General features: G+C 68.4%; 105 protein-coding genes, 3 tRNA genes and 1 pseudogene (1 of these 109 only partly in view). 40 read left to right on the top strand and 69 right to left on the bottom strand.

The window, feature by feature from the left end:
- Positions 1–738, bottom strand: partial view of a ribonucleoside-diphosphate reductase subunit alpha gene (locus tag ABIE21_RS09715; RefSeq protein WP_354024624.1) — the 5' portion only. Its footprint begins 1,713 nt before the window's first position; the window shows 738 of its 2,451 coding nt (coding positions 1–738); its start codon is at positions 736–738; its stop codon lies off the left edge, out of view.
- Positions 739–970: 232 nt separating this feature from the next.
- Here ABIE21_RS09715 and ABIE21_RS09720 point away from each other — a divergent pair, with 232 nt between their 5' ends.
- Together ABIE21_RS09720 and ABIE21_RS09725 are read left to right on the top strand one after the other, a co-directional pair.
- On the top strand, positions 971–2,179 hold the full coding sequence (locus tag ABIE21_RS09720; protein ID WP_354024625.1) for an MFS transporter: 1,209 nt from the start codon (positions 971–973) through the stop codon (positions 2,177–2,179).
- An 88-nt stretch (positions 2,180–2,267) separates the two neighbouring features.
- Positions 2,268–3,020 (top strand): alpha/beta fold hydrolase, encoded by a 753-nt coding sequence (locus ABIE21_RS09725; protein ID WP_354024626.1) that lies wholly within the window; start codon positions 2,268–2,270, stop codon positions 3,018–3,020.
- 10 nt (positions 3,021–3,030) lie between these two features.
- Here ABIE21_RS09725 and ABIE21_RS09730 read toward each other — a convergent pair whose 3' ends face one another.
- Both ABIE21_RS09730 and ABIE21_RS09735 read right to left on the bottom strand, forming a co-directional pair.
- Positions 3,031–4,017, bottom strand: coding sequence for an aldo/keto reductase (locus tag ABIE21_RS09730; RefSeq protein WP_354024627.1), 987 nt, complete (start codon positions 4,015–4,017; stop codon positions 3,031–3,033).
- 65 nt (positions 4,018–4,082) lie between these two features.
- On the bottom strand, positions 4,083–4,298 hold the full coding sequence (locus ABIE21_RS09735; RefSeq protein WP_354024628.1) for a hypothetical protein: 216 nt from the start codon (positions 4,296–4,298) through the stop codon (positions 4,083–4,085).
- A gap of 144 nt (positions 4,299–4,442) precedes the next feature.
- On the opposite strand from ABIE21_RS09735, the gene ABIE21_RS09740 reads away from it, so the two are divergent.
- Positions 4,443–5,381 carry a DUF4349 domain-containing protein gene (locus ABIE21_RS09740; RefSeq protein WP_354024629.1) on the top strand — a complete coding sequence of 313 codons (939 nt, stop codon included), beginning with the start codon at positions 4,443–4,445 and terminating at the stop codon, positions 5,379–5,381.
- Positions 5,382–5,449: 68 nt separating this feature from the next.
- Here ABIE21_RS09740 and ABIE21_RS09745 read toward each other — a convergent pair.
- From ABIE21_RS09745 to galU, 4 genes are all read right to left on the bottom strand, one after another.
- Positions 5,450–5,522 (bottom strand) — tRNA-Ala (locus ABIE21_RS09745).
- A gap of 63 nt (positions 5,523–5,585) precedes the next feature.
- Positions 5,586–6,515 (bottom strand): hypothetical protein, encoded by a 930-nt coding sequence (locus ABIE21_RS09750; protein ID WP_354024630.1) that lies wholly within the window; start codon positions 6,513–6,515, stop codon positions 5,586–5,588.
- Positions 6,516–6,583: 68 nt separating this feature from the next.
- Positions 6,584–7,237, bottom strand: coding sequence for a GNAT family N-acetyltransferase (locus tag ABIE21_RS09755; RefSeq protein ID WP_354024631.1), 654 nt, complete (start codon positions 7,235–7,237; stop codon positions 6,584–6,586).
- Between the two features lie 32 nt (positions 7,238–7,269).
- Positions 7,270–8,163: a UTP--glucose-1-phosphate uridylyltransferase GalU gene (galU, locus tag ABIE21_RS09760; protein ID WP_354024632.1), complete on the bottom strand. Its 894-nt coding sequence runs from the start codon at positions 8,161–8,163 to the stop codon at positions 7,270–7,272.
- 38 nt (positions 8,164–8,201) lie between these two features.
- Here galU and ABIE21_RS09765 point away from each other — a divergent pair, with 38 nt between their 5' ends.
- From ABIE21_RS09765 to mscL, 3 genes are read left to right on the top strand one after another with little or no spacing between them, the layout of a single operon-like run.
- Positions 8,202–8,780: a 5-formyltetrahydrofolate cyclo-ligase gene (locus ABIE21_RS09765; protein WP_354024633.1), complete on the top strand. Its 579-nt coding sequence runs from the start codon at positions 8,202–8,204 to the stop codon at positions 8,778–8,780.
- Positions 8,781–8,807: 27 nt separating this feature from the next.
- Positions 8,808–9,140, top strand: a complete 333-nt coding sequence (locus tag ABIE21_RS09770; protein ID WP_354024634.1) for an FmdB family zinc ribbon protein — start codon at positions 8,808–8,810, stop codon at positions 9,138–9,140.
- 48 nt (positions 9,141–9,188) lie between these two features.
- Positions 9,189–9,662: a large conductance mechanosensitive channel protein MscL gene (mscL, locus tag ABIE21_RS09775; protein ID WP_354024635.1), complete on the top strand. Its 474-nt coding sequence runs from the start codon at positions 9,189–9,191 to the stop codon at positions 9,660–9,662.
- Between the two features lie 432 nt (positions 9,663–10,094).
- On the opposite strand, the gene ABIE21_RS09780 is transcribed toward mscL, so the two are convergent.
- Entirely contained in the window at positions 10,095–10,256 is a 162-nt protein-coding gene (locus tag ABIE21_RS09780; RefSeq protein WP_354024636.1) for a hypothetical protein, read from the bottom strand.
- 2 nt (positions 10,257–10,258) lie between these two features.
- On the bottom strand, positions 10,259–13,963 hold the full coding sequence (locus ABIE21_RS09785) for a DEAD/DEAH box helicase (RefSeq protein WP_354024637.1): 3,705 nt from the start codon (positions 13,961–13,963) through the stop codon (positions 10,259–10,261).
- Between the two features lie 131 nt (positions 13,964–14,094).
- On the opposite strand from ABIE21_RS09785, the gene ABIE21_RS09790 reads away from it, so the two are divergent.
- The gene (locus tag ABIE21_RS09790) at positions 14,095–15,417 is read left to right on the top strand and encodes a hypothetical protein (RefSeq protein ID WP_354024638.1); all 1,323 of its coding nucleotides are present in this window, start codon (positions 14,095–14,097) and stop codon (positions 15,415–15,417) included.
- Between the two features lie 128 nt (positions 15,418–15,545).
- Positions 15,546–16,163: a 4'-phosphopantetheinyl transferase family protein gene (locus ABIE21_RS09795; RefSeq protein WP_354024639.1), complete on the top strand. Its 618-nt coding sequence runs from the start codon at positions 15,546–15,548 to the stop codon at positions 16,161–16,163.
- Here ABIE21_RS09795 and ABIE21_RS09800 read toward each other — a convergent pair.
- The 5 genes from ABIE21_RS09800 to ABIE21_RS09820 form a co-directional block, all read right to left on the bottom strand.
- The gene (locus ABIE21_RS09800; RefSeq protein ID WP_354024640.1) at positions 16,153–17,481 is read right to left on the bottom strand and encodes a M1 family metallopeptidase; all 1,329 of its coding nucleotides are present in this window, start codon (positions 17,479–17,481) and stop codon (positions 16,153–16,155) included. The genes ABIE21_RS09795 and ABIE21_RS09800 overlap by 11 nt on opposite strands.
- An 8-nt stretch (positions 17,482–17,489) precedes the next feature.
- On the bottom strand, positions 17,490–21,404 hold the full coding sequence (locus ABIE21_RS09805) for a Pls/PosA family non-ribosomal peptide synthetase (RefSeq protein WP_354025150.1): 3,915 nt from the start codon (positions 21,402–21,404) through the stop codon (positions 17,490–17,492).
- Positions 21,405–21,523: 119 nt separating this feature from the next.
- Positions 21,524–22,519 carry a YeiH family protein gene (locus ABIE21_RS09810; RefSeq protein ID WP_354024641.1) on the bottom strand — a complete coding sequence of 332 codons (996 nt, stop codon included), beginning with the start codon at positions 22,517–22,519 and terminating at the stop codon, positions 21,524–21,526.
- A 77-nt stretch (positions 22,520–22,596) separates the two neighbouring features.
- Positions 22,597–23,082: an anthrone oxygenase family protein gene (locus ABIE21_RS09815; RefSeq protein ID WP_354024642.1), complete on the bottom strand. Its 486-nt coding sequence runs from the start codon at positions 23,080–23,082 to the stop codon at positions 22,597–22,599.
- Between the two features lie 42 nt (positions 23,083–23,124).
- Positions 23,125–24,276: an AI-2E family transporter gene (locus ABIE21_RS09820; RefSeq protein ID WP_354024643.1), complete on the bottom strand. Its 1,152-nt coding sequence runs from the start codon at positions 24,274–24,276 to the stop codon at positions 23,125–23,127.
- 146 nt (positions 24,277–24,422) lie between these two features.
- Here ABIE21_RS09820 and ABIE21_RS09825 point away from each other — a divergent pair, with 146 nt between their 5' ends.
- Entirely contained in the window at positions 24,423–26,294 is a 1,872-nt protein-coding gene (locus ABIE21_RS09825) for a glycosyl hydrolase family 18 protein (protein ID WP_354024644.1), read from the top strand.
- Positions 26,295–26,371: 77 nt separating this feature from the next.
- Here ABIE21_RS09825 and ABIE21_RS09830 read toward each other — a convergent pair whose 3' ends face one another.
- Positions 26,372–27,859 (bottom strand): HNH endonuclease signature motif containing protein, encoded by a 1,488-nt coding sequence (locus ABIE21_RS09830; RefSeq protein ID WP_354024645.1) that lies wholly within the window; start codon positions 27,857–27,859, stop codon positions 26,372–26,374.
- A gap of 263 nt (positions 27,860–28,122) precedes the next feature.
- Between ABIE21_RS09830 and ABIE21_RS09835 the strand changes: the two genes are divergently transcribed.
- Positions 28,123–28,701, top strand: a complete 579-nt coding sequence (locus ABIE21_RS09835; protein WP_354024646.1) for a TOPRIM nucleotidyl transferase/hydrolase domain-containing protein — start codon at positions 28,123–28,125, stop codon at positions 28,699–28,701.
- Between the two features lie 51 nt (positions 28,702–28,752).
- On the opposite strand, the gene ABIE21_RS09840 is transcribed toward ABIE21_RS09835, so the two are convergent.
- The 12 genes from ABIE21_RS09840 to ABIE21_RS09895 form a co-directional block, all read right to left on the bottom strand.
- A complete protein-coding gene (locus tag ABIE21_RS09840; protein ID WP_354024647.1) occupies positions 28,753–31,836 on the bottom strand; it encodes a lamin tail domain-containing protein in 3,084 nt (1,027 codons plus the stop codon).
- A gap of 128 nt (positions 31,837–31,964) precedes the next feature.
- A complete protein-coding gene (locus tag ABIE21_RS09845; protein WP_354025151.1) occupies positions 31,965–32,201 on the bottom strand; it encodes a DUF1272 domain-containing protein in 237 nt (78 codons plus the stop codon).
- Between the two features lies 1 nt (position 32,202).
- Positions 32,203–33,192, bottom strand: a complete 990-nt coding sequence (locus ABIE21_RS09850; protein ID WP_354024648.1) for an acetylxylan esterase — start codon at positions 33,190–33,192, stop codon at positions 32,203–32,205.
- Between the two features lie 10 nt (positions 33,193–33,202).
- Positions 33,203–34,087: a carbohydrate ABC transporter permease gene (locus ABIE21_RS09855; RefSeq protein WP_354024649.1), complete on the bottom strand. Its 885-nt coding sequence runs from the start codon at positions 34,085–34,087 to the stop codon at positions 33,203–33,205.
- Entirely contained in the window at positions 34,077–35,030 is a 954-nt protein-coding gene (locus tag ABIE21_RS09860; protein WP_354024650.1) for a carbohydrate ABC transporter permease, read from the bottom strand. Before ABIE21_RS09860 ends, ABIE21_RS09855 begins: the two co-directional genes overlap by 11 nt.
- Positions 35,031–35,037: 7 nt before the next feature.
- The gene (locus tag ABIE21_RS09865; protein WP_354024651.1) at positions 35,038–36,324 is read right to left on the bottom strand and encodes an ABC transporter substrate-binding protein; all 1,287 of its coding nucleotides are present in this window, start codon (positions 36,322–36,324) and stop codon (positions 35,038–35,040) included.
- A 15-nt stretch (positions 36,325–36,339) separates the two neighbouring features.
- Positions 36,340–37,947: an FAD-dependent oxidoreductase gene (locus ABIE21_RS09870; RefSeq protein ID WP_354024652.1), complete on the bottom strand. Its 1,608-nt coding sequence runs from the start codon at positions 37,945–37,947 to the stop codon at positions 36,340–36,342.
- Positions 37,944–39,002, bottom strand: a complete 1,059-nt coding sequence (locus tag ABIE21_RS09875) for a LacI family DNA-binding transcriptional regulator (RefSeq protein ID WP_354024653.1) — start codon at positions 39,000–39,002, stop codon at positions 37,944–37,946. Before ABIE21_RS09875 ends, ABIE21_RS09870 begins: the two co-directional genes overlap by 4 nt.
- Positions 39,003–39,119: 117 nt before the next feature.
- Positions 39,120–40,202, bottom strand: coding sequence for a phosphate ABC transporter substrate-binding protein PstS (gene pstS / locus ABIE21_RS09880; RefSeq protein ID WP_354024654.1), 1,083 nt, complete (start codon positions 40,200–40,202; stop codon positions 39,120–39,122).
- 84 nt (positions 40,203–40,286) lie between these two features.
- Positions 40,287–40,688, bottom strand: coding sequence for a VOC family protein (locus ABIE21_RS09885; RefSeq protein WP_354024655.1), 402 nt, complete (start codon positions 40,686–40,688; stop codon positions 40,287–40,289).
- A gap of 9 nt (positions 40,689–40,697) precedes the next feature.
- Complete coding sequence (locus tag ABIE21_RS09890; RefSeq protein ID WP_354024656.1) at positions 40,698–41,156, bottom strand: helix-turn-helix transcriptional regulator; 459 nt, start codon at positions 41,154–41,156, stop codon at positions 40,698–40,700.
- 28 nt (positions 41,157–41,184) lie between these two features.
- Entirely contained in the window at positions 41,185–41,409 is a 225-nt protein-coding gene (locus ABIE21_RS09895) for a hypothetical protein (RefSeq protein ID WP_354024657.1), read from the bottom strand.
- Positions 41,410–42,041: 632 nt separating this feature from the next.
- On the opposite strand from ABIE21_RS09895, the gene ABIE21_RS09900 reads away from it, so the two are divergent.
- Complete coding sequence (locus ABIE21_RS09900; RefSeq protein ID WP_354024658.1) at positions 42,042–42,311, top strand: hypothetical protein; 270 nt, start codon at positions 42,042–42,044, stop codon at positions 42,309–42,311.
- A 160-nt stretch (positions 42,312–42,471) separates the two neighbouring features.
- Positions 42,472–43,047, top strand: a complete 576-nt coding sequence (locus ABIE21_RS09905) for an NADPH-dependent FMN reductase (RefSeq protein WP_354024659.1) — start codon at positions 42,472–42,474, stop codon at positions 43,045–43,047.
- Between the two features lie 55 nt (positions 43,048–43,102).
- Here the strand turns inward: ABIE21_RS09905 and ABIE21_RS09910 are convergent, their stop codons facing one another.
- Both ABIE21_RS09910 and ABIE21_RS09915 read right to left on the bottom strand, forming a co-directional pair.
- A complete protein-coding gene (locus ABIE21_RS09910) occupies positions 43,103–43,279 on the bottom strand; it encodes a hypothetical protein (RefSeq protein ID WP_354024660.1) in 177 nt (58 codons plus the stop codon).
- Between the two features lie 2 nt (positions 43,280–43,281).
- Positions 43,282–43,725, bottom strand: coding sequence for a VOC family protein (locus ABIE21_RS09915; RefSeq protein ID WP_354024661.1), 444 nt, complete (start codon positions 43,723–43,725; stop codon positions 43,282–43,284).
- Positions 43,726–43,868: 143 nt separating this feature from the next.
- On the opposite strand from ABIE21_RS09915, the gene ABIE21_RS09920 reads away from it, so the two are divergent.
- Positions 43,869–44,636 carry an SGNH/GDSL hydrolase family protein gene (locus ABIE21_RS09920; RefSeq protein ID WP_354024662.1) on the top strand — a complete coding sequence of 256 codons (768 nt, stop codon included), beginning with the start codon at positions 43,869–43,871 and terminating at the stop codon, positions 44,634–44,636.
- A 12-nt stretch (positions 44,637–44,648) separates the two neighbouring features.
- On the opposite strand, the gene ABIE21_RS09925 is transcribed toward ABIE21_RS09920, so the two are convergent.
- Both ABIE21_RS09925 and ABIE21_RS09930 read right to left on the bottom strand, forming a co-directional pair.
- Entirely contained in the window at positions 44,649–45,008 is a 360-nt protein-coding gene (locus ABIE21_RS09925) for a DoxX family protein (protein ID WP_354024663.1), read from the bottom strand.
- The gene (locus ABIE21_RS09930; RefSeq protein WP_354024664.1) at positions 45,005–45,910 is read right to left on the bottom strand and encodes an alpha/beta hydrolase; all 906 of its coding nucleotides are present in this window, start codon (positions 45,908–45,910) and stop codon (positions 45,005–45,007) included. The genes ABIE21_RS09925 and ABIE21_RS09930 overlap by 4 nt, the downstream gene beginning before the upstream one ends.
- 86 nt (positions 45,911–45,996) lie before the next feature.
- Between ABIE21_RS09930 and ABIE21_RS09935 the strand changes: the two genes are divergently transcribed.
- A complete protein-coding gene (locus ABIE21_RS09935; RefSeq protein ID WP_354024665.1) occupies positions 45,997–46,563 on the top strand; it encodes a TetR/AcrR family transcriptional regulator in 567 nt (188 codons plus the stop codon).
- Positions 46,564–46,565: 2 nt separating this feature from the next.
- Here ABIE21_RS09935 and ABIE21_RS09940 read toward each other — a convergent pair whose 3' ends face one another.
- The 6 genes from ABIE21_RS09940 to ABIE21_RS09965 form a co-directional block, all read right to left on the bottom strand.
- A complete protein-coding gene (locus tag ABIE21_RS09940; protein WP_354025152.1) occupies positions 46,566–47,663 on the bottom strand; it encodes a Gfo/Idh/MocA family protein in 1,098 nt (365 codons plus the stop codon).
- 32 nt (positions 47,664–47,695) lie between these two features.
- Complete coding sequence (locus ABIE21_RS09945) at positions 47,696–48,373, bottom strand: ThuA domain-containing protein (protein WP_354025153.1); 678 nt, start codon at positions 48,371–48,373, stop codon at positions 47,696–47,698.
- A gap of 17 nt (positions 48,374–48,390) precedes the next feature.
- Positions 48,391–49,218, bottom strand: a complete 828-nt coding sequence (locus tag ABIE21_RS09950) for a carbohydrate ABC transporter permease (RefSeq protein WP_354024666.1) — start codon at positions 49,216–49,218, stop codon at positions 48,391–48,393.
- Positions 49,215–50,162: a carbohydrate ABC transporter permease gene (locus ABIE21_RS09955; protein WP_354024667.1), complete on the bottom strand. Its 948-nt coding sequence runs from the start codon at positions 50,160–50,162 to the stop codon at positions 49,215–49,217. The genes ABIE21_RS09950 and ABIE21_RS09955 overlap by 4 nt, the downstream gene beginning before the upstream one ends.
- Positions 50,159–51,460, bottom strand: a complete 1,302-nt coding sequence (locus ABIE21_RS09960) for an extracellular solute-binding protein (protein WP_354024668.1) — start codon at positions 51,458–51,460, stop codon at positions 50,159–50,161. The genes ABIE21_RS09955 and ABIE21_RS09960 overlap by 4 nt, the downstream gene beginning before the upstream one ends.
- Before the next feature lie 102 nt (positions 51,461–51,562).
- Complete coding sequence (locus tag ABIE21_RS09965) at positions 51,563–52,552, bottom strand: LacI family DNA-binding transcriptional regulator (RefSeq protein ID WP_354024669.1); 990 nt, start codon at positions 52,550–52,552, stop codon at positions 51,563–51,565.
- A gap of 110 nt (positions 52,553–52,662) precedes the next feature.
- On the opposite strand from ABIE21_RS09965, the gene ABIE21_RS09970 reads away from it, so the two are divergent.
- Positions 52,663–53,670, top strand: coding sequence for a hypothetical protein (locus ABIE21_RS09970; protein ID WP_354024670.1), 1,008 nt, complete (start codon positions 52,663–52,665; stop codon positions 53,668–53,670).
- 92 nt (positions 53,671–53,762) lie between these two features.
- Positions 53,763–54,479 (top strand): alpha/beta fold hydrolase, encoded by a 717-nt coding sequence (locus tag ABIE21_RS09975; RefSeq protein WP_354024671.1) that lies wholly within the window; start codon positions 53,763–53,765, stop codon positions 54,477–54,479.
- 34 nt (positions 54,480–54,513) lie between these two features.
- On the opposite strand, the gene ABIE21_RS09980 is transcribed toward ABIE21_RS09975, so the two are convergent.
- On the bottom strand, positions 54,514–54,801 hold the full coding sequence (locus tag ABIE21_RS09980; protein ID WP_354024672.1) for a DUF1905 domain-containing protein: 288 nt from the start codon (positions 54,799–54,801) through the stop codon (positions 54,514–54,516).
- 74 nt (positions 54,802–54,875) lie between these two features.
- Here ABIE21_RS09980 and ABIE21_RS09985 point away from each other — a divergent pair, with 74 nt between their 5' ends.
- Complete coding sequence (locus ABIE21_RS09985) at positions 54,876–55,304, top strand: VOC family protein (protein ID WP_354024673.1); 429 nt, start codon at positions 54,876–54,878, stop codon at positions 55,302–55,304.
- 2 nt (positions 55,305–55,306) lie between these two features.
- Here the strand turns inward: ABIE21_RS09985 and ABIE21_RS09990 are convergent, their stop codons facing one another.
- From ABIE21_RS09990 to ABIE21_RS10000, 3 genes are all read right to left on the bottom strand, one after another.
- Positions 55,307–55,714 carry a VOC family protein gene (locus tag ABIE21_RS09990; RefSeq protein WP_354024674.1) on the bottom strand — a complete coding sequence of 136 codons (408 nt, stop codon included), beginning with the start codon at positions 55,712–55,714 and terminating at the stop codon, positions 55,307–55,309.
- 176 nt (positions 55,715–55,890) lie between these two features.
- Entirely contained in the window at positions 55,891–56,937 is a 1,047-nt protein-coding gene (locus ABIE21_RS09995) for an NAD(P)-dependent alcohol dehydrogenase (protein ID WP_354024675.1), read from the bottom strand.
- A 111-nt stretch (positions 56,938–57,048) separates the two neighbouring features.
- Positions 57,049–57,759: a TetR/AcrR family transcriptional regulator C-terminal domain-containing protein gene (locus ABIE21_RS10000; RefSeq protein ID WP_354024676.1), complete on the bottom strand. Its 711-nt coding sequence runs from the start codon at positions 57,757–57,759 to the stop codon at positions 57,049–57,051.
- A gap of 98 nt (positions 57,760–57,857) precedes the next feature.
- Between ABIE21_RS10000 and ABIE21_RS10005 the strand changes: the two genes are divergently transcribed.
- Positions 57,858–58,565 carry a DUF4386 domain-containing protein gene (locus ABIE21_RS10005; RefSeq protein WP_354024677.1) on the top strand — a complete coding sequence of 236 codons (708 nt, stop codon included), beginning with the start codon at positions 57,858–57,860 and terminating at the stop codon, positions 58,563–58,565.
- 18 nt (positions 58,566–58,583) lie between these two features.
- Here ABIE21_RS10005 and glsA read toward each other — a convergent pair whose 3' ends face one another.
- The gene (glsA, locus tag ABIE21_RS10010) at positions 58,584–59,513 is read right to left on the bottom strand and encodes a glutaminase A (RefSeq protein ID WP_354024678.1); all 930 of its coding nucleotides are present in this window, start codon (positions 59,511–59,513) and stop codon (positions 58,584–58,586) included.
- A gap of 72 nt (positions 59,514–59,585) precedes the next feature.
- Positions 59,586–59,858, bottom strand: coding sequence for a DUF2277 domain-containing protein (locus tag ABIE21_RS10015; protein WP_354024679.1), 273 nt, complete (start codon positions 59,856–59,858; stop codon positions 59,586–59,588).
- A gap of 122 nt (positions 59,859–59,980) precedes the next feature.
- On the opposite strand from ABIE21_RS10015, the gene ABIE21_RS10025 reads away from it, so the two are divergent.
- Complete coding sequence (locus ABIE21_RS10025) at positions 59,981–61,411, top strand: GmrSD restriction endonuclease domain-containing protein (RefSeq protein ID WP_436232327.1); 1,431 nt, start codon at positions 59,981–59,983, stop codon at positions 61,409–61,411.
- Positions 61,412–61,438: 27 nt separating this feature from the next.
- On the opposite strand, the gene ABIE21_RS10030 is transcribed toward ABIE21_RS10025, so the two are convergent.
- The 4 genes from ABIE21_RS10030 to ABIE21_RS10045 all read right to left on the bottom strand — a co-directional run bounded on the left by ABIE21_RS10030 (position 61,439) and on the right by ABIE21_RS10045 (position 68,609).
- Complete coding sequence (locus tag ABIE21_RS10030) at positions 61,439–62,275, bottom strand: class I SAM-dependent methyltransferase (RefSeq protein WP_354024680.1); 837 nt, start codon at positions 62,273–62,275, stop codon at positions 61,439–61,441.
- Between the two features lie 95 nt (positions 62,276–62,370).
- Positions 62,371–63,039 carry a lysophospholipid acyltransferase family protein gene (locus ABIE21_RS10035; protein WP_354024681.1) on the bottom strand — a complete coding sequence of 223 codons (669 nt, stop codon included), beginning with the start codon at positions 63,037–63,039 and terminating at the stop codon, positions 62,371–62,373.
- Positions 63,040–63,060: 21 nt separating this feature from the next.
- Positions 63,061–65,214 (bottom strand): MMPL family transporter, encoded by a 2,154-nt coding sequence (locus ABIE21_RS10040; protein WP_354024682.1) that lies wholly within the window; start codon positions 65,212–65,214, stop codon positions 63,061–63,063.
- 80 nt (positions 65,215–65,294) lie between these two features.
- The gene (locus tag ABIE21_RS10045) at positions 65,295–68,609 is read right to left on the bottom strand and encodes a family 16 glycoside hydrolase (RefSeq protein ID WP_354024683.1); all 3,315 of its coding nucleotides are present in this window, start codon (positions 68,607–68,609) and stop codon (positions 65,295–65,297) included.
- A gap of 315 nt (positions 68,610–68,924) precedes the next feature.
- Between ABIE21_RS10045 and ABIE21_RS10050 the strand changes: the two genes are divergently transcribed.
- From ABIE21_RS10050 to ABIE21_RS10065, 4 genes are all read left to right on the top strand, one after another.
- Positions 68,925–69,536 carry a hypothetical protein gene (locus ABIE21_RS10050; RefSeq protein ID WP_354024684.1) on the top strand — a complete coding sequence of 204 codons (612 nt, stop codon included), beginning with the start codon at positions 68,925–68,927 and terminating at the stop codon, positions 69,534–69,536.
- Positions 69,537–69,550: 14 nt separating this feature from the next.
- Complete coding sequence (locus ABIE21_RS10055; RefSeq protein ID WP_354024685.1) at positions 69,551–70,561, top strand: hypothetical protein; 1,011 nt, start codon at positions 69,551–69,553, stop codon at positions 70,559–70,561.
- Between the two features lie 105 nt (positions 70,562–70,666).
- On the top strand, positions 70,667–72,244 hold the full coding sequence (locus ABIE21_RS10060; protein WP_354024686.1) for a sodium-dependent transporter: 1,578 nt from the start codon (positions 70,667–70,669) through the stop codon (positions 72,242–72,244).
- Positions 72,241–72,411, top strand: coding sequence for a MetS family NSS transporter small subunit (locus tag ABIE21_RS10065; protein ID WP_354024687.1), 171 nt, complete (start codon positions 72,241–72,243; stop codon positions 72,409–72,411). The genes ABIE21_RS10060 and ABIE21_RS10065 overlap by 4 nt, the downstream gene beginning before the upstream one ends.
- 2 nt (positions 72,412–72,413) lie before the next feature.
- Here the strand turns inward: ABIE21_RS10065 and ABIE21_RS10070 are convergent, their stop codons facing one another.
- From ABIE21_RS10070 to ABIE21_RS10105, 8 genes are all read right to left on the bottom strand, one after another.
- The gene (locus ABIE21_RS10070; protein ID WP_354024688.1) at positions 72,414–73,499 is read right to left on the bottom strand and encodes a nuclease-related domain-containing protein; all 1,086 of its coding nucleotides are present in this window, start codon (positions 73,497–73,499) and stop codon (positions 72,414–72,416) included.
- An 85-nt stretch (positions 73,500–73,584) separates the two neighbouring features.
- Positions 73,585–74,661, bottom strand: coding sequence for an NYN domain-containing protein (locus ABIE21_RS10075; RefSeq protein WP_354024689.1), 1,077 nt, complete (start codon positions 74,659–74,661; stop codon positions 73,585–73,587).
- A 115-nt stretch (positions 74,662–74,776) separates the two neighbouring features.
- Positions 74,777–74,851, bottom strand: a tRNA-Arg gene (locus tag ABIE21_RS10080).
- Between the two features lie 40 nt (positions 74,852–74,891).
- The gene (locus ABIE21_RS10085) at positions 74,892–77,435 is read right to left on the bottom strand and encodes a rhamnogalacturonan lyase (protein ID WP_354024690.1); all 2,544 of its coding nucleotides are present in this window, start codon (positions 77,433–77,435) and stop codon (positions 74,892–74,894) included.
- Between the two features lie 470 nt (positions 77,436–77,905).
- Positions 77,906–78,652, bottom strand: coding sequence for a CHAP domain-containing protein (locus ABIE21_RS10090; RefSeq protein WP_354024691.1), 747 nt, complete (start codon positions 78,650–78,652; stop codon positions 77,906–77,908).
- Positions 78,653–78,771: 119 nt separating this feature from the next.
- Positions 78,772–79,269: an HNH endonuclease gene (locus ABIE21_RS10095; RefSeq protein WP_354024692.1), complete on the bottom strand. Its 498-nt coding sequence runs from the start codon at positions 79,267–79,269 to the stop codon at positions 78,772–78,774.
- 323 nt (positions 79,270–79,592) lie between these two features.
- Positions 79,593–80,348, bottom strand: coding sequence for a C40 family peptidase (locus ABIE21_RS10100; RefSeq protein ID WP_354024693.1), 756 nt, complete (start codon positions 80,346–80,348; stop codon positions 79,593–79,595).
- 244 nt (positions 80,349–80,592) lie between these two features.
- On the bottom strand, positions 80,593–81,285 hold the full coding sequence (locus ABIE21_RS10105) for a metal-dependent transcriptional regulator (RefSeq protein WP_354024694.1): 693 nt from the start codon (positions 81,283–81,285) through the stop codon (positions 80,593–80,595).
- A gap of 117 nt (positions 81,286–81,402) precedes the next feature.
- Here ABIE21_RS10105 and serC point away from each other — a divergent pair, with 117 nt between their 5' ends.
- The 3 genes from serC to ABIE21_RS10120 all read left to right on the top strand — a co-directional run bounded on the left by serC (position 81,403) and on the right by ABIE21_RS10120 (position 83,752).
- Positions 81,403–82,515 carry a phosphoserine transaminase gene (serC, locus tag ABIE21_RS10110; RefSeq protein WP_354024695.1) on the top strand — a complete coding sequence of 371 codons (1,113 nt, stop codon included), beginning with the start codon at positions 81,403–81,405 and terminating at the stop codon, positions 82,513–82,515.
- A 76-nt stretch (positions 82,516–82,591) separates the two neighbouring features.
- Positions 82,592–83,473 carry a MerR family transcriptional regulator gene (locus tag ABIE21_RS10115; RefSeq protein WP_354024696.1) on the top strand — a complete coding sequence of 294 codons (882 nt, stop codon included), beginning with the start codon at positions 82,592–82,594 and terminating at the stop codon, positions 83,471–83,473.
- A gap of 39 nt (positions 83,474–83,512) precedes the next feature.
- Positions 83,513–83,752 (top strand): DUF2530 domain-containing protein, encoded by a 240-nt coding sequence (locus ABIE21_RS10120; RefSeq protein WP_354024697.1) that lies wholly within the window; start codon positions 83,513–83,515, stop codon positions 83,750–83,752.
- Positions 83,753–83,759: 7 nt separating this feature from the next.
- Here ABIE21_RS10120 and ABIE21_RS10125 read toward each other — a convergent pair whose 3' ends face one another.
- Positions 83,760–84,335: a DUF3027 domain-containing protein gene (locus tag ABIE21_RS10125; RefSeq protein ID WP_354024698.1), complete on the bottom strand. Its 576-nt coding sequence runs from the start codon at positions 84,333–84,335 to the stop codon at positions 83,760–83,762.
- Positions 84,328–84,711 carry a cold-shock protein gene (locus tag ABIE21_RS10130; RefSeq protein ID WP_354024699.1) on the bottom strand — a complete coding sequence of 128 codons (384 nt, stop codon included), beginning with the start codon at positions 84,709–84,711 and terminating at the stop codon, positions 84,328–84,330. The genes ABIE21_RS10125 and ABIE21_RS10130 overlap by 8 nt, the downstream gene beginning before the upstream one ends.
- A 67-nt stretch (positions 84,712–84,778) precedes the next feature.
- On the opposite strand from ABIE21_RS10130, the gene ABIE21_RS10135 reads away from it, so the two are divergent.
- From ABIE21_RS10135 to ABIE21_RS10145, 3 genes are read left to right on the top strand one after another with little or no spacing between them, the layout of a single operon-like run.
- On the top strand, positions 84,779–85,045 hold the full coding sequence (locus ABIE21_RS10135) for a hypothetical protein (protein ID WP_354024700.1): 267 nt from the start codon (positions 84,779–84,781) through the stop codon (positions 85,043–85,045).
- The gene (locus ABIE21_RS10140; protein WP_354024701.1) at positions 85,032–86,903 is read left to right on the top strand and encodes a helicase-associated domain-containing protein; all 1,872 of its coding nucleotides are present in this window, start codon (positions 85,032–85,034) and stop codon (positions 86,901–86,903) included. Before ABIE21_RS10135 ends, ABIE21_RS10140 begins: the two co-directional genes overlap by 14 nt.
- Positions 86,904–86,912: 9 nt before the next feature.
- The gene (locus ABIE21_RS10145) at positions 86,913–88,574 is read left to right on the top strand and encodes a DNA repair helicase XPB (protein WP_354024702.1); all 1,662 of its coding nucleotides are present in this window, start codon (positions 86,913–86,915) and stop codon (positions 88,572–88,574) included.
- Between the two features lie 38 nt (positions 88,575–88,612).
- Here ABIE21_RS10145 and ABIE21_RS10150 read toward each other — a convergent pair whose 3' ends face one another.
- Positions 88,613–89,353 (bottom strand): pyrimidine reductase family protein, encoded by a 741-nt coding sequence (locus ABIE21_RS10150; RefSeq protein ID WP_354024703.1) that lies wholly within the window; start codon positions 89,351–89,353, stop codon positions 88,613–88,615.
- Positions 89,353–90,159 carry a dihydropteroate synthase gene (folP, locus tag ABIE21_RS10155; protein WP_354025155.1) on the bottom strand — a complete coding sequence of 269 codons (807 nt, stop codon included), beginning with the start codon at positions 90,157–90,159 and terminating at the stop codon, positions 89,353–89,355. The genes ABIE21_RS10150 and folP overlap by 1 nt, the downstream gene beginning before the upstream one ends.
- 123 nt (positions 90,160–90,282) lie before the next feature.
- Here folP and ABIE21_RS10160 point away from each other — a divergent pair, with 123 nt between their 5' ends.
- Genes ABIE21_RS10160 through ABIE21_RS10170 form a run of 3 tightly spaced genes read left to right on the top strand, consistent with a single transcriptional unit; the run spans position 90,283 to position 92,990 of the window.
- A complete protein-coding gene (locus ABIE21_RS10160) occupies positions 90,283–90,975 on the top strand; it encodes a response regulator transcription factor (RefSeq protein ID WP_354024704.1) in 693 nt (230 codons plus the stop codon).
- Entirely contained in the window at positions 90,972–92,660 is a 1,689-nt protein-coding gene (locus tag ABIE21_RS10165) for a sensor histidine kinase (RefSeq protein WP_354024705.1), read from the top strand. The genes ABIE21_RS10160 and ABIE21_RS10165 overlap by 4 nt, the downstream gene beginning before the upstream one ends.
- A 39-nt stretch (positions 92,661–92,699) precedes the next feature.
- Positions 92,700–92,990 (top strand): WXG100 family type VII secretion target, encoded by a 291-nt coding sequence (locus ABIE21_RS10170; RefSeq protein ID WP_354024706.1) that lies wholly within the window; start codon positions 92,700–92,702, stop codon positions 92,988–92,990.
- A 12-nt stretch (positions 92,991–93,002) separates the two neighbouring features.
- Here ABIE21_RS10170 and ABIE21_RS10175 read toward each other — a convergent pair whose 3' ends face one another.
- From ABIE21_RS10175 to ABIE21_RS10195, 5 genes are all read right to left on the bottom strand, one after another.
- On the bottom strand, positions 93,003–93,605 hold the full coding sequence (locus tag ABIE21_RS10175; protein WP_354024707.1) for a hypothetical protein: 603 nt from the start codon (positions 93,603–93,605) through the stop codon (positions 93,003–93,005).
- A 93-nt stretch (positions 93,606–93,698) separates the two neighbouring features.
- Positions 93,699–95,330, bottom strand: a complete 1,632-nt coding sequence (gene groL / locus ABIE21_RS10180; protein WP_354024708.1) for a chaperonin GroEL — start codon at positions 95,328–95,330, stop codon at positions 93,699–93,701.
- Positions 95,331–95,587: 257 nt separating this feature from the next.
- A complete protein-coding gene (locus ABIE21_RS10185) occupies positions 95,588–95,794 on the bottom strand; it encodes a cold-shock protein (RefSeq protein WP_184233174.1) in 207 nt (68 codons plus the stop codon).
- A gap of 265 nt (positions 95,795–96,059) precedes the next feature.
- Positions 96,060–96,632: a LytR C-terminal domain-containing protein gene (locus ABIE21_RS10190; RefSeq protein WP_354024709.1), complete on the bottom strand. Its 573-nt coding sequence runs from the start codon at positions 96,630–96,632 to the stop codon at positions 96,060–96,062.
- 8 nt (positions 96,633–96,640) lie between these two features.
- The gene (locus ABIE21_RS10195) at positions 96,641–96,973 is read right to left on the bottom strand and encodes a DUF3263 domain-containing protein (RefSeq protein ID WP_354024710.1); all 333 of its coding nucleotides are present in this window, start codon (positions 96,971–96,973) and stop codon (positions 96,641–96,643) included.
- 109 nt (positions 96,974–97,082) lie between these two features.
- On the opposite strand from ABIE21_RS10195, the gene ABIE21_RS10200 reads away from it, so the two are divergent.
- On the top strand, positions 97,083–98,195 hold the full coding sequence (locus ABIE21_RS10200; protein ID WP_354024711.1) for a heme/hemin ABC transporter substrate-binding protein: 1,113 nt from the start codon (positions 97,083–97,085) through the stop codon (positions 98,193–98,195).
- A gap of 300 nt (positions 98,196–98,495) precedes the next feature.
- Here ABIE21_RS10200 and ABIE21_RS10205 read toward each other — a convergent pair whose 3' ends face one another.
- The 3 genes from ABIE21_RS10205 to ABIE21_RS10215 all read right to left on the bottom strand — a co-directional run bounded on the left by ABIE21_RS10205 (position 98,496) and on the right by ABIE21_RS10215 (position 104,013).
- On the bottom strand, positions 98,496–99,590 hold the full coding sequence (locus ABIE21_RS10205) for a DUF2332 domain-containing protein (RefSeq protein WP_354024712.1): 1,095 nt from the start codon (positions 99,588–99,590) through the stop codon (positions 98,496–98,498).
- Between the two features lie 106 nt (positions 99,591–99,696).
- On the bottom strand, positions 99,697–103,383 hold the full coding sequence (locus ABIE21_RS10210) for an HtaA domain-containing protein (protein ID WP_354024713.1): 3,687 nt from the start codon (positions 103,381–103,383) through the stop codon (positions 99,697–99,699).
- Positions 103,384–103,551: 168 nt separating this feature from the next.
- Positions 103,552–104,013, bottom strand: coding sequence for a GNAT family N-acetyltransferase (locus tag ABIE21_RS10215; protein ID WP_354024714.1), 462 nt, complete (start codon positions 104,011–104,013; stop codon positions 103,552–103,554).
- 53 nt (positions 104,014–104,066) lie between these two features.
- Here ABIE21_RS10215 and msrB point away from each other — a divergent pair, with 53 nt between their 5' ends.
- From msrB to ABIE21_RS10235, 4 genes are all read left to right on the top strand, one after another.
- Positions 104,067–104,465 carry a peptide-methionine (R)-S-oxide reductase MsrB gene (msrB, locus tag ABIE21_RS10220; RefSeq protein WP_354024715.1) on the top strand — a complete coding sequence of 133 codons (399 nt, stop codon included), beginning with the start codon at positions 104,067–104,069 and terminating at the stop codon, positions 104,463–104,465.
- Positions 104,466–105,014 carry a nitroreductase family protein gene (locus ABIE21_RS10225; protein WP_354024716.1) on the top strand — a complete coding sequence of 183 codons (549 nt, stop codon included), beginning with the start codon at positions 104,466–104,468 and terminating at the stop codon, positions 105,012–105,014.
- Between the two features lie 42 nt (positions 105,015–105,056).
- Positions 105,057–105,458: an SRPBCC family protein gene (locus tag ABIE21_RS10230; RefSeq protein WP_354024717.1), complete on the top strand. Its 402-nt coding sequence runs from the start codon at positions 105,057–105,059 to the stop codon at positions 105,456–105,458.
- Between the two features lie 62 nt (positions 105,459–105,520).
- Positions 105,521–105,594: transfer RNA gene (locus ABIE21_RS10235), tRNA-Thr, on the top strand.
- Positions 105,595–105,852: 258 nt separating this feature from the next.
- On the opposite strand, the gene ABIE21_RS10240 is transcribed toward ABIE21_RS10235, so the two are convergent.
- On the bottom strand, positions 105,853–106,440 hold the full coding sequence (locus ABIE21_RS10240) for a TetR/AcrR family transcriptional regulator (RefSeq protein WP_354024718.1): 588 nt from the start codon (positions 106,438–106,440) through the stop codon (positions 105,853–105,855).
- A gap of 100 nt (positions 106,441–106,540) precedes the next feature.
- Between ABIE21_RS10240 and ABIE21_RS10245 the strand changes: the two are divergent.
- Both ABIE21_RS10245 and ABIE21_RS10250 read left to right on the top strand, forming a co-directional pair.
- Positions 106,541–107,287, top strand: a pseudogene (locus ABIE21_RS10245) (NADPH-dependent F420 reductase); the annotation flags it as partial.
- Between the two features lie 23 nt (positions 107,288–107,310).
- On the top strand, positions 107,311–108,306 hold the full coding sequence (locus ABIE21_RS10250) for an NADPH:quinone oxidoreductase family protein (protein ID WP_354024719.1): 996 nt from the start codon (positions 107,311–107,313) through the stop codon (positions 108,304–108,306).
- 156 nt (positions 108,307–108,462) lie between these two features.
- Here ABIE21_RS10250 and ABIE21_RS10255 read toward each other — a convergent pair whose 3' ends face one another.
- Positions 108,463–109,854: a DUF1254 domain-containing protein gene (locus ABIE21_RS10255; protein WP_354024720.1), complete on the bottom strand. Its 1,392-nt coding sequence runs from the start codon at positions 109,852–109,854 to the stop codon at positions 108,463–108,465.
- Positions 109,855–109,993: 139 nt separating this feature from the next.
- Here ABIE21_RS10255 and ABIE21_RS10260 point away from each other — a divergent pair, with 139 nt between their 5' ends.
- Entirely contained in the window at positions 109,994–111,667 is a 1,674-nt protein-coding gene (locus tag ABIE21_RS10260) for a SulP family inorganic anion transporter (protein ID WP_354024721.1), read from the top strand.
- The last annotated feature ends 40 nt before the right edge of the window (positions 111,668–111,707 follow it).

Genomic DNA, 111,707 nt, shown 5'->3' on the forward strand with positions numbered 1-111,707 from the left:
GACGTCGCGCGTGGTCTTCGCGATGTGCTCCATGTCGTCCTGCATCTCCATGACGAAGCAGTTCGCGAGCTGGGGGTAGACGGTGCCCGCGTTGACGAGCGTGGAGCCGGCCGCGAGGTACTCGAGCTTCGACATCTTCTCGTAGAAGGCGATGGCGTGCTCGGTGGGGTTCTGCTCGTTGAGCGAGAGGCCCATCGCGATGCGCATCCAGAAGTACTGGGGAACCTCGAGGGCGTCGCCGTTGCGGCCCTTGATGCCGTAGCGGTTGTTCAGCGTGACGACGCCGATGTACTTGAGCAGCTCGTCGTGGGCGGGCTCGAGGGCGGCCGACAGGGTCGCGAAGTCGAAGAGCTCGACGAGGCGCGTGTCGAGGAGTCCCTCTTCGACACCGCGGCGCACGTTGGCTTCGAAGTGGCTGGCGTGCAGCGACTTGAGCTCGTCGGCGCCGGAGTAGTCGCCGAGCACGCGCTTGTAGATGGTCTTGAGCAGCAGGCGTGCGGCGACGACGTCGAACGCCGGGTCGTCCTTCACGTTCTGCAGTGCGACCTGGATGACAGCCTCGTCGAGCTGCTGGGTCGTGATGCCGTCGAACAGCGTGAGCTCGAGCTCCGACGCGATCTGGGTCACCCAGGTGATGTTGTCATCGAGGCCGTACGTGGCGTGCTCGATGGCGAGGTTGATCTTGTTGGCGTCGTACGGCTCTCGCTCGCCGTTGCGCTTGACTACTGTGATTCCCACGAATGCTCCTAAAAATGCCCCGAATTGGCCACAACTGACGTCGCCGGCCCGGCTCTTCCACCACTATATATCGGGGTCGAAGCGGATGCCTATCCCTAGATGTAGTGGGCGTGTCATCCACAGGTGTGGATAACTTCGCCGACTTCTCCACAGGCTAGCCGGGGCATCTGACACCCGATAAAGCAAGCCCCAAAGCGAGTCGGATGCCTTCCCGACTCCCTAGAATGGGTCGGTGAATAGCTACGCCAATCTGTTGAAAACCCCGGGGGTGGCCCGGATCATCGCGGCGCAGCTCACAGCACGATTCCCCTCGGGAATGCTCTCGCTCGCCTACCTGCTGCACATCGAGGGCATCCTCGACTCCTACGGCGCCGCCGGCCTCGTCCTCGCCGCCACCAGTCTCGGCCAGGCCGTCGCCGGACCGCTCACCAGCCGGTGGATGGGCGTCTGGAGCATGCGCAAGGTGCTCGTGCTCACCATGATCGTGTGCGCCATCTCGATCTTCTGCATGGCGTTCATTCTCATGCCGCTCTGGCTGTACATGGTCGTCGGATTGATCGGCGGGCTGTCGACGCCGCCGATCCAGCCGGCCGTGCGCACCATCTACCCCAAGATGGTCAACTCCAAGCAGCTCACGCCGCTGTTCTCGCTCGACGCCTCGGCGCAGGAGATCATCTGGGTCGCCGGCCCCGTGATCACCACGTTCGTCGCCGTGCAGATCTCGACGACCACCGCGATCGTGCTCGCCGGAGTGCTGCTCGTCGGCGGCGGGCTCTGGTTCATCCTCTCCCCCGAGGTCGGCCGGGTGCGCATCCCGCGCAGCAAGCGTCGTCTCGGCGTCGTGCTCAAGCGCCCCGCTGTGCTGCTGTCGACCATCACCGGCTTCCTGCTGATCGGCGCGTGCGCGGCGGTCGAGGCGAGCGTCGTCGCGACCTTCGGCGACCACGGCCCGGAGTCGGGCATCATCCTGGCCATCTTCGCCTTCGGCTCCCTCGCCGGCGGACTCGCGCTCGGCCACCTCCCTGTCGGACCGTGGGCGATGGCCAGGCGTATGTTCGCCGTGTTCGTGGGCATGGCCCTCGCGCTGGCATCGCTCGACTTCTGGTGGCTCGCGATCGCGCTGTTCGTCGCCGGCATCGGTATCGCTCCCGCGCTCGCGGTGATGTTCGCGATCGTCTCGGCGACGGTCAAGTTCAGCGACACCGCCGAGGCCTACGGATGGGTAGGAACCGGCCAGCTCATCGGCGCAGCCATCGGCTCGGCGGTCGCCGGGTTCCTCATCGACGAAAACGGCGCGATCGGCGGTTTCGCGGCCGCAGCGGCGCTCGCCTTCCTCGGGTTCCTCATCCCGCTCGTGCTGCGCGGCTGGCACCCCGACCTGCGCGGCCGCGAGCTGACCTCCCTGCCCGACACGGCGCCGATCCCGATCCAGCCGAGCTAGCGGCGACTTACCGCCGCGGATCGTCGCGATACCGCCACGCGGCGCAACACGGCGTCGCGCAGACCACGGCGCCCGGTACCGTGGCCGGATGCCCCACGATGCATCCGCTCCCCTCGTCCTCCCGCAGCGCCACTGGGGAGACGCCGACTCGCCTCGCCGCGCGCTGCTCGTGCACGGGCTCACCTCGAACGGCGCGACGTGGTGGCGCGTCGGCGAGGCACTCGCCGCCGACGGCTGGCACGTGACGGCCGTCGACCTGCGCGGCAACGGCGGCGCGCCCGTCGCCGAGCGCTACGACTTCGCGGCCTACGCGGGCGACCTCCCCGGCGACGACTGGGACGTCGTCGTCGGCCACTCCCTCGGCGGTGCCGTCGCCGTGGTGGCCGCGTCGCGCCCCGGCTTCACCCGGCGCCTCGTGCTGCTCGACCCCGCGCTGGCGGTCGAGGGCGACGACGTCGCGGGGCTGCTCGTCGGGGAGCTGGCCGAGCTGCGCCTCGACCAGGACGGCTTCCGGCAGCTGCGGCCGCTCTGGCATCCACACGACATCGAGCTCAAGGCTGCGGCCGTCGCCCAGGCGACCGCCCACATGGTCGAGCGCACGGTCGGCGACAACTCCCCGTGGAACGTGCTCGCCGAAACATCCGCGCTCGAGGTTCCGACGCTGCTCGTCGGCGGCGACCACGCGGTCTACAGCATGGTTCCCACCGACTCGGCGCGGTCGCTGGTCGCGTCGAACCCGAATCTCTCCTACGTCGTGGTGCCGGGTTCGGGGCACTCCCCGCACCGCGACCGCCCCGACGAGACGCTGAGCCTGCTGCGCGGCTGGCTCGCCGACAGCTGACTCCGACGGGTCACCAGCGGCCGTGCACCGCCTCGCGGAAGTAGCGGTCGTAGATGTCGGTGACGGTCGTGCCGAACGACTCGGGCAGCGGCGCCACGGATCCGGCCGACGCGTTGGCACGCGCCTGCTCGACGCTGCGCGCGCCGGGGATGACCGTGGTGACGCCGGGAAGCTGGGCGAGCCAGGCTAGGGCGGCGACCGAGGGGCTCAGACCGACGGATGCCGCGAGCGCCGAGAACTCGCCGGCTGCGGCGACTCCCTGTTCGAAGTCGACACCGGAGAAGGTCTCTCCCACGTCGAACGATTCGCCGTGGCGATTGAACGTGCGGTGGTCGTTCGCGGCGAAGGTCGTGTCGCGCGTGTACTTTCCGCTCAGCAGCCCGGACGCGAGCGGCACGCGCGTGATGATGGCCACGCCCGCGTCGGCAGCCGCGGGCAGCACACGCTCGAGCGGCTTGAGCCGGAACGCGTTGACGATGATCTGCACGCTCGCGAGCCCGGGATGAGCGATCGCGGCGAGCGCCTCCTCCTCGGTCTCGACGCTCACGCCGTAGCGGGCGATGGCGCCGTCGGCGACCAGGGTGTCTAGGGCCTCGTACACGGCGTCGGTGGAGAACACGGGGGTCGGCGGGCAGTGCAGCTGCACGAGGTCGAGGGTGTCGACGCGCAGGTTTGCGCGCGAGCGATCGGTCCACTCGCGGAACTTCGCGAGCGTGAAGTTGGCCGGGTCCTGCTCCTCGCGGCGCCCCATCTTGGTGGCGACGAAGATGTCGAGCCCGGGATTGTCGGCGAGGTAGCCGCCGATGATCTGCTCGCTGCGTCCGTCGCCGTAGACGTCGGCGGTGTCGAACACGGTGACGCCCGACTCGACGGAGGCGTCGAGCACTGCACGGGCATCCGCCTCGCTCACGTCTCCCCAGTCGGCGCCGAGCTGCCAGGTGCCGAGTCCGATGACCGAGAGGTCCTTGCCGATGCGCGCCGCGTTGCGAGTGTCCATAAGACGAGCGTAGACGTGACGAAGGGGGCCGGGCGAACCACCGACCCCCTCCGCTGAGCGCGACACTAGTCGCGCAGCTTCTCCTTGTACTCGTTCTTCGCCTCGGTCGCGTCGCGCTCCGCCTCCGCCTTGCGTACGTCGCCCTCGGCCTTCTTCACCTCGGCGTCGGCCTTGGCCTCGTCGACCTTGTCGCCGATGCGTTCCTTGGTGTCGTCGGCGAATTCGCCGATCTTCTTGCCCGTCGCCTCTGCGGCGTCCTTGGCACTGTCGAACACGCCCATGATTTCTCCCTTGATCGGTGGTCGCATTCGACGCTACGTCTGTCGGGCGCGGGGCTCCAGACCTTGACAGCGCCGGGCGGTGACGCGCGAGTCGCGAGGAACGTTGGGTAGCGGTCGGCGACGGATGCTGGGTACCGTCACACCATGAGGCGCATACTATTACCCACACTGATCGTCGCCGTCGCCGTGTCGCTCGCGGGGTGCACCGCCGGCACGAAGACGGGCGTCGACTCGGTGTCACCGGCCGACTCGCGGGCTCCGCAGTCGGAGTCGCTGCCCGCTCCGCAGTCGGGGTCGAGCGACTCCCGCTTCGCCGAGGGCGCCGAGGGATTCGAGGGCGCCCCCGTACCGGGCACCGTCGCCGAACAGGACCGGTCTGTGGTGACGACCGGCACGGTCACGGTGACCGCCGAGGAGCCGCTCGAGGCGGCCACCGACGCGGTGCGCATCGTCGAGACCGCGGGCGGCCGCATCGACGCCCGCACCGAGACCGCGCCGCAGAAGGGCGACCGGGGAAGCGCGACCCTGACGGTGCGCATCCCGACGTCGTCGCTCACCGCGACGCTCGACAAGCTGAAGGCGCTGGGCAAGACCGAGAACGTGGCGCTCACCTCGGTGGACGTGACCACCCAGGTGCAGGATCTGGACGCGCGCATCTCCGCGCTGCGGTCATCCGTCGAGCGGCTCACCGCGCTGCTCTCCACGGCGACCGACACCGACACGCTCATCAAGCTCGAGACGGCGATCAGCGAGCGTCAGGGCAACCTCGAGTCGCTCGAGGCCCAGCAGCGTGGCCTCGCCGACCAGGTGAGCCTCTCGACCATCGAGCTCTGGCTGATCTCCGAGGCGGATGCCCCGGTCGAGACCCCCGACACCTTCTGGAGCGGGCTCCTGGCCGGGTGGGCGGCCTTCACCGGCTTCCTCGGGTTCCTACTCGTCGCGGCCGGCGTGCTGCTGCCGTGGATCGTGCTCGCGGCGATCGCGGCGGGCGTCACGCTTCTTATCGTGCGGCGACGGCGACGCGCGTCTGCCGCCGTGATCGCGGCCGGCGCGACGGAGTCCGACGCGACCGAAGCCGACTGACCGCACGAGCCGGCGCAGAAACACGAAACCCCCGCCGGAGCCCGGCGGGGGTTTCGTTACAACAGGTGTGGACCCTAGGAGATTTGAACTCCTGACCTCCTCGATGCGAACGAGGCGCGCTACCAACTGCGCCAAGGGCCCGTGTTGCAGTGCAACATTATCACGCCCGTGGTGGTCTTTCGATCCGCGGGCGGGGAGGCGGATCTAGCTCGCTGCGCGACGGCGACGCAGCACGGCGTCGAGGTCGGGGGCGGCTGTCGCGCCCTGCTCGACGATGCCCATGGCGGCGAACCGGCTCGGGCGTGCGATCGGAATCGGCGGGGTCGCGGGCGCTGCAGCGGCGGCCTGGGCGGCGCGCAGCTCGCGTTCGGCCTCGGCTGCCGCCTCGCGCAGCTCGGCGGCGACCTCGTCGGCCACGATGACCACGGGCTCGGGCGCCGGGCGCGAGAGGTAGAGCGGCTTGGGGATCGGGACCGGGGTCCATTCCTTCTGGGCCACGGGAGCGGGAGCCTCGCGGCGCACCGGGACCGTGCGCTGCACCGGGGTGCGCACCACGGGGCGGGCGATGGCGGCGGCACGGGCGCGGCTCACCGAGGCGAGCCGGCCGAGCATGGCGAACGAGGTGACCGCGCCGACGCCGGCGAAGGCGAGGACCGCGGGGGCGCCGGCCGCGAGCCCGGAGGTGAACACGAAGACGAGCTGCACGACGAGAGCCGCGAGCGACCCGAAGAAGACGGCGGAGGTGACCCCGCGGGTGCGACGCAGTCGCCGCGACGCGACCGACTGGGACGCGACGACGGCGGCGAGAGCCGGCTGCGCCTCCGCGAGCTGACGTGTGGCCGTGCGGGCCAGGGCGGCATCCCGAGCCCTCGCGACGGCATCGGCAAGCTGCTGTTGCTGCAGCAGGCTGCGCTGGAATGCCGCGACGCTACGCGCCGACGTCTCGGCGTGCACCTCGACGGGCACCTCGGCGCTCTCGGCGAGGATGCGGAGCGTCTGCTGCAGCCGCACCGCGTTGCGCTCCGTCGCGAGGTATTCGCGGCGCCGGAGCCAGGTGGGCACGAGGTAGACGAGCCAGAGCCCTGCCGCGAGCGCGAGCATGGCGCCACTGCTGAGTCCGCCCGAAAGGTTCATGTGCCTAAGTTACGAGTGATAGAGGGGAAAGCCGAGGACTTCGACAGGGTGTGTTCGCGCCGCGACGCTCAGCCGATGGGGATCGGGCGTTGCGCCTTCTCCCGATCCGCGGGCGGGATTACCGCGTTCTCGGCGGGCACCCGGCCGTCGTGCCAGCGTCGCAGCACGCCGGTGGGCAGCTCTTCGACGGTCAGTGCGAAGCAGAAATGGTCGCGCCAGTCGCCGTTGATGTGGATGTACCGGCGCCGCAGTCCCTCGTAGCGGAAGCCGAGCTTCTCGACCACGCGCAGGCTCGGCTCGTTCTCGGGCCGGATGCAGATCTCGATGCGGTGCAGCCCGACGGTGAAGAAGCAGTGGTCGCTCGCGAGGGCGACCGCGGTGGGCGTGAGCCCCTTGCCCGCGAACCGCTCGGACACCCAGTAGCCGATGGTCGCCATCGACACCGAGCCGTAGCTGATCGACGACACGTTCAACTGCCCGGCGAGCTCGCCCCGGTATTCGATGATGAACGGCAGGCCGAGCCCCGCGCGGGCGTTGGACTGCAGGTGACGGATGCTGGCGCGCACGTCGAAACTCATCGGTCCGACCGGGTTGGTCGCCTCCCACTTGCGCAGCCACGTGCGGTTCTCGAGCAGTTCGCGCTCGAGCGCACGGGCGTCGCGGAGGCGCACCGGCCGGATCGTGATGTCCCCGTCGCGCAGGGTGGGGATGAGGGTCGACATGGTTAGTCCAGTATGCCCTCCCCGTCGGGCGGCTAGTCCTCCAGAGTGGCCGAGAATTCCTTCAGCCACGGGCGGAGCTCGGGACCGAGGTCTTCGCGTTCGACGGCGAGCTGCACGATCGCCTTGATGTAGTCGAGACGGTCTCCCGTGTCGTAACGGCGGCCGCGGAAGACGACGCCGTACACGCCACCGGCGATGTTGTTCTTGGCCTGGGTGCGCAGCGCGTCCGTCAGCTGGATCTCGTTGCCCTTGCCGGGCTCCGTGTTCTCGAGGATGTCGAAGATGTCGGGCTGCAGCACGTAGCGGCCGATGATCGCGTAGTTCGAGGGGGCGGTGCCCTCTGCGGGCTTCTCGACGAGGTCGAGCACCTTCACGACGTCGGGGCTTCCCGTGGCCTCGACGGTGGCGACACCGTACATGTGGGCGACCTCGGGTGCCACCTCCATGAGGGCGATGACGGTGCACTCCCGCTTGTTCTGCTCTTCGATCATGCGGGCGAGAAGCACGTCGCGGGAGTCGATGAGGTCGTCGCCGAGCAGCACCGCGAACGGCTGGTTGCCGACGTGCATGTGGGCGCGCAGCACCGCGTGGCCGAGACCGCGCGGGTCTCCCTGGCGCACGTAGTGCATGTCGGCGAGGTCGTTGGAGTACTCGACCTTGTGCAGGCGATCGGTGTCGCCCTTCGTCGTGAGGGTGGCCTCGAGCTCGGTGGCGCGGTCGAAGTGGTTCTCCAGCGCGGTCTTGTTGCGACCGGTGATGAGCAGGACATCGGTGAGTCCTGCGGCTACGGCCTCTTCGACGACGTACTGGATGGCCGGCTTGTCGACGACCGGCAGCATCTCCTTCGGCATTGCTTTCGTGGCCGGAAGGAATCGTGTTCCGAGTCCGGCGGCGGGAATGACTGCTTTTGTAATTCTGAAGGCCATAACCGAAAGGCTACCGGGCAACCTCGTAGGATTGGAGGATGTCAGACGACGTCACGTTGGAGAAACGCGCTCTACGCGCGGAGTTACGCGAGCGGCGCCGCACGATGACTACCCCCGAACGGGGCAAAGTTAACCTGGCCGTAACATCGAACCTCATTCAGTTAACCGAGAGCCTCGGCGTGTCGTCGATAGCTGCGTATCTCTCGACAAACGACGAGCCGGACACGCGAGAGTTCCTCCACTGGGCCTGCGCGCAGGGCATCCGGGTGCTGCTGCCCATCTCGAGGGAAGACGGTCTGCTCGACTGGGCGCCGTACGACGGCAAGGACGAAGACGAGGACGTCTTCGGAATGCCCACACCGACCACCGAGCTTCTCGGGCCGATCGCCATCAACGACGTCGACCTCATCATCGTGCCGGCGGCCACCGTCGACCGCACCGGGATGCGCATGGGCTGGGGCCGCGGCTACTTCGACAAGACGCTCGGCAGCATGGAGCAGTGCCCCCCGGTCTATGCTGTGATATTCGACAGCGAACTCGTCGACACCGTGCCCAGCGAGGTGCACGACCAGCGAGTCAACGGCGTAGTCACGCCCGGCGGCATCACCACCTTCTAGAGCCGTCCATCTTTTCAGGAGTTCTCCTTGCCTACCTACTCGTACAAGCACCTCGATGACGGCACCACGTTCGACGTGTACCAGTCGTTCACCGACCCCGACCTCACGGTCTCGCCGGTCGACGGCCGCCCGGTGCGCAAGGTCTTCTCCCCCATCGGCGTGAGCTTCAGCGGAAGCGGCTTCTACCGCAACGACTCGCGTAGCGAGAACAAGACGTCGGATGCCCCGGGCAAGAAGTCGACCCCCGCCGAGACGTCGTCGGCGCCGGCCGCGACATCCGCTCCGGCCGCGTCTGCGGCACCGGCCAGCACGTCGGCACCGGCCGCCTCGTCAGCACCCGCCGCCAAGCCCTCCGTCTAGGCTGGGAATGAGCGTTCTTCGCTCGTACCTACGTCAAGGAGTGTCTGCATGAAGGGTTTCAAGGAGTTCATCCTCCGCGGAAACGTGATCGACCTCGCGGTCGCCGTCGTGATCGGTGCCGCGTTCACGGCCATCGTCACCTCGATCGTGAACGGAGTCTTCAACCCTGCGATCGGCGCGCTGTTCAGGGCCGAGAGCCTCAATGACGCACTCGACGTGGTCATCCCGACGACCGGTGGCGGCGAGGCCACCATCAAATTCGGCGTGGTCGTCGCCGCGCTCATCCAGTTCCTGCTGGTGGCGGCCGTCGTCTACTTCGCCCTCATCATCCCGATCAACTACCTGAAGAAGGTCTCGTTCGCGAAGAAGAAGGAAGAGATCGCGGCCGGCGTCGAAGACCCGGCGAAGGAGCCCAGCGAGGTCGAGCTGCTCATCGAGATCAGAAACCTCCTGGCGTCGGGCTCGGCGGCTTCGTCTGCCATGTCCGATCCGAAGGGCAAGCACAGCGACGTGGTGGGGTAGCGCTGCCGCCGAACCCGCCGGTTGAGTAGGGCCGTCCACGGCCCGTATCGAAACCGCGCCGCGTCCGCACCCAGTCTCGCGCCCGCGCCCGCGCCCGCGAGTGCAGTTGTGCGCCATGCTCGGGGCGCATCCGGGGCACAACTGCACTCTTGACGACCCTGGCTGGCCATTCGTGGTCGTGATCCCGCCGGCCGAGTGTGCCGAACTGGCCAGCCGGCGTCCAACCAGCCGGATGGTCGCGGTCACGCGCCGTCGCGCTCACCACTCGCCCTCGCGCCCGCACTCGCCACTCACCCGCACCCGCGACAGTGCAGTTGTGCGCCATGCTCGGGGCGCATCCGGGGCACAACTGCACTCTCGACGACCTGACGCGGCGGGACGCGAGGTTTCGATACGGTCGCTGAGCGACCTACTCAACCAGCGAAGGGCGGGTCAGCCCCAGTGCGGCGGCTTGTCGGCCTTGAGGCGCTCGTCGTTCTCGGTGCCCGAGGTGCGGGGCTCCTCCGGCTGCGGCGTCGGGTCGCTGCCGGCCGGAGGCTCGGTCGTGACCCTGCGACGCTTCGGACGCGGCTTCGGTGTCTCGGGAGACGCCATCGCTACTGCTGGATGATCGTGATCGGCTCGGTGACCGGGCTGGTGTCGACGCCGAGGGTCTCCATGACCCGACGCGCGACGGCGTCTGGATCGCTGAACAGCTCGAACGCGTGAACTCGCAGGTAGTGCCATCCGAGGCGTCGCAGCAGTTCCGGGCGCAGCCGCAGCGACTCACGCAGCGTGGTCTGCCCCAGCATCGCGTCGGTCTCGACGGTGACGCAGACGCCGCCGTGCGAGGCGACCAGGCCGAGCTTGCCGCGGTGCCCGAGGGCGACACGGATCCCCCGGTGCTCGAGACGACGCGCCAGGTCGACGAGCATGGGGTCGCTGTCGTCGGGAAGCGGGATGTCGGCGAGGCGCGCGTCCACCTCGGCGAGGATCTCGGCGAGGGCGATGGCACCGTGGCTCATCCGGTCGCCGTCGATGTCGGCCGGCTCGAAGCAGGTCACGATCACCATCGAGCGGCGGGCGCGGGTCATCGCGACGGCGAGCAGGCGCTCTCCGCCCGGCTGGCCGAGCACGCCGAAGTTGGAGAGCACACGGCCGTGCGGGGTGCGCCCGAAGCCGATCGAGAAGATGACGCGGTCGCGGCTCTCGGCCACGGCCTGATCGATCGTCATGACCGCGAACGGCTCGGGACGGTCTCCGATGATGAAGTCGTTGAGCTCGGGGCGCGTCGTGACGGCCGTGAGCACCGCCTGCTGCACCCGCACGGCGTGCAGCGGGCTCGCGGTGATGACCATGAGCGACTCGCGCGAGCGTTCGGCGGCGTGGGCGAGCACGAGCTCGACGACGCGGTTGACCTCGGCGTCGACGCTCTCGACGGCTCCGGTGTAGCTGTCGGGCAGCCCGTGGCCGTCGGCGACGAAGTCCATGGCGAGGCTGCCGTGCCCGAGGAAGCTTCCGGCCCAGGGCAGCGACTGGATGCGACCGCCGTAGAAGCGGCGGTTCACCAGCTCGGCGAGATCCTCCCCTCCCGGGCGGTAGCTGCGCGTGAGCGAGAACGTGGGCAGGATCGAGCCGAGCCGCGACAACGACGAGTTCTCGTGCAGGTCGTCGAGCGTCTCCTCGTCGGGTGCCGGCGGCTGCTCGGTGAACTGGTCGTCGATCGCGATCGCGAAGGCGGCGGGCGTCTGGGTGACCGGGTCGCCGAACGCGACGACCTGCTTGGCGCGGCGGATGGCGCCGACCGTCTCGGCGATCGTGGTGGCGCCCGCGTCGACCAGGATCACGGCGTCGAACGGCATGCTGTCGGCGATCGTGGCGACCTCGTAGGGAGAGGCGAGCCAGACCGGAGCGACCGCGCGGGAGAGGTGGGGCGCGGTGGTCTGCAGGTCGAAGGCGTCCATCTGGCTGCGCAGCAGGAGCTTCTTCAGCAGGCGGCCCTCGTCAGGCCAGTCGACGAGTCCGATCTTCCAGTTCTCGGCGAGCTGCCACGACAGCAGCTGGGCGCTGCCGGTGGCGTGCGCGTCGTCGACGAGACGGAAGTCGGCCTCGAGACGGTCGAGCACGGGGGTGTTCGCGCCGAGGAGGGCACGGTCGGCGGCGAGCAGCGACTCGAGGGCCGACTGCCACCAGGCGAGTTCCAGCTCGGCCTCGACCTGCTCCTCGGGAACGTGGCGCTGTGCGAGGTCGGTGATGAGCGGATCGAGCTCGAGGTCGGTGAGCGTCTTCATGAGCGCGGTGCGCTCCTGCAGGTTGTGCAGCACGTCGGAGTCGGCCGCGAGCGCCCGCAGGTCGTCGATCAGCACCGCGACCGGCTGATTCGCGAGAGCGGTCTCCCTCGTGTCGAAACCGAGGGGCGCATCCAGCTTCGCCAGGTCCTGCTCGACCTGCTGGAGGGCGACGCGCACGTCGGCGATGCCGACCGGGACCTCGGGCGCGACGCCCTCGGTCACGAACCGCTGCCAGAGCACGCGCTGCTGCTGGATGCGCAGGAGCGCGGCGTTCATGTCGCTCACGTGCACGCCGGGGCGCACGTACTCGCGGGCGAGCTTCTTGAGGCGACGGCGGTTGGCGCCCGACATGTTCGGGCTGTCCTTGCGGGCGGAGGTCGCCATGACGAGCTCGCCGATCGAGCGGTCGAAGACCATCGGGAGGAACTTGTCGAGGGTGTCGCGCAGATCGGTGAGCAGGCGCAGGTAGACGCCGAGCTCGTGGATCGTGGCGAACGGGCGCATCCTGGTCGAGCTGATGACGGCGTTGGCGCGCTCGATGAGACGGGGCAGCTCTTCGTTCGAGAGCTTCTTGGCGAGCTCGTGGGCGCGCACGGCCTCGTCGCTCGTCGCGAACTGGGCGCCGTACCAGGGCGAGTCGCCCGGGCCGTACTTGAACTCGCCGAGCGCCGCGGCCTGCACCATGGTCTCGGCGGCGTGGCGGCGGTCGCTCGCCAGCTTCTCCACCGACGAACGGGAGAGCCGCGCCGTCGTGGCGGGCGGGCTCGGCAGCAGTGCGAGACGGGACAGCTCGGTGACGCACTCGAGCACCGAGATGCCGAGAACGGGGTCGGGCTTGCTGAGCGCGCCGCGGTAGTCGAGCAGCACCTTGCGCAGGCGCACGAGGGCGTCGTCGACCTCGTCGACGTTGGGCTGTGCGGAGCGCTCGTTGCGCGAGATGGAGCGGATGATGTCGCGGCGCAGAGTGCGCGGCGCGGCGGCGACGCCGGGCAGGCCGACGTCGTTGAGACGCTGGGCGATGCCGTGCAGCGAGGCACGCCGCGGGCTGACCACGAGCACGCGCTTGTTCTGGCCGACGAGGCTGCCGATCGCGTTGACGATCGTCTGGGTGCCGCCGGTTCCCGGCAGGGTCTTGACGACGAGCGAGTTGCCGGCGGCGATCTGGGCGATCACGTGCTCCTGCTCGGCGTCGGCGTCGAGCAGGAGGGTGTCGGTCTGCGGCGAGCGCTCGTCGGCGCTCTGGGCCTCGACGGCGATGAACGCGTCCTGGACGCTCGACTTCGCCGCAGGGTTTCCGGCGATGGCGTCGATGACGGGGTGGTCGAGGTCTGCGACATCCGCCACCATCGAGTTCGCGACGTCTGCGAAGGTGGAGACGACGAGGCGCGGGCTCACGTTGAACCACTCCAGGTGGCTGGTCAGTCCGCGGAGGCGGTCGATGACCGGGTTGGGCTTGAACGTGCCGTCGTCGTCGGTGAGTGCGACGAACGCTGCCGCGTCGAGCTTGAGACCGAACTGGGCCTCGAGGGCGCGGGCGAGCTCGGGGTTGAGGAAGGCCGAGCCCTTGAGCTTGACCTCGAAGTCCCGACCGTGACGGCGGATGGCGAGGGGGCGAAGCAGCACGGGCGCGCGGAACTCGGCGCCCTCGAACTGCCACTCGGCGATGCCGATGCCGAGGTGCACGGCGTCGATGCCGCGAGCGGTCGACAGCTCGAGCCCCTTCGACGCGATCTGACCGGCCGCGACCTTCGCGCTGCGCAGGGCGAGGTCGTCGCGGATGAGGCTCGACAGCAGGGTCGTCTTGCCGGTGATGAACTGGGCGAGACCGCCGGGATGTGTCGTCGAGAGCTCGATGCGGGTGCGCGGGGCGTCGACGAAGTGCAGCAACGACGAGCGTCCGCCGATCGCGGAGAGCTCGGAACGCCAGGCGCTCCATGTCGGTTCCGCCACGTTTCCCGGCGCGTAGCTCGGGTCGCCCAGACTCAGCGCGTGCGGCGCCGTCACTTGTGGGCGCACATGGGCAACACCCATGTCAGCCTCCTCAGGGAAGTCGTTGTCTGTTCTCTCGGCGCGCCACACATGGGCTACCTTAAGGGCCGATCGTCACAAAAGCGGGGAGGATACGCCGGTTTCTTCCAGTCTCGTCCCCGTAAAATGCTGGCGTGACCCTCCCGCATCGTCCGATCCCGACCGCTGCGCTCGTCGACGATGTGGCCCGCGGGGCGACGGTCGCGATCGTGACCGTCGTGGTGCTCGTCGTGGTGCTGCTCGGTGTGGGCATCCTCCTGCTCTTCCGTCGCCGTTCCGGCGCCCAGCCGTCTAGCGCGAGCGGGCTGCCCGCCCTGCGCACGCGCGCGAACATCCTGCTGGTGCGGGCCGACGAGGCGGTGACGGCGGGCGAGGACGAGCTCGGGTTCGCCGTCGCGCAGTTCGGCGAGGCGCAGACCGCCGCGTTCAGCAGGACGATGGCGGATGCCCGCGGCCGGCTCGCCGAGGCGTTCCGGCTGCAGCAGGCGCTCGACGACGCCGTGCCCGAATCGTCGCAGAAGAAGCGCGAGTGGACGCTGCAGATCATCGCCCTGTGCGAGGCGGCCATCGCCGCGGTGACGGGCCAGGATCGGGACTTCTCCTCCCTGCGATCGGCCGAGGCCGACTCCCCCGCGCGAATCGCCGATGTGCGCGCTCGCATCGACGCCGCCCGCTCCCGCCTCCGACCCGCCGCGGCCGAGCTGGAACGCCTGCGGTCGGAGTACCGCGAGCGGCTCGTCGCCGGTGGCACGAACGCCGTGGAGACGGCGACGGACGCTCTGGATGCCTCGGCCGACAGCCTGCGCGAGGCGGAGCAGCGCCTCTCGCCCTCCGGGGTGAACACGGTCGCCGCGCTGCTCGAAGACGCCGAGGTGTCGCTGCGGCGCGCGACGTCCGCCCTGGACGGTGTGGACCGGCTGGGCGCGCGGCTCGATGCCGCGGCATCCGCCCTCGACGCCCTTCTCGTGTCGTCCCTCGACGATCTCGCGGAGGCCCGCGCACAGCGCGACTCGCCACCCGATGCCGAGAGCGGTGCGGCGATCATCCGCGCGATGACCGATGTCGAGGCGGCGCGATCGGCTGTCGCCGCGGCATCCGGCCCCCGTGACCCCGTGGCCGGCCTCGACACGCTCTCGGCGGCCGTCGCCACACTCGACACCGCGCTGGCTACCGCGCGCAACCAGTCGCAACGACTCGAGCACGCCCGCGTCGCCCTCACCGGAACCCTCGTTTCGGCGCGCAGCCAGATCTCGGCGCTGCGCTCGCTCATCGGCGGGAGCGGACGGGGCGTCGGCGCGGAGGCCCGCACCCGGCTCGCCGAGGCGGAGCGCCAGCTCATGCTCGCCGAGGCCGAGGCAGACCCGGTGGAGGCGCTCGACGCCGCCCGCCGCGCGGTCACGCACGCCCGCGACGGGGACGCGCTGGCGCACTACGACGCGATGCAGCGCGGACGCTGAGGCGCTGGCGCTTGCTGCCCGGCACCGAGGCGCCTCAGTGCCCCGCGACTTGTCGCTTGTGGGGCCATTCCCGGGCGTCGTCGCCCCACTAGTGACAACTCGCGGCACGAGTGCGGTTGACTGGAGCGATGGATGACCCGGTGGTGCTCGTGCGGCAACGCGGCGACCGCGATGCCGACCGCGCGCTGCTCGCCGAGGCCGCGGCGCTCGCGCTCGGCGTAGCGAGCGGAGTAGTCGCGAGCGCAGACCTAGCGAGCACAGACCTAACGAACGCAGAAGTCGCGAACGCAGACGTAGCGGGCGTCGTCGTGACCCGCACGTGCGCCCACTGCGGCGGCACCGATCACGGGCAGCCGAGCGCCCCGGGCGTGTTCCTCAGCCTGAGCCGGGCCGGCGGGCTCGTGGCCGTCGCCGCCAGCCTGCACCGTGCGGTCGGCATCGACATCGAGCGGCTCGACCGGGTCGCCCGCGCGGGCTTCGACGACGTGGCGTTCACCGCGGAGGAGCGAGCCGAGATAGCGGGCTCGGCAGACCCACACGCCCTGCGCGCCGTGCTCTGGACCAGCAAGGAGGCGCTGCTGAAACTCTGCGGCGACGGGCTGCGCACCGACCCGAGACTGCTGCGCGTGAGCGGAGCGCGACGACTGCTCGCCTGGCCGGCATCCGCCCCTCGTCTCCACGGCGCGGGCCTGACCCGGCTCGACACACCGCCCGGTTACGTGGGAACGCTCGCTGTCAGCGGATGAGCAGGTCGGGCACGGCGACCGAGTAGATCCACCGGTCGACGATGACCGAGATGGCGCTGCTCCCGGTGTGCCGCTCGAAGAACTCGACGAACCCCTCGGTCGTCACCGATCCGTAGGCGTTCTCGGCCACCCAGTCGCGCACCGCGGCGAAGAACCTGTCATCCCCGACGACAGACCGCACCGAGTGCAGCGCGAGGGCGCCGCGCTTGTAGACGCGGTCGTCGAACATGGAGTGCGGGCCGGGGTCGCCGACGACGAGCGAGTCCTTCGGCACGGCCTTCACGATCGCGCGGTGGGCGATGGCGCTCTGCTCCGCGGTCGGTCCGCCGATCGACTCGGCCCAGAGCCACTCGGCGTAGCACGCGAATCCCTCGTGCAGCCAGATGTCGCGCCAGCGCCGCAGGGTGAGGCTGTTGCCGAACCACTGGTGGGCGAGTTCGTGGGCGATGAGCCGGTCGCTGCCGTGGGCACCGTCGACGTGGTTGCGGCCGAAGATGCCGAGACCCTGTGCCTCGAGCGGGATCTCCAGCTCGTCGGGCGTCACGACCACCGCGTACTCGTCGAACGGGTAGGGGCCGAACCGGTCGGTGAAGAGCGCGATCATGTCGTCGATGCGGGCGAAGTCGACGCTCACCTTGTGCGCGAGCTCCGCCGGGTAGAACAGCCGGGCGTCGCCCGTGGCGCGGCTCGTGTAGCGGCCGATCTGCAGCGTGGCGAGGTAGCTGGCCATCGGCTGCTCCATCGCGAAGACCCAGATCGTGCGGCCCGACCGCGTCTCCTTCTCGACCAGCCGCCCGTTGGCGACGACGGTGTACGGCGCCTCGCACGAGACGGCGATGCGGTAGGTGGCCTTGTCGCTGGGGTGGTCGTTGCAGGGATACCAGGAGGCCGCCCCCGACGGCTGGCTCGCGACGATGACCCCGTCGGCGAGCTCCTCCCATCCGACGTCGCCCCACGGGCTCTTCACGGGATGCGGGGATCCGCCGTAGCGCACGACCACCTCGAACACGTCGCCGGCCTCGATCACGGTCGCGGGCGAGATGACGATCTTGCGCGCCGCCTGGTTCAGCTTGCGCGGGCGCACCCCGGCGACGAGCACCTTCTCGACGCTGAGCCCGGCGAAGTCGAGACTGAACCGGTCGAGCCGCTCCGTCGCGGTCGCGGTGATCGTGGCGACCCCGCGCAGCTGGTTGGTCTCGACCCGGTATGTGAGGTTCAGGTCGTAGTGCCCGACGGTGTAACCCCCGTTGCCGGTCGAGGGAAGATACGGGTCTCCCGCCGAGGCGGCACCGTGGTTCGACTGCGAAGAGGGGGTCATGGGTGCCGTCAAGTATTCCACGGCGCCGATCTCCACGGAGCGATCGGATTGCCCGCCCACAACGTGCTAGAAGGCACGCGTTCCCCGCGCATCACGAGCGACCCCGGCCCGACGGTCGCACCGAGATCGATCGACGCCGCGGGCAGGATCACGCTGTTCGGCCCGAGGGTGGCGCCCGCCGCGAGCGACACCGTGTCGAGCTGCATCACCCGGTCGTGGAAGAGGTGCGTCTGCACCACGCAGCCGCGGTTGACCGTCGCGCCGTCGCCGAGGCTCACGAGGTCGGCCTCGGGCAGCCAGTACGACTCGCACCATACGCCTCGACCGACGGATGCGCCCAGCGTGCGCAGCCAGAACGCCAACGCGGGAGTGCCGGCCGCGTTCGCCGCGAACCAGGGGCGGGCCACCATCTCGACGAAGGTGTCAGCCACCTCGTTGCGCCAGATAAACGACGACCAGAGCGGATGCTCGCTGCCGTCGATCCTTCCGACGAGCAACCACTTCGCGACCGTCGACGCTCCCGCCGCGGCCGCTCCCGCCGCCAGCAGGACGAACCCCGACAGGGCGATGGCCCAGCCGAGGCCGAGCGTCGACCAGACGGCAGCGAGCGCGACGAGCACCCCGAGCGCGATCCAGGCGGTGACGATGACGGGCACGATGCGCAGCAGCTCCCAGCCGGCGCGTGCGAACTTGAGGCGCGTCGCGGGGCGGAAGGTGCGGCCCAGGTCGAAGTCGGTGACGGTGCGGCGCAGGCGCACGGGCGGGTTGCCCAGCCACGACGACCCGCGCTTTGCGCCGCGCGGCGTCGCTGAGAGCACAGCGACGAGCCCGTTGCGCGGAACGGTGCGCCCGGGACCGGTGATGCCGCTGTTGCCGAGGAACGCGCGGCGTCCGACCTTGGCCCGCCCGATGCGCACCCAGCCGCCTCCGAGCTCGTAGGTGGCGACCATGGTGTCGTCGGCGAGGAACGCCCCCTGCGCGATCGTGGTCAACGAGGGGACCAGCAACACCGTCGAGATCTCGACGTTCTTTCCGACCCTGGCCCCGAGCATCCGCAACCAGACGGGTGTGATCAGGCTCGCGTACAGCGGAAACAGCAGGGTGCGTGCGCTGTCGAGAATGCGTTCGGTCGCCCAGACCTGCCAGCCGATGCGGCTGCGCACCGGGAAGTGTCCCTCGCGCAGTCCGATGCCGAGAAGCCGCACCGCACCGACGACGAGCAGGGTGTAGGCGAGGCCCGCCGCGACGACCGCGAGCGGCACGGCGAGCGCGGCGCTGCCCACGGCGGCGGGGAAGCTCGAGCGGTCGATGCCGGCGCCGACGACGAGCGCGCCGAGGATCACTGCGGCGGCGGGCATGGCCGACATCGCGACGGATCCGAGGGCGAAGCCGACGAGCCAGTGCCGGGCGCGCGGTGGGCGCTCGATCGGCCAGGTCGGTCGGGCGGCGCCGACGCGGGCCGCGGGCGAGCCTGCCCAGCGCTCCCCCGCGGGCACTCGGCCCGAGACCGCGGAGCCGGGTTCGACGAGGGCGCCGCGCCCGATGCTGGCGCCTCCCAGCAGCGTGCTGCGGGAGCCGACGCGTGCGCCGGCTCCGACGTGCACGGCCCCGAGGCGCAGCACGTCGCCGTCGATCCAGTAGCCGGCGAGGTCGACCTCGGGCTCGATCGCGGCGCGCTCGCTGATCGTCAGCATGCCCGTGACCGGAGGCAGGGCGTGCAGGTCGACGCCGGAGCCGATCTTCGCGCCGAGCGCACGGGCGTAGTAGCTGATCCACGGGGCGCCCGCGAGCGACGCCGCGCCGACCTGCAGCGCGACCTGCTCGGCGAGCCACAGCCGCACGTGCACCGAGCCGCCGCGCGGGTAGTCACCCGGCTTCACCCCGGCGAGGAGCAGCCGTGCTGCGATCACGGAGATCAGCATCTTGCCGGGAGGCGTGATGAAGAGCAGGAAGCCTGCGGCGACCCACCACCACGAGATCTGCGGCAGGAACGGCAGGGCGAGCAGGTTGCCCGCGGCGCCGAGGTACACCAGCCACCTGCCGGCGGAGAGCACGTGCAGCGGGATGCCGAGCAGCGTGAGGGCGATCTGGCTGGCCACCGGGGTCGGCAGCACGGCGCGCTGGGCCGTCTCTTCCGCGGGCGCGCGGCCGTCGAGCTCGTCGGCGAGCGAGCCGATGCGCGGGTAGTCGTAGACGTCGGAGACGAGCGTGCGCGGGTAGCGTTCGCGGATCGCCGACACGAGCTGCGCCGCCGAGAGGGATCCGCCGCCGAGCGCGAAGAAGTCGTCGTCGGCCGACGCGACGTTCGCGCCGAGGATGCTCGACCAGATCTGGGCGAGCCACTGCGTCGTCGGTGAGAGGTCGGCCGCGGCATCCGCCCCCGACTCGGCGCCGGGCAGCGGCCACGGCAGGGCGGCGCGGTCCACCTTGCCGGAGGTGCGCGTGGGCATCGTGTCGACGACGGCGAGCATGGGCACGAGGGCGGCCGGAAGCTCCTCGCGCAGGCGCTCGAGCGCTGTGGCACGGTCGAACTCGAAGCCGTCGACGAGCGCCAGGTAGCCGACGAGCACATGGTTGCCGGCCGGTGTGGTCTGCACGACCGATGCGGCCCCTGCGACCCCGTCGAGCGACTGCAGTGCGGCGTCGATCTCGCCGAGCTCGATGCGGCGGCCGCCGAGCTTCACCTGGTCGTCGGCGCGTCCGACGAAGACGAGGCCCGCGCTCTCGAAGCGCACGAGGTCGCCGCTGCGGTATGCGCGCTGCCAGCCGAGCGACTCGAACGGCGCGTACTTCTCCGCGTCCTTGACGGGGTCGAGGTAGCGGGCGAGGCCGACGCCGCCGATGATGAGCTCGCCGATCTCGCCCTCGGCGACTCGGCTGCCGTCGGGTGCGACGACGGCGAGGTCCCAGCCGTCGAGCGGGAGTCCGATGCGCACCGGGCCGTCGCCGCCGATCGGTGCGGCGCACGCGACGACGGTCGCCTCGGTGGGTCCGTAGGTGTTCCACAGCTCGCGGCCGGGTGCGGCGATGCGCGCGGCGAGCTCGGGCGGGCAGGCCTCGCCGCCGAAGATCACGAGCCGCACCTGCTCGAGCGACTCGTCGGGCCAGAGGGCGGCGAGGGTTGGCACCGTCGACACGACGGTGATGCCGTGCGCGATGAGCCACGGCCCCAGGTCGACGCCGGATCTCACGAGGGAGCGCGGCGCCGGCACGAGGCATCCGCCGTTCCTCCACGCCAGCCACATCTCCTCGCACGACGCGTCGAAGGCGACGGAGAGTCCGGCGAGCACACGGTCGCCGGGGGCTATGGGTTCGGCGGGCAGGAAGAGCCCCGCCTCCGCGTCGACGAACGCGGCGGCCGACCGGTGGGTGACTGCGACGCCCTTGGGCACGCCCGTAGACCCGGACGTGAAGATGACCCAGGCGTCGTCGTCGGGGGTGGGGGTGGCGACGGGCTCATAGTCCTCGAGCTCGTCGAAGGGCGGCGCTTCGACAGGCGGCGCTTCGACAGGCGGCGCTTCGACAGGCTCAGCGACCGACGCCGGCACAGCGGCCGCGGCGAACACTCCCCCGTCGCCGATGACGCCGACCACGCGCGCCTCGCCGAAGACGAGCTGCGCGCGCTCCTCCGGGTCGTCAGCGTCGACGGGAACGTAGGCCGCTCCGGCGGCGAGCACCGCGAGGATCGACACGTAGAGCTCGCGGGTTCCCGACGCGATGCGGATGCCCACCTTGTCACCCCGGCGAACGCCGTCGCGGGTCAGGGCGAGGGCCTGCGCGTAGACGAGCCGTTCGAGTCGGCGGTAGCTGATGCCTCCCTGCGGATCCTCGAGCGCGAGCGCGTCCGGGTACTGCGCGACAGTGGAACGGAAGACGTCGATGAGGGTGCGTTCGAGCGGCGTGCGCGACGCCCCCTCGAGCATGCCCTGAGCTGTCGCGGTGGTCACGTGTGCTCCTCGGGCGGTGCTGGAAAGAATCACGCGAGCCTACCGAGTCGAGGTTAACGCTTGGCAAACGCCCTTACCGGTATGCCGAGTGCCGCCTACGCCGTGGTCAACACGACGGCGCCCCAAGCCAGCGCGGCGACGAGCACCCACGAGGCGAGTCCGACGAGCAGCGAGCGTCCGCTCGTGCGCACTAGCGACACGACCCGGATCGACGACCCCAGTGCGACGAGCGCCAGACCGAAGAGGATCGTCTGTGCGAAATCCGCGGCGGCGAGCGCCGCCTCGGGCACCGGCAGAAACGTGCGCACGAGCATCGCGGCCAGGAACCCGAGAACGAAGAGCGGCACGATCGGCGGTCGAGGGGCGGATGCCGCATCCGTCACCTCGATCTGCGAGAAGCGCCGGTAGACGCCGACACCCGCGACGAGCGGGGCGAGCAGCAGCACGCGGGTGAGCTTGATCGCGACGGCGAGCGCCAGTGCGGAGGCGCCCGCGGTCTGCGCCACGGCCACCACCTGGCCGACGTCGTGCACGCTCGCGCCCGCCCACGCGCCGAACTGCAGGTCGGTGAGTCCGAGCGGCGCGTGCAGAAGCGGGAGCACGACGATCGCAAGACTCCCGCAGAGGGTGACGAGTGCGGCGGGCACGGCGATCTCGCTCGGCTTGCTGCGGGTGACGGCGGCCATCGCTCCGATCGCCGAGACGCCGCAGATGGAGAATCCGGCCGCGAGCAGCAGCGGCTCGTCGCCGGGCAGGCGGGCGAGGCGTCCGAGCAGGAGCGTGCCGAAGAAGGTGAGCACCACCACGACGACGACGGCGAGGAGGGTCGGTGCTCCGAGGTCGACGATGTCGCCGAGTCCCAGTTTGAGTCCGAGCAGAACGATCCCGATGCGGAGCAGGCGGCGGGCGGCGAGGGCGAAGCCGGGCTTCCAGGCGCCGTCGAGCCGTTCGCGCAGGGCGGGGAGCTGGCCGAGGACGACGCCGATCACCACGCACAGCGTGAGCACCGGAACCACGGGTAGAGCGAGGTGCACGGCGAACGCGAGCAGCAGCCCGCCGGCCGCGACGGCGAGCCCGGGGAGAAGTCGCATACCCCGACGCTAGACGACCCGCGGCGCGGCGCCGAACCTCACCGCCACAGCGGCGACTGCCGCGGTGCCGAACCTCGCTACCCGGCGACGACGGCCGACACCGCGAACAGGGCTGCGGCCGCGAGCGCCGCGACCGTGCGTACGTGGTTGAGTCGTGTCCAGCGGGCGGAGAGCCGCGCCCACAGGTCCGCAGTCTCGGGCACAGAGGCATCCGCTCTGCCGACCGCGTCGTTGATCGGCACGTTCGCTGCGATCGTGACCACGAACGATCCGACGAGGTACAGCGCGCTCGCGACGATGAGCAGCAGAGCGCCGGGCTCGCCGAGGGTCGCGAACCCGCGTATGCCGAGCACGACGCTCAACACCGCGGCCCCGACGAACGCGAGCATAAACGGAACGCGCACCGCCGCCACGTTGATCGCCTGCATCGTCGTCACCGCCTGGGTGGTCGACAGCCGTGCGAGTCCCGGCATCACGATCGCCGAGAACGCGTAGAACGCGCCGCCGACGCACCCGGAGGCGACACTGGCGGCGACGGTGGCGATGAGAAAGGCGTCGGTCATGGAACAAGCGAAGCGGATGTCGCGTGGCCGATCAACTCCGGCCTAGCGCTTGCCCGGCTTGACGGCCTTCTTCGCGGGGCGGACCGGCTTCGCCGTGCGGGCTGGCGTTGCGGGCGGCGCCACTCCGGCGGGTCGGGGGTCGTTCCACGTCTTCGCAATCGCCCACGCGACCGCGGCGATCGGCACCGACAGCACCGCGCCGATGATCCCGCCGAGGATGGTGCCCGCGGTGAGGGCGAGCAGGATCACGAGCGGGTGCAGCTTGAGCGACTGCGCCATCACGACCGGCTGCAGGAAGTTGCCCTCGAGCTGGTTGACCGCGATGACGATGATGATCACGATGAGGGCGACGAACGGCCCGTTCGAGACGAGTGCGACGAGGGCGGCGAGGATGCCGGCGACGGTCGCTCCGATGAGCGGGATGAACGAGGCGAGGAAGACGATGACGGCGAGGGGCAACGCCAGCGGCACGCCCAGGACCGCGACACCGACGCCGATCGCCACGGCGTCGACGAGGGCGATCGTCGCCGTGCCGCGCACGTAGCCGCCGAGGGTCGTGACCGTGGTGCGGCCGACGCGCTGCCCGCGGGCGAGTGCGTGTCCGCGGAAGGGGGTGAGGAAGAATGCCCAGATGCGGTCGCCGTCTTTCATAAAGAAGAACAGGATCACGATCGTCAGCACGATGCTGGCGATGATCTCGCCGGCGACGGAGACGCCGGCGATGGCCCCGCTGCCGAACTGGCTGCTGGTGAGGAAGTCGATCACGGTCTCGCGGAAGTCGTCCAGCTGGGACTGGTCGAGTCCGAGCGGTCCGTTGACCGCGAACTCGTAGAGCTGATCGATTCCCTCGCTGGCCGACGTCGCGAGCTCGTCCCACTGGCCGCGCACCGCGAACACGATGAGGGTGACGAGTCCGCCGAAAACGATGAATCCGGCGACCAGGGTGATCCACGTCGCGAGGATCGCCGAGACGCCGCGCCTGCGCAGCCACCCGATGACGGGGCTGAACGCCGAGGCGAGGATCAGGGCGATGATCACGGGGATCACGACGAGCTTGAGCTGGATGAGCGCGAACACGGCGATGGTCGCCAGCGCTAGCACCGCGATGATCTGCACGCTGCGGAGGGCAAGCACCCCGAACTTGTCGGTCATGATCTCTCGGAGGGTGGGTCGTGCGGGGGTGTCGACGGTCATGCTTCCAGCCTAGGTCGAATCGCACCCCCCGATCGGGGCAAGAGTCGCGAGAACGCGATTGCGGGCCGCTCGCATGTCGTAGCGTGAGCTTCAGGCAGTGGCGTCCGCCCACCCGATGCCTGTGACATCAGTGATGGGGACTCTTAATGACACGCAATTCACGGGCACCGTGGCGCCTTCTGGGCGCGGCGGCTCTCACCTGCGGGGCGCTTCTCGCGTCTAGCCTCGCCGGCACCGCTGCAGTGGCAGTACCGGCAGCGGCGGGGGCCGCTGCTTCGATCTCCGGACTTCCGTCGACCGACCTGAACGGGTACCGCAACGTCGGCTACTTCGCCCAGTGGGGCGTCTACGGACTGAACTACAAGCTCAAAGACCTGCAGGCCTCCGGAGCGGCATCCAAGCTGACCGCTCTCAACTACGCCTTCGGCAACATCAACAACCAGACCCTCTCCTGTTTCATGGCCAACAAGGCGCAGGGCAGCGGGCCCAACGGGTCCGACGGTGCGGGAGACTCCTACGCCGACTACGGCATGAGCTACACCGCGGCCGACTCGGTGAGCGGTGTCGCCGACGTCTGGAACGCCCCGCTCGCGGGCTCGTTCAATCAGCTGAAGCAGCTCAAGGCGAAGAACCCCGAGCTCAAGCCGATCATCTCGCTGGGCGGGTGGACCTGGTCGAAGAACTTCTCCGCAGCCGCCAAGACGGATGCTTCGCGCAAGAAGCTCGTCGCCTCGTGCATCGACATCTACATCAAGGGCAACCTGCCCGTCGTCGACGGTCGCGGCGGTGTCGGCGCTGCCGCCGGCATCTTCGAGGGCATCGACATCGACTGGGAGTGGCCCGGACGCGACAGCGGCCTCGCCGGCAACGGCGTCGACACCGTCAACGACAAGGACAACTTCCGTCTGCTGCTCAAAGAGTTCCGCGCGCAGCTCGACGCCTACGGTGCGACGACCGGCAAGGACTACACGCTCAGCGCGTTCCTGCCCGCTAACCCGCTGGACATCAAGGCCGGCGGATGGAACAACCCCGAGCTGTTCGAGTACCTCGACTACGGGAACATCCAGGGCTACGACCTGTTCGGCGCGTGGGACGGCACCAAGACCGGTCATCAGGGCAACCTGTACGCCGACGCCACCGACACGCGCAATCCCGCGGACCGGTTCAGTGTGGATGCTTCGATCAAGGAGTACACGAAGGCCGGTGTAGCCCCGGCTCAGCTCGGCATGGGTCTCGCGATGTACGGACGCGGCTGGCAGGGTGCGGCATCCAGTGCCGCGTGGAGCCCGGCCAACGGTGCCGCTCCGGGAACCAACGGCTGGGGGATGTCGAACTACGACGACATCAAGAACCTCGGAACGGGCTACTACGACGCCGTCACCGGGGCCGCCTGGCGTCACGACGGCAACCAGTGGTGGAGCTATGACAACGCGCAGTCGATCGCGGCCAAGGCGAAGTACATCGTCGACTCCGGTCTGGGCGGCGCGATGTGGTGGGATCTCTCGGGCAACCGCGACGGTTCGCTCATCACCTCCCTCGTCGGTGGGCTGAACGGCACGACGGGTCCGGTGGTCACGCCGACGCCGACTCCCACTCCCACTCCCACACCGACTCCCACTCCGACACCGACACCGAGCCCGACTCCGACACCGGATCCGACTCCGACACCGAGCCCGACTCCGACACCCACGCCCACGCCGACCCCCACCCCGACGCCGGGCACGTGTGCTCCGGCGGCGTGGGATGCCACGAAGGCCTACACGGTCGGCCTCCAGGTCTCGTACCAGGGCAGCATCTACAAGGCGAAGTGGTGGACGAAGGGCGACAAGCCCGCCACGAGCGACCCCTGGGCGTTCGTGAGCACCTGCTCGGGTGAAGCCGCTCCGATCGGCCCATGGTCGGCGACCACCATCTACACGGCGGGCACGAAGGCGACGTACAACGGCATCACCTACACCGCCAAGTGGTGGACGAAGGGCGACGTCCCCGGCATCAAGTACGGCGTCTGGGCCGAGTAGGCACAGGCACGATCGGTGGCCCGGTTCGCGAGAGCCGGGCCATCGCTCTGTGCGCACTTCCCAATGAAGCCGGGTCGTCATTGTCTGACCGGCCGGTGTTTCTTGGTGGTGCGGAGGGTGGTGAGGATTCGGGTGCGTTGTCTTCCGAGCAATCTCCATTTCTGGTCGGGGTCGATCCAGGGTGGGGCGAGGATGTGGGGGCGTCCGCCGATCATTCTGAGGGCGTAGTCGTTCTTGTGGATCATGGTGTGGCATTCGGGGCAGAGCAGCACCCCGTTATCGATGCCGGTGGGTCCGTCGTGGGCCTGCCAGCCGAGAACGTGGTGTCCGTCGCAGCCGCCGGGCGGTGCGCCGCAGTTGACGCAGCCGCCGTCTCTGACGGCGAGGGCCTTCAGCTGGGCGGGGCTGAACAGGCGGCGGGTGCGGCCGAGCATGAGTGCCTCGTCGTTGTCGCCGAGAAGCAGCGGGGCGTAGCCGGCGGCACAGACCATCCGTTCGATGGTCGCGGTCGAGACCGGTTCGGCGACCCCGTCGATCCAGCCGACGCCGGTGCGGGCGCGGAGGTCGTCGAGGGTGATCACGGCGGTGACCTGCGCGGTGGAGCGCATCCCGCCGGGCTCGGTCCCGGTGGAGCGCACCCCGGCGGCCCAGAGACCTGTGGCCACGTCGTAGTGGCGTTGCCCGTGCGTGCGGGGGTCGGTGAGGGTGATGGTGGTCTGCCCGGCGGGGTCTGTGGTCATCACGGTGCCGGAGGCCCGGTCGGCGTCGGAGAGGAACCGGGGCAGGTTTCCGGGCTTGTCGGCCTCGGCGAACGCCGCCCTGAGCAGCGCCGCGTCGACCGGGGTGAGCATCCCGCCGAACGGGGTCAGCCCGTCGTCGCGCTCCCTGCCGAGGCGGAACACCCTCCGGCGGCGTGCCCGGTCGTCGCGGGGCTCGGCCCCGTCGGGGTCCAGCGCCTCCCGCCAGGCGCGGGCCTGCACCCCGACCTCCTCCGCCGGGGCGTGGGCGGCGGTCTCGACCAGCGCCTGCTCGGCGGCGGCGAGGTCGACCGGGTCGGGGCAACCGACCGACGCTGCCTGGTCGAGGCACCGCACCACGACCTCCGCGGCATCCACCCCGATCTCTCCGCCGGCGAGCGCCGCGCCGACCAGCGGGTGCGCCGGCGGCAGTACGGTGCCGTCGAGGGTCGTGCGAGGCCGGGCGGCCGCGCCGAGCAGGGTGCGACGGCGCGCCTCCGCGGGCGAGACCCGGGTGAGGCGCTCGACCAGCTGCCAGCCGCGGCGCAGCCCGTGGGCGAACGCGAGGCCGTCGTCGCCGCGCTCGGGCAGCGACCGGTCGTGGACCTCCCCGGCCACCACGACCCGCAGCGCGTCGACGAGGCGCCCGGCCTCCTCCACGGCGACCGTCACCGCGCACACCCGCCGGCCGTCCGCCCCGGACAACGCAGCCGCCAACCCGCCGACACCCAGAGCCGAGTCATCACCTTCACCGGGCGCGCCGAGGATCGCGGCCAGGCGGTCACGCACCTGCCGCACCGCGTCCTCGAGGAGCTCGATGTCGTTCATGCAGGCAGTGTCATCCCGGCCACCGACATCACGGATACCCCAGATCAGAACTGATATTTCCCGTGGAGAGCGATCCGGCGAGCCGCCCTGTGGAGGACAGGAGCGGAGGGAAGAGCAGGCTGGGGAGGTCTCGACAAGCTCGACCACCGAGGCCGGGTCTCGGTCGACCACCGAGGCCGGATCCAGACGAGCTCGACCACCGAAACCAGGCTCGTCCACCGCAGAATATTGCACCTCACCCCGACCGCTGCGAGACTGTGCGGGTGAACCCGGCACGGCAGCCCACCCTCGTGCTCGTCGAGGGCGCCAGCGACCGGGTCGCCGTCGAGACACTCGCCCGACAGCGCGGGCTCGACCTAGAAGACGCCGGCGCGACGATCGTCGAGCTGGGCGGTGCGACCGGCATCGCCAACGCGCTCGAGCGTCGGCCCGCCGGCGTGCGCCTCACGGGACTCGTCGACGCCGGCGAGGAGCGATTCTTCCGACACGCCCTCGAAGACATCGGCCTCGGCACCGACCTCACCCGCACCGGCCTTGAGGCTCTCGGCTTCTTCGTCTGTGTGACCGATCTGGAAGACGAGCTCATCCGCGCACTGGGCAGCGACGCGGTGATCTCGGTGATTGAGGAGCAGGGCAATCTGCGGCAATTCCGCACCTTCCAACGCCAGCCGGCTCAGCGCGAGCGAACCGTCGAGCGGCAGCTACACCGCTTCCTCGGCACCACCGCCGGACGCAAAGAGCAGTACGCCCGCGCACTCGTCGAGAGACTCGACAGAGCGCCGCGTCCGCTTGCCCAACTGGTCGACTTCGTGGCGACCTCCGCGGACGCTACGGCCCAGTAAACCGCGCCCCGCGCGATGCCGCTACCTCAAACCGCGCCCCGCGCGATGCCGCTATCTCGAAGCGCGCACCGCACGACGCAGCACCAACAACCCGCCGCCCGAGAGCAGCAGCAGCAACGCGGCGAACGCTGGCAGCTGCACGTCGGCGCCCGTCGAGGCGAGCGCCCTGGCGCCGGCCGCGACCGTCACGTTGTCCCACCCGATGAGTGTGCCGTCGGCAGCGAGCACGGCGATGCGATGGGATCCCGCCGACGCGTCGGCCGGGATGACGACCCGCACCGTCCCGGCCCCGCTCACGGTGACGGTGCCGAGCAGCACCGGCGTGGAGTGCATCCACACGTTGACGGTCGTGCCGGCGTACTCCGCGCCGACCGTGATGGTCACGGCTTGACCGGGCCGCACTTCGGAGGGCGCCGACACGGTGCCGCGAGCGGCCTCGGTGAACGACGAGGCGGCGACCGGCGTCGTCGCACCGACGTTGACCGGAGTAGGCGCCGGATTGCCGGGAGCCGGCACAGAAGGCACGCCGGGCACGCTCGGCTCACCGGGCTCCCCGGGCACGGGCGCCGCCGCACAGTTCAGCGACCCCGACCGGATCGAGTGACTTGCGGTGTTCGAGTCATCCGCCCAGAAGACGCTCCTCACCCCGGCGACGCACTGCGTCTGCGGGGCCATCGCGAAGCCCTCGTTGTTGAGGTTCGCCATTCCGGTGGGGCGTTCGTAGACGCGAGTCACGGCGAAGCGTCCGTCGGTTCCGACCTCGAGGGTCGCCGAACGGCCGTTGCAGGTGTCGTCGCACACGGCCCAGAGCGAGCCGGTCGCGGCATCGAACTCGAGATCCATCACGCCGGGGAACCCGCTCGCGATGGTGGCGACGCGGGTGTATCCGCCGGTCGTCTGGTTGAGCGCGTAGGCGTACACCGCACCGTTGGCCTCGAGTCCGACGAAGAACAGCCCGGTCCCGTGATCGGGGTACGTGGCGGGGTCGTATGCCGTCTTGGTGCTCTCGTCGCGCAGTCCCTCGCTCACGAGGAACGCGTCGGGAACCCAGGCGATGCCCTCGAGCCCGGCGTTGGCTCCGACGACCGGCAGGTCTGCGGTGAGGTTCCACTCACGGGTCGCGTTGAGGCTGGGGCCCGCGGATGCCACGTCGTAACGCAGCACGGAGAGCCGGCTTCCCCCGCCGTTGTTGTCGCGTTCGCTGGAGATGTACACCCCGCCGGCCGCTCCAGCACTGGTGAGCGCGACTCCCTCCGCGTCGACGTCGCCCGTGCCGTCGGCGTAGTGCAGCACCTTGCCGGCGCCCCACCCGTTCGCCGTGTCCGGCACCCAGTTCGTGCCGTTGTCGACGAGACGGTACAACGCTCCTGTGCCGTTCTTGGCCGCCCAGAGCACGTTGCCGTTCGCCGCCGCCTCGTAGGCGAGGCCGCTCATGTTGCCGTCGAAGGTGTTCGCGACGTCTTCGGTCACGACTGTTCCGGCGCCGGGCCAGGGAGTCGTGACCAGATCGCCGGCACACGCGTTCACCGCGCCCTTGGTCGGCGCGGCGGTGGCGGCGAAGGCTCCGGTGCCGTCGGCGCAGCGGCCGTAGGTGGTGGTGGCGTGCGTGGACCAGCCGTGGCTGTCGACGAGGGTCGTGGCGTCGGGCAGGTAGAGGCGCGACGTGTCCGCTCCCCCGAGTCCGAACGCCGCCTCGACGTCGGCGACGTAGTAGCCACCGGCCGCGACCGTCGTGTTCGCGGGAACCACGAACACGTGGCTGTCGTCGTTGTCCTTGAGGACGTAGCCCGAGACATCCGCCGCCTGGCCGCCGTTGTTCTTCAGTTCGATCCAGTCGCCGGGGGTTCCGCCGCTCGACTCGATCTCGTTGATGCGCAGGGGCGAGCCGCAGTCGTTGACGGCGCCCTTGGTGGGCGAGGTCGTCGTGGTGAAGTCGGTGCCGCAGATGCCGAACGTCGTGGTGGCGTGCGTGGTCCAGCTGCGTGAGTCGACGAGGGTGAATCCGTCGGCGGCGAAGACGCGCGCCGAGTCAGCGGCGCCGAGACCGAAGCCGAGAGCTGCCTCCTCGACGACGTAGTAACCGCCGGCCGCGATCGTGGTCGCCGCGGGGATCACCGAGACGTGGGCGTCGTCGCTGTCTTTCACGGTCCACCCGGAGATGTCCACGGCCGTGCTGCCCGCGTTGACGAGCTCGATCCAGTCGCCTGGGGTCCCGCCGCTCGACTCGACCTCGTTGACTCGGATGCTCGGCAGCTGCGGCGCGACGCGCTGGTTGGCGGTGTCCTTGGTGGCCGCCGCCGTCGTGACGAAGGCACCGGTGCCGTCGGGGTAGCGGCCGTACGTCGTGGTGGCGTGTGCCGTCCAGGCGTGGCTGTCGACGAGGGTCGTGCCGTCGGCGAGGAAGAGGCGCGCCGTGTCTGCGGAACCGAGCCCAAAGCCGCCGAGCACGTCTACGTCGATCGCGAGAAAACCGCCCGGGGCGATCGTGCTGCCGGCGGCGATGGTGACGATGCTCGCGTCCTTGTCGTCGCGGAGCACGAGCCCCGACACGTCGACCGGCACCTTCGCGATGTTGGTGAGCTCGATCCAGTCGACGGGGGTTCCGCCGCTCGACTCGATCTCGTTGATGCGCACGGAGTCGACCACCGAGACCACGCACGCATTGGCCGCGCCCTTGGTCGAGGCGACGGTCGGCCCGAACTCGCCGGTGGAGTCGGCGCAGCGGCCGAAGGTGACGGCGGCGTGGTCGGTCCACGCGTACGAGTCGACGAGCGTGACGCCGTCGGGCATAAAGAGACGGGCCGTGTCTGCGCGGCCGAGGCCGAACTTGCCCGGAACCTCGGCGTCGACATCGACCGCGAGGTACGCACCGGCGGCAAGCGTCGTGCCGGCGGCGATGGCGAGCGTGCGCGTGTCGTCGTTGTCCTTGAGCACCCAGCCCGAGACATCCACCGCTCCGGTTCCGGTGTTGACGATCTCGATCCAGTCGTTCACGTCGCCGTTCTGCTCGACCTCGTTGATGCGAACGGATGACACGGGCGCGGCGACCGCGGGCGTGACGGTCGCCGCGATCGGAATGGCGAGGGCCAGTCCGGTCACTGCGGCGAGAATGGTTCGACGCCTGATGGTGCGCATGGGGATGCCCTCTTTGCTGCTGGTGGGAGTCGGGCCCGAACGGGGGCCACTCGCTCACAGTGGAGCAGCAGGGGAAACGCGCGGTAAACGCAGGACGAACGGGTGCACCGGGCGTCCGCCGAGGCCGGTCAGCGAGCGGGCGCGCAGTCCTTCGCGAGCACGCGCTCCGTGGAGGCGGGGTTGTCCGCCAGCTTGGCGGGCGAACGGGTGGGGCGCAGCGCGAGGTCGCCGCCACAGTTCGGGCATCGACGGCCGTCGAAGCCGTCGACACAGTCGGCGCACCACGTGCACTCGAACGAGCAGATGAACGCGACGTCGTCTGAGGGCGAGAGATCGCGGTCGCAGCACTCGCAGCTCGGGCGCATCTCAAGCAACGGCGTCGCCCGTCAGCGCACGGTCGAAGAGTTCGCGCAGGACGGCGAGCGCGACCACGTCGTCCTGCGGACCGCCGCCCTCGTGTCCGTTGTACGGCCACACGGTGATCGCCTTCGCCCCGGCGTAGTTGTTGTAGGCGCCGAACACGGTGGACGGCGGGCAGGTCGAGTCCATCAGAGCGACCGAGATCGAGGCGGGGGCAACCGCCCGCTTGGCGAAGTTGACGCCGTCGAAGTAGGCCAGCGTCGCGTGCACGGCCTCCTCGCTTCCGCGGTGGACCGCGAGGAAGCGGCCGATCTCGCGGTAGGGGTCGGCGTCGGTGATGGTCGCCGCCCGCGGGAAGTCGCAGAGAAACGGCACGTAGGCGACGACTCCGGCGAGGTCGGGCACGAGCCCGGCGACGGCGAGCGCGAGGCCTCCGCCCTGGCTGCCGCCGAGCACGGCGACCCGCTCGGCGTCGACGATCGGCAGCGACCTGGCAGCCTCGACCGCGCGCACCGCGTCGGTGATGACACGACGGTAGTAGTAGGTCTCGCGGCTCTCGATGCCGCGGGTCATAAAACCGGGTCCCTGCGGGCCGGAGCCGTCGGGGTCGGGTGTCGCGCCGATGCTCCACGACGATCCCTGGCCGCGCGTGTCCATATGCAGGTGCGCGTAGCCGGCCGACGCCCAGAACAGGTTCTCGGTGGGCTCGCCCCGTCCCCCGCCGTAGCCGACGTACTGCACGACCGTGGCCAGCGGCTCCGTCGTGCCCGCCGGGACGCGCAGCCAGGCGCGGACCGGCTGCCCGTCGTACCCGGCGAAGGTCACATCGAACACGTCGACCGTGACGAGACCCGTGTAGACCGGCTTTACCGAGACCGCGAGGTCGAACGCCCGGCTCTGCTCCAAGGTCGCCGCCCAGAACTCGTCGAAGTCGGCCGGGTCGACCTGTGCACTGCGGTAGTCGCGCAGCTGGGCTTCGGGGAGGTCGGTGAACATTCGGGGCGTCCTATCCTTTGAGACCGGTTTGAGCCAAGCCTTCCACGAATTGCTTCTGAGCGATGACGAACACGACGAGCACCGGGAGGGCGGTCATCGTGGCCGCCGCGAGCTGCACGTTCCATAGCTGTCCGCCGTAGGCGTCGGTGTACCGAGTGAGCGCCTGCGGCAGAGTGAAGAGCTCGGGCGACTGCAGGTAGACGGTCGGCTCGAGGTAGAGGTTCCAGATGTGCAGGAAGGTGAAGATCGCCACGGCACCGAGCGCGCTCTTCGCGAGCGGCATCGCGATCTTCCACCAGATGGCGAAGCGGCCGAGGCCGTCGAGCCGCGCCGCCTCCTCCAGCTCGATCGGCAGCGAGATGAAGAACTGCCGCATGATGAACGTCGCGAGCACGCTGGGGGCGCCGAACGTCGACACCAGCAGGATCGGCCAGTGCGTGTTGATCAGCCCCATCTCGTTGAAGATCTGGAACAGCGGCACGATCGTCACCTCGCTCGGGATGAGCAGGCCGATCAGCACGATGAGGAACAGCAGGTTCTGCCCGCGGAACCGAATGCGCGCGAACGCGTAGCCGGCGAGCGAGGAGATGAACATGGTGCCCACCGTGACGAAGAACGAGATGTACAACGAGTTGAAGTACTGCTGCACGAACGGCTGCATCTCGAACGCCTTGGTGTATCCGTCGAGCGTGGGATTGGCGGGCCACAGTGTGGGCGGGAAGGCGAAGATCTCGCTGATCGGCTTCAGCGACGAGGTGATCATCCACCAGGTCGGCAGCACGAACGGAATGGCGAGGATCGCCAGAGCGGCGTAGAAGAAGGCACGTCGCACGACGACTTTCGTCTGCGGGTTCGGCGGAGTGCGTCGGGCGAGGATCGCGGCATCAGTTTTCATAGAAGACCCACTTCTTGCGCAGCTGCCACTGCACCACGGTGAGCAGCAGCACGATGAGGAACAGCACGATCGAGAGAACCGAGCCGTAGCCGAACTCGCCGAACAGGAACGCCTGCTGGAACAGGTAGTAGACGAGTACCGTCGTCGAGATGCCCGGCCCGCCCTGCGTGAGCACGGCGATCTGCGCGAAGACCTGCAGGGAGCCCACGATCGTGATGATGAAGGTGAGCAGGATGGTCGGGGAGATCAGGGGGATCGTGATGCGCGTGAAGATGGTGCGGGATCCGGCGCCGTCGATTCGGGCCGCCTCCTGGAGCTCCTGCGGAACGCCCTGCAGGGCCGCGAGGAAGAGCACCATGTTGAGCCCGACGTTCTTGAACACCTGCACGATGACGACGCTGGCCATCGCAGTGGGTCCTTCGCGCAGCCAGTTGGGACCGTCGATGCCGATCACCTCGAGCGCGCCGTTGATGCCGCCGTTGTCCTGGAAGAGGAAGCCCCACACGATCGTCCAGGCGACCAACGAGACGACGACGGGCGAGAAGAACAGGGTGCGGAAGAAGGTGATGCCGGGCAGCGAGCGGTTGAGCATCACTGCGAGCAGCAGCGCGATGGTGATGTTGAAAAAGACGAGGAAGACCGAGAAGATCCCGGTGGCCTGCATGACGGGCGCGATCTGCGGGTCGCCGAGGAAGCGCTCGAAGTTGTCCACGCCCACGAAGGTGAACGAGTTCGCGAGCACGTTCCACTCGTGGAAGCTGAAGTACACGACGAGGGCGAGCGGGATGAGCACGAAGGCGACGATGCCCAGCACCTGGGGCGCTACGAAGATGTAGCCGGCCACGGCGTCGCGCTGCTTGTGGGTCAGCCGGCGCTTGCGCGGGCCGGTGCCGCCGGACCGGGCGACGGCCCGGTCCGGCAGCACTGTGGATTCGGTGGTCACAGGGCTCCTAGTTGCCCAGGATCGGTTCGACCGACTCGCAGACGCCGTCGAGAACGGCGGCCACGTCGGCCTCCGGAGTCCACATCGCGTCGAGCGAGGCACGCACGGTCTGGCCGATCTTGGCCGAGTCGGTGTGGCTGGGACGAACGACGCCGGTAGAGATGCCGGGCACGACCACGTCTTCGATCTGGTCGGCAGTCAGCACGGGGTTCGCGGCGGCGAGCGTCTGGGCGTTCAGCTGCGAGTCACGGGCGGGCGGGAACCACTGCGCCAGCTTCTCCGAGTTGTCGGGGTTGGTGAAGAACGCGAGGAAGTCGGTCGCGACCTGCGCGTTCTCGCCCTGCGCCATCACTCCGATGCCCGCCTGGCCGACCATGGAGTACTCGCCGGCCGGTCCCTCGGGCAGCGGCAGCAGGTTCCACGCGAAGCCGGCCTCGGCGAGCAGCGATGCCCGCGAGATCTGCGTCACCGTGAACGCCGACTCGCCGGCGAAGAAGTCTGCCGTGGCGCCCGGCCCCGGCATCGACTTCTTCTCGAACGCGGCCTCGTGCAGGAAGGTGAGAGCGTCCACCATCTCGTCGGAGGCGAACTCGCATCCGGCCCCGTCCTCGCTCCACGGCGCGGCACCCCAGCCGAGCCAGACGGTGGCCAGGTTGTCCCATGTCGTGTAGTCGAAGTCGCGGATGACGAAGCCCGCCTTGCCGGTGGCCGCGTTGACGGCCGAGCCGACCTCGGAGATGTCCTCCCAGTTCCACTTGCCTGCGGCCTGCAGCTCGGCCGCGGTCGGCTGTCCGGCGGCGGCTAGCAGGTCGTCGTTGGCGAAGACCACGAACGGCGACGTCGAGAACGGGTAGGCGATGAGCTGGTCGTCGCTCTTCCACAGCTTTGTGGCGGCGGCGTTCAGGTCGTCGAACTCGTAGCCCTCGGTCTTCTCGAGGGTACCCTGGATGGGCGCGAGCGCGCCGGAGTCGACGAAGTCGGGGGCCGCGTTCTCGAGTATCCAGGCGAGGTCGGGCGCCTTGCCGCCGGCGACCTGCGTGGTGAGGGTGGTCGTGTAGTCCTCGAAGGGCAGCGGGTCGAAGGTGACCGACTCGACCTCGGGGTGCGCGTCGATGTACTCGGCCGCGATGGCGTCGAACAGGGCGAGCTGGTCTTCGTTCGATGTCCAGACGGTCATCCGCAGTTCGACGTTCTTCGCCGTCGCCGCGGGTTCCGCCGCGCCGGAGCAGCCCGCGAGTACCAGTGATGCGGTAGCTAGCAGTCCAGCCGTGGTCAGCCACTTTGCTGATCTCATGATCGTTCTCCTCGTTTAATAGCCGGTGACGTCGGGCCAGTGCAGCTCGACACCCCGGCGGGATAGCAGGGATTGGAACTCCTCGAGCAGTCGGGGAGTGTGGCGGACCGTGCGGGGATCAGTCGCACGGTCCAGACAGAAGACCGCTAGCCAGCCTGCTGCCTCGCCGATGTTCCACTCCACCGGGTGGAGCCGGAAGGCCCCGTTGGTGATGTGGGTGGTACCGACGTTCTTTCCCGCGGGGAGCAGATTGTCCAGGCGAACCGGGATGAGTGCTCCGAGCGGAATCTCAAACGGCGCGGATGCGACGTCGATGTAGTTGTCCCCACCGGTGGAGGGGTGCAGGTCGATCCGGTACATGCCGATACCGACGCTGTCGTCGAAGGTGGCCGGGCGGCCGTGGCCGCGCAGCTCGATCGAGAGGTCGCTCTCGACGACCCGGTATTCCGACACGATGCGGCGCGACTCACGGATATAGGGCGCCTGGGCGAGGCCGTCGTCGGTGCCGGTGATGTCGCCGCGCAGGCGCAGCCCGGACCAGCCCGTGCCGCCGTCGGGGCGCGGGGCTTCGGTCTGCAGCCAGTAGAACATCGACAGCGACAGCTGCTTCGACGCCTCGAGATGCGTCGCCGCGTCGGGGTTGTCGATGAGCGAGCCGTCGAGGTAGTCGATCATCGGCCAGTTGACGAGAACCAGGTCGCTGTCGAGGTGCCCGTCGGCGAGCATCTTCTTCGAGAGGATGCGGCGGAAGATCCACAGCTCGCTGTCTCCCCCGTCGGCGCGCTGGTCGGCGAGCTGCTCGAACGGGTCGTCGTCGATCGTCGGGGTAAAGCTGCGGGTGACGATCTCGAGTGTGCGCGGGTGCGGCGCGGTCAGGCTGAGCAGCGGCGCTCCCCAGAACTCCGGCCGGTAGGCACTCCAGTACTCGTAGTCGCGGGGCTGCGCGATCACATGGTTCTCGCCCTCACGGTGGTCGATGACGAAGCACCACGAGAACGCCTGCACGTTGTGCGGCTGGGCCTCCGTCGGTGCGCTGGGCTCCCCCGTGTCGGCACGGCTCTCGGCACCCGTCACGTACTCGGCACCGGTGAGCGGCAGCAGGTCGCCTAGCTCGGTGGCGTCGAGCACGTAGGCGGCGGCGAGTTCGAGCCGGTCGCCGGTGAGGAGGTTCTCGACGACGACTGATCGCACGACCGTGTCGTCGACGACGGCGCTGACCGGAACGTAGGGCTTGAGGATGCGCAGGGCGCCGGATCCGAGGTACGGAGCGAGCAACGAGTCGATGACCGAGACGGCCACCCTCGGTTCTGCGCACAGCCGGCTGACGAGTCCCGCACCCGGGTTGAGGTAACGCTCGGCGCGGGCGGCGTCGGTGAGCGGATAGTGGGCGCGGTAGTAGTCGCGGATGCCGTCGCGCAGCTCCCGGTACGAGGCAGTGACGCCGAACTGCTCGACCCAGGTGTGCTCGTCGAGCGGCACCGCCTGGCTGGTCAGCTGTCCGCCGAGCCACTCGTACTGCTCGGTGATGATCACGGTCTTGCCGCCGCGGAGGGCTGCGATCGCGGCAGCGACCCCTCCGAGTCCGCCGCCGACGATCAATACGTCGGAATTGAGATGGTTCACGTGAGGCTCCCGGCTCTCGGGGCGCCCAGCGTGGTGCCTCGGATGATCTCGCACTCCAGCAGTCGCTGGTGCGGTAATTGTTCGGCCCCGCGGGTGCCGTTCATGATCTGGTCGAGGAGTCTCATGGCGACCACTCCCAGCTCCTGACGCGGTGCGCTCAGCCGCGTGTAGTCCGCGGCGTTGTCGGTGGGACGCGTGCGCTCGCCGAGCACGACCATCGAGAGGTCGCCGGGCATGGAGATGCCGTCGGCGGCGGCGAGGTCGTAGATCGACTGCGCGTGCGCGGGGTCTTCGACGAAGAGCACCGTCGGTGCCGCGGCACGGATCTGCGCCCACAAGCCTTCGAGGTCGCTGCCGTCGGACGACAGCGTCGTCGCCGTGACGCCGGCAACGTCGAGTGCGCGGGTCAGCCCGTTCTTGCGGTCGCGCGTGGACTCGGCAGCGAACGGCAAGTGCAGATAGAGGAAGTCGGTGTGGCCGACATCGAGCGCCATCCGCGCGAGGGTGGCCGTCGCGGTGACGTAGTCGACTCCCACGTACGGGATGCGGCCGTCGGCGGCGTCGCGGCGACCGATCGCGACGAACGGGTAGTCGCTGTCGACGAGCCGCTCCAGTTCGTCGGCGTCCATCTCGCGACCCAGCAACAGGCATCCGTCGGCCAGGCGCAGCCTGTTCTTTTCGTGGAAGACGCGACGACGCCCGTCGATGACTGGAGCGCTCGTGAACATCAGCAGGTCGACGCCGATCTGCTCTGCGGCGCTCTCGACTCCGGTGAGCAGCGGCGTGTAGAAGTCCGAGCTCTCGTTCGGGAAGGCGTGCTCGTAGGTGAAGACGCCGACCAGATTGTTGCCGACCCCCGCGAGACTGCGGGCCGCCGGGTCTGCCACGTAGGTAGTTTCCGCGATGACGTCGAGGACGCGCTGGCGCGTGCTCTCCGGGATGCGGGTGCCCGCGTCGGTCTTGCCGTTCAGCACGAGCGACACCGTGGCCTGGCTGACGCCGGCAAGCTCGGCGATCGTGCGCTGCGTGACCCGCTGCGACTTGTGTAGCGACATTGCCCACACCACTTTCTCGTCTTTGGGAGAGGTAATGCGCATTACCATACCAGAGATTCGCTGCTAATGCGCATTATCATCGAAAGCCCGAAATCGGTGCGAGCGGGCGCCCGGCGCCTATTCGATGGTCGCGATGGCGGCTAGCACGCGCTCGGCGGTCGCCGACGAGAGCGGCGCCGACCCGGCATCCGTCGCCGCAGCGGCCTGGCCTTCTTCATCGGCGACCGACTCGAAGTACTCGCGCACGAGATCGCCCGTCTCGGAGTCGGCGTACTCCTGGCAGGCGATGAGGTAGCTCACGAGCACGAGGGGATACACCCCGGAGGCGGTGCTCGTGCGGTCGATGTTCACCACGATGTCGTTGGGGTTGTCACGGGTGGCGAGCGGCGACGCGTCGATGATCGCCGCGGCGGCTTCGGCCGAGTAGACGACGAACTCGCCCCCGACCCTGAGCTCGGCGACGTCGAGTTCGCCCGCGCGCGACGCGTCGACGTAGCCGATCGCATTCGTGCCGTCGGCGACGGCGTTGACGACGCCCGCGTTGCCCTGCGCGGCCTCGCCGCTGAACGGGAAGGCGTCGGCGGGCTCCGTACCCCAGATCTCGGGCTCGTTCTGGTAGAGGTAGTCGGTGAAGTTCTTCGTCGTGCCCGAATCGTCGGAGCGGTGCACCGCTGTGATCGCGGCGTCGGGCAGCGTGACGCCCTCGTTCAGGGCCACGAGTGCAGGGTCGTTCCAGCGGGTGATCTGGTTGGAGAAGATGCCGGCGATCGTGGCGGCGTCGAGCCGGAGGGTGTCGACGCCTTCGACGGTGAAGACGAGAACGAGCGGCGAGACGTAGACGGGAAAGTTGATGCCCGCGGTGCCGGGCGCGCACGACCCGAAATCGTTCTCCAGCTCGTCGTCACTGAGCGCCGCGTCGGACCCGGCGAAGTCGACACCACCGGCGATGAACTGCTCGCGGCCGGCACCCGACCCCGAGGGCTCGTAGTTGACGGTCACGCGGGAGTTCGCCCGCTGGAAGGCGGAGATCCACACATCCTGGGCGGCGGACTGCGCCGAGGAGCCGGCCCCGTCGAGGGTTCCGACCAGGTCGCTGTCGGTCTGACCGGTCTCGTTGGCGGCGCATCCGGCGAGGAACGATCCGACCACCGCGAGCAGCAGCGCCGCCCTGACCCGCTGGCGTACGATTCTGTTCTTCACGATGACTGCCCCTTGCTCCCGCTGCGCGACATGCCAGCACCCTCGACGGTACACGGGCACGCGCGCGAGACGGAATCCGTGAGGTCAGCCCTCCGAGAGCCGCACCATGTTGCCCGACGGGTCGCGGAAGGCGGAGTCGCGCGGGCCCCACGGCTGCTCGATCGGCTCCTGGAGCACCTCGGCCCCGGACTGGCGCGCCCGTTCGAAGGCGGCGTCGAGATCGTCGGTGCGGAAGACGAGCATGGGCATCATGCCCTTCGCCACGAGCTCTTGGATCGCGTCGCCGTCGGACTGGGAGCGGCCGGCGTGAGGCTCGCTGAGCACGATCTCGACTCCCGGCTGGTCAGCGCTGCCGAGCGTCACCCAGCGGAACCCGCCGTTCGCCACGTCATTGCGCACCTCGAGCCCGAGTCCGTCGCGGTAGAAGGCCACAGCCTCGTCGACGTCGTTGACGGTGATGTTCGCGTACTGCAGTGAAATAGTCATACCGTCACCCTAGGAAGCGGCGACCCCGACCGCTTCTCGAATCCTGCTCGGCTGGGTTGGCGACGACGGGATCCGATAGAACGGCCGCGTCTGGATCTTGGCGATGCACGCGGGCATCGCCTCGACTGCGCCGTGCGCGCGAGCCCGGTACGCGCTCGGCGTCTCGCCCACGAGCTCGGTGAAACGCGTGCTGAACGAGCCGAGCGACGTCGCGCCGACCGCCATGCACGCGTCGGTCACGCTCATGCCCCCGCGCAGCATCGCCATGGCGCGTTCCACGCGACGGGTCATGAGGTAGCCGTACGGGGTCTCGCCGTACGCGGCCCTGAACTTTCGCGAGAAGTGAGCGGGCGACATCAGCGCGCGCTGCGCCATCGTGGGCACGTCGAGCGGTCGGGCGTATTCCCGGTCGATGAGGTCGCGTGCCCGGCGCAGGTGCGCCAGATTCTCGAGCTCGAGCGGGGTCATGGCACGAGGGTACACCCGCGCTCAGGCGCTATGCGGTCGGGAATTCGTAGGTCGCGCCGTTGCCGAAACGCTCGGAGATGGCGAAGTCGAAGTCGGCGTCGCTGATGTCGTAGATGCCGTGAATCGCCGCGTTGTCACGGATGGCCGAGAGCTCGCGCGAGCGTGAGTAGAACATCGGGTCGGTGGCGAGGATCGAGTAGCCGCCGACGATGAAGTCGACGTTCTTGCGGGTGACGGTAGTGGTGTTAGTCATGCTGTGGTGCTTTCGTTTGGTGCGCTGATTCGCAGCGTCATTATGAGGCGGATGCTCCGCTCACGTGGCCCGGGCGGCGTTCGAAACGCGCGTGGAGACCACGAGGATTAGCCGATGCTTCGGCGAGGGTGTCACGCTGTCCGGCTGATACCGAGACGGCGGTTCTGATTGAAATCTGAGGTGCGGCCGTGGTGTCAGATCGGCGGCGGGGGCAGACTTCTCGATGCCCAACTAGGAACAGTACACGACCGCGGCTGAAAGTTCAGGGTTGCGCGCTGATCGCCACCACCGCTACGGTGGGCAAACGCCACTACGACGAAAGGAGCCCGACGTGTTCGACAACGCAAATGCAGACGCATTCAGCATCACCGCCGGCTTCGTCGGCGTCTTCTCCGCCTGATCGGTAGCTCTTAACCCACCGGTCCAGACGGTGGTGACGCTCTCGAAGCTCGACCAGGCAGCATCCGCAGCAGTCAGTAGCCGCCTGCCCTCGGTCACCCACCCCGCACGAGACGTCTTCCGCGTCCCGTCCCGCCGCATCTCGCGGCCACCCCTCTATTCGGCGACCCCGAACGCTCTTCGGCGCGCTCGTTTTCGCCGTCGAGTATTCACGCAAGAAGGAACCAACCACCATGAAAAGCCAACTGGTGACCACAACAGGTCGCCACGAACATCCGCCCCAACCGGTCGCCAGTCACGAGCCGCACAGCGTGCGTCGCGTGGGCGTGCTCGACCGGGCCGCCCTGCACATCGGTGTAGCGCTCATCAAGTGGGGACGCCGCCCCGTCAAGATCGACACCCGGGAGCAGCTCGCGGTCTACGCCGAGGTGCAGAGAGTGCGTCTCGAGCGCGAGCGGGAACGTGACCACTACATGGCCACGCACCTGCCGCGCATCTTCTGACCGCACTCCCCCGATATCGCACAATTCGCACATCGACGTGCCCTGCGCACACCAAAGTGCGAATTGGCGGGCGGGACTATTGGGCATCCCCGGCGCGTTGGGTGGTGGGGTGGACGTCCGTTGACGTCTGCCTCACCCCCGACTCGTAGGAGCTACTCTCTTGACCAAGATCGCCATCATCATCGGCAGCACCCGTCCCGGACGCAACGGTGCCGCCGTCGCCCAGTGGGTCCTCGAGCAGTCCGCGTCGCGCTCCGACGCAGAGTACGAGCTCGTCGACCTCGCCGACTACCCGCTTCCGCACCTCGACGAGGCGATGCCGCCGGCGATGGGACAGTACGCGAACGACCACACCAAGAAGTGGGCCGCCAAGATCGCGGAGTTCGACGGCTACATCTTCGTCACACCCGAATACAACCACTCCACCACCGGCGTGCTGAAGAACGCGATCGACTACCTGAGCGCCGAGTGGACCAACAAGGCCGCGGGCTTCGTCGGCTACGGAGTCGTCGGCGGCGTGCGCGCCGTCGAGCACCTGCGCCTCGTGCTCGCCACGATGCACATGGCCACCGTCGGTTCGCAGGTCGCACTGTCGCTGTTCACCGACTTCGAGGCGATGAGTACCTTCACGCCCGGCCCGCAGCACGACGCACCCCTGACGTCGCTGTTCTCTCAGCTCGAGTCATGGTCGGCCGCACTCTCCCCCCTCAACGCGGTCGAGCCCGCCGCCGCCTGAGCACGGACGTAGGAGAAGCCGGCGCGATTCGCGCCGGCTTCTCGTCGTCTGCGGGTCACACCTTCACGATCCGGTAGCCGTCTTCGGCCAGAGCGCGCGCCATGAAGTCGGCGTACCACGTCGGCCATTCCTCGTCGTAGACGCCGCCGAGTTCCTCGGCCTCGTGCACGCCGTGCGCCGTCGCCGCCCGCACCAGGAGGTCGTGAATGAGCTCTTTCGTGGAGTCGTCCATGATCAGCGCCCCGGCAGACGCTTGACGATCTCCTGCAGAAACCAGCCGTTGCCGTCCGGGTCCTCGAACGAGACGAACGAACCGTAGTCGGCGCGGTCGGGCGCGGGACCGCTGACCCGGTTCTTTCCGCCGGCGCGATGGAAGATGCCGTCGGCGTCGTGCCACACCTCGCTCACCTCGATGCCTCGGCCTGCCAGCTCCGCCCGAGCGGCCACGATGTCGGTCACCACGAGGTGCAGGTTCTGCACAGATCCGGGTGCCGAGTCGGTGATCCCGCGTCCGAAGATGATCGACATCTCCGATCCCGGTGGAGTGAACTGCACGATGCGCAGTTCCTCGCTGATGTCGAAATCGGCGTCGAGCCGGAATCCTGCCCTCTCGTAGTAGGCCTTCGACGCGTCGACGTCGGAGACCGGCAGAACCAGCACCTCTAGTTTCATATCCATGCGACTTGCTCCTTGGTTTCGATTGAGCGGATGATTCGGCTCGAGTGGTCTCCAGTGTCCAGCTGTCGCGCGGCGCACGGAAAGGCCTGCCTGATCGGGGAGCCGAGCGGCGCGCACCCACACCGATGTGATGGACTCGACCCATGGCATCCGCATATCGCAGCTACGTCGCAGTCGGGGACAGTTTCACCGAGGGGGTCGGCGACGACACCCCGGACGGCGGCGTTCGCGGCTGGGCCGACCTCGTCGCCGTCGGGCTGGCGCTCGCATCGCCCGAGCCGGTGACCTACGCGAACCTCGCGATCCGAGGGCTCAAGATCACGCCGATCGTGGGATCGCAGCTCGACGCCGGAATCGCGCTCGGGCCCGAGCTGATCAGCATCAACGGCGGTGGCAACGACATCATGCGCCCGCGGGTGTCGGTGGCCGCGATCACCGACCAGCTGCTCGGCGCCGTGGAGCGCGCCACCGAGAGCGGGTCGCACGTGCTGCTCGTGAGCGGGGCCAACCCCACGCGGCACATCCCGCTCGGCCGGCTCGTCGAGTCGCGCGGCAACCAGTTCGCGCGCGGCATCCGCGAACGTCTGCCGATGCAGAACACGACGTTCGTCGACAACTGGGCCGACGAAGAGCTGACCGAGCTGCGCTACTGGTCGGCCGACCGACTGCACCTCGGACCGCTCGGGCACGAGCGCGTCGCCGCGAACGTTCTCGCCGCCCTCGGCGTCGAGCTGCCCGACGACTGGAGCGCCGGCGCGGCCGCGTTCGAACACTCGCAGCGCACGGCTGCCTACTGGCGGGAGTACGTTCTGCCGTGGATCGGGCGCCGCATCACCGGCCGTTCGTCCGGCGACGGCCGGCTGCCGAAGATCGCTACGCTGCAGCGCGTCGAGGTGCCGCCCGCCCGCTGACCGGTCGCGACGTTACAAAAGGAAGGAGAAGACCAGTGTCGCCGCGCAGATGAGCAGCATGCCGGTCGCGTTGAGAAAGAGGTTGCGCCCGAAGTCGCGCGCCCTGATGTGCATCGAGATCGCCACGACGAAGTAGAGCACGAGAGCGGCGGTGGTGACAGCGCCGAGGTACGGGACCCAGACGCCGGCGACGAGACCCAGCACGGCCGCGAACTTCACCGGCGCCATCAGCCGCCAGTAGCGTCTCGGCCAGTGCACGTCGTCCCAGCACTGCGCCACGAAGGCGACCGGCTTGATGCAGAGCACGCCGTCGACCAGTGTGATGAACGCCAGCACGAGCACCGGCCAGACCGGATCGGGCAGCACGGTCACGGGGTGCGCTCCGCCGTCAACAGCACCGAGTCGAGGAAACGCACCTGGTCGCCCAGCACCTTCTCGCGAACCTCCGGCTCGTAGAAGTCGAAGTGCGCCACGTCGTAGCGCAGCACCCGGCCGAGAGGTGCCTTCTCGCCCAGTTCGCTGGCGGATGCCTCGGGGGACTCCTTGTCGCGCCCGCCGACGCACACGAGCAGCGGCATCCGCACCCTGCCGGCGACCGCACCCGGCTTGTACCGCATCATCTCGAAGAGGGCCCGCGGTGCCGTGCGGTTCTGCCAGGTCTCGCTCTGCAGCCCGCGGATGGTCTGGCTCGCCTCGCTCGACGCCATGACCGCGAGCTCCCCCGCCCCGCCGACCGCCGGGATGTACAACGGCGGCCGGCCGAGCCGCGCCCGCAGCGCGTCGCGGGTCATCGCCCACAGCAGTCGGCGGTTCGCCGAGGCCGGCCGGCCCTCGACCCTGCGCGGAAACCCGTTGAACGGGATCTGGCTCACGACGGCGGCCACACGCGGTTCGTCGGCGGCGACGGTGACGACGTGGCCGCCGCCGAGCGAGGTTCCCCAGAGAGCGATCCGGTCTGCGTCGATGTCGTCGCGACCCTTGAGAAAGCGCAGGGCCGCCGTGATGTCGGCGCGCTGGCCCTCGATCGAGACGAGCTGCCGCGGTTCGCCGTCGCTGCGGCTGAACGACCGGTAGTCGAAGCTGAGCGCGGCGATCCCGGCCCGTGCGAACGCCTCGGCGGCGGCCACGATCGACGGGGTGTCCTGCGTTCCGGCGAAGCCCGTGCAGAGCACGACGGCCGGCGACGGGGTGCCCGCGTCGGGCGGCGAGTAGAGCCATCCGCGCAGTGTCACCCCCGCGGATTCGAAGTGCACATCGGTTCGTCCCACAGTCATCCGCCCGCTCCCTCCATCGAGACCATACGGTATGGTATGTCTACTTTTGCGCGCAATCAACCCATACCGTTTGGTATCGTCGCGGGATGAAGGACACCGAGGCCCGTTGGATCTCCGAGGGGCTCGCTCTGCTGGCCGAGGAGGGTGCGCAGGGGCTGCGCATCGACCGGGTGGCCGCCAGGCTGGGCTTGTCGAAGGGGTCGTTCCACCACCACTTCGCCGGGGCTCCCGGCTACAAGTCGGCGCTGCTCGAGCACTTCGAGCGCATCTCCGTGGAGTCGCTCGAGGGCGCGATCGCCCGCACCGACGGTCAGAACCTGCGCGTTCGGCTCGCCGAGCTCAGCCGGCTGGTGAGTGCGGACGACGCCGGCATCTACTCGCCCCGGCTCGACGTCGCGGTGCGCGCGTGGGCGTCGTCGGACACGGAGGTCGCGGCCATGCAGGCCCGCATCGACGACGCCCGGCTGGCGGCGCTGCAGGCGGCCTGGCGCCCCTTCGTCGCGACCGACGGGGAGGCGCACGCGGCCGCCCTGCTCCCCTTTCTCATCGGGGTGGGGGCGACGGCCGTCGTGCCGCCGGTCGCCCCAGACGATCTGCGCGCGGCGTACGAGCTGCTGCTGCCCCTCGTGCCCGAGGAGCCGGCGGCGACGTAGCCCTACACCGCGAGCGCTCCCATCCTCGAGTGGGCCACAGCGGCAGGGCGTTCGACGGTCGTGGTTAGCTGTCGAGTCTCGCCATATTCTGCCGCGGAGGTGATCGACTCCATGATGTCGAGCACGTGCATGGCCATGTCTCCCGAGGCTCGGTGACCGCGCCCCTCGTCGATGGCGACGGCCATCTCGGCCAACCCGTAGCCCCGCCCGGCGCCGAGGAAGCCCGCCGAGTCTGGAACGTTCCGCCAGGTGCGGCTCGTGTCGAGCAGTTGCACTGTGCCGTCGAAGATATTCGGGTCGGGCACCGACACCGAGCCCGCGGTACCGAAGACCTCGATGCGAGGAAGATTGCTCCCCCACACTTCGAAGCTGAGGAGGACTGTCGAGATCGCTCCTCCGGCGTGGTGCAGAATCGCGGCGACGTGCGTGTCGATGTCTACGTCAACGGCGGTGCCGGCCTGGGGGCCGGTGGCGATCAGACGGGTGCGGTCGGACCGGCTCGCGGCTGCGGAGACGGTCACGACGGGGCCCAGCAGCGTGACGAGCGAGGTCAGGTAGTACGGCCCCATGTCGAAGAGCGGCCCGCCGCCCGGCTGGTAGTAGAACTTCGGCGCGGGGTGCCACAGCTCGTGGCCCGGTGCGGTCCAGTTCGCCGTGGCGCCGATCGGCTCACCGATCTCTCCGCGGTCGATCACGTCGCGCGCGGTCTGAATACCCGTTCCGAGGACGGTGTCCGGCGCGCTGCCCACGCGCAGTCCGCGTGAGCGGGCGAGCTCGAGAACACCTCGACCTTCGGCGAGCTGCAACGCGAGCGGCTTCTCCACGTAGACGTGTTTACCCGCCAGCAGGGCCGCGATCGACACGTCGACGTGTGCGGCGGGAACCGTCAGGTTGAGCACCACATCGACATCCGCAGATGCGAGGAGGTCGTCGACAGACCGGGCTTCGACCGAAGCGGCGGACGCCACGGTCGCCGCCTTCTGCATGTCTAGGTCGGCGACCGCGACGAGCCGCAGTTGCGGGAGCCGGCTCATGCTGGCCAGATACTGGTCGCTGATGACGCCCGTTCCGATCAGGCCGACGCGGAGGGGAGATTCCAGCGCTTCGACGACCGAGGGCTCGGACGCCGTGCTCACGAACGAGCCGCCCACAGCAGCCCCCTCTCGGTGATGGCGCGAACGGACGGGTTCATGAGGACCTCGAGGCGGTGCCCCGGCGTCGAGACGAACACGCGGCCCTCGCCCCAGTACCGCTTCCAGACCGCAGGCGATCGGATCGGCTCGTGCCAGGGATCGCCGGGGCGCACCGGCTGAGTGGTGGTGGCGAGCACGTCCATGTAGCCGTCGGCGAGCACCCAGTACTGCTCGGAGTCGATCACGAAGTCGTCGAGACCCTGCATGATCGGATCGCTGCGCCCTGAGTCGGTGAGATTGATCTCGTGCGGACGGTAGTTGTCTGACTGCTCGCCGGTTCGCTCGTGCGGCGCAAGCCCGGGGTGGGCGACGAACTGCCCACCGACCAGCTGGAGGTAGTCGGCGCTGTTGCGGTAGGAGTCGACTATTCCCCCGTGCCATCCCGCGAGTCCGGTGCCCGCCGCGACAGCGTCGCGCAGTGCCTCGAGCTCGGGCTTCTCGATCGTGCTCTTCGTCACCGTCTGCACGATCAGGTCGACGGTCGCGAGGTAGCCGGGCTCGCTGTAGACGAGCGGCGAGTCCTCGACCCGCACGGTGAAGCCCTCCGACTCGAGGAACGAGCGCATGGCATCGCTCGTCTCCTCCGGCTGGTGTCCGAACCATCCTCCGCGCACCATGAGCGCACTGCGGCGGGTCACTTGCTGAACCCCGCGGTCATGCCGCTCACGAGCTGACGCCGACCGAGGATGTAGAGAGCGAGGATGGGCAGCGTCGAGAGGACCACTGCGGCCATGATGCCGGGTACGTTGACATTGAATTCTCCTTGAAAGGTCCAGAGGGACAGGGGCAGAACGCGATTTTCCGGGCTCTGGGTGAGCACGAGCGCGAACAGGAAGCCGTTCCACACGGTGAGTGCGTCGTAGACCGCGACGGTGACGATCGCGGGTCGTGCGAGGGGGAATACCAACGACCAGAGGATGCGCCACTGGCCGGAGCCGTCGACGCGCATCGACTCGAACAGCTCCTTCGGAATGTCGCGCACGAAGTTCACGAGGATCAACACGGTCACGGGTATCGCGAACCCGATGGAGGGCAGGATGATCGCCAGCAACGAGTCGTAGAGTCCGGCCTTGCTGAGCATGTAGAACAACGGCACGATCGTCGCCTGAAGCGGGATCGCCAGACCCATCAACAGGAGGGTGAACGACACCCTCGCCGTCCAGCGGGTGGAGCGCACGATCACGAACGCTGCCATCAACGAGACTGCGACGGTGACCGCGACGGTGGCGACGGTCACGATGACGCTGTTGCCGAGGTAGAGCAGGAAACCCCGCTCGAGCACCAGCGCATACGATTCCAGCGTCGGATTCGACGGCGGAAGCAGCTGGTTGTCTGTGAAGTACCCCTCCTGTCGGCGGAGGCTCGTGATGACGACGTAGTAGATCGGCACGATGATGACGGCCAGCCAGACGAATCCTCCGACCGCCCCGAGTACGTTCGGGCGACGCGACTGGACGCTCACATTCCCTCCTGCTGGCTGCGCATCTTCGCGAAGCCGCTGAAGCTGGTGATGCCGGAGGCGATCAGCAGGCCGAGAGCGACGAGGACCATCGCGAGCACGCTCGCCCCTCCCATGTCGTTGGCCGCGAAGCCGGTGAGGTACATGTCGACGGGGAGGATGCGGATGCCGAATCCCGGCACTCCGCCGGTGAGCACGAAGATCACGTCGAAGTAGGTGAGGGACCCGACCAGCATGATCGTCGACGAGGTGACGACGGTGTTGCGGATCTGGGGCCAGGTGACGTTCACGAAAGTCTGGAGCCGGTTCGCGCCATCCAGCTCGGCGGCCTCGAACAGCGATGGCGGAATCTGCCGCACCCCGGCTTGGTAGAGGAGGGAGTGGAACGGCACGAACTGCCACGCGATGATGAAGATCACTATCACGAGGATGAGGTCGGGGTCGCCGAGCCAGTCCTGCCGGAGCCACGGAATGCCCAGCGATGCGCCCAGGCCGAAGTTCGGGTCGAGGATCGACTTGAACGCCAGCGCGACGGCGGCGGACGACAGGATGAGGGGCAGGAAGAACAGGGTAGCGAGCACGGCCCGGTACCTCTGCTTGCCTGCGATGAAGACGCCGATGAACAGGCTGATCGGGGTCTGGACCAGCCACGAGATCACGACCACCTTCACACTCAGCATCAGCCCGTTGACGAAGCTGTCGGAGGCGAGGATGCGAAACCAGTTGTCGAAACCGGCCCACGTCGGGTCGGAGATCGCATCCCACCTGGTGAAGCTCAGGTAGAGCGCCACGGCGAGGGGCACCACCACGAAGAGCGCGTAGAGCACGAGCGCGGGCAGCAGAAGCAACGAGCTGGGCTCGTCCTTCTTGAGACGACCCTTGACCGCCGTCTCGTGAAGCGGGCGGGGCGAGGAGATCGTCTCCGGCGCTCTTGTCAGGACGCTCACTGCGCGGCGCTCGAGTTCATCGCCTCAGAGAACTCTGCGGGAGTGATCGAGAGCGTGAACAGTCGGTCGAGGTTCGTGAGGAGGGCCTGCGCCTGGGCCGGATCGAGCGCCTGGTCCCACGACATCTGGAAGCTCGGTGCTTCACTGATGAGCTCGTAGACGAGCCCGCCGAAGTCGGCGTCCTCGCTCTCGCCGATGGCCGTGTCGATGCCGGCGAGCGGTGGTACCTGGTTCGCGGCGATGAGACGGTCGACGAATGCCTCGTTCCAGAGGCCTTCCTTGAGATAGTCGATCGCCACGTCTTGCTGCTCTTCTGAAGCATCCGCGGAGACGGAGAAGTAGCTCGTGGGGTTGCCGACCACGTTCGCCGGGTCGCCGATGCCGCCGTCGACGGTGGGGAAGGTGGCGTATCCGAGCGAGTTCTCGGCGAACTCCGGAGCCTGCGACCGGAAGGTGCTGTTCACCCAGGTCCCCTGCAAGACCATCGCCGCTTTACCCGTGTAGACGAGTGCGGCGTCGGCGCTCGAATCGGTAGTGACCGACGCGAAGCCCTCGGCGAACCCGCCGGCCTCGACGAGCTCCTGAATGAGGGTGTTGGCCTCCACCACGGCGGGGTGCGACCACGCGTCCTCCTCCCCGGCGAGAATCGCGGCGAAGACCTCCGGGCCGCCGATGCGGTCGACGAGGTACTCCTGCCACATCAGTTCGGGCCACTTGCTGCCACCGGCGAGCGCGAAGGGGGCGACGCCCGCGTCGTTCAGGGTGGAGACGACGTCGAGCAGGTCGTCCCAGGTCTCGGGCGGCTTCACTCCGGCGGAGTCCATGACGTCTTTGTTGTAGTAGATCACCACGGGTGCGACGGCTTTCATCGGCACCGCGTACACGGCTCCGTCGAACGTCACGGGTTCGAGGGCGAAGGGCAGAAAGCGATCGGAGACGTCGGCGAGCGAATCGGTGAGGTCGAGCACCTTGCCGGCGTCGACATACGACTCGAGCACTCCCCCGCCCTTGTTGTAGATCAGGGTCGGCGCTGCTCCGGCACCGACCGCGGTGCGCACCTTCGTCTTGTAGGCCTCGCCTTCGAAGTAGCTGGCGGCGATCGGCGCATCGGAGTTGGCCGTGTTCCAGTCGGCGATGGAGGGGTCGAGGATCTCCTCCTGGTCGGAGGTTATCCCCCAGAGGGTGACGTCTGTCGAGTTCGCCGAGCTCGAGCTGCACGCGGCGATCGAGACCGTGAGCCCGGCTACGACCGCGAGGGTCGCGATTCTTCGAGACGTGGTTGAAGTATGAAGCGTCATTGCTTACTCCTAAGAGGTTCGGCCAGGGGTGTCGCACCGCTGTCCATCGGTGAGGTGACGTTATTCGAGCGCGACGGCGACCCGCAACAATTCGTGACTGATCTAGAAACTTTTCGTTCGCGCGGTGCTCTCACGAACCACGAGAGTCGTCGAGAGCTCACGCCTCAGATCGGCGAGCTCCCCATCGTGCGGACGCAACACGATATCGATCGCGTCGACCGCCATCTGCGCGATGGGCTGGCGGACGGTGGTGAGGCTGGGCGCCATCCACCCGGCCACGGCGATGTCGTCGAAGCCGACGACGGAGAGATCGTCGGGGATGCTCAGCCCCAGCCGTCGGGCCGCTTCGTACACGCCGAGTGCCTCCATGTCGTTGGAGGCGAAGATCGCAGACGGACGGTCGTCGGAGTCGAGCAGCTTAATGCCCGCGGCGACGCCGGATTCGCGGGTGAATTGTCCGAGCACGACGCGCGTGGCGGGCACGGTGAGCCCGGCCGCGGTCATCGCGTGCCGGAAACCCGACAGCCGCGCGTGCGTGCACATCATGTCGCGGGGGCCGGTGATCATGGCGATGTCGGTGTGCCCCAGAGAGAGGAGATGTTCCGTCGCAGCGACCCCTCCCGCCCAGTTGGTGGCACCGACCGACGGCACGTCGGGGTCGGGGGACCCTGCGGGGTCGATCAGCACAAACGGGATGTTGCGCGTGCGCAGACGCCGCTTGTGCTCGGCCGACAGGTTCGTCAGCACGAGGACGACGCCCACCGGCCGACGCCGCGCCACTCCCTCGATCCACGTCGAACCGGGGTCGTGCCTGGTCTCGGTCTGCGTGAGCACGATGTTCAGGCCGTGTCTGCGCACCGCGGATTCGACGCCGCGAACGATCTCGAGCGCCCACATGCTCGACAGCGCCTGCTCGACCACGACCTCCACCAGTCCGCCGGCGCCGCCGCTGTCGCCCCGTCGCAGATAACCGTGCTCGTGCAGCAGCTGCTCGACCCGCTCCCGCGTCTCCGCGGAAATCCCGCTACGGCCGTTCAACACCTTGGACACCGTGGAGAGCGACACCGACGCCTCGCGTGCGATTACCGCCATAGTCGGTCGTGTCTCGCTCGGAAAAGTTTCGTTCATGCCGCCGACACTAGTCGCGAGCGACCGGGCGATCTAGGGTGAAGGGACAAAGCTGAATCGCCTACGCTCGGCAGATGACCGACGCGCCGCTCGACTCCCTGCTCGACGGCCCGCGCGGCCGCCGGCTGTGCCTCGGACTGCTCGACACGTCGCAGCCGCTGGGCTCACTCGCGTACTACGCGGCGCGGTCCCCCGCCGAGCTGCCGGCGCTCGTCGGTGCCGTCGCCGAGGCATCCGTCCCCCTCGACGCCGCCTCGCTGCTCGACGCGCTCGAGACCGCCGTGTCGACCGCGATGTACTGGCAGCCGCCCGACGAGACCGACGTACTGCTGCAGCACCCGTCGTTGATCGCCGCCCTCGAGCCCATCGCGCGGCTGGTCGCTGGCGCCCTGGAGACGGCGTGGTGGTCGACGCCGGTCGCCGTGGACGATCAGCACCGGGTGCAGTGGACGGATGTCTCGTCCCGGCCGCTCCCCACCCCGACCAGCACGTCCGAGCGCCTCGCGAGGTGGAAGGCGCACACCCTCGCTGACGAGCGTCGCGCGGCGGAACGACCGGCCGACGTCACCGCGCTGTACGGCGGCGAATGGTGGTCGATCCCCGCGCACGCCGAGCTGATCACGACGACACGCTCGCTGCCCGGGCTCGGGGCGGCGAAGCTGCGGCTGGTCGAAGACGACTTCGGCTGGACCGGGGCGGATGTCACGCCGCTGCGCCCTCTCGCCGCGACCCGCACGTTCGAGATCACCGGCCCCGCCGACTGGGTCGAGCTCGCCGGCCGCTACCCGCTCGAGGTGACGCTCTCCCGCCGCCACGAATGGTGGCGGGTTACCGGCCGCGACGGGGGCTGGGTCGTCCCCGACTGGCAGGCCGTGGCATCCGACTTCGATGCGGTTCATCTCACCGTCGCCGGCTATCTCGTCTCGGCCGGGCGCGCTCTACCCGTGGGCGAGGCGGCCACGATGCTCGCGGGCTGGGATCCGGACGAGACCTACTGGCTGGGCGACGTGCTGGAGTCGGCCGGCGCGTCGGTGCACTGGCAGCGCGACGCCTCCGTCGACGGCCCCTGGTCGCCCCGATAGTCGCCGCCCGCCTCCGTCACAGGAACAGCGTGTGTTCTGTCCTACCTAGTACGAAGCGTTTCCCACCGCAATCTGACTAGAGAGAAGAACAAATGTCTGACACGAACCCGACCGTCGTTCTCGTTCACGGCGCCTTCGCCGAGTCGTCGAGCTGGAACGGCGTCATCCGCACACTCACGCAGTCGGGGCTCACGGTCGTCGCCGCGGCGAACCCGCTGCGCAGCCTCTCCGGCGACGCGGCCTACGTGCGCGACGTCGTCGCGTCCATCGGCGGCCCCGTCGTGCTCGTCGGCCACTCCTACGGCGGAATGGTCATCACCGAGGCGTCCGCCGACAACGCGTCCGTCGTGGGCCTCGTCTACGTCGCGGCATTCGTGCCCGGGCAGGGGCAGAGTGCCCTGGAGCTGTCGGGCAGCGAGCCGGGCAGCACCCTCGGCGACGCCCTGAGCGCCTATCCGGTGGCGACCGGAGGCAATGACCTGATGATCCGGCAGGAGCTGTTCCACCACCAGTTCGCGGCCGACGTCTCCGAGGGAGAGGCCGGGCTGATGGCGGCGACCCAGCGTCCGGTGACGGATGTCGCGTTGTCGGAGGGCCTCGCCGCCGCGACTCCGGGGTGGTCGAACATCCCCTCGTGGTTCGTCTTCGGCGACGCCGATCTGAACATCCCCGTGGCCGTCCACCGCGCGGGTGCCGAACGCGCCTCGTCGCGAGGGACCACGGAGATCGCCGGCGCCTCGCACGCGGTCGGAGTCTCTCAGCCCGACGCCGTCGCTGCAACGATCCTCGAGGCGGTCAACGCGGCATGAGCCGCGGGGTGGCGTCGCGTTGCCGCGGCGTCGCCTAGCTGAGCCGCTGCTCGAGGTGAACGGTGACGGCGTCGCCGATGTCCTTGCCGAGCCGTTTGCGCAGCTTCGCGTTGAGCGAGAGCATGTGGCTCCCCGCGCCGGTAGGCATGAACGCGGACGAGACGGGGACGCCGTCGACTGTCGCGGCCACCTTGACCGACTTGCCGGTGCCGAAGAACTCCGCCGAGCCGGGCATCTCGACGCACGCCCAGATCTCGCCCTTCACGTCGACGCCGATCGGCGCGACGAAGGTGTGGTCGAGGGCTTCGGGAAAAGAGGTCATATGAGATTCTCTTGGCAGACGCGGCCGCTGCGCTACCCGGTGTCGGCCGAAGCGACCGCGTGGGATCGTGAAGCATGGAACCCCGCATCTCGGTGATCACCCTCGGCGTGGCCGACCTCGACCGGTCGTACCGCTTCTATGCAGAAGGCCTCGGCCTTCCGACGACGCGCAAGGCGAGCGAGGGCATCGTCTTCTTCCAGACTCGTGGGGCCACGCTGGCCCTCTACCCGTACGAGTCTCTCGCCGACGACGTCGGCCCCGGCTGGAACGCGCCGCGCTCGCGGTTTCCGGGCATCACCCTGGCGCACAACGTACGAGAACGGCACGAGGTCGACGAGGTGTTGGCCGCCGCGGTCGCGGCCGGGGCGACGATCGTCAAGACCGCGGATGACACGGACTGGGGAGGCTACTCGGGCTACTTCACCGACCCCGACGGCTACCTCTGGGAGATCGCCTGGGGCGCATTCGAGTTGAACGACGACGGGGCGCTCGCGGTGAGCTGAGACTAGCGCTGCTCCATCACCGCGAACAGCGAGTGGATGTTGCCCTCGGGGTCGGCGAAGAAGCCGGTCACGTGCCCCCAGTCCTGCTCAACAGGCTCGGCGATGGCGACGGCACCGCGCTCGAGCAGTGCGGCGAAGCGAGCCCGAACCAGTTCGGGCGTGGCGCACTCGAAGTTCAGCTCGACCGCCTGCCCGGCGCGCGGCGAGCGGAACGAGGGGTGGTCGTGCGTGTGCGCCCCCATGCCCGCACGCCGGAAGATGGCGAGACGCACGCCGGTGCGACTGTCGAGCGCGACGTAGTCGGTCTCGCGTGTGACGACCGCGAACCCGAGGGCGTCTTCGTAGAACGTGGCCATCGCGGCCACGTCGTCGGCGAGCAGGGTGATGCCTTCGAGCGCGATTCCGTTCATGCGACAGACGCTATCGGCACGCGCCGACATCGTCGGGCGACCCGGGCCGCGTCGAAGAATCGCGGCAGATCGACCTAGCTCTCGCGAGCTAGGTCGATTTGCCGCAAGTTTTGGCCGAGACAGCGTGCAGGGATGCGGGGCCAGCTGCTCGAGAGCGACCGGCCCCGCGACATCCGCTACGGGACTATGACAGCACGACCGCGGATGCGGCCGGCGGCGAGGTCTTCGTAGGCCTTGGGTCCGTCATCGAGGCCGTAGGTCTCGACCTCGACCGAGATCTTGCCCGCGCGGGCGAGGTCGAGCACCTCGATGAGCTCGCTGCGGCTGCCCCAGTAGGGCATGCGCACGGCGGCGTCGAAAGCGATGCTGCCGAAGCTGAGGGCCATGGTGCCGCCGCCGATCCCGACGATGGTCACGTCGGAGTCGAGCGCCGCCACGCTCTGCGCGAGCGCCATGGTCGGGTTCGCTCCCACGAAGTCGAACACGGCGTCTGCGCCGAGCCCGCCGGTGATCTCGCGGATCTTGCCGGCAGCGGCGCCGTCGCTGATCAGCACGTGGTCGGCGCCCACGTGGGTGGCGAGCTCGAGCTTCTCGTCGTTGACGTCGAGCGCGATCACGGTCGCGCCCGAGAGCGCCTTGAGAATCTGGATGCCCACGTGTCCGAGTCCGCCGGTCCCGATGACGACGGCGAACGTGCCCGCGCCGAGCTTCGGCAGGGAGCGCTTGATCGCGTGGTAGGGCGTGAGTCCGGCGTCGGTGAGCGACACGTTCTGCACGGGGTCGAGGTCGCCGAGCGGCACGAGGTGGCGCGCGTTGTCGACGATCATGTACTCGGCCATCGACCCCTGGCTGCCGAGTCCGGGAGGACGGATGCCTTCAGCCGCGGCATTCGTGCAGTAGTTCTCCTGTCCGGTGGAGCAGTTGTGGCAGCGGCCGCAACCCCACGGGCCGTAGACCGCGACGGCGTCGCCGACCCTGAGCGTGGAGTCGACGCCCTCGCCGATCTCGTGCACGATGCCGGCGCCCTCGTGGCCGAGCGTGAGCGGCAGCGGGTAGCTCTGCTCGAAGTAGTCCTTCTCGGGCAGGCTCATGACGTAGTCGTCGGAGTGGCAGACGCCGCCCGCTGTGACTTTCAGCAGAACCTGGCCGGGACCGGGGCTGGGGATCGGGATGTCGACGACCTCGGGTGCCTGACCGATGGCGACGTAGCGGAGTGCTTTCATGATGGCGTCCTCTTCCTTGCGGACCGAGTGGTCTGCCGCGGTATGCGGTAGGCAGGAAGCAGTCGAATCCGCAGCTTCAATTATGCGCGACATGTGTTGCATTGTCTGGGGCTAGACAGCGGCCCGTCTCGACGACCACCCGCGCTCGTGCAGCCGCTCGAACCCGTCGAGCATAACGTCGAGGGCGAACTCGAACTCGAACTGGTCGTCGCAGCCGTGTCCGACGGCGGTGCCCTCGTCGTGCGCGCTCGCCATCGCCACCGCGAGGATGTTCGGATACGAATCCCCCATCTGCCGCATCATCGCGGCCTGCGCCTCGGGCGGCATCGGCGGCGCGGCTTTTCGCGCGGCCGAGTCGTCGAACAGCTCCTGCGTGAAGCCCCACATGCGGCCGCCGATGGCGTGCATCACGTGGTGGGTGAGGTCGACCGAGAGCCCGCCGTCGAGAAACATGCCGGTGAACGAGTCCATGTAGTCGAGCACGGCGGGCGTCTGCCTGGTGCGGGTCTCGAGAACGGACCGGGCCCACGGATGCCGCTGCAGAGCACGTCTCGCCGAGAGCACCCGCTCGCGCACGACGGTCTTCCACTCGGCGTCGACGACGGGCGCGTCGATCTCTCCGATGATGACCTCGACCATGCCGTCGAGCAGTTCCTCTTTGTTCTGCACGTGCTTGTACAGCGCCATCGGAACGACGCCGAGCTCCTGCGCGAGCCGGCGCATGCTGAGGGCGTCGATGCCGATCTCGTCGGCGAGGGCGACCGCGGCGCGCAGCACGCGGTCGCGATTGAGGTACACGCGCTTCTCGGGCATCCGTGGCATCCGCCTCTCGACCGGTCTTGACAGGAGTACAGCGTACACCTAGTGTCATCCGCAGGTGTACGCCGTACACCTCAAACTGATTCGAACGGAACCCGACCATGAACTCGTACCGCACAACAGCCATCGCCGTGGGCGTGCTGTTTCTCATCACACACGTGACGGCGATCGTGCCGCGCATCTTCTACGGCCCCTTTCTCATCGACGGCTCGGGCGATGCGAGCGCGGTGACGTTCGGTGCGCTGCTCGAGGTGGTCCTGGCCCTGACCGTCGTGGGCACCGCGATCGCCCTGTACCCGGTGGCCAAGCGTCAGGACGCCGGGCTCGCCGTGGGCTACGTCGCGTTGCGCACGCTCGAGGCGAGCGTCATCCTCGTCGGCGTGGTCGGGATACTCACCCTCGTGTCGCTGCGTGCCAGCGTCGCAGGACTCGCGGATGATTCATCCGTCGCCCCTCTGATCGACACACTGGTCGCGTTCGTCGACGTGTCGTTTGTCGTCGGCCCCGGTTTCATCTGCGGGACCAACACGGTGCTGATGGCCTGGATCATGTACAAGTCGGGCCTGGTGCCGCGCTTCATCGCGGTGCTCGGCCTCGTCGGCGGGCCGCTCGTCTTCGCGTTCAACGTCGTGAAGCTGTTCGGCTTCTCCGAGCAGATGATGCCGTGGGCGGGCCTCGCCGTCGTGCCGATCTTCTCGTGGGAGCTGTGCCTGGCGTTCTACCTGATCGTGAAGGGGTTCCGCCCGGAGGCGCTCGCGCGGCTCGGTCTCGTCGACGGGTCAAATCAGCGCCGGCTGGTCACCGCGTAGGCGCGCGGCGCGCGGCGCTCAGCCGAAGATGTGCAGCCCGAGGTCGTCGGCGAGCTGCTCGCAGGCGAGCACGCCCCGCACGCTGTTGCCCTCCTCGTCGAGGGGCGGACTATAGACGCCGATGCCGAGCCGGCCGGGTGCCGCGGCGACCAGTCCGCCCGCGACACCCGACTTGGCGGGCAGCCCAACCCGGCGCAACCAGCGGCCCGACCCGTCGTACATTCCGCAGGTCGCCATCACGCTCAAGGTCTCGGTCACCACCTCGGGGCTGATGGCCTGATCACCGGTGACGGGGTTGCGTCCGCCGAACGCGAGCGTCGCACCCATGATCGCGAGCACCTCGGCGTCGACGAGCACGGAGCAGGCGCGCGCGTAGACCGCGATCGCGTCGTCGACCTCGACGTGCAGCGTGCCGGCCGAACGCATGAGGTAGCCGAGGGCGCGGTTGCGGTCGCCGAGCAGACGCTCGGAGCCCGCCACATCCTGGTCGATCTCGAGGTCGCGGCCGGCGATGCGCGAGAGGCCGGAAAGGATGCGCGCCGTGCGCTCTTCGGGGTCGGAACCGTCGACCAGGCTGGCGGTGAGCAGCGCACCGGCGTTGACCATCGCGTTCGGCGGTCGCCCGGTCTCCGACTCGAAGACGATCGCGTCGAACGCCTGCCCGGTCGGCTCGGTTCCGACGGCGTCGAGCACCTCGTCGCCGCGGTCCATCAGAGCCAGTGCGTAGACGAACGGCTTCACGGCCGACTGCAGGGAGAACGGGATGCGGGAGTCGCCGGCCGAGCGGATCTGACCGTCGGCCGTGACCGTGGCGATGCCGAACAGACCGGGGTCGGCGGCCGCGAGCTCGGGGATGCTGTCGTCGACCTCGCCGCCCTCGATGTCGCGCAGGCGCCGGTCGAGGGCGTCGAGGTCGTAGCGGGCCAGTGCATCGTCGGAGATTGCCATGGCGCCAGTCAAGCAGGAGCCGCTGGGCGACTCCTGCCGGGGCGCTTGCCTGGGCGCCTGTTAGGCCGCTCGCTACGCCGCGGCGAACCGCTTGGCCGACCGGGCCTTGGCCTTCTCGGCTTCGACCTCGCGGTTCTTCGGCGGCGCGGTGGTCACCAGATCCTCGAGCAGATGTCTGGAGATGTGGGCGATCTCGTCGACGGCGCGATTGAAGGCCTCTTCGTTGGCCTTCGACGGCTTCGTCGATCCGCTGATCTTGCGCACGAATTGCAGTGCGGCGGCGTGCACCTCGTCGTCAGTGGCGGCGGGCTCGAAATTGTGGAGTGGATGAATGTTCCGACACATACATCGAGGGTAGCGACGGGGCCCGGGGAGGGGTAGATCGTCGGCCGGTCAGGTTCCCCGAATTGGGGCGCGACTATTGCTCGACTACGCCGTACGCTCAGTTGCCGCCCCGAGAGGACCCTATGACTGACCCGACACATTCCGCGAACCCTACTGAGCCCGCCCTCGCCGGACCGATAGCGGGTTGGTACGACGACGGTGCTGGGCGAAAAAGATGGTGGGACGGCTCGGCGTGGTCCGAGACCCGGACGGCGCCATTGAAGTCACGATGGTTCCGGCCGACCCTCAGCACCTGGCTGGTTGGCGCGCTCGTCGCATTGTTTCTGATCGTCGGCACCGCCACGAGCGGCTTTGCCGGATTCCTGATCATGCTCGGCCTCGCAGGGATCATCACCGCGCTTTACGCCGTCGTCACCGGCAGGCGGTCGCGGGCGTCGATACCGACCCGAAAAGTTGCCGCAATTGCGTTGGCTTCGAGTCTCGTGCTTACCTTCGCGGGCGGCGCCGTGGCAGGACCCACCGCAGAAAGACCTTCGATCAGCGAGTCGGCGCTGATCGCTGTCGAGACTGCCGAGCCCGCAGAAGAAGTCGTCGATGAACCGGCCTACGCCTTCACCGTCGAGGCGCCAATGGATCCCGACACCGCGGTCGCCGCCGAGGAACCGGCCAGCGTTGCCGCAGTCGACACCACTGCCACGACGGGAACCGCGCTTTCCCTGCTCGCCGCCCTTTCTATCAAAGGCAAAGCACCGAAGACCGGCTACGACCGCACGGCTCTCTTCGGAACCGCCTGGGTGGATGTCGACCGCAACGGCTGCGATACACGCAACGACATTCTGAGGCGCGACCTCACAGCCGCGGGCTTCTCCGGCTCCTGCAAGGTTGTGAACGGCACGTTGGTGTCTCCGTTCACCGGGGCGGAGGTCGCCTTCGTTCGAGGCAATACGACGTCGGCGCTCGTACAGATCGACCACGTCGTCTCCCTGTCGAATTCTTGGCAGACGGGCGCGCAGCAGCTTTCTCAGGCTCAGCGCATCTCCCTAGCGAACGACCCGCTCAACTTGCTCGCCGTGGACGGCAAGTCGAACGCTCAAAAGGGCGACGGCGACACGGCGACATGGTTGCCCTCAAACAAGGCCTTCCGGTGTGCTTACGTCGCGCGCCAAATCTCAGTCAAGGCGACCTATGGCCTATGGGTGACGCAGTCCGAACGCGACGCCATGAGCGGTGTTCTTGCTTCGTGCGAAGGCGAACCCACGATCAACTCCACTTTCACTCCGGCGCCGGCGCCGGCGCCGATTGCGGTGGTCCCGGTTCCAGCACCTGCTCCAGCGCCAGCACCCGCGCCAAAGCCGGCACCTGCGCCCGCTCCGGTCCCTGTGCCGGCCCCGGCACCCGCGCCGGCTCCCGCTCCCGCACCCGCGCCCGCGCCCGCCCCCTTTTACAAGAACTGCACGGCGGCACGTGAAGCCGGTGGGGCGCCGGTTTACCTCGGTGGCCCGGGATACGGCACCCACCTTGACCGTGACGGAGACGGTGTCGGCTGCGAGTAGCCACGGCGCCCGGAGAGGGGTAGACCCTCACACCCGGCGCATCACCGTCACGAGGTACTCCCACTCGAGCCGGAACGGGTCGGTCGCCACTGAGTGATCCCGCGCGAGCGCGACCAGCGCGTCGTCGAGCGCGGCCGTTCGGTCGGCGTCGTCGGCGAGCGACTTGTACACCGCGATCGTGGGCCCGTAGTTTTCGCGGAAGAAGTTGCGAAAACCCTCTGCGTGCTCGAACCGTGTCACCGGAAGCATCCGTCGCTCCTGTCGAAGTGTCTCTGCTCGTCCTTCGAACAGCTCGTCGAGGTGAGCGGGAGACCCCCAGGCCGGAGCCGGCTCGACGCCGGGCGGAGGCGCGGGCGCGAACGGCTTCATCGTCGCGAACAACTGGCCGATGAAGCCTTCGGGTGTCCAGCTCGTGACGGCGATCGTGCCGTCGGCCCGGCAGACCCGCACGAGCTCGTCGGCCGCGCGACGGTGGTGCGGGGCGAACATCACGCCGATAGTGGAGAGCACCACGTCGAACGATTCGTCGGCGAAGGGCAGGTTCTCGGCATCGGCCTCGACCCAGTCGATCGCGAGATCGCCCGCCGAGGCACGGCCGGCGTCGAGCAGTTCGGGCGTGAGGTCGGAGGCGGTGACGCGTGCTCCGAGGCGCGCGGCGGGGATGGCGGCGCTTCCCGTGCCGGCCGCGACGTCGAGCACGACGTCGTCGGGTCCGACCCCGGCGAGCTGCACGAGCTCCGGGCCGAGGGGATGGACGAGGTCGTCCACCACCTTCGGGTAGTCGCCGAACGCCCACATGGCGCGGTGCCGGCTCTTCAGTGCGCGGTCGGCGTCGTCGGTCGCGCTGGTGTCAGTAGTACTCATGCTGGGGCCCTTCCCTCATCGGGTGATCCCCGTCGGATCACCTCCGGTGGGCCCATGATCCCGCGTCTCCCCCGTGCCGGAACAGGGGGTGGCAGTTACTCCTTCGTGCGCTTGCGCGACGGCGGCGTGTACTCGTCGCTGTACTCCTGGCCGCTCATGGCGAGTACCGCGTCCATGATGCGGTCGGTCATTGTGCGCAGCATCGCGTGGTCGCGGTCCTTGCCGTAGAATTCGTTGAAGTCGAGCGGGGGGCCGAACGAGATTCCGATGCGCTGGATGCGTACGCGCCCGTCGCCCTCGGACGGCATCACCTTGTCGGTGTCGATCATGGCGACGGGCACGACGGCCGCGCCCGACTCCAGCGCCATGCGGGCGACCCCGGTGCGGAAGCGATGCAGCTTGCCGTCGCGGGTGCGCGAGCCCTCCGGGTAGATGCCGAGCACGTCGCCCTTGGTGAGAACGCTCATACCCGCTTTAAGCGAAGCTTCGGATGCCTTGCCGCCCGACCTGTCGATGGGAATCATGCCCGTCGCGCGCAGGAACCAGGCGACGAACCACTTACCCAGACCCCTGCCCTCGAAGTAGGTGCTCGCGGCGAGAAAGTAGATGCGCCGCTTGATCACGAGCGGCAGGATCACTGAGTCGATGAACGACAGGTGGTTGCTGGCCAGGATCACCGGCCCCGTGCCGGGAATGTTCTCGACGCCTTCGAGGCGCGGGCGGAAGAGGGTGCGCAACAGCGGGCCCGCAACGATCGTCTTCATGAACCAGTAGAACATCGAGACTCAGCGTAGTACCGCCTCCAGCTCCCGCTCGCTCGCGGTGGTCGCGTCAGACCGGCGCCACGGCCCGAACCAGTTCCAGCGGCCGAGCAGGGTCATCAGCGCCGGCAGCAGGAGTCCGCGCACGACGGTCACGTCGAGGAGGATCGCGATCGTCATTCCGACGCCCACCTCTTTCATGGCCAGCAGGCTGCCCGAGGCGAACCCGAGGAACACGATGGCGATCGCGATCGCGGCCGTGGTGACCACCGGGCCGGTCGCCGTGATGCCGCGCAGCACGGCCCGGTCGTTCGCGAGCCGCGGGTTGATCAACCGGTCGCGGCCATCCCACTCCTCGTGGATGCGCGCGAGGAGGAACACCTCGTAGTCCATCGACAGGCCGAAGGCGAGCAGCCCGATCATAAGCGGGGTCGTCACGTCGACGGCTCCCCACGGTTCGAACCCGAGGAGAGTCGACCCCCAGCCCCACTGGAAGATGGCGACGACACTGCCGAGCGTCGCGGCCACGGTGAGCGTGTTGAGTAGCACGGCCTTGAGCGGGATCACGACCGAACGGGTGAGGAACATCAGCAGCATAAACGTCGCCAGTAGCACGACACCGACGGCGAGGGGCAGCCGCTCGCCCAGGTGCGACCGCGTGTCGACGACCTCTGCGGCGGGTCCGGTCACCTGAACGGCGAGGTCGGTCTCGAGGGCGCGGATGTCGCGGACGAGCTGCTGCGCGTCGGCACTGGTCACGTCGCCGTCGATCGCGAAGTCGACGACCGTGACCTCTGGCGGCAGGTCGAGCACGCTGTCGGCGTCGTAGACGAGCTCGTGCGCGGCGATGCGGTCGAGCAGGTCGACCACCCGGAAGTCGGTCACCGGCGCGTCGATGAGCACGGTGGCCGCCGTCTCGGAGACGTCGCTGAACCCGGTGGTGACGAAGTCCTGGGTCTGGCGTTCCTCCGAGTCGACGGGCAGCGAGCGGATGTCGGAGCTGCCGAGAGTGAGCGTTGTCAGCGGCGCGGCGAGCAGCAGCAGGCCGGCAGTGGCCGCGACCGTGACGAGCACGGGCCGACGCTGCGCGAATCCGGCGAGGCGGGCGAGCATCCCGCGACGGGCCACCCCGTCGCCAGGCGTTGACCGCAACGGCCACAGCCGTTTGCCCTGCACGGGGATGCGCTTCGAGAACACCGCGATCAGCGCCGGCACGAGGGTGAGCCCCGCGAGGGTGGCGAGCAGCACCGCCGCGACGCCGCCCACGGCCATGCCCGACAGCAGCGAGTTGCCGAGCAGCATGAGCCCGACGAGCGCGATGAAGACGGCGAGACCGGAGACCAGCACGGCGCGGCCGGACGACGCGACGGTGCGCGCCATCACATTTTCCAGCGAAGCATCCGGAGTCCGTTGCCGCTCCTCTCTATAGCGGGCGATCACGAGCAGGCTGTAGTCGACGGCGAGTCCCAGGCTGAAGATGGTGACGATGTTGACGGCGAACTCGTTCACCGGAATGACGAGGATGAGCGCCGAGAGGGCGAGCAGCGCGACCGCGATGACGGCGATCGCGGCAACGATGGGCAGCGCGGCGACCCTGACGCCGCCGAGCACGACGGCCAGCAGCACGAAGAGAACGACGATGGCGACGCCCTCGCCGACCGCCGAGTCGACGACGGCCCGGTCGACGAACTCCTGTTCCGCGAGGAACTTGCCGCCGACGAGCACGTCCGCGGGCTCGATGGTCTCGAGCAGTGCCGAGACCTCCGCCGCCACGGCGATGGTCTGCTCCTCGCCGAGCTGCTGGTCGAGCTCGACGCTGACGAGCGAGCTGGTGCTGCTGTCGCCGATCAGCCCGCCCGATGTGTACGCGTCGCCTACCTCGACGACGCCCGGGATCTCGCGAAGCTGCTGCATCACGCCGGTGGCGCTGTCGACGAGCTCGGGAGTGTAGAAGTCGGCGCCGGTGATGACGGCGGTGACGATCTCGCCCTCGGGGTCGAGCCGGTCTAGCCGCTGCTGCGCGACGAACGACTCACTGCCGGTCGGCGAGTCCTGCACCGGCGTGGTGTGGTCGAAGATCCCGCCGCCGAGAACCACCCCGCCGAGCACGAGCACGCCCCATGCCGCGAGCACGATGCCGCGCCTGCGGGCGACCTGTCGTCCGATTGCCTCGAGCATGTACCGGTGTTCCTTCCAGAGTCCAGAAATAGAGAGGTGGATGTTTCGGGGACGGGCGAACCCGCCCCCGAAACGTCAGATCAACCGCAGTTCTTCGCGGCCCACGGTGCTTCGACGCTGGCGGTGCGTCCGTCGCCCGTCGCGGTCACGGTCGCCTTCCCGGCGGGCAGGCTCGCGAGTCGAGTCGTGAAGGTGTGGAATAGGGCTGCGCCCGGCTTCACGGCCTTCAGTGTCTTCTCGCCGAACGACGTGGCGATGGTGATGTCCGCGGCGACCGTGTCGGTGTTGGTGGCACGCACGGCGACGAGCGCCTTGCCCGCCACGCAGCGAACCTCGACCGTCGCGGTGACCGCCAGCGGCTTCGCCAGATCCTTTATGCGAATGTCACGGTAGGAGACCGCCTCGCCCGCACCATGGTTCTGGATGCCCACGAACCCCTGCGAGATGTCCCGCGCGGGGTCGGTGCTCGTGAACTCGTTGACCACGCTTCCGTTCAGCACCACCGTGATGGTCTGGCCCTCGACGATGATGTCGTACGAGTTCCAGGTGCCGACCGGCTTGAGCGACGCGGCGACCGCCTCAGGGTTCGCACCCTGGAACGTGTAGATCGCGCCGGTCGTGCGGTCCGGGGCATCCGTCGCATCGATCTGGATCTCGTACCCCTTGTTAACGGCGACGAACGGGTCGTTGCCGGGGTCGGGGAACCCGACGAAGAGACCGCCGTTGTGGTCGGCAACGAGCTTCCAGTCAAACTTCAGGCTGTACGACTCGAACTCCTTCTCGGTGTGCCAGAGCAGACCCATGCCGCCGCTGCCCCTGAGGCTGCAGTCGTCGGTGACGCGTCCGAACGAGCCGGCGCCGGCGAGCTTCCACTTCTCGAAGCTCGCGAGCGTTCCGTCGAACAGCGCGGTGTAGCCCTCTTCGACCGCTGCGGGTGCGCAGATGTCGTTGGCGCCGACCGACAGCGCATCCACGTTCACGTTGCCCGTGTCTCCGGCGTCGTACTTGATCGCGATCGTGTTCGCTCCAGCCTTGAGGTTCAGGTCACGGGTGGCCGTGGTCCACGTCTTCCAGTTGCCTGTCTTGGGCAACGACCACGGGGCGACCTCCTGGCCGTTCACGTAGACCGACACGGTCTTCGTTCCGTCGAACGGGTTGGGCCCGTTCGCGTAGCGGAGGTTCACCGGGTAGGTGCCCGCAGTCTCGACGGATGCGGCGAAGGTGACAGCCGAACCCACCTCCTGCACTCCCGCGGCGAAGCCGGAGCCGGAGTATCCGTTGTGCTCGGTGTCCACCCGGGCACCGCCGGTCAGCGAGGCCGATTCGGCCTCGTACCAGCCGCGGTCGGCCGGCGTGACATAGCCGGGGATCGAGTTGAGCGTGTACCAGGCCTCGGTGTTCCACAGCTCGCCACCCGACTCGGAGGCGAAGGGCCGCGGCGAGCGCAGGTGCACGACGAAGCCGGGCTTGAGCCCGTCGATGTCGAGAGTCACGGTCTTGCGGTCCTCCGACACTTGCGCGCTGGTCACGACGAGGGTCTCCTCGTCGACCTTCGGTCCGCCGTAGTCGGGGGTAGCGACGTAGCGCCACTGCTGCGCGCGGTAGGCGGTGGCGATGTTCGCCACCGTCTCGGCCGAGACCGGCTGGGTGTACTCGATGGCGAATCCGCCCTCGGTGACCTTCACCGACTTCATGTCGAACGCGTTGTCGCCGACCGGGGTCAGCTTCTGCAGGCCGTAGTGGAGCTTGTCGGACTCGCCCCAGTTGCCGCCCTCGCCGATACCGCCGAGGTAGATGGCGCCGTCGGGCCCGACGATCGTGCGGTTGACGCCCGCTTCGATGCCGGCGGTGTGGCGGAAGATTGCGCCCTGGTACTCGCCGTCGACCTTCTCGAGGAACGCCCTCTGCAGTCCGCCGTAGGTCACGTCGCCGATCAGCATCTGGCCGGCGAACGGGCCCTCGTCGAGGAAGACGGGGGCGCTCGGCGAGTTGCCGATCTCGTTCTGCGGAATCCAGAGCACCGGAGGGGTGACCGGGTTCTGATCGAACGGCCCGACGGGGTTCGTGTAGTGGTTGAAGAAGCGGTCCTGCTTGACGTGGAGCAGCTTCGACGCTGGCAGCCAGCCGCCCTGGTTGTCGGTCGCGAAGAGGTCGCCCTCGCCGCTCAGCGCAACGCCGTTGGGGGTTCGCAGGCCGCCCGCGATGAAGTCGACCGCGCCCGTGGCGCGGTTGATCTTGATCGCGGTGCCGCGGTTCTGCGCGGGCTGCGGGTTCGTCGAGGCGCCGCCGTTGTTGATGGCCACCGATAGGTTGACGTAGAAGTTCGCGTCGTCGTGCACGAGTCCGAAAGCGAACTCGTGGAAGTTGCCACCATCGGGCCATCCGGCCACCTTGGTGTGGATGTCGTAGAAGCCGTCGCCGTCGGGGTCGGTCAGCTTCGTCAACTGGTGTCGTTCGGAGACGAAGATCTCGTCGCCGATGACGTCGACCCCCATGGGGTTGAGCAGGTCGGTCGCGACCTTGGTCGGCACCACCTGGTCGGCGCTCGTCTCGCCGAGCACGTTGTCGAGGATGAACACCTCGCCCGGCTTGGCGTTGGGCACCCACCCGCCCGAGCTCACGGAGCCCGAGGTGATGACGACGAGCCTGTCGTCGTCGGTGAAGTCGAGGCCGGTGACCTTGGGCTCGAAGCCCGCGGGGCGCAGGTTGGTGAGCGTGTAGTTCGGGTTGACGGCGTCGAGCCGCAGTCCGTCGCCGGCGGTGTCGGTGGCCCCTTCGCAGTACTTGGTGCCCGGCGCGGTGACGCGCACGACGTTTGCCTCAGTGCTCAGCACCGAGGTCGGGACAACCTCGAAGGCGGTGGTTCCGGGCCGCTTCCACTCGAGCTTGAGCACTTGGCCGTTGGTCGCTTCGAGGAAGTCGACGCGCAGTGCGTGCGTTCCGGCGGTCAGGGTCGCCGTGCCGTCTTTGGAGGTGGTGCCGTGTAGTCCGCCGTGGTCGATGACCAGTTCGTTGTCGATGCGGAGTTCCGATCCGTCGTCGCTCGTCAACCGGAACGCGTAGGCGCCCGTCGTCGCGATGGTCAGATTGGCGGTGACGATGGAGAGGAAGTTGTCCGACAGCCCGAACTCGGCCTCGGTCGAGTAGTTGATCGTCGGCATGAGCTTGTCTGCGTTCGGCGTCGTACCCGACTTGAGCGTGCAGATGTCCTGGGTACCGGGCGGCAGCTGGAACGAACGCAGCGTCACTCCCGGCTCCTGCTCGGGGGTCGCAGCGACCGCGACGGGCGCGAATCCGGTGAACGCGAGAATTCCCACGAGCGACCCGGCCAGGGCCATCGTGGCCCCTCGCCCATGTCTGAGCTTCGTGATCGGCGGACTGATATTTATGGGCACCATTGCTCCTTTTTTTCAGCGAGATGTGAGCCGCCGGGCGGCATCTTCGCGACCGATCGGCAAGCGGGCCACAGTCTATGCAGCTTTAAGCACCCGGTCTACAACTTTTGATTGTTCCCCGACTTATGATTTTTGGCACGCGTTTGGGGGCCGTCATCGGCATATGTCGAGCACTGCACAGCTTTTGCTTGACCGCCGGCGTTGCCCCCCGTTAGGGTCAGTCCGAGCTTGGCTCAGTGCATTCTCTCTATCCGTCGGTTACCCGTCGACGGTCCCCACTTCTCCGCACCCGCGGACGACCCTTGGAGTACGACTTTGAACAGACGCGCATTCGCATTTCGCGCAACCACCGCCTTCGCGGGAGCAGTGACGCTCTCCGTCGTCGGTGGCAGCGGAATCGCCCTAGCCCTCGACGACCCGCACGGCGACAAGGATGTCGCCGTCTCCGTCGAGATCGCCGAACTCGAGGGACCGGGCGTGCTCGCCATGACCGTGGCCGGCCAGTCGGCCGCCCTGACCGAGTCGGGTTCGACCGCCACCAACCGACAGTTCACCGGCACGCTTCCCACGGTGACCGTGACCGACACCCGCACCGCCGACGAGATTCCCGCCGGCGCGTACTGGTACGTGCTCGGTTCGATCACCGACTTCTCCGGCACCGCCGGCCAGCCCGACATCGCCTCGGCCGACAGCTTCGGCTGGACGCCCAAGCTCGTGGCGGGCGACCCGGGCAGCGTAGCGGCCGGCGACGAGGTCGACCCAGGCGAGGGATTCACCGACTCGGAGATGCTCGCCATGGCCTACGACTCGGGCGAGATCGCACCCGAGGGCAGCTGGTCGGCTAACGCCGACCTCAAGCTGCTCACCGGAGCGGCCGTCGCGCCTGGGAAGTACTCGGCGACGCTCACCCTGTCGCTGTTCGAGTAGCCCGACTCGACTCGATGAAAGCACACGCTTTCGCCGCGGTGGTCGCCCTCGCGGCGGCCGCCTTCGTCGCGGTGGCCACACCGGCCGCCGCGGCGATGGCCGACGACCCCGTCGTCAGCTGGTCGCTGGCCCCTGCCGATGCGGTCGGGCCGGACGGCCGGTCGTGGGTGGAGCGGAAGGCCGCGGCCGGCGAGACCGTCACCGAGCACCTCGCGCTGCGCAACCACGGCGCGACCGCGACCACCTTCATCCTGACGGCCGCCGACGGTTACTTCACCGAGACCGGCCGCTTCAGCATGCTGCAGGCCGGCGAGACCTCCGTCGGGGCCGGCACCTGGATCTCCGTCGCATCTGACGTGCTGGTGGAGCCCGGTGCTACGGCAATAGTGCCGTTTACGGTCACCGTTCCCGTGAACGCGACGCCGGGCGACCACGCAGCGGGAATCGCGGCATCGGTGCTGAGCTCGGGCACCACGAGCGACGGAACCCTGGTCGGCCTCGAGAGCCGCGTCGGCTTCCGCGTCATGACGCAGGTCTCCGGGGACCTCGCGCCCGTGCTCGCGGTCAGCGGACTCACCGGCGAGTACTCCCCCTCGTGGAACCTCTTCACGCCCGGCGAGCTCACCATCCGCTACACGGCCGAGAACGCCGGCAACACGCAACTCGAGTTCGGCGAGACGGTGGACGGGGTGACAACGCAGCGGCGCGACCTCTTCCCCGGCGAGACGCGCGCGGTGGCCGTGGCTCCCGCGAAGGTGTGGCCGCTCGGCCTCGTGTCGATGGATGTCACGTTCGAATCATCCGTACCCACTGACGCAGGTCTCGCCGTGGCGCCGGTCACCGAGACGATCGTGTTATGGGCCGTGCCGTGGCTGCATCTCGCAGCGCTGGCGGGGGTTCTCGTAGTCGTCGCGGCGATGCTGCTCGCCCGGCGCCGCAACAAGGCGAAGATCGCGCGGCTGCTCGAGGAGGCCCGCGCCGAGGTGCGGCGCGAGCGGGAGGAGGCGGTGGGCGCGTCAGCGTGACCCTTCGATCTCGTCGATCCCCTTGGGGCCGAGCGCGTTTCTGTCTACTCTGGGGCGAATGGCGCGAGCGCTGCGTGCCGAGGCCGAGGGTCGAGGAGGTCCCCATTGTCTACAGGATCCGCACCGCAGACCGCAGCGCCGCCCCGTGAGCAATGGACCGGCCAGGTCGGCTTCATCCTCGCGGCCATCGGCTCGGCGGTCGGTCTTGGCAACATCTGGCGCTTTCCCGGCGTCGCCTATGAGAACGGCGGCGGCGCGTTCCTCATCCCCTATCTCGTCGCGCTGATCACTGCCGGCATCCCGATCCTGTTTCTCGACTACGCGATCGGCCACCGGTTTCGCGGATCCGCGCCCACCGCCTTCCGCCGTCTGGGCGGGCGCATCTCGGGTCGCTGGCTCGAGGGGCTGGGTTGGTTCCAGGTCGCTGTCGCCTTCGTAATCGGCCTGTACTACACGGTCGTCATCGCCTGGGCGCTCAGCTACTTCGTGTTCTCGTTCGACCTGCGCTGGGGCGACGACCCGGCGGCCTTCCTCACCGGCGACTACCTGCAGGTGAGCGACCCCGGATTCAGCTTCGAGTTCGTGCCCGGCGTTCTCATCCCCCTCGTGATCGTCTGGCTCGTGACGATCGCGGTGCTCGCCGCCGGTGTCGCCAAGGGCGTGCAGCGGGCCAACGTGATCTTCCTGCCGCTGCTCGTCGTCGCCTTCGCCGTGCTCGTGGTGCGAGCACTGTTTCTCGACGGCGCGGCCGAGGGTCTGAACGCCCTGTTCACGCCCGACTGGGAGGCACTCGGCGACCCCAACGTCTGGATCGCCGCCTACAGCCAGATCTTCTTCTCGCTCTCGATCGCCTTCGGCATCATGATCACCTACGCGTCGTACCGCAAACGCAAGGCCAACCTCACGGCGCCCGGGCTCGTCGTCGCGTTCGCGAACTCGTCGTTCGAGATCCTCGCCGGCATCGGCGTGTTCGCCACCCTCGGCTTCTTCGCGTTCCAGCAGGGGATCGAGGTCAGCGAGCTCGAGGGACTCACCGGCGTCGGCCTGTCGTTCATCACCTTCCCGGCGATCGTGTCGCAGATGCCCGGCGGCCCGATCTTCGGCGCACTGTTCTTCGGGTCGCTGACGATGGCGGGATTCACCTCGCTGCTGTCGGTACTGCAGGTGGTATCGGCCGCGTTCCAGGAGAAGTTCGGTCTCACCACACGTCAGGCGGCGATCCGGGTCGGCGGGGTGTCGGCGATCCTCTCGGTACTGATCTTCTCGACGACGACCGGGCTGTTGGCGCTCGACACCGCCGACCAGTGGGCGAATAACGTCGGGATCGTGTCATCCGCGATCCTCACAGCCATTCTCATCGTCTGGGTGCTGCGCAAGGGCGACGAGCTGCGGTTCCACCTGAACTCGGTCTCGACGTTCCGGGTCGGCAAGGTGTGGGTGTTCCTCGTGGGCATCCTCGCGCCGATCGTGCTGGCCTACATGCTGATCTCGCGCATCGTCACGCTCATCGTCGAGGGCTACGCCGACCTGCCGGCGTGGTACCTCGGCATCGTCGGCTGGGGCACAATCGCGTTCATCATCGTCGCAGCGGTCGTCTTCACCGCGCTGCGCTGGAAACGTGACCCGAACGACTTCACCGCCTGGCCCGAATACGCGCCCGTGACCAAGGAGACCCGCTCATGACCGGCATCGCCATCGCGTTTCTGCTGCTCGCACTGGTGCTGGTGTGGGGCGGGCTGATCGCCAGCATCCTGTTTCTGCGGGCGCGCACTGAGTTGGAAACGTACCCGCCGGGCGGAGAGGACGACGATCACCGGGAGGACGAGGCTCCGGGGATCCGGGACACTTAGGGCTATCGCGTCGCTCGGCGCACGATCCACACGAGCGTTCCAATGGTGCCCAGGCCCACTAGCGCCAAGGCGCCCAGCATCATGAACGGCTTGAGTCCGATGTAGAACATCGGCACGAAGCAGGACATCGGCGAGGTGCAGGGCTGATTCGCAATCTCGCGGAACACCAGCAGGACCGCGAGGAGGAGGCCAATCCCAGCCCACACCTTTAACAGATCGAGAACAGACGCTCGTTCACCGACCTTTCGCGGAACAGGCCTACGATTTCGGGGCGCCGTGCGTGGTCGAGACGGTCTGGCGCGCGACGTCGACCGAGCGCCGCTCGAGCGAGGTGATGCGTTTTTGGGCGCAGGGGGGCGCCCCACCTGCGCAACGAGCCGTTCAAAACGCTGCATCACGCGGAGCGTGTCGGCCGCGCGAGGATCGATGTGCCACGTGTTCGGCTCCTCAGCGGCGATCGTAATCAGCGCTAATTCGGTCTCGCTCAGGACGCGAGGTCGAGCTGTGAGCCAGCCGACGAGCCTTTTCGCGTCGACCGCGGCGGCAACACGATTCCCGTTAGAGCTGTCGTCGGAGATGGACTTCGGGTTGAGGAACGCGAGGGTCGGAGTCACCGTGACCGGGAACCCGACTTTCGACGTCAGCCGCCTGGCAACATCCGCGCCGTCGCTTTTGGATTGGCTGACATGAGGTATGGCGACGTTGTTCACGCGCAGAGCGAAATCGCCGACCCAGATCGAAGCGCCGGCGTGATGCTTGGTGTTGATCGAGAAGACTCCACCGGGACCAATGACGAGGTGATCGACGTCTTTGGTCCCCGCGCCGATGGGAACAGCATGCCGCACAAACCACTCCGGTCCAAGAGCCTTGAGCAGGTTGCCAACGTGCATTTCGCCTAGGGCGCCTTGGTACCAAGACCACGCGTCGTCGTGGAGCGTGACTCCGGTGTCGGTTCGGAGCGAGGGATCACGAGCCTCGGCAGCGGCTTGCACCTCCAGGCATTTCGCTGCCACCGAGTAGCCGGCGGCGCGAGAAGAAAGCGCCTGTATTCCAGCGAAGTCTGTGCGCGTCCCGGTATCGCCTGTCATTGTGCCCCCACCGTCGACAGTATTGGCAGGGGTCCTCGGTGGCGAGACCCCACAACGGGACGCTTATGAGCCGGGCGGGACCGGATTACTCGAGCGCTTGGGCCGTCGTCGTGTCCGTCGAAGGGAGAAAGCCACCGCTGACCCAGTTCATAACTTCGGTTCGTTCCGTCTCTGTGAACTCCATCCGCGCGCCGCGGCAGAGAGCTTCCGAGTTCTTCGCCGACGCCGTTGCCAGAACGAGGGCCGTCACGGTCGGGGTGAACTTGAAACTCGAGTAGATGAGTCCCTGTATGACAAAAGCGACGGCGGCGCGTGAAACCGGGTGATCAGTAGCAGCGGTGTCATCACGAACCTGCTTGGCCAAAGCGTTCTGGTTCGTGTGTGTGTTGAGCTTGAGCTGGCCTTCTAGCGAAAGGAAAATCTGACGGAACTGGTCCTTCGAGATGGCAGGAACTCCCGTTACGCGGCTGACCTGGCGTTCGATCGGCGGCCGTTCGCTGGGCTCGTTCGTCGCAGACCTGTCGGCAGCTGAGCTCGCCATGTCTCCGGAAGGGTGATCGGTGGTGACCGATGCTTTCTCGGTCAGCTGATCAGTTGGCATACCTTCCAACTCAGACCTCGCCGAGCCGTTGAAGGCGAGGGAAGACAGGAACTCGTCCGAGCTAACAACTGTGTCGGCGACCAGCCGATAGGCGCTTGCTACAGCGCCTGCGACCACCACCGTGGTCATTTTGTCCGCCGCTCGGAAGCGCTGAATCAACGACGTGAAGTCGGCGTCAGCCGAGGCCAATATGAACTCTTCGATTGGACTCGCCCCTGAGAGCAGGTCGACCGCATCCAGTACCAGGTTGATATCCGTGCCACTTTTGCCCTGCTGAGTCAGCGACGGGCAGTCGATGACCCGGTAGCCGGCTCGCGTCCATTGCGCGCGATATTTGGAGTAGACCGAAGGGTTCAGATAGCAATTTCGGATCAGAAACCGCCGACCCACTTCCCCTCCCGACGCACGAGCGAGATGCTCTGTCCAGCGCCCTGGATCTGTGGCGAATTGCTCCGCAGCCTCTTCGTCCAGCTTTCGCAGACCTGTGTACACATTGTCGAAGTCCACGAAAATCGCAGCACGCCGCAAAGGGCTGACTCGGATCTCCTGTGACGCACTCATGAACTGAGTTTGAGTTGAATATTGAGGAACCACAAGGCCTTCAGCGACATTTCGATAGTCAATGTAGCGAAACGTTGTTCATCAGAGATCGTTAGGCTCGCGATGCGCTGGATGTTGGTGCCCCTGGAGGGACTCGAACCCCCAACCTAATCCTTAGGACGGACTTGCTCTTCCATTGAGCTACAGAGGCTGGCTCCCCGAGTTTAGCGCGACCCGGGGAGCCGGAAATGCTACTTACGCGTGCTGAACGTGTGCTCCCACGACGCGGCGGCGCCCGGAGCGATGAAGTACCACTCTGTCGGCACCGCCGTCACGGTCACCGCCTGCGACCGCTTCACGCGGTACGTCCCCTCCTTCAGAACCTTGCCGTCGACCACGTACTGCACACCCGGAGTCGACGGGATCGTGTACGAGTCCTTCTTCTTGGTGTCGGTGAACACGACCGGCGCCGGCGTCACCGCCACCGTCAGCAGCGGGACGTTCGAGAAGTCCATGTCCGACGCGAGGTAGAAGCCCGTGTACGACGGCTGGTTGTACGTCGTGTTCTGCCGCGCGACCTCCGCCCGGTACTGCTTGTCGTGCATCAGCGTGTAGAGCTTGCGGTCCGTGACATCCGTAGAAAGGAAGATGCGGATGGCGCTGGAATCCGCCGTGCGCACCAGCAACTCCTCGCGCCAGTCGCCGAACACGTCGGCCACCAGCGAGGCGGTGCCCTTCGTGCCGTTGTTCGACCGGGTACCGGCGGCGGTCAGCAGTCGTCCCTGCGTGAAGGAGTCCACCGTGACATCCGCATCGCCCGCGCCGTTCACGATCTGCGTCGTGCCGTCGGCGGCCCAGCGGATGCTCTGGTTCGTTCCCGGATACGTCGCACCGAGCGACTCCCCCGACGCGGAACGCAGCCTGGTCGCCCAGGTCTCGATGCCCGGAATCGCGGGATCGATGTCGCCGATCATGCCGCGCCCGGTGTCCTTGCCGCTGTACTCGCCGTAGATGACCTCACCGGTCGCCGCATCGCGCAGCGCGTAGCCGTAGGGCGCGTACGTCGCACCCTCGTGCACGGTGAAGATCTCGAGGCCGGGACGGTTCGGGTCGATGTCGGTTACGTGCATCGCATCGCCGTGGCCGAGCCGTGCCTCTGTCCCGGGCGCGGCGCTGCCCTCGGGCAGCGTGTCGGACGAGCTGTAGAGCAGGCTGCCATCGTCGTCGATGGTCGCGGATCCGTAGACGATCTCGTGCTTGCCGTCGCCGTCGACGTCGGACGCGCTCAGTGAGTGGAAGCCCTGCGTGGTCAGCGTCGCGAACTCGGGGTTCGAGCCGTCGCGTCCGTGCGGGGAGTCGTTGAACGGGTTCGTCATCGCCGGGAACCCGCTGTCGACATACCAGCGCTCGGAGAGCTTCTTGCCGTTCCAGTCGTAGGCGACGATCGTCGAACGCGTGTAGTAGCCCCGGGCGAATATCGCGCTGGGGTGCACGCCGTCGAGGTAGGCGACGCCGCCGAGGTAGCGGTCGACGCGGTTGCCGGGCTCGATGCGCGACATCGCGTAGTCGCCCCAGGCGAGACCGTCGTCGTAGCGCTCGGTCTTCACCGGCACGGTCTGCAGCTCACGCCCGGTGGCCCCGTCGAACATGGTCATGTACTCCGGGCCGCTGAGAATGAACCCCTCGAACGCGCGCAGCTGGTTGCGGGCGCTGCGGCTGGGAGCGTAGACGTCCATGAAGTAGTCGGTCAGCTCCGAGGCATCCGCCTCACTCAGCGGGTACTCGTGCGTGACCTCGATGCCGAAGGCCTCCTCGAGGGTCGCCGGCCACTGGCCGCTCGCGACCTCGGGAAGCTCCTGCCAGCCCATGAACATGTCCACCACATGGTCGTAGTAGCCCTGATTGCTCACACGGTAGTCGTCTTGGTTCGTGACGCCGGCCTTCTTGTCGTCCTTGGGCAGAGAGATGAACTTCTCGGATGCCACAGCGCCCGACTTGTCGTAAGTGGTGCTCTTCGTTCCGGGCGCCGTCTTCAGCAGCATCTCGCTCTTGCCGTCGCCGTCGTAGTCGTAGGCGAGCACCTGCGTGTAGTGCGCCCCCGCGCGGATGTTCACGCCGAGGTCGATGCGGTTCAGCAGCCGTCCGTCGGCCTTGTAGGTGTCGACGTAGACGTTGCCGGTGTAGCCGATCTGCGAGACGTCCTTCGAATTCGAAGGATCCCACTTCACGATGTACTCGTACTGGCCGTCGCCGTCGACGTCGCCGACGCTCATGTCGTTGGCGGAGTACGTGTACGGGTCGCCCTTCGGCGTGACCCCGTCGGCGGGCTTCTGCAGCGGGAGGTCGACGTAACCGTTGGCCCACGGCGCGACGGCGGGGCTCGCCTCGCCCTCGACGCCGCCGACGACCGGAGCGACCGAGTACTGCGCGGTAGGGGTGCCCGCCGGGTCGAGGAGGTTGGTGCTGTCGGTCACGGTCGCGATCGGGGATCCGTCGCGGTAGACCGTGAAGTCGGTTCCTGTGAGGCCCGTGTCGCCGGCGCCGGTCGCCTCGCTGACGAGCAGTCGCCAGCTGAGGAACACGCCCTCGCTCGTCGACGTCGCCACGAGCCCGCGGTCGAGCTTCTCGAGCTGCGGGGTGCCGGCGGGTGCGGCGGGCGTGTGGCTGCCGCCGTGGCCCGGACGCCCGTGGCCCGGCTGACCCGCGGATGCGGCCGTCGCACCCCCGACGACCAGACAGACCCCGGTCGCCAGGGCGGCCAGGCGCAGGGGTACCCCGCTGAACAGATTCGACATTGAACCTCCAAGTTAAGGAAAACGCTTTCCACTTCCTCGGCCGAGCCTAAGCCCCTCGTTCGAGGGACGTCAAGTGCCGGGTAGCCCGGCAGGGCGGCAGACCCCGCCAGTTCGGGCGGCGCCGTCCGAGGAGCGCTCTTCCGGGCGGCGCCGTCCGAGGAGCGCTCTTCCGGGCGGCGCCGTCCGGAGGGCGCTATTCCAGGCGGCGCCGTCCGAAGGGCGCCAGTTCGGGCGGAGGGCTGCAGCGCGCGCTGGCGCCCTTCGCCCGAACTGCAGCCCGCAGCATCCGCCCGACTCTTTCTGCGCCACCTCGGTACTACCGCTACACGTCGAACTGGCGCGCGCGTTCCGAACTGGCGCCGAAGCATCCGCCCGCCTTCTGCGCGGGTTCGGGACGACGGCGGGATGGCGCGCGTGCGCAGTCGTCCCAGCGGCGCGCGAACGCGCAGCGGCCTCCCGCGGGCGGCGAATTAGCGCGGCGGCGGGGAGAGGAAGAGGTCGACCTGCGAGGCCGGGATCGTGCGCTCGCTGTAGGTGTACCGAACGTAGTTGTATTCCTCGAGGGCGACGGTTCCGTCGGCGTTCACGGCCTTGACGTAGGCGACGTGGTTGTTTCCCCACCAGGCGACGTCGCCGGCGACCGGAGAGTTGCTGGTCGGCCAGCCGTGGGCGAGCCAGGCGGCCTTGAAGTCGCGGGCGTTTCCGCCGTTCGGCGTGAGGTAGCCCCAGGTGTAGGCGAACGGAGCAGTGACGCTGCCGACGTCGCGGTTGAGGCGCCAGACCACGAAGTCGACGCACTGGCGGTAGACATAGCGCAGGGGCGAGAGGCCGGACGTCGGCCCGGTGCGCCACGGGTAGTCGTCGCCTGCGGCAGCCACACTCGAGGCGCGGTAGGTCGCGGGGCCGGCGGCGGCGCGGGCCGCGCGGGCGGCGGCAGCGGCAGTCGCGGCTCGGGCGCTGTTGAGGTCGGCGACGGTCGTGGCGCTGAATCCGTCACGGGCGGCCAGCGTGCGGCTCGCCCCGTCGGAGACCTCGACGGTCACGGGCTCGAGCTCGGCGGAGGCGGCCGGTGCGGCGATCTCCTCTTCGAACGCGAAGGCGGGGAGAGCCATCGGGGCCACGAGGGCGGCGACGGCGGCGATGACGAGCACCGAGGTGGCGGACTGACGCAGGCCCGGACCCTTGCGGGTCGGTCGGATCGAACGGCGTGTAGACAACACGTGCTGTTCGACCACGGAGCGGCCCTTCCTGAGCGATAGGGGCGCGTTAGCGCCGGGCATAGGTTCGAGCTTAGGGGGTCACGGGGGTCAAACGCGAACTTTTCGTGGCTGAAACGTTATGCGGCGGGCGCCAGGTACTCTTCCCAGTCGGGCAGGGCGCGTTCGATTCCCCGCGCCATCCACGATGCCCCGTTGGGCGGACGCGGGGTGACGCGCAGCCGCCAGTTCATCTCGCCGGGCGTGCGGTCGCCCTTCACGTTGTTGCACTTGAGGCAGCAGGCGACCAGGTTCTCCCAGCTGTCTTTGCCCCCGCGTGACCGCGGCGTGATGTGGTCGATCGTCGTGGCCGACCCGGCGCAGTACCCGCAGCGGCTGTTGTCGCGACGCAGCACTCCCCTGCGGGACACCGGCACGTTGCGCCCGCTCGGCAGGCGCACGTAACGGCGCAGGATGATCACCGACGGCCGGTCCCACGAACCCGACAGCCCGAATACCGGATGCTCGCCATCGGCGGCGATGATCGTCGCCTTCTCATTCATCACGAGCATGAGGGCCCGCTTGAAGGACACAACGCCCAGGGGCTCATAGCCCGCGTTCAGTACCAGTGTGCGCATTGTCATCCTTCCGAAAGCGCCTGCACGGCTTGCAGGCATTCGACATGCGTTCTCGGGATGCAACGAGGTTCTAGGGGCGAGCGGGCAAAACAAAAGGCACTGTCAGTGAGACAGTGCCTGATTGGTGCGCGCGCGTATAAATACGTGACGCAGTCCGCTGTGCCGTGTGGGCAGACAGGCGCAGGCATCCGTGGTTTGGATGGTGCGCTGAATGTACATCGGCTCTCCTAGAACTCGTTGAACTCGTTGAACTCCAAGATCTACAGGTTAACCCAAAAACGGCGAACCACAACTAAGCGGCCCGCCGTTGAAGGTGAACGTGATCAGACGCCGATGCGAACGATGTAGTACGCGTCGGTCCAGATGGGGCGCACACTCACGACGCCGCCGGCACGCGGGGCGTCCATGATGTTGCCGTTGCCCATGTAGATGCCGTCGTGGCCCGACATGATGACGATGTCGCCGGGGAGTGCGTCGGCGATGGCGATCTTCGATCCGGCGGCCGCCTGTCCGCTGACCGAGTGGGGCAGCGAGACGCCGAACTGGGCGTAGACGAACTGGATGAAGCCCGAGCAGTCGAAGCCCGACGGGTCGGCGCCGCCGTAGACGTAGGGGGTGCCGAGGTACTGCTGCCCGACCGACACCACCTGCGAGAGGTCGAAGTTCGGGTAGGGCGGGTTGGCGAGGAAGTCGGAGTAGCTGGGCCCGCTGTACGCCGAGTAGGTGGCGGCCAGTACGGTGCGCTTGCGGCTGGCGGCGAGCTCGGTCTCTGTCGTTGCGCTGAAGCCGTCGCGGGCGGTGGCGGCGAGAGTCGCGCCCTCGTCGACGAGCACGGTCTGCGCTTCCGTCTCCTTGAGCTCCTCGAGAGCGACAGCGGCCTTGAGGTCGGCGTCGTCGTCGACGGGCGCGAAGGCGTAGGCCGGGAGCGCAACGGTGGCGAAGAGGCCGGGCACGACGACCGCGGTGACGGCGAGGCTTAGGAAGCTCGACTTGCGCTTGCTCTTCTTCGCGGAGATCTGCGGCGTGGAGAACACGGATGGAACGGGTGAAGCGTTGTTTTCGGGTACTGCCTTCGTCAAGAGATTAAGCCTCCTGCGTCTCGACAGCTCTAGGCAGCTGCCCCATCACGTTTCGTATATATATTCACGTACCGGCAGCAAGAGACAAGTGGTCGAGACGTCTTGCGCAGGGTCCTAAGCCGGCTCTTCCGGTCGATCGGACTGTACGACCCTAGGTGAAGATCCATGCTTTGTCATCTTTTCGTTACCAAAACGACGCAGCCTGTGAGTAACTTGAGACGAGAAATAGTCTAAGGTGTCGCGCTCACACGCCGACGAAGATGTGCACGGCAACCTCGTTGGGCAGTTCGAGGCCCTCGCCGAAGCCCTCGACGGCGACGAACACGTACGATCCCGCCGCCGAGATGTTGGCGACTGCGCCCGGCATGACGCCCGCGTTCTGCAGTTGCTGCAGCAGCTCCGGCTCGAACTGAACGGGTTCGCCGAGGCGACGAATGGTGGCGCTCACGGTCTCGGTCGAGCCAGACACGCGTTCCACGAGGTTGACGACGCCGTCCATGAACGCGGGGGCGGCGGTGTGGCCGAGCTCGTCGAGACCGGGGATCGGGTTGCCATAGGGCGACTCGGTGGGGTTGCCCAGCATCTCTAGGATGCGGCGCTCCACCTGCTCGCTCATCACGTGCTCCCAACGGCAGGCCTCGTCGTGCACATAGGCCCAGTCGAGGCCGATGACGTCGGAGAGCAGGCGCTCGGCGAGACGGTGCTTGCGCATCACATGAACCGCCTTGCTGCGGCCCTGAGTGGTCAGCTCGAGGTGACGGTCGCCTTCGACTACCACCAGGCCGTCGCGCTCCATGCGTCCGATCGTCTGCGAGACGGTGGGACCGGAGTGGCCGAGCCTCTCGGAGATGCGTGCCCGGAGTGGCACGATGTGCTCCTCCTCGAGATCGAGGATGGTACGCAGGTACATCTCGGTGGTATCAACAAGATCCGTCATTGAGGCCTCCAGCTGGCGCGGTACTTAGTGACAAGACTACTTGTTTGCCAACTCCGTACCTTTACGTTGTAATCCCGGCGCAGAAGCGAAAGGCCTTCGCGACAATAGAATTGCCGAATGTCGACGATCGTGATCCCCACAGACCTCCTTCCCGTTGATGGCCGTTTCGGCTGCGGGCCCTCCAAGGTGCGCCCCGAGCAGCTCGCGTATCTCGCCGGCGCCGGCGCCGGGATCATGGGAACGTCCCACCGCCAGGCCCCCGTGAAAGACCTCGTCGGCCGCGTGCGCAGCGGGCTCTCCAGCCTGTTCCGCGTGCCCGCCGGGTACGAGGTCGTTATGGGCAACGGCGGCTCGACCGCGTTCTGGGACGCCGCCGCGTTCGGGCTCATCCTGAACCGCAGCGAGAACCTGACCTTCGGCGAGTTCGGCTCCAAGTTCGGCGCCGCAGCCGCAGCGCCGTGGCTCAGCGCTCCGCACATCGTCAACGCCGCAGCCGGATCGCGCGCCGAGGTCGAGGTGCGAGGCGGCATCGACACCTACGCGTGGCCGCAGAACGAGACATCCACCGGTGTTATGGCGCCCGTGACCCGCGTGAGCGGCGACGCCGGCGCCCTCACCGTTATCGACGCGACGAGCGCCGCCGGCGGAATCGACTTCGACGCCAGCCAGGCCGACGTCTACTACTTCGCCCCGCAGAAGAACTTCGCCTCAGACGGCGGCCTCTGGTTCGCGCTCTTCTCCCCCGCCGCGATCGAGCGGGTGGAGTCCATCGCGGCGAGCGGACGCTACATCCCCGAGTTCCTGTCGCTGAAGAACGCGATCGACAACTCGCGCCTCAACCAGACGCTCAACACCCCCGCGATCTCGACGCTGCTGCTGCTCGAGAACCAGGTCGAGTGGATGAATGGAAATGGCGGCCTCGCGTGGGCCGACGCGCGCACGAAGGAGTCGTCGGGCGCCCTCTACGACTGGGCGGATGCTTCATCCTTCGCCACCCCGTTCGTGAGCAACCCCGACCACAGGTCGCAGGTCGTGGTCACGATCGACTTCGACGAGTCGATCGACGCCGCGAACATCGCGAAGGTGCTGCGCGCCAACGGCATCGTCGACACCGAGCCGTACCGCAAGCTCGGCCGCAACCAGCTGCGCGTCGCGACGTTCACGGCCGTGGAGCCGAGCGACGTGCGCCAGCTGATCGCGTCGATCGACTTCGTGGTGGGCGCCCTGTAGCGCGCGGAGTTGCACCTTCCGCAGCGTCATGTGGTTCGGTGGAGTCACGTCCCGCCCACCGACGAAAGCGCTGCACATGAACCCGTTCTTCATTCCTCCCCGCCAGGTCAAGATCGGTGACGTGGCAGCGATCGCCGGCACCACGCCGCGGGCGATCCGCCACTACCACCAGATCGGTCTGCTGCCCGAGCCCGAGCGGGGCAGCGACAACCGCCGCCGCTATGGCTACGAAGAGATGATCCGGCTGCTGTGGATCCGCAAGATGGCCGACGCCGGGATCGCCTTGAACGACATCCGTGATGCCTTCGCCGACACGGCTCCCGTCGGTGCCGACACAGACCATGACGTGACGGGCATCCTGGGACGGCTGGAGGAGACCCTCGTCGCACAGGAGGAGGAACTCCAGCGGCAGCGGACTGCCGTGCAGAGCATGCGCGCCCGAGGAAGCCGCATGGGTCTGCTCTCCGACGTGGTCGCCAGCCGCCTCGACAGCCTGCCCGAGGGCTCCATTCGCCGGGCAGACCTCGACAACCTGCTGGTCATCGAGCGTGTCTTCGGGCCGCTCGGTGCGGCCCTCAACGCCACGCGCTACATCGCCTTGGCCACCAACCCCGGTCTGCAAGAGGAGTCCGACCGCGTCGATGCCGCCGAGGAGGCGCTCGACGACACGGTCGCTGTCGACGACCCCCGTGTGGCGCAGGTCGCTGCCGAACGGCACGCCTTCGACGGGATGCTGAATGCCGCCATCGAAGATTCCGGTCTGGCCGCAGCCGACGAGGCTCTCGTCGACGCCTGGGACGCCCTGCACCCCGCCGACGAGGTCGAGCCGCGCCGGGCTCCCGGGTCGATGAGCGCGTTCGAGGTCATCGGCAAGATGCCCTACGACTTCTCCCCTGCCCGGCTGCGCTGCATGGAGTTGGTCGACGAGATGGCCGTCCGCGAGTCATCCGCCGCTTGAACCGGCCGCGCGGGCGGGCTGGCCAGTAGGCTGGCCGGCATGAGGCTGTGGTTGAAGAATTCCGAGCGCAGACCGGATCCGGTGCCGGTGAAGACCGACGACCGCAAGGCCGTGCTCGCCGGGATCGCGCTCTGGATCGTCGCGCTCGTCGTCGTGCTCGTCGCCGTCGTGCCGCTCGACCCGCGGGCGAACCTCTGGCTCGTCTACACGTGCGTGATCGGCATCGTGCTCGGCGCGGTGGGCCTGGTCTACACCCACGCGCGCCGGCACAAGGCCTGAGCGGACGCTACTTCTGCGAGTCGTTCCGCGGCGCGTCGAGCTCCGACGGATCGAGGTCGATGCCGTCGAGGTCGTCGATGTCGACACCGTCGACGTCGCCGCCGTGCACCACGTGGATCACGTGGATGTCGTCGTCTTCGTCCGACTCGTCGTCGTCGGTCTCGTCGTCCTCGTCGTCGTCGGTCTCGTCGTCGTCATCGGACTCGTCCGCGTCATCCGCTTCGTCTGAATCGTCGTCTGAGTCGTCGGCATCGTCGACCGACTCGTCCAGCTCTTCGCCCGCGGCGATCTGCGCCGCCTTGTAGTCGGCGAGGCGGTCGCTCCACGGCACCCAGTCGGGAGACAGCAGCGCACCCTCGGCGGGCATGAGCTCCACCTCGAGAACGCTCGGCTCGAGTCCCTCGACGGTCGCGACGCTCACCGTCCACTTCCAGCCGGGGTAGCCGGGCAGGGCGCAGTCGAACAGCACGGACACGACGCCGTCGCTCTCGGCGACCTCGCCGGCCGGGTCGCCGATGGTCTCGACCGGTGTGGTCTCGAGCAGGGCCGCGTACGCGACGTCAAACGTCGTCGACTCAGGCATCCAGTTCGTCCGCAACCTTGCGCAGCATCTGGGCGATCTTGCCGCTGTGGCTCTTGTCGGGGTAGCGGCCGCGCTTGAGGTTGGATCCGATGCCGTCGAGCAGCTTCACCAGGTCTTCGACGATGATCGCCATGTCGTCGGCGGGCTTGCGGTTGAGCTTGGCGAGGCTCGGCGGCGACTCGAGCACGCGCACCGACAGGGCCTGCGCACCCTTCTTGCCGTCGGCGATGCCGAACTCGAGCTTGGTTCCGGCCTTGATCCCGGTCGTGCCCGCAGGGAGTGCGGACGCGTGCAAGAAGACTTCCTGGCCGTCATCCGCACTGATGAAGCCAAAGCCCTTCTCTTCGTCGTAAAACTTAACCTTGCCGGTTGGCATCGCGTAACTCCCTTATGAATGGTGCGCTCGATCTCTGAGTCACCACTGTGGCCTTATCCTTGTGACTGTGGCCGAAAAAACCCCAGTAAACGACAATCGTAACGAACGCATCCTCGCGTACATGCTCGCGTCGGCAATTGGTCTCTCAATCCTTGCGATTATCGCCGTCATCGCCGGCACCGGATTCGGCGTCCGCAACTTCGGCGAGGGCGTCTGGCCCTTCGTCATCGTGCTGCCCACCGTCGGTCTTCCCATCGGCTTCATCCTCCTCGTCGCTCTCATCGTTATGAACGCTGTCAAAAAGAGCCGCGCGGCCCGGGATGCCGACGAGTAGCACCTCGACCCTCGCGCTCGCGGGTCGGCTGCGCGCACTGGGCGACACCGAACTGGGCGGGCTGCTGCGCGCGCGTTCAGTGCGCGACGCCGGCATCGGCGACTTCTTCGACCTCGCCGAGAAGCTGCTCGACCGCGTCTCGATCCACGCGGCGCTGACCCGGCTCGACCGCCCGACCCTCACGATGCTCGCGGTGCTCGCCGAGAGAGGCGAGGAGCCGGCGACGGATGGCGCCGCCACAGCGAGCGAGATCTCGACGCGGCTCGCGCAACTGGGTGTGCCGGCAGACGAACCCACGGCGAGCAGGCAGCTCGAGACGCTCGCCCACCTCGCCCTCGCGGGCGAGACCGACGGCGGGTGGCGCACCTGGGACACCGTGATCGACGAGCTGCGCGACTGGCCCAGCCAGGGGCTGCCCACGCTCGACGAGCTCGCGGCCCCGTGGCATCCGCAGCACCATGTCGAGATCGACGCCGACCAGGGCACCACGAACGCCCTCGCCGCCGAACGGGCCTTCGCCACCACCATGGCCGTTGCCGAGATCGTCACCGAACAGCAGAACGAGCCCGCGCGCGAACTCGCAAAGGGCGGACTCGCGCTGCCCGACGTCAAACGCCTCGCCCTCGCGGCCGGAGTCGAAGTCGACGACGTGCACGCCCTGCAGCGTATTGCCGTGCGGGCAGGCCTGCTCGAGCACGACAGCGGGCAGTGGACAGTCACCGCCGACGCCGGCCCGTGGCTGCTGCAGTCGACCGCCGAGGTGTGGGGCCGTCTGGCAGGGGCGTGGCTCGACGAGCTGCCCTCCGACATCCGCACGCTGCTCGCCGGCCGCACGCACGACCGTTGGGACGAGGAGTTCGAGTCGCTCGTGGCCTGGCTGTATCCGGCCGGCGGCCAGTGGATGCGCGACCGCGTCGGAGCCCGCGTGCACGACGCCGAACTGCTCGGCATCATCGCGAACGCGACGCCGAGCGCGCCCGGCAGCCTTCTGCTCGACGAGGGCGCGGATGCCGCGTCCCGCACGATGGCGACGCTGCTGCCGCACGAGGTCGAGCAGGTCTACCTGCAGCACGACCTATCCATCGTGAGCCCTGGCCCGCTCGCACCCCGGCTCGACGCCCGGCTGCGCACCATCGCCACGGTCGAGAGCCACGCGCTCGCGTCGAGCTACCGGGTGTCGCCCGCGAGCGTCAACCGCGCCCTCGCCGTGGGCGAGACCGCCGAGTCGATCACCGAGTTCCTGTCGAGCATCTCGCTGACCGGCATCCCGCAGCCGCTCGCGTACCTCATCGCCGAGTCGGCCGCACGCTACGGCCTTGTGCGAGTCGGACGCACGCCGACCGGCAGCTACGTGCGCTCCGGCATCGAGAACCTGCTCGGCGCGATGCTCGTCGACCAGGGTCTCTCGGCACTGTCGCTCACCCGCGAGGGGCGCGGCGAGCTGCGCAGCCGCTACGACGAGGCCACGGTGTTCTGGACACTGAGCGAGGCGCGATACCCCGTCGCCGCCGAAGACGCCGACGGAACCATCGTGCCTCTCGCCCGGCGCCGCACCGCGGCGGCCGCGCAGCCCCCGGCGCCGGACCCCGTGCTCGCCATCGTCGAGCGGCTGCGGCACTCGACCCCGGACGCCCCGCAGGACAACGACCGCGCCTGGCTCGAACGTCAGCTCGACGCGGCCGTGAAAGCACGCCTCACCATCACCGTGACGGTAACCGTGCAGGACGGTTCATCCGTCGACTACGTTCTCGAACCCACCGGCCTCGGCGGCGGCCGCCTGCGTGGCCGTGACCGTAAGGCCGACGTCGAGCGCACCCTTCCGCTCTCTCGCATCACGGCGGTCAGCAGCGAGGTCTAAGCTGTCGAGGTGAATTCGCCCGAGGCACCCAACGGACCCCTGATTGTTCAGAGCGACCGGACGGTGCTGCTCGAAGTCGCCCACCCGCTCGCAGACGACGCGCGCCACGACCTGTCGGTGTTCGCCGAGCTGGAGCGCGCGCCGGAGCACATACACACCTACCGCATCACGAAGCTGGGCCTGTGGAACGCGCGTGCGGCCGGCCACACCTCGGCCGACATGCTCGCGACGCTCGAGAAGTATTCCAAGTACGCGATCCCGCAGGTGGTGACCGTCGACGTCACCGAGACCGTCGGACGCTACGGCCGCCTCGTGATCGAACGCGACGAGGAGGGCGTGCTGCTGCTGACGGCGACGGATGCAGCGGTGCTGGCCGAGATCGCCCGTGGCAAGAAGGTCGCCGCGCTGCTGTTCGAGCGTCGCAGCGAGAACACCTACGTGGTGCAGGCCTGGGCCCGTGGTCAGCTCAAGCAGGAGCTGCTCAAGATCGGCTGGCCCGCCGAGGACCTCGCCGGCTACACGCCGGGCACCCCGCACGAGATGTCGCTGCTCGACAACGGCTGGCACCTGCGCCCGTACCAGAACGACGCCGTGAACAGCTTCTTCGAGCAGGGATCCGGCGTGGTCGTGCTGCCCTGCGGCGCCGGCAAGACGCTCGTCGGCGCCGGGGCCATGGCCGTCGGCAAGACCAACACGTTAATCCTCGTGACCAATACGGTGTCGGCACGCCAGTGGCGCAACGAGCTGCTCAAGCGCACGACGCTCACCGAGGAGGAGGTCGGCGAGTACTCCGGCCTCGTCAAAGACGTCAAGCCGGTCACGATCGCGACGTACCAGATGCTCACCGCGAAGCGGAAGGGCGAGTACGCCCACCTCGCGCTGCTCGACGCCCTCGACTGGGGCCTCGTGATCTACGACGAGGTGCACCTGCTGCCCGCCCCCGTGTTCAAGCTCACCGCCGACCTGCAGGCGCGCCGCCGCCTCGGCCTGACCGCGACACTCGTGCGCGAAGACGGCCGCGAGGGCGACGTGTTCAGCCTCATCGGACCCAAGCGGTTCGACGCCCCGTGGAAGGAGATCGAGGCCCAGGGCTTCATCTCCCCCGCATCGTGCTTCGAGGTGCGCATCGACCTGCCGCAGCAGGACCGGCTCGAGTACGCCGCATCGGCCGACGACGTGCGCTACCGGCTCGCCGCGACCGCGCCCGCGAAGCTCGACGTGGTCAAGCGTCTGGTCGCCAAGCACGCCGGCGAGCAGATCCTCGTGATCGGCCAGTACCTCGACCAGATCGACGAGCTGGCTCTCGCCCTGGACGCTCCCGCGCTCACCGGCTCGACGCCCGTTGCCGAGCGCGAGCGGCTGTACCAGTCGTTCCGCGACGGCACGACGAAGGTGCTCGTGGTCTCGAAGGTCGCGAACTTCTCGGTCGACCTGCCCGAGGCGACGGTCGCCATCCAGGTCTCCGGCTCGTTCGGCTCGCGGCAGGAGGAGGCCCAGCGCCTCGGACGCCTGCTGCGCCCCAAGGAGAGCGGCCTGCCCGCGAACTTCTACACTCTCGTCGCCCGCGACACCGTCGACCAGGACTTCGCCCAGAACCGGCAGCGCTTTCTGGCCGAGCAGGGCTACAGCTACACGATCCTCGACTCAGACACGCTCGACGCCGCCGCGTAGGCGCCGGTCGCCGAGCCGGTCTCCCCGCAGGGCGCAGCTCAGGCGCGGGAGTAGCGCAGCAGCAGCGTGCTCTCGTGCCGCAGCACCCGTTCGAGCGCGAGACCCGCGGGCGCCTCGAGGGCACCGTGCGCGATGCGCGGCGCGTCGCCCGCCTCCAGCCGCGCGGCCACCGTCAGGCACAGCTCGTCGACCGCGTCGGCGGCGATGAGCGCGCCGAAGAGCGACGGTCCGCCCTCGTTCAGCACGTGCACCAGGCCGCGCTCGTGCAGCGCCGCAAGGGCGAGTGCGACGTCGAGCGTCCCCTCGCCCGCCACGACCACGTCGGCGAGCGCCGAGAACCGTTCGCGCCGCGCGGCGTCGGCCCGCGCGGTGACGATCACCACGGGGCGAACCGGCGCATCCGTGAATATCGGTGACGCCGGGTCGAGGTCGAGCGATCCGGAGACGATGGCGAACACCGGATGCGCCGGCATGCCGCGCCTCTCTCGCCACCTCGCGGACTCCGCACTGACCCGCAGCCCCACATAGCCCTCGGCGCGAACCGTTCCGGCGCCGACGAGCACCACGTCGCTCACCCGCCGCAGCAGCTCGAACATGCGCTTGTCTGCGGCGTCGCCCAGCCCGCCCGACACTCCGGCGGTCGTCGCGGCCCCGTCGACGCTCGCGACGAAGTTCACCCGCAGCCACGGACCGCGCGGAGCCGCCAGGTCTGCGATCAGTTCGTCGTCGCCCAGATCGTCCATCGGCTCGGGCCAGAGTTGATCGATGCGTGGCGTCATCAGCCCATGTTATGACGCAGGTACGCGGGCTCCCGCCAGCCGAGGATCGCCTCGGTCATGCGCATGGCTGCGACGGTCGGAGCCACGTCGTGCATTCGCACGATGCGGGCGCCCTTGAGCACGCACACCACGGCTGCGGCGAGCGAGCCCTCGAGCCGGTCGCCCTTCGCGGCGTCGAGTGTCTCGCCCACGAAGTCCTTGCGCGATACCGCGACGAGGGTCGGCAGGCCGAGCGCCACGACCTCCTCGAGCCGGCGGGTGATCTCGAGCGAGTGCAGCGTGTTCTTGTTCAGGTCGTGACCGGGGTCGACGACGAGGCGCCCGCGCGGGATCCCGGCCGCCACCGCACGCGCAACCCGGTCGGCGAGAAACTCGACGACCTCCGCGACCACGTCGTGGTACTCGGGCCGGGGCGGCTCGCTGCGCGGCGGCGCGAGGCTGTGGGTGAGCACGAGGGTCGCGTCGCTCGCGGCGACGACCGGCGCCATGTCGGGGTCCCACAGGCCGCTCGTGTCGTTGATCACTCCGGCTCCGGCGGCGATGCTCAGCCGGGCGACCTCGGCGCTGAAGGTGTCGACCGAGATCACGACGTCGGATGCCGCGTGGATCCCCTCCACCACGGGGACGACCCGGTCGATCTCCTCCTGCAGCGACACCGCCGGGCCACGCCCGAACGGCACTCCCCCTATGTCGACCAGGTCGGCGCCTGCCTCGGCCGCCGCGAGCGCCGCTGCCACCGCCTTGTCGAGCGCGAACGTGGCGCCCTGGTCGTAGAACGAGTCGGGGGTGCGGTTGACGATCGCCATGACCGCGATGCGGTTCTGCAGGTCGAGGAGATTCACGGTCTCAGTCTCCCCCAGCCGCGGAGGTGAACGGGCAACCCACTCGACTCCCAGACAAACTCCAGACAACTCGCAGATACTGTCCTCATGACTGATGGCCCCAAGATCCTGATCGTTGACGACGAGCCCAACATCCGCGACCTTCTGACCACGAGCCTGCGATTCGCAGGCTTCGCGGTGCGAGCGGTCGGCAACGGCGCCGGAGCAATCTCCGCCGTGCTGGAAGAGGAGCCCGACCTCATCATCCTCGACGTCATGCTGCCCGACATCAACGGCTTCGGCGTGACCAAGCGGCTGCGAGCATCCGGCTACACCGCTCCCATCCTCTTCCTCACGGCGAAGGACGACACCGAAGACAAGATCACCGGTCTCACCGTCGGCGGCGACGACTACGTGACCAAGCCGTTCAGCCTCGACGAGATCGTCGCCCGCATCAAGGCCATCCTGCGCCGCACCATGCAGGACGACGAGGAGGCCGTGATCCGCGCCGGCGAGCTCACGATGGACCAGGACACCCACGAGGTCACCATCGGCTCCGAGCAGATCGAGCTCAGCCCCACCGAGTTCAAGCTGCTGCGCTACCTCATGCTCAACCCGAACCGGGTGCTGTCGAAGGCACAGATCCTCGACCACGTGTGGGAGTACGATTTCAACGGTGACGCCGGAATCGTGGAGAGCTACATCAGCTACCTGCGCCGCAAGCTCGACCACCTCTCTGAAGAGCCCATCATCCAGACCAAGCGAGGCTTCGGTTACATGCTGAAGACCTCGCGAGCGTGACCGGACCCCACCATCACATGACCGACGCGTTCACCACGAAGTGGAACGCGACGTCCCTGCGCACCAAGATGACGACGGTGAGCGTCCTGCTGCTCACCCTCGGCCTCTTGGTCGCCGGGCTCGGTTCGATGTCGGTTCTGCGCTCGTACCTCACGGCTGACACCGACTTCAAGATCAACCGCCTGCTCAACACCGTCGACGAGTCGGTCGTGCGTCTGGACGACTCCGTGCAGGCCGACCTCCGCTGTTCGGTGACCCCGCTGCTGATCACCGAGTACTACGTCGGCGTCGTCGGCGAAGACGGCAGGCTGCTGTGCTCGAACAAGGACTACGACGAGGCTCACCCCGCATCGTCCGAGCTCACCAACTCGAACCTCTGGTCGCAGGAGGAGGCCGTCACCGTCGACAGCGACCCCGGCCCGGGCAACTGGCGGGTCGTGAGCTCCCCGAAATCCACGCTCTCCGGCCACTTCATCAACATCGTCGTCGGGTACAACCTCGACGAGGTCGACCGGGTGACCACCCAGTTCGCGGCCATATTCATGTTCTTCGGGCTCACGGTCGTGATTCTCGGCGGGGCCGTGACACGTCTGCTCGTGACATCCACCTTCAATCCCCTGCGTGAGGTCGAGGCGACGGCCGCCCGCTTCGCCGCCGGCGACTTCAGCCAACGCCTCGGCGGGGCGACCCAGAACACCGAGGTCGGGCGCCTCAACCGGTCGCTCAACGCGATGCTCAGCCAGATCGACCGCGCCTTCGCCGACCGCGCGAAGACCATCGACCAGATGCGCCGCTTCGTTGGCGACGCGAGCCACGAGCTGCGCACCCCGCTCGTATCGGTGCGGGGCTACGCGGAGCTGTACCGCATGGGCGCGCTGCAGAAACCGGAAGACGTCGCGCAGGCGATGGACCGCATCGAAAAAGAGGCCATCCGCATGGGTGAGCTCGTGACCGACCTGCTCGAGCTCGCACGCATCGACGAGGCCAAGCCGCTGCAGCTGACCGAGGTCGACCTCGTCCCCCTCGCCCAGGACGCCGCGCTCGACGCGATGGCCTCGTCGCCCGACCGCGAGGTGACCGTGCTCGTCAGCGAGATCAGCCCGCAGGTCGTCGACACCGACGACACCGAGGACGCCGCCGACCTCGCGCAGCGCCCCGCGGGCCTCGCGACCGGCCCGATCGCGTTCGCGGGCGCCACCTTCGCCCGCCTGCGCCGCCGCCCGCGCGTGACCAAGCCCGAGGACGCCGACGTCGACACGGTCGAGCCCGTCGCCGAGGCGCCGCGCGCGATCGTGCTCGCGGAGGAGAACAAGATCCGCCAGATCATCACGAACCTGATGGGCAACGCGATGCGCTTCTCGCCCGAGGGCACACCGCTCGAGATCGGCGTCGAGACCGACCGCTCGCAGGGCATCGCTGTCCTGTCGATCATCGACCACGGCGAGGGCATCCCGCCGCAGATCCGCGACAAGATCTTCCAGCGTTTCTGGCGCGCCGACTCCTCCCGCAACCGCGACACCGGCGGCAGCGGCCTGGGTCTCGCGATCGTCGCCTCGATCGTCGCCGCCCACAAGGGCGAGGTGGAGGTCGTGGAGACTCCGGGGGGCGGGGCCACCTTCCGGGTCATCCTCCCTCTCCTTCAGAATGAAGCGGATGCGCCATCCGCCCCCACACCGGCGAACTAGGCGTCCGCGAGTCCTCCCGGGCGGCTACCGTCTCTGGTCATGACCAGATACCAGGTAGACAGCGATGAAGTTCTCGGCACGAGCTCGGCGGTTCGTGCATCCATCGGCCGGATCCAGGCCGAGGTCGGCGCCCTGCACGGCCAGCTCGTGAGCCTGCAGGGCTCGTGGACGGGCCAGGCCGCGGCGGCGTTCCAGACCGTGGCGGCAAACTGGCACAGCACCGAGCTGCGGGTGACCGAAGACCTCGGGGCGATCAACCAGGCGCTCGCCCTCGCGGGTCAGCAGTACGCCGAGGCGGAGGCGACGAACGCGCGCATGTTCGCGCGGTAGGGGTCGTGGCGATTAGCCGAAATCACTCAGCCAACCGGGGAACGGAGCCGGTGCGATCCACACGACTCCTCCAATGGCCGCCTGTGCCGCCTCGAGCGTCGATACGTTCGCCGCCATCGGGAAGGCCATCGACAGCCAATTCGGACCGACCAGAATCGGAAAAATCTCAAAGCGCTCGGCACCGGGGCCTGTGGCACCGCTCTGAACGACTTCGGCGGTCATCATCTGGAACTCGAGCATCGTGTCGCGATCTTCTCGGCTGTCGTAGATCGCGAAGACTTGGGTCCCCGCCTTCGTACCACCGCATGCTCCGCTCTCTGTGGCCTGCTGTAACAGGCCCTCGTCTGCAAGCGTGGCACACGGAAAGCCGCTCTCTTCCAGGGCCAGACGCAGTTCTTCGAGGGAGTCGTACACTTCGGCGGTTAGGCCAGAAGTCTCATTCGCCGGTGTCGCCACTTCGTCGGTCGATGCTTCGGGCACCGACGTCGCGTTGGCTCCGACGACTTCGGGCGTCGCCGCCGCGCAACCCGTGCAAACCACTACGACGAGCAGGGCGAGAAGAACAGGAACGCGCAAAGTGGACCCCCAGAAAATAGCGATCAGAGACCTGATCATTGATCAGTATGGCCTAGGGAGTGGGCGCGGGTACGCGAAACGGGCGGCCTCCGTGAGGAGACCGCCCGTTGGCGTGATGCTGGATGGCGGGACTTAGAAGTCCATGCCGCCCGACGGGTCACCCATGGGTGCAGGGTTGTTCTTCTCGGGCTTCTCGGCGACAACGGCCTCGGTCGTCAGGAACAGTCCTGCGATCGATGCGGCGTTGAGCAGAGCGGAACGCGTGACCTTTACCGGGTCATTGATTCCGGCAGCGAGCATGTCGACGTACTCGCCGGTCGCGGCGTTGAGGCCCTGGCCGACGGGGAGGTGACGCACCTTGTCAGCGACGACACCGGGCTCGAGACCGGCGTTGAGCGCGATCTGCTTGAGCGGTGCGTCGATGGCGACGCGAACGATGTTCGCGCCGGTTGCCTCGTCGCCGACGAGGTCGGTGACAGCGGCGGACTCGAAGGCGACCTTGCCGGCCTGGATGAGGGCGACGCCACCACCGGCGACGATGCCCTCTTCGACGGCTGCCTTCGCGTTGCGAACGGCGTCCTCGATGCGGTGCTTGCGCTCCTTGAGCTCGACCTCGGTCGCGGCTCCGGCCTTGATGACTGCAACGCCGCCGGCCAGCTTGGCCAGGCGCTCCTGCAGCTTCTCGCGGTCGTAGTCGGAGTCGGTGTTCTCGATCTCGGCACGGATCTGCTTGACGCGGCCCGCGATGGCGTCGGCGTCGCCGGTGCCCTCGATGATCGTGGTCTCGTCCTTGGTGATGACGACCTTGCGGGCGCGGCCCAGGAGGTCGAGGGTGGCGTTCTCGAGCTTGAGACCGACCTCCTCGGAGATGACCTGGCCACCGGTGAGGATGGCGATGTCCTGCAGCTGCGCCTTGCGACGGTCGCCGAAGCCGGGAGCCTTGACGGCGACCGACTTGAAGATGCCACGGATCTTGTTCACGACGAGGGTCGCGAGAGCCTCTCCGTCAACGTCCTCGGCGATGATGAGGAGCTGCTTGCCCGACTGGATGACCTTGTCGACGATCGGCAGCAGGTCCTTGATGTTCGAGATCTTGCCGTTGACGATGAGGATGTAGGGGTCCTCGAACACGGCTTCCTGGCGCTCGGGGTCGGTGACGAAGTACGCCGACAGGTAGCCCTTGTCGAAGCGCATGCCCTCGGTCAGCTCGAGCTCGGTGCCGAAGGTGTTCGACTCCTCGACGGTGACGACACCCTCCTTGCCGACCTTGTCGATGGCCTCGGCGATGAGAGCGCCAATCTCGGCGTCTCCGGCGGAGATCGACGCGGTGGCGGCGATCTCTTCCTTGGTCTCGATCTCCTTGGCGGAGGCGATGAGGGCCTCGATGACGGCGGCGGTGGCCTTCTCGATGCCGCGCTTGAGGCTGATCGGGTCGGCGCCGGCGGCGACGTTGCGGAGTCCTTCGCGAACGAGGGCCTGGGCGAGCACGACCGAGGTGGTCGTTCCGTCGCCGGCGACGTCATCCGTCTTCTTGGCTACCTCTTTGACCAGCTCTGCGCCGATCTTCTCGTAGGGGTCGTCCAGCTCGATTTCCTTGGCGATCGACACACCATCGTTCGTGATGGTGGGGGCGCCCCACTTCTTCTCGAGTACGACGTTGCGGCCGCGCGGGCCGAGGGTGACCTTTACGGCGTCGGCCAGAATGTTCAAGCCGCGCTCAAGGCCGCGACGGGCCTCTTCGTTGAAAGCAATGATCTTTGCCATGTGTGTTTTCTCGTCCTTTCCGGACGTCTGCCTACCGAATTCTTTAGCACTCGAAGCATGCGAGTGCCAATGACAAAATTAGCACTCGGTAGGGACGAGTGCAAGAAAGGGCGGCGGGCGGCGCGGGGGCAGGCGGAACCGGACGTGCGACGGCGGACGGCGCCGGCGCAGGCGGGACGGCCTGCGACGGCGCGCAGACACAGACGCGCGACGATGACCCGCATTCCGCGGGTCATCGTCGGCGTGGACGGGCAGTACTACTGTGCGAGTCGCACTGATTCTGCCTGAGGCCCCTTGCTTCCCGTGCCGATTTCGAAGGTCACACTCTGACCTTCTTCTAGAACCTTGTATCCCCCCATGTCGATGGCGGAGTAGTGGACGAACACGTCCTGGCTCCCGCCCTCGACGGTGATGAAACCGTAGCCCTTTTCAGCGTTGAACCACTTCACGGTTCCGTTCGCCATGTGTTGCTCCCTGGTGCGTGATTGCGTGCGCCCGCACCATTCGCGGTGCGACCAATCCCAGATCGTAGCGAGCAATCGGGGCGCGCAGAAGGGGTTGATCCCAGATGCTGCCGAATGCTCAAGGATTAAACACGTTCGTAACACGGGAGGCGGTTTGACCGCGCAGACGCTACAGTCGCGGGCTGGCCGCACGCCGCCGATGGCGCCCGGTCCGCCTCATGGCGTGGGTGCGGCCGGCACTACGGCGACGGGGGTGCGGTCGGCCCTACGGCGCGGGGGTGTAGTCGGCGCCGAGCACGATTGTGACGGGGGCGCCGAGGAATGCGGTGCTCTCGCGGATCTCGCCGACGCCCAGCGCGCCGACGAGGCCGCGCGCGATGTCCTCGTCTGCCGGGTTGCTGTAGTAGACGGTGGTCTTCTCGACGTCGCTCGTCGAGGCGGTGGTCGTGGTGCCCACGGGCCAGCCGGCCGCGGCGAGCGCGTCTCCGGCGACGGCCTGCTGGCCTGCGACCGGCGTGCCGTTCAGCACGGTGATCGTGATGAGTCGGGCCGGGTCGATGGTGGCCGGGTCGGTCAGGGGCAGCGCGGTGGGCGTCGGCTCCTCGGTCGGGGCCGCGACCGACTCGGCGGGTGCCGGGAGTCCGGGGATCTCGAAGCGAACGCTCGGGTCGATCAGCGACAGCGTGAACAGCCCGCCGACGACGAGCACACCGGTCGCCAGCGCGGCCCAGGCGAACCCGATCCAGCCGCCGCCCCGCTTCTTCGGAGCGCGGTGCGCACCGACGCGCACCAGGTCCTTGGGCAGGTCGTCGAACAGGTCTTTCGGAAAACTGGCCATAGTTCTATTCAGTCGTTTCGTCTGGCAGGCGGTAATCGGCTATCTCCGCCTGGCGTGAAAGCTCGCGATGCCCTGGTGTGCACGCGCGAGGCTCTGGCGCGTTGCAAGCGTTTGATGAGCATGGGATCGCGGCGCACGGCATCGGGTGAATCGATCACGGCGTTCAGCAACTGATAATACCGGGCGGCCGAAAGGTCGAAGACGTCTCGAATTGCCTCTTCCTTCGCCCCGGGATGTCGCCACAACTGCCGTTCGAACTCGAGGATGGCGATTTCGCGGTCGGTGAGCGTGCGACTGATCGGATGATCCGACTCGACACTCTCCTGCACGGTTCCCCTCACGTTGCCGCAAGCCTAAGGCAGGCTCTCCGTACGATCGCCCAATGAGGTCGGCAGTTCGGCACTGCGTCTGCCCCGGCAATCTCCAGCGAAGTTAGGATAGCCTAAGCGCATGACGACCTTCCCCCGGCGCACACGGCGAGGCGGAGCGATTCTCGCCGCGGCGCTCGTGGTGCTCGCCCTCGGCGCATGCTCGGCACCCGGAGCCGCCTCCCCCGACGCGAAGCCGACCGCCGACCAGTCGGTCCCCCTCGCCGAGCTCGAGCTGCTCGACGACCCGAGGGCGTTCGAGGGTCCGACGACGGCCGTGCTCGCGAATTCGTCTGTCACCCCGGTGATGGCGGATCCCGAGCAGACTCTGCCGGCATCCGTCGTCTCGCACGACCTCGACGGCGACCTCCCCGTCACCGTGACCTCGACCGACCGTGTTCTCGGCCTCGACATCTCCGGCTCGATAGCGTCGACCATCTTCGGTCTCGGCATGGGCGACAGCGTCGTGGGTCGCGACGTGTCGACGACCTTCCCCGAGGCGGCCGACCTGCCGCTCATCACGTCCGGCGGTCACGCCGTGAGCAGCGAGGCCGTGCTCGCGTTGCGCCCCACGCTGCTCATCACCGACGGCACCATCGGGCCGATCGACGTGATCCAGCAGTTGCGCGAGGCCGGAATCACGGTCGTCTTCGTCGACACCGACCCGAGCATGGCGGGGGTGAGCGAGCTGGCGCGCCAGGTCGCCGCGGCGCTCGGCGTCGTGCCCGCAGGCGAGGCGCTGGCCACGCAGCTCTCCACGGCGATCACCGACAAGATCACCGAGATTGCCGCGATCGCGCCGCAGGACGCCGCCGACAAGGTGCGCATCCTCTTCCTCTATCTGCGCGGCGGATCGGGCATCTACTACCTGTTCGGCGAGGAGTCGGGCGCCGACGAGCTGATCGAGGGGGTCGGCGGCATCGACGTCGCCGGCGAGATCGGCTGGACCGGCATGAAGCCGATGACGGATGAAGCGCTGGTGGCAGCCAACCCCGACCTGATCCTCGTGATGAGCGACGGTATCGAGAGCGCCGGGGGCGTCGACGGGCTGATCGAGACGAAGCCCGCGATCGGGCTCACCGCCGCGGGTCAGCACCGCCGGTTCGTCGACATGGCCGACGGCGAGATCCTGAGCTTCGGGCCGCGCGTGCCCGAGGTGCTCGACGCGCTCGCGCGGGCGATCTACGCGCCGTAGCCGCGGGCCGGCGCGGGTTGTCACCGGTGGGCGCACACTTTGTGCGTCTAGGTTCGTGCGCGCGGTTCCCCCCGCCGCGAAATTTGCGGGAGAACGACTTATACCGGCCGAGTTAGGTCGTTTTGCCGCAAGTCAAGGGGCGTGCGGCTCCTGCCCGGGATGGCGGGCGGCGCGAGTTGTCACTAACGGGGCCAACCCGGCGCGAGATAGCCCCGTTCGTGACAACTCGCGCGTCCGCCGAGCGTCGGCGCGGCTGCGCGGCGCGCAGGCACCGGCGCGCGGCGCGAGCACACCGCGCGCTCACCCCCGCGGAAGCCAGTCGATGCGGTCGCCGTGCGGCGCGACGAAGGCGAGCGGGTCGCCGTCGAGCGCGAGCGCGAACCTGCCGCGCAACTGCTCGTGGTTCAATCCGGTGGCGGCTTCCAGACCGGAGACCACGCTCGGAAACAACCCGGCCGCCTCGAGCGACAGCCACCGCGCGTCGAGCGCCTCGACGGCCCGCACAAACCGCTCGCGCTCGGCCCGCACGACGTAGACGAGCACACCGCTCGACACCACGACGAGGGTCGCGCCCGTAGGGGCCCGCGCCGCGAGCCCCGGCAGCGCCTCGGTCACGTCGCCCGCGACCAACAGCGGCGGGTCGGCGCGCGCGATCTCCATCGCGGCACGCAGCCGCGCGAGCCGCGCCGTCTGCTCGGGCCAGATCAGCGTCTCGAGCCAGCGCGAGTCGTCGTCCGACGCGACGTCGAGCGGCGCGAGGTCGATGCCCGCCCGCCACACGATCTGCGGCAGGCGCTCGGGCGGCGGCACGAGGCCGTTGGTCGCGCACTCGAGCAGCACAGCGCTGGGTCCGTCGACGGGATGCAGCGGCTCGCCACCGTCGTAGCGGTAGCTGAACCGGTCGGGGTAGAGGCAGAGACCCGCGGATGCCCCGACCTCCAGCAACGCGATCGGCCCGGGTATCGCGGCGAGCACGGGCATCAGCGCGGCACAGCGCAGCGGCTCGTTGGTCTGCGTGAGACGCACGAGCGCCTCGGCCCGCACGAGCGGCCAGTGATCGAGCACGAACTCGCGCCACGGGCCGAAGTCGCCGACGGGCGCTCCGACCAGACGGGACACGGCGAACAGCAGGGCGGGCTGCCGACGCTGCGGGGGCAGCTCGTCGATCGCTGCGAGCAGCTCGGCGTCGGCCGCGACCCCGGTCGCCCAGCCGGCGTAGACCGCCGATTCGCCGCGCGCCTCGGCGGCAGCGAATCGCTCGTACCGCGCCGCGGTGGTCTCGGGGGCGGAGGGCGTGCCCGGCGAGGTGGTCTCAGTCACGGTCGCCTCAGGCGCAGAAGGCGTGCCCGCCGCGGAGGTCTCGGGGGCCGATGACGTGCCGGGCTCAGTGCTCACCGAAGCATCCTCTCAGCATTTCGAGCCCGGCCCCGCTTTAACGCGACCGTTAAACGCACGCGGGCGCCCGCCGACCCGAGGATCGACCGGCGCCCGCGCGCGCTGCCTACTTCTTGCGGCGGCGCACCACGACCACGGCGACGACGGCCGCGACGATCACGAGCAGCGCGAGCGCGGCCCAGATGATCCAGGTGAGGTCGTCGGTCGTCGACACGGGCTCGATCTCGTCGTCGGCGGTGGCGGAGACCGTCGCCGCCTCGTCGTCCTCCGCGACCGCGCAGTCGGCGGCGGTCGAGAAGGCGAGGGTCACGGGGTCGAGAGCTTCGCCGCTCGGGTAGGTGCCGAACGCCGCGGATCCCGCGTCGGTCAGCGTGGCCGGGGCCGCGGTGATAGTCACCGAACCCTCGTCGTTCTCGATGACGCCGGTCAGGTCGAGGTCGGCGAACTCCACGGACTTCGAGTCGATGGCGGTGCCGTCCTGGGTCGTGCCCGAGATGTCGAGCAGCAGCACGCCGGTGGTGGCGTCGATCAGCCTGACCTGCGGGTTGGAGACGATGGTGTTGAGAACTCCCCCGTGGCCGGTGAAGGCGATCGATCCGGCGAAGGCGAGCGAGCCCTCCCCGGTCTCCGCGTCGTAGCCGCCCGTTCCGGCAGACCAGCCGAAGTTCGGCACGGCGTAGGTGGCGCCGTCGGCGACGGTCCACTCGCCGTGGGCGATCGCGCCGCTGATGTAGGCGCGGAATGACTCCTTGAAGCCCCAGGTCAGCGTCGCGTCGTCGACGACACAGCCGACGGCCGCGGTGGTCGACGCGGCCTCGGCGATGTTCAGCTCGACGCCGCGGTCGACTGATCCTTGGAAGGTCAGGGTGTGCAGACCGCTGAGGCCGGCCGGGAGGCGGCCCGTCCAGGTGACGACACCCGCGGCATCCGCCGTCGCATTGGTGTCTAGCACTGTCGGCGTCGAGTAGATGACGACGAGAATGCCCTTCTCATTCGGCTGGAAACCGGTCGCGGTGATGATGACTTCGTCGCCCGCGGTGAGCTCGGTGCCCTGCGCGACCTGGATGCCGGTGGTCGCCGGCGGGGTGGGCGCAGCCTTGTTCGGCGCCTTGAACGAGGCGACCGTCGCACCGATCGACGAGACGGCGTTCGGGGCGCCGATGACGAAGCTCACCGCGTCGAGCGCGGTGCCCGCCTCGTAGAACCCCGACCCGTTGAGCGCGAACACCGAGGCGCCCTGGCTGGTGAGCGCAGCGGGCACGCCCGAATAGGAGACGGTGTTGTTCGGGGTGGAGCGGGTGGCTGCCGCCAGATTGAGAGTGGCGAACGGGATGGCGCCGCCGCCGTTTACGCTCACGAGCAGTGTTCCCTGGCTGGCGTTGTCGACGCGCACGACGGGGTTGCCGATCGAGACATCCAGAAGTCCCGCGTGTCCGGAGAACCGCACCGAGCCGCTGTACGCCGAGGTGCCGACGCCGGTCGCCCGGTCGAAGGTGCCGCCCGCGGCCTGGCCGAAGGTGAAGACGCCGCCGGATGCTCCGACGCCGGAGGTGGTGATGGTTCCCTTCGCGATGGGGCCTGCCACGTAGTCGCGGAACGACTGCTTGACACCCCAGGTGAGGGAGCCGGCGCCGACGGTCTTCTCCGCGACGGTCACCGAGGCGGTGCCGGCGGATCCGGTGAAGTCGAGCGTGTTGCCGGGCACGAAGGTGGCGGTGAACTGCTGCACTCCGGCGGCGAGTCCGCCCACAGGCAGGCTGGCAGCACCGCCTGCGACGGCGACCGTGCCGAGCGGGGTGGAGCCGAGGCTGAACGCGACGGCGCCGACCGCGGTAGGGGGCGTGACCTGGGCGGTGAGAGTGGTCGAACCGCCGACGGTCACGGCGACGGGTGCCGCGCTGAGTGTGGTGGTCGTCGGTACCGCGACCGGCGCGGTCGCGAAGGTCACGGGCGTGTAGGTCTCGAACGCGGGGTAGGCGACTCCGCCGCCCGGGTAGGTGTAGATGCCGTAGTTGCCGGTGGCCGGTTCCTTGTCGTAGCCGGGCTTGACCAGCAGCTGCACGCTGAACGTGCCGTCGGCGTTGATCGCGACGGCTCCTGCTGCGGCGCCGCCGATGGTCGCGACGTCGGCCGGGTTGACGACCCACTTGCCGCCCGGAGCGACCGGGCGGGCCGCGGAGGTCGCACCCGCGCTGGCCTTCCACACGGTGGCGAACTTGCCGAACGACACGTAGACGCCGCCGAACTTGCCCGCGAGCGGCGGGCGTGCCGCGTTGGTGGCCGCACCGACGGGCGAGAAGCCGGATCCGGTGACCGTGACGGTCTCTCCCGCGCTCGAGATCGTCGACTTGGAGACGGTGACCTTGGGGGTGGAGACGAAGCTGATCGGCGTGTAGGTCTCGAACGCCGGGTAGGCGACTCCGCCGCCCGGGTAGGTGTAGATGCCGTAGTTGCCGGTGGCCGGCTCCTTGTCGTAGCCGGGCTTGACGAGCAGCTGCACGCTGAACGTGCCGTCGGCGTTGATCGCGACACCGCCGGCAGCTGCGCCGCCGATGGTCGCGACGTCGGCCGGGTTGACGACCCACTTGCCGCCAGGGGCGACCGGGCGGGCCGCGGAGGTCGCACCCGCGCTGGCCTTCCACACGGTGGCGAACTTGCCGAACGACACGTAGACGCCGCCGAACTTGTCCTTGAGCGGCGGGCGTGCCGCGTTGGTGGCCGCACCGACGGGCGAGAAGCCCGCGCCGGTGACGGTGACGATCTCGCCCGCGTCGACGACGGAGGTCTTCGAGACGACGACGGTCGGCGTGGTGACGACGGGGGCGGCGGTGACGGTGACGACGGCCGCGGCCGAGGTGGAGGCCGCGAACAGCGCGGCGTCGGCCGGGACGAAGCGGGCGGTGATGCTGTGGGCTCCGGCGGCGGCAAACGGGACGCTCGTCGAGGCGGCTCCGGATGCCACGGGTGCGGCTCCGAGCGACGTGGCACCGTCGAAGAACTCGACCGATCCGGCGGCGTTCGCCGGGGTGACAGTTGCGCCGAGCGCGACGGGCGCTCCGACGACGGCCGAGGCCGGAGCGGTGAGGGCGACGGTCGTGGCGGCCGCGACGGGCTGCGCGACGATCGCGAGCTGGATCGTCAACGGGTCGAGGGCGGAGCCGACGACGCGCTTGCCGGCCGCGGCATCGCCGGTCGATCCGAACGTGGCGAGCGTCGCCGCGCCCTCCGCGGTGATCGCGGTCGGCACCGAGGCCAGGGTGATGAGCGTGCCCTCGGCGTTGACGGTGGGAGTGACACCGGAGAGGTCGAGGGTGGCGACCGTGCGGTTCGCGAGCGGCGCCTTGGGCAGCTCGGGGTTCGTGCTGTGCGAGTCGCCCGCGGTCTGGCCAGCGATCGTGCCGGTGTCGCCCGTGATGGTGACGACGGGGTTCGAGATGTAGAAGTAGTTGCCCGAGGCGACGCCGGGCGCCGGCGGGCCGGCGAAGTAGCCGATGCGCGCGTTGCCGGTGAAGTTCAGTGTGCCGGTCTTCGTCACCGGGTCGTAGGTCGACGAAGTCGCGGCGGGGAAGGCGAACGTGTCAGCGGCCGTCTGCGTGGCTCCCCCGGCGACTCCGCGCGTGGTGAAGATCGCGCGGTAGTCGGCGGCGATCCCCCAGTCGAGGCTTCCGCCGGTGACCGTGGCGGGGGCGGCCGAGGCCGGCGCGGTGACGATGATGCTGCCGCCGGCGACGAGGGCGGCGGCGATGAACGCAGCCGCCCATCTGCTCAGGCGTGAGGTGACTGCTGTGTTCACGTGGTGGTTCACTCCAAGGGTCGCACCGGTTTTTCCGCGCACGAATAGGAGTTCGAAACGGAGGCACCGGCGCCGGGAAGGACGAATGAGTTAGCTTAGGCTGTGCTTACTTTGCGACCCTATTGCCTCGATACCCACCGTGTCAAAGTTTTTGTTAGGTAACCCTTATTAACGGGGCGCCGCTGCCGGGCGGTACATCGAGATGTGCGCGATCCCCGCCTCGTCGTACGGCTCACCGAAGGCCGAGAATCCGGCCTTCGCATACAGCGGTGCGACATACTCCTGAGCATGCAGCATCATGGCCTCGTGGCCGTAGAGGCTTAAGACCCTGTTCAACAGGATCTGCGCGAGTCCCTCGCCGCGGCGATCCTGGCGCACCACGACGCGGCCGACCACACGGTGGGCGTCGAGATGCTCGGGCGAGTCGTCGAAAAGCACACGCAGGTACGCGGCTGTACCGATGGCATCCGCAATATAGAAATGCTCGGCGACCTGATCGCGGTTGTCGAGCTCTTCTTCGTCGACCTTCTGCTCGACGAGGAAGACGTCGGTGCGCAGCTTCATGATCGAATAGAGCTCGCTGGTTGTGAGTTCGCCCCACTGCTTGTGGACGAGGGAACAATCGGGCATGACCCCGAGTTTAATGTCAGGGGGAGACTTCCCTCTTCGTTAGGAGAACAGACATGACCACCAAGATCGTGAAGACCGAAGAAGAGTGGCTCGCCGAGCTCGGGCCGGTTCAGTACAAGATTCTGCGCGAGGCCGGCACCGAGCGCCCATGGTCGGGCGCCCTGCTGGACGAGAAGCGCGAGGGCATCTACACCTGTGGCGCCTGTGGCGCCGAGCTGTTCAAGAGCGGCGCCAAGTTCGACTCGGGCAGCGGATGGCCGAGCTTCTACGAATCGATCGACCCGGAGGCCGTCACCTTGGTCGTCGACAAGACGCTCGGGATGACCCGTACCGAGATCCGCTGCGCCACCTGCGACTCGCACCTCGGGCACCTGTTCGACGACGCGTACCAGACGCCCACCGGCGACCGGTACTGCATGAACTCGCTCTCGCTCGGGTTCAAGGAAGAGTAGTTGTCGGCTCTCGACGCGGTGCTGAACCGCCACTCGCACTCCAAGGTGACGGCCGAGGCGCCGAGTCGACTGCAGCTGCTGCCTCTCGTCGAGGCGGCGGCCACGGTCGCAGACCACAGTGGCCTCAAGCCGTGGCGGCTGATCGAGCTGCGCGGCGACGCACGTCTGCGCCTCGGCGCGGCCTTCGCCGAGGCGACCGGCGCGACGGGCAAGGACGCCGAGAAGGCGGCCTCGAAACCGTTGCGCGCCTCGCTGTTGATCGCGGTCGTGTTCGTGCACAAGCCGAGCTTCAAGGTGCCGGCGTGGGAGCAGGAGGCCGTGGCATCCGGTGTCGCCCACATGCTCAGCCTCCTTCTCGACGAGGCGGGCTGGGGCGTGTTCTGGCGCAGCGGCGTGCTCACCCGCTCGGAGCCGGTGCACCGCATGCACGAGCTCGCGCCGAACGAGCAGCTGCTCGGCTGGCTCTACGTGGGCGGGCTGCCCGAGAAGACCAAGTCAGACAAGCGCAAGCGGCTCGAGGTGGGGCGCTACCTCACCGAGCTGACCTAGGGGCTCTGGCGTTCGCGGCCGAGTCGCGATAGTACTGGATGCATGAACGACTCGACTGGACTCACGAAGGACGCCGGGTGGGAGCTGGGGGTCAGGCGCACCGTCGACGCCCCGGTCGACGAGGTGTGGGAGTACATCGTCGTCGACGGGGTGCGAACCTGGCTCGGCGACACCAAGCTCGGCCTGCACAAGGGCGACGCCTACGAGACGACGGATGGCACGCGTGGCGAGATCCGCAGCCGCACCGACGAGCTGCGGCTGCGCATCACCTGGCAGCCCGACGACTGGGACCACGACTCCACGTTCCAGATCACACTCACGCCGGCCGCCGGCGGAACCACGATCGGCTTCCACCACGAACGCCTCGCCTCGGAGGACGAGCGCGCACGGATGCTCGAGCACTGGACCGGCGTGATGGACCGGGTGGTCGCGGAGCTGGCCTGACGTGATGTCAGGCGGGGGGTCGACGCCCAGTAACATTGACGTGCGCCAAATCTTGGCGCGTCGCCCCCTTAGCTCAGTTGGCCAGAGCACCGCTCTTGTAAAGCGGGGGTCGTCGGTTCGAATCCGACAGGGGGCTCGTTAGAAACGGCCAACGATTTGGCGCTTGCGAACGAGCCCGTCATTCGGCAGCGGTGCGTTCGGGACGCTGTTCCCAACCGGGCGTAACGCTCTACGATCGCTGCCCGCGCCCAATCGCCTCGTTCCCCCCTGAGCCCGCCGCAGCTGAGGGAGAAGATCACCGCAGAGGCGCTGCAAGCGACCATGCACAAAGCCCGGCGCGCGAGAAGTGATCGCGCCAGAGGTCATCGGCGCGATTACGCCGCGTTTCGAGCCGTCAGACCGTCGTTCTGTTGGCCCAGCCAGACCTGAGGAGCTCGGCCATCGACGTGGCCGAGGCGCTGTCGGCCATGGCGGCACCTTGCGCCCAGCTCACCGCGAGAGCCATGAGGAAGAGCTCGCGCGCCCGCGCGTCGCGACGGGCAAATCCAGCGTCCTGTGCTCGAGAGAGGAACTCATCAGTGCCGGTGATGTACCCCTCGCACGTCGAGGCGAGGGGTGAGGCTTGTTCTCCCATTGCTGCGCGGAGGGGGTCGGGGAGTCCGTCGAACGCGCCTGCCCAATCGATCAGGGCGTTGAGCCACATGTCGAGTGCGTCACCCGGGTCTACTGCGGTCGACGCGATCTGCTCTCGTCGCAGACCGATCTCCTGGTCTCGGGCGGAGAGGAGTGCGGCCAGGAGGGCGTCGCGGGAGGGGAAGTGGCGATACAGGGTCCCCGCGCCCAAACCTGCATCTTTCGCAATTGCGTCGAGAGAGCCCGAGACTCCGTGCTCGGCGAAGTGCTGTTCGGCGATGTCGAGAAGGTGCTGCCGATTGCGCCGCGCATCGGAACGGGGGGCGCGGCCTCCGTGTGTCGTCGTCATGTCGTCAGGATTCTCCCACGATTCGGAGAGTGTCTCCGGCTAATGTGTAAGCGGAGAGCGACTCCCTGCTTTCTTCCACTGTGTCACGACACGAAGGGCTGGCATGAGAATCGGCATCATCGGAGCAGGCAACATCGGACGGATCCTCGCCGAACGGCTCAGTCGCGCCGGACACGACGTCTCGATCGCGAACTCCCGCGCACCGGAAACGGTCGACGCTTCCGCACTGAGCACCGGCGCCACCGCCGTGTGGGCCGCCGACGCGACCGAGGATGCGGAAGTGGTGATCGTCTCGGTCAACTTCGGGCAACTTCCCGAGGTCGCGGGCATCGTCGCGACAGCGCCCGCCGATGCCGTCATCATCGACACGTCGAACTACTTCCCGCTCCGAGACGGCGTGATCGACGCGGTCGAGAACGGCCAGGTGGAGAGCGAGTGGGTCCAAGAACAGTACGGGCGCCCGATCGTGAAAACGTGGAACACGATCACGACCGCGTCATTCCGAGACAAGGCGTATTCGACCGACCCTGCCACCCGGGTCGCACTGCCGATCGTCGCCGACAGCGACTCCCAGCGGGCGGTCGGGATGCGGCTGGTCGAGGAAACCGGGTTCGATGCTGTCGACGCCGGCGTCATCGCAGACTCGTGGCGTCAGCAGCCGGGCACGCCCGTGTACACGAACGACCTCACTGCGGGAGAGCTTCCCGCTGCACTGGGGCGGGCACAGCGCGACCGATCGGCGCTCCGCCGCGATCTGATGTTGAAGATCTACCAGGAGCGCATCGAGGCCGATGGGAAAGAACCAGATCCCGAGCGGCAGCTCGCCCTCACCCGGGCGATCTTTTGAACCAGGCGACAAGGAGGCGACGGATGAAACGGTGGCAAGCAGCACGATTCGGAGAGGTGTCCGACGTCCTCCGTCTGGAGGATGTCGAGCGCCCCGAGCCTGGAGCGGGGGAAGCTCGAGTACGCGTCCTCGCCGCGAGTCTCGCCCTGCCCGACCTCATGATGGTCCGAGGTGACTACCCCTTCCTTCCCGAGCCGCCCGCTTCCCCCGGGCAGGAAGTCGTCGGCATCGTCGACGCCGCCGGCGACGGGTTCTCCCACCCGGTGGGTGCTCGGATCGTCGGCAACAGCCGCGCCGACATCGGTATAGGCGGCTTCGCCGAGTACACACTCGTGCCGGGCTGGAGCGCGATGCCCGTAATCGAAGGGCTGAGCGACGAGCAGGCGGCAGGATTCCCCGGCTCCTTCCATGTCGCCCACATCGGCCTCCACCACCGCGCACGACTGCGCCACGGCGAGACGCTGCTCGTGTTGGGCGGCGCCGGCCGCACCGGTTCAGCCGCAATCCAGATCGGCAAAGCGATGGGGGCGACCGTCATCGCCACCGCGAGATCCGAGTCGAAGGCGCGCTTCAACCGAGAGCAAGGCGCGCACCACGTCGTCAATCTCAGCGATCCCGCCTCGAACGACGAGATCACCCGCCTCACAGGCGGCCGCGGCATCGACGTCGTCTACGACACCGTCGGCGGAGAGGCCGCGGCCACCGCGGCGAAGAACCTGGCGCGCGGTGCGCGGTTCCTGATCGTGGGATTCGCCAGCGGCGTGCCCGCATCCCTCGACGCCCGGGGCCTCCTGATGGGCGACTACTCCGTCATCGGCGTCCTCTCCTCCTTCCGCGACGACGACGAGAAGGCGGCAACGGTGCACGCCCTGACGACGATGCTCGCCGCGAAGCAGATCGATCCTCCCGTCACCGCCGTGTACTCCTTCGACCAGGTACCCGACGCCCTCGCTGATCGGGCCGACGGCGGACACGGACAAACCGTCATCACCGTCAGCTCCGGAGGCGCCCCGCACTGATGCCGCCAGCTGCCTCGCGGTTTCAGTAGGTGTCACGTCGACGTTGTGCAGCTTGCCCACCGTGTAGTCGGCCGATTGGCGAGCGGCGTTCATCCTGACGGACGACGCCGTCGAGGCTTCCGTTCTTACTGCCGGACCGGAAGGTGCTCGTGGTGCCTAAGCCGGGACGATGTCGCCGAGCTTCCAGCTTCGGCTGAAGTACGGTTCGAGCGGGCCGTAGAGCCGGAAGTATGAGAACCAGTGCTGTCCGGGGATGGTCTGCACCCAGTTCGTCTCGCCGGCCGACGGCGCTTCCGGTCCGAAATAGAGGTCGACCGAGCCGTCGTCGTTGGTGATGAGGTCGGCGTCGCGCGAGCCTCGATCTCCTCGCTGCTGGGGATTGTCGATCAGGCAGCGCGTGGTGACGTCGTACACCGTGGCCGACCAGAACAGCTTCGCCGGCACGTCGGCGGGCACGTGCAGGGTGTAGTCCCGCTCGCCGGCCAGCCAGTCGCCGTTGCCGTCGGTGTATGCCCCCAGGTAGGCCTGGCCGACGCCCGGCGTGGTGCTCTTCATGGCTTCGGAGAAGCTGACGGCCTCGTAGAACCAGGATGCTCGCTCGAGCAGTTCGTCGTAGCCCTCGCCTCGTTGGGCCGAGTTGTCGAGCACGATGGCCTGCTCCCAGGCGCGGTCCGGCCAGTACGCCCCCTGAGCGAACCGCTTCGCGAACGTGTTGGCCTGCGCCATCAGCTCACCGGCCGCTGCGCCCTGTTCCAAGATGCGGATGAGCCGTTCCGAGGGTTCGAACGGTCTGCCCTTCTCGATGCCGAGCTGCCTGAGCATGGCGAGGTAGAAGCGGTCGCGTTCGTCGACTACTTCGCTCTGGTAGATCTCGTGCAGGCGGCGCCAATAGTCGAGGCCGCGCGGCTGGTCTCCCGTCCAGGCCCGGCCGTCCGGTGACACGATCCGCGTGGGAGCCGGATCGTCCCGTTCGGCGAAGGGGTAGATGCGTACCGCGTGCACCAGCGCGTCGGCACGCGTCGGGTCGGGGTCGAGGGTGCGGAATCCGAACATAATGTTCACACCCGACGACTGCAGGGTGCGGTAGTCATCCGTGAGATCCTCGGGGGCCTCGACACCGGGCCCGAGGATCACATACTTGCCGCCCTTCCCTCGATCCGGGCCCATCTCACCCATCGCGCCGACCTCGCGCTGCCAGAAGTCCGACACACCTCCGGCGGTCGGGCCGGCGGGCAGCTCGATCACGAGCGGGCCACTCTCGGAGAGGTCGAAGAAATTCAGGATGTACGGTGTGGTCGCGTTCGCCGTGATGAGCCCGAGCCGGTCCCGGTAGCTGAGATACCGAACGAGGTCGCTTCCCGTAGCGCCGAACACGTCGTAGTGCTGAGTCTTCCACTGCGCGTACGACACCAGCGGCAGCGCCCAGAGGTATGCCTGGCAGGCAAGCTGATAGTCGAGCTCGTCGAAGACCACCGGGATCGAGTCGCGGGCCGGCAGATCGCCGTCGACGACGACGTCGCCGAGGCGGCCGGGTAGTGGCTCTGACATGGGGCACCTTCCCTTTGGCCGCATCGACGCGACATCCTGCGGCCATGGTAGTCAACCCAGGGCATGCCCGATAGTGCGAACCGACAGGTGACGGATCGGCCCCGGTACACCACAATGGGAGCCACGAGAGGGGGGTGGCATGCTGCGACCGCTCGCCGGGCTGACGCCGCGCAACGCGGCCTCCGAAGCAGTAGCCGGGGTCACGCTGTTGGCGATCGCGGTTCCGCTCAACATCGGTTACGCCCAGATCGCCGGGTTGCCGCCCACCGCCGGACTCTACGCCCTCGTGGTTCCCTCGATCGTCTACGCGCTTATCGTCTCGTCCCGGCAGCTGGTCGCATCCCCGGATGCCGCGGCCGCCGCCCTCGTGGCCTCCTCGATCGGCGGACTCGCGGTGGCGGGCAGCGCCGACTACCTCACGATGACACTCGCACAGGCGATCATCTGCGGCGCGATGTTCACCTTGGCGGCCATCTTCAAGCTCGGGTTCCTGGCGAACTTCCTCTCGAAGCCGATCCTGATCGGCTTCGTCGGCGGCCTGGCGCTCGACATCCTGATCAGCCAGCTGGCGAAGATGCTCGGGGTGAAGATCGACTCGGGCGGAGAATTCGCCGAGAAGGTCGCCGGCCTCGTCACTGGCCTGCCGACGCTGAACGGATGGTCGACTCTGATCGCCGTGCTGGCCGTGGCCGTTCTGGTCGCCGGGCGCCGCTTCGCACGCGCGGTGCCGTGGGCGCTCATCGTGCTGGTCGCGGCAACGGTCACGGTGACGCTCACCGGCCTAGAGCAGCAGGGTGTCGCCGTGCTCGGGCCCGTCGACGCCGGGCCGCCGAGAATCAGCTGGCCCGTGCTGCCGTGGACCACCTGGCTCGCCCTCATCCCCTCGGCCATCGCCCTGACGATGGTCACGATGGCCGAAGGGCTCCTGGTCGCCCGGAGCTACGGCGAGAAGCACCGCTACGACACGAGCCCCAACCGCGACCTGCTCGCCTTCGGGGCCGCGAACGTCGCCGCCGGCGCGAGCGGCGGATTCGCGGTCGGCTCGTCGACCTCCCGTACCGCCGCGATGGACCAGGTCGGTTCACGCACCCAGTTGCCCTCGTTGGTCGCCGCAGTCGGAACGCTGCTGCTGCTCCTCTTCGGCACCGGGCTGCTCGAGCACATCCCGTCGCCTGCCATCGGCGCAATCGTCGGTGTCGCGATCATCCCGCTGCTCGGCATCCGCGACTTCCGATCGCTGTGGCGGCAGGACAGATTCGAGTTCGTGATCGGAGTGGCGTGTTTCGCGGTCACGCTTCTCGTCGGCGCCATCCCGGGCATCGTGGTCGCCTTCGTTCTGGCCCTCGTCAACCTCGCGAAGCGCGCCTCGACGCCCGCGATCGATGTACTCGCCGCAGACGGCGACCCCGATTCGTCTCTGCTCGATCCAGCGCCGAGCGGCGCGACGACCGCGCCCGGCGTCGTCATCATCCGGCTCGCCGCACCGTTGTTCTTCGCCAACGGCTCCGTGTTCTCCGACGCTGTCAAAAGAGCGGTCACGACCTCGGCCGGCGGGGTGCGTCATGTGGTCCTCGACCTCGAAGCAGTCACCGACATCGACGTCACTGGCGCCGAGGCGTTCGCGACGTTGAAGGCCTGGCTTCGCGACAACGGCGTCACGCTCTCATTCAGCCGGCCGCGCTCCGCGATCATCCGCCGGCTCCGCACTCTGGAGCTGCTGGGCGACGAAGCCGTCTTCCCCACCAATCGGGCGGCCCTGGCGTCTCTCACCGCTTCGTCCGCTGGCGCCGAGGAGGCGGAACCGCCTGGCTGACGTCTGAGATCGGCACATGGGGCCCGTACGCTACCCCAGC

It is taken from the genome of Conyzicola nivalis (genome assembly GCF_040548875.1).
GTDB classification, from domain to species: Bacteria; Actinomycetota; Actinomycetes; order Actinomycetales; family Microbacteriaceae; genus Conyzicola; species Conyzicola nivalis_A.

What these genes read in the sequence shown, in the direction of transcription:
- ABIE21_RS09725 (WP_354024626.1), top strand. Translation starts at nt 2,268, where the DNA reads ATGCCCCACGATGCATCCGCTCCCCTCGTCCTCCCGCAGCGCCACTGG.
- ABIE21_RS09730 (WP_354024627.1), bottom strand. Translation starts at nt 4,017, where the DNA reads ATGGACACTCGCAACGCGGCGCGCATCGGCAAGGACCTCTCGGTCATC.
- ABIE21_RS09735 (WP_354024628.1), bottom strand. Translation starts at nt 4,298, where the DNA reads ATGGGCGTGTTCGACAGTGCCAAGGACGCCGCAGAGGCGACGGGCAAG.
- ABIE21_RS09740 (WP_354024629.1), top strand. Translation starts at nt 4,443, where the DNA reads ATGAGGCGCATACTATTACCCACACTGATCGTCGCCGTCGCCGTGTCG.
- ABIE21_RS09750 (WP_354024630.1), bottom strand. Translation starts at nt 6,515, where the DNA reads ATGAACCTTTCGGGCGGACTCAGCAGTGGCGCCATGCTCGCGCTCGCG.
- ABIE21_RS09755 (WP_354024631.1), bottom strand. Translation starts at nt 7,237, where the DNA reads ATGTCGACCCTCATCCCCACCCTGCGCGACGGGGACATCACGATCCGG.
- galU (WP_354024632.1), bottom strand. Translation starts at nt 8,163, where the DNA reads ATGGCCTTCAGAATTACAAAAGCAGTCATTCCCGCCGCCGGACTCGGA.
- ABIE21_RS09765 (WP_354024633.1), top strand. Translation starts at nt 8,202, where the DNA reads ATGTCAGACGACGTCACGTTGGAGAAACGCGCTCTACGCGCGGAGTTA.
- mscL (WP_354024635.1), top strand. Translation starts at nt 9,189, where the DNA reads ATGAAGGGTTTCAAGGAGTTCATCCTCCGCGGAAACGTGATCGACCTC.
- ABIE21_RS09780 (WP_354024636.1), bottom strand. Translation starts at nt 10,256, where the DNA reads ATGGCGTCTCCCGAGACACCGAAGCCGCGTCCGAAGCGTCGCAGGGTC.
- ABIE21_RS09785 (WP_354024637.1), bottom strand. Translation starts at nt 13,963, where the DNA reads ATGGGTGTTGCCCATGTGCGCCCACAAGTGACGGCGCCGCACGCGCTG.
- ABIE21_RS09795 (WP_354024639.1), top strand. Translation starts at nt 15,546, where the DNA reads ATGGATGACCCGGTGGTGCTCGTGCGGCAACGCGGCGACCGCGATGCC.
- ABIE21_RS09800 (WP_354024640.1), bottom strand. Translation starts at nt 17,481, where the DNA reads ATGACCCCCTCTTCGCAGTCGAACCACGGTGCCGCCTCGGCGGGAGAC.
- ABIE21_RS09805 (WP_354025150.1), bottom strand. Translation starts at nt 21,404, where the DNA reads ATGCTCGAGGGGGCGTCGCGCACGCCGCTCGAACGCACCCTCATCGAC.
- ABIE21_RS09810 (WP_354024641.1), bottom strand. Translation starts at nt 22,519, where the DNA reads ATGCGACTTCTCCCCGGGCTCGCCGTCGCGGCCGGCGGGCTGCTGCTC.
- ABIE21_RS09815 (WP_354024642.1), bottom strand. Translation starts at nt 23,082, where the DNA reads ATGACCGACGCCTTTCTCATCGCCACCGTCGCCGCCAGTGTCGCCTCC.
- ABIE21_RS09820 (WP_354024643.1), bottom strand. Translation starts at nt 24,276, where the DNA reads ATGACCGTCGACACCCCCGCACGACCCACCCTCCGAGAGATCATGACC.
- ABIE21_RS09825 (WP_354024644.1), top strand. Translation starts at nt 24,423, where the DNA reads ATGACACGCAATTCACGGGCACCGTGGCGCCTTCTGGGCGCGGCGGCT.
- ABIE21_RS09830 (WP_354024645.1), bottom strand. Translation starts at nt 27,859, where the DNA reads ATGAACGACATCGAGCTCCTCGAGGACGCGGTGCGGCAGGTGCGTGAC.
- ABIE21_RS09840 (WP_354024647.1), bottom strand. Translation starts at nt 31,836, where the DNA reads ATGCGCACCATCAGGCGTCGAACCATTCTCGCCGCAGTGACCGGACTG.
- ABIE21_RS09845 (WP_354025151.1), bottom strand. Translation starts at nt 32,201, where the DNA reads ATGCGCCCGAGCTGCGAGTGCTGCGACCGCGATCTCTCGCCCTCAGAC.
- ABIE21_RS09850 (WP_354024648.1), bottom strand. Translation starts at nt 33,192, where the DNA reads ATGTTCACCGACCTCCCCGAAGCCCAGCTGCGCGACTACCGCAGTGCA.
- ABIE21_RS09855 (WP_354024649.1), bottom strand. Translation starts at nt 34,087, where the DNA reads ATGAAAACTGATGCCGCGATCCTCGCCCGACGCACTCCGCCGAACCCG.
- ABIE21_RS09865 (WP_354024651.1), bottom strand. Translation starts at nt 36,324, where the DNA reads ATGAGATCAGCAAAGTGGCTGACCACGGCTGGACTGCTAGCTACCGCA.
- ABIE21_RS09875 (WP_354024653.1), bottom strand. Translation starts at nt 39,002, where the DNA reads ATGTCGCTACACAAGTCGCAGCGGGTCACGCAGCGCACGATCGCCGAG.
- ABIE21_RS09885 (WP_354024655.1), bottom strand. Translation starts at nt 40,688, where the DNA reads ATGACTATTTCACTGCAGTACGCGAACATCACCGTCAACGACGTCGAC.
- ABIE21_RS09890 (WP_354024656.1), bottom strand. Translation starts at nt 41,156, where the DNA reads ATGACCCCGCTCGAGCTCGAGAATCTGGCGCACCTGCGCCGGGCACGC.
- ABIE21_RS09895 (WP_354024657.1), bottom strand. Translation starts at nt 41,409, where the DNA reads ATGACTAACACCACTACCGTCACCCGCAAGAACGTCGACTTCATCGTC.
- ABIE21_RS09900 (WP_354024658.1), top strand. Translation starts at nt 42,042, where the DNA reads ATGAAAAGCCAACTGGTGACCACAACAGGTCGCCACGAACATCCGCCC.
- ABIE21_RS09910 (WP_354024660.1), bottom strand. Translation starts at nt 43,279, where the DNA reads ATGGACGACTCCACGAAAGAGCTCATTCACGACCTCCTGGTGCGGGCG.
- ABIE21_RS09915 (WP_354024661.1), bottom strand. Translation starts at nt 43,725, where the DNA reads ATGGATATGAAACTAGAGGTGCTGGTTCTGCCGGTCTCCGACGTCGAC.
- ABIE21_RS09920 (WP_354024662.1), top strand. Translation starts at nt 43,869, where the DNA reads ATGGCATCCGCATATCGCAGCTACGTCGCAGTCGGGGACAGTTTCACC.
- ABIE21_RS09930 (WP_354024664.1), bottom strand. Translation starts at nt 45,910, where the DNA reads ATGACTGTGGGACGAACCGATGTGCACTTCGAATCCGCGGGGGTGACA.
- ABIE21_RS09935 (WP_354024665.1), top strand. Translation starts at nt 45,997, where the DNA reads ATGAAGGACACCGAGGCCCGTTGGATCTCCGAGGGGCTCGCTCTGCTG.
- ABIE21_RS09945 (WP_354025153.1), bottom strand. Translation starts at nt 48,373, where the DNA reads ATGGTGCGCGGAGGATGGTTCGGACACCAGCCGGAGGAGACGAGCGAT.
- ABIE21_RS09960 (WP_354024668.1), bottom strand. Translation starts at nt 51,460, where the DNA reads ATGACGCTTCATACTTCAACCACGTCTCGAAGAATCGCGACCCTCGCG.
- ABIE21_RS09965 (WP_354024669.1), bottom strand. Translation starts at nt 52,552, where the DNA reads ATGGCGGTAATCGCACGCGAGGCGTCGGTGTCGCTCTCCACGGTGTCC.
- ABIE21_RS09970 (WP_354024670.1), top strand. Translation starts at nt 52,663, where the DNA reads ATGACCGACGCGCCGCTCGACTCCCTGCTCGACGGCCCGCGCGGCCGC.
- ABIE21_RS09975 (WP_354024671.1), top strand. Translation starts at nt 53,763, where the DNA reads ATGTCTGACACGAACCCGACCGTCGTTCTCGTTCACGGCGCCTTCGCC.
- ABIE21_RS09980 (WP_354024672.1), bottom strand. Translation starts at nt 54,801, where the DNA reads ATGACCTCTTTTCCCGAAGCCCTCGACCACACCTTCGTCGCGCCGATC.
- ABIE21_RS09985 (WP_354024673.1), top strand. Translation starts at nt 54,876, where the DNA reads ATGGAACCCCGCATCTCGGTGATCACCCTCGGCGTGGCCGACCTCGAC.
- ABIE21_RS09990 (WP_354024674.1), bottom strand. Translation starts at nt 55,714, where the DNA reads ATGAACGGAATCGCGCTCGAAGGCATCACCCTGCTCGCCGACGACGTG.
- ABIE21_RS09995 (WP_354024675.1), bottom strand. Translation starts at nt 56,937, where the DNA reads ATGAAAGCACTCCGCTACGTCGCCATCGGTCAGGCACCCGAGGTCGTC.
- ABIE21_RS10000 (WP_354024676.1), bottom strand. Translation starts at nt 57,759, where the DNA reads ATGCCACGGATGCCCGAGAAGCGCGTGTACCTCAATCGCGACCGCGTG.
- ABIE21_RS10005 (WP_354024677.1), top strand. Translation starts at nt 57,858, where the DNA reads ATGAACTCGTACCGCACAACAGCCATCGCCGTGGGCGTGCTGTTTCTC.
- glsA (WP_354024678.1), bottom strand. Translation starts at nt 59,513, where the DNA reads ATGGCAATCTCCGACGATGCACTGGCCCGCTACGACCTCGACGCCCTC.
- ABIE21_RS10015 (WP_354024679.1), bottom strand. Translation starts at nt 59,858, where the DNA reads ATGTGTCGGAACATTCATCCACTCCACAATTTCGAGCCCGCCGCCACT.
- ABIE21_RS10025 (WP_436232327.1), top strand. Translation starts at nt 59,981, where the DNA reads ATGACTGACCCGACACATTCCGCGAACCCTACTGAGCCCGCCCTCGCC.
- ABIE21_RS10030 (WP_354024680.1), bottom strand. Translation starts at nt 62,275, where the DNA reads ATGAGTACTACTGACACCAGCGCGACCGACGACGCCGACCGCGCACTG.
- ABIE21_RS10035 (WP_354024681.1), bottom strand. Translation starts at nt 63,039, where the DNA reads ATGAAGACGATCGTTGCGGGCCCGCTGTTGCGCACCCTCTTCCGCCCG.
- ABIE21_RS10040 (WP_354024682.1), bottom strand. Translation starts at nt 65,214, where the DNA reads ATGCTCGAGGCAATCGGACGACAGGTCGCCCGCAGGCGCGGCATCGTG.
- ABIE21_RS10055 (WP_354024685.1), top strand. Translation starts at nt 69,551, where the DNA reads ATGAAAGCACACGCTTTCGCCGCGGTGGTCGCCCTCGCGGCGGCCGCC.
- ABIE21_RS10065 (WP_354024687.1), top strand. Translation starts at nt 72,241, where the DNA reads ATGACCGGCATCGCCATCGCGTTTCTGCTGCTCGCACTGGTGCTGGTG.
- ABIE21_RS10070 (WP_354024688.1), bottom strand. Translation starts at nt 73,499, where the DNA reads ATGACAGGCGATACCGGGACGCGCACAGACTTCGCTGGAATACAGGCG.
- ABIE21_RS10075 (WP_354024689.1), bottom strand. Translation starts at nt 74,661, where the DNA reads ATGAGTGCGTCACAGGAGATCCGAGTCAGCCCTTTGCGGCGTGCTGCG.
- ABIE21_RS10085 (WP_354024690.1), bottom strand. Translation starts at nt 77,435, where the DNA reads ATGTCGAATCTGTTCAGCGGGGTACCCCTGCGCCTGGCCGCCCTGGCG.
- ABIE21_RS10095 (WP_354024692.1), bottom strand. Translation starts at nt 79,269, where the DNA reads ATGCGCACACTGGTACTGAACGCGGGCTATGAGCCCCTGGGCGTTGTG.
- ABIE21_RS10105 (WP_354024694.1), bottom strand. Translation starts at nt 81,285, where the DNA reads ATGACGGATCTTGTTGATACCACCGAGATGTACCTGCGTACCATCCTC.
- serC (WP_354024695.1), top strand. Translation starts at nt 81,403, where the DNA reads ATGTCGACGATCGTGATCCCCACAGACCTCCTTCCCGTTGATGGCCGT.
- ABIE21_RS10115 (WP_354024696.1), top strand. Translation starts at nt 82,592, where the DNA reads ATGAACCCGTTCTTCATTCCTCCCCGCCAGGTCAAGATCGGTGACGTG.
- ABIE21_RS10120 (WP_354024697.1), top strand. Translation starts at nt 83,513, where the DNA reads ATGAGGCTGTGGTTGAAGAATTCCGAGCGCAGACCGGATCCGGTGCCG.
- ABIE21_RS10125 (WP_354024698.1), bottom strand. Translation starts at nt 84,335, where the DNA reads ATGCCTGAGTCGACGACGTTTGACGTCGCGTACGCGGCCCTGCTCGAG.
- ABIE21_RS10130 (WP_354024699.1), bottom strand. Translation starts at nt 84,711, where the DNA reads ATGCCAACCGGCAAGGTTAAGTTTTACGACGAAGAGAAGGGCTTTGGC.
- ABIE21_RS10140 (WP_354024701.1), top strand. Translation starts at nt 85,032, where the DNA reads ATGCCGACGAGTAGCACCTCGACCCTCGCGCTCGCGGGTCGGCTGCGC.
- ABIE21_RS10150 (WP_354024703.1), bottom strand. Translation starts at nt 89,353, where the DNA reads ATGACGCCACGCATCGATCAACTCTGGCCCGAGCCGATGGACGATCTG.
- folP (WP_354025155.1), bottom strand. Translation starts at nt 90,159, where the DNA reads ATGGCGATCGTCAACCGCACCCCCGACTCGTTCTACGACCAGGGCGCC.
- ABIE21_RS10160 (WP_354024704.1), top strand. Translation starts at nt 90,283, where the DNA reads ATGACTGATGGCCCCAAGATCCTGATCGTTGACGACGAGCCCAACATC.
- ABIE21_RS10170 (WP_354024706.1), top strand. Translation starts at nt 92,700, where the DNA reads ATGACCAGATACCAGGTAGACAGCGATGAAGTTCTCGGCACGAGCTCG.
- ABIE21_RS10175 (WP_354024707.1), bottom strand. Translation starts at nt 93,605, where the DNA reads ATGATCAGGTCTCTGATCGCTATTTTCTGGGGGTCCACTTTGCGCGTT.
- groL (WP_354024708.1), bottom strand. Translation starts at nt 95,330, where the DNA reads ATGGCAAAGATCATTGCTTTCAACGAAGAGGCCCGTCGCGGCCTTGAG.
- ABIE21_RS10185 (WP_184233174.1), bottom strand. Translation starts at nt 95,794, where the DNA reads ATGGCGAACGGAACCGTGAAGTGGTTCAACGCTGAAAAGGGCTACGGT.
- ABIE21_RS10190 (WP_354024709.1), bottom strand. Translation starts at nt 96,632, where the DNA reads ATGGCCAGTTTTCCGAAAGACCTGTTCGACGACCTGCCCAAGGACCTG.
- ABIE21_RS10200 (WP_354024711.1), top strand. Translation starts at nt 97,083, where the DNA reads ATGACGACCTTCCCCCGGCGCACACGGCGAGGCGGAGCGATTCTCGCC.
- ABIE21_RS10215 (WP_354024714.1), bottom strand. Translation starts at nt 104,013, where the DNA reads ATGCCCGATTGTTCCCTCGTCCACAAGCAGTGGGGCGAACTCACAACC.
- msrB (WP_354024715.1), top strand. Translation starts at nt 104,067, where the DNA reads ATGACCACCAAGATCGTGAAGACCGAAGAAGAGTGGCTCGCCGAGCTC.
- ABIE21_RS10230 (WP_354024717.1), top strand. Translation starts at nt 105,057, where the DNA reads ATGAACGACTCGACTGGACTCACGAAGGACGCCGGGTGGGAGCTGGGG.
- ABIE21_RS10240 (WP_354024718.1), bottom strand. Translation starts at nt 106,440, where the DNA reads ATGACGACGACACACGGAGGCCGCGCCCCCCGTTCCGATGCGCGGCGC.
- ABIE21_RS10250 (WP_354024719.1), top strand. Translation starts at nt 107,311, where the DNA reads ATGAAACGGTGGCAAGCAGCACGATTCGGAGAGGTGTCCGACGTCCTC.
- ABIE21_RS10255 (WP_354024720.1), bottom strand. Translation starts at nt 109,854, where the DNA reads ATGTCAGAGCCACTACCCGGCCGCCTCGGCGACGTCGTCGTCGACGGC.
- ABIE21_RS10260 (WP_354024721.1), top strand. Translation starts at nt 109,994, where the DNA reads ATGCTGCGACCGCTCGCCGGGCTGACGCCGCGCAACGCGGCCTCCGAA.